Source organism: Levilactobacillus spicheri DSM 15429, assembly GCF_001435095.1.
GTDB classification, from domain to species: Bacteria; Bacillota; Bacilli; order Lactobacillales; family Lactobacillaceae; genus Levilactobacillus; species Levilactobacillus spicheri.
Genome location: NZ_AZFC01000035.1, coordinates 373,006 through 488,348 on the forward strand (window position 1 = coordinate 373,006; position 115,343 = coordinate 488,348).

At 58.4% G+C, this 115,343-nt stretch carries 108 protein-coding genes and 1 tRNA gene (1 of these 109 running past the window's edge); 43 read left to right on the forward strand and 66 right to left on the reverse strand.

Annotated features, from left to right (window positions below; all coding sequences use genetic code 11):
- Positions 1–51 precede the first annotated feature (51 nt).
- Together FD37_RS10550 and FD37_RS10555 are read right to left on the reverse strand one after the other, a co-directional pair.
- The gene (locus FD37_RS10550) at positions 52–762 is read right to left on the reverse strand and encodes a VIT1/CCC1 transporter family protein (RefSeq protein WP_045806098.1); all 711 of its coding nucleotides are present in this window, start codon (positions 760–762) and stop codon (positions 52–54) included.
- 17 nt (positions 763–779) lie between these two features.
- Positions 780–1,466: a VIT1/CCC1 transporter family protein gene (locus FD37_RS10555; protein ID WP_045806099.1), complete on the reverse strand. Its 687-nt coding sequence runs from the start codon at positions 1,464–1,466 to the stop codon at positions 780–782.
- A gap of 279 nt (positions 1,467–1,745) precedes the next feature.
- Between FD37_RS10555 and FD37_RS10560 the strand changes: the two genes are divergently transcribed.
- Together FD37_RS10560 and FD37_RS10565 are read left to right on the forward strand one after the other, a co-directional pair.
- Positions 1,746–2,246, forward strand: coding sequence for a Fur family transcriptional regulator (locus tag FD37_RS10560; protein ID WP_045806100.1), 501 nt, complete (start codon positions 1,746–1,748; stop codon positions 2,244–2,246).
- Positions 2,247–2,498: 252 nt separating this feature from the next.
- A complete protein-coding gene (locus FD37_RS10565; RefSeq protein ID WP_045806199.1) occupies positions 2,499–3,581 on the forward strand; it encodes a peptidoglycan recognition protein family protein in 1,083 nt (360 codons plus the stop codon).
- Between the two features lie 206 nt (positions 3,582–3,787).
- Here the strand turns inward: FD37_RS10565 and FD37_RS10570 are convergent, their stop codons facing one another.
- The 4 genes from FD37_RS10570 to FD37_RS10585 form a co-directional block, all read right to left on the reverse strand.
- On the reverse strand, positions 3,788–4,237 hold the full coding sequence (locus tag FD37_RS10570; RefSeq protein WP_056965210.1) for a hypothetical protein: 450 nt from the start codon (positions 4,235–4,237) through the stop codon (positions 3,788–3,790).
- 306 nt (positions 4,238–4,543) lie between these two features.
- Positions 4,544–5,323: a YibE/F family protein gene (locus tag FD37_RS10575; RefSeq protein ID WP_056965212.1), complete on the reverse strand. Its 780-nt coding sequence runs from the start codon at positions 5,321–5,323 to the stop codon at positions 4,544–4,546.
- Entirely contained in the window at positions 5,320–6,456 is a 1,137-nt protein-coding gene (locus FD37_RS10580; protein ID WP_056965214.1) for a YibE/F family protein, read from the reverse strand. The genes FD37_RS10575 and FD37_RS10580 overlap by 4 nt, the downstream gene beginning before the upstream one ends.
- A gap of 510 nt (positions 6,457–6,966) precedes the next feature.
- Complete coding sequence (locus tag FD37_RS10585) at positions 6,967–7,392, reverse strand: universal stress protein (RefSeq protein ID WP_045806104.1); 426 nt, start codon at positions 7,390–7,392, stop codon at positions 6,967–6,969.
- Positions 7,393–7,612: 220 nt separating this feature from the next.
- Between FD37_RS10585 and FD37_RS10590 the strand changes: the two genes are divergently transcribed.
- From FD37_RS10590 to FD37_RS10600, 3 genes are all read left to right on the forward strand, one after another.
- Positions 7,613–8,494: a hypothetical protein gene (locus tag FD37_RS10590; protein ID WP_056965216.1), complete on the forward strand. Its 882-nt coding sequence runs from the start codon at positions 7,613–7,615 to the stop codon at positions 8,492–8,494.
- A gap of 390 nt (positions 8,495–8,884) precedes the next feature.
- On the forward strand, positions 8,885–9,286 hold the full coding sequence (locus FD37_RS10595; protein WP_225351181.1) for a MarR family transcriptional regulator: 402 nt from the start codon (positions 8,885–8,887) through the stop codon (positions 9,284–9,286).
- Positions 9,287–10,036: 750 nt separating this feature from the next.
- Positions 10,037–11,989: a M13 family metallopeptidase gene (locus tag FD37_RS10600; protein WP_056965218.1), complete on the forward strand. Its 1,953-nt coding sequence runs from the start codon at positions 10,037–10,039 to the stop codon at positions 11,987–11,989.
- A gap of 288 nt (positions 11,990–12,277) precedes the next feature.
- Here FD37_RS10600 and FD37_RS10605 read toward each other — a convergent pair whose 3' ends face one another.
- From FD37_RS10605 to FD37_RS10650, 10 genes are all read right to left on the reverse strand, one after another.
- Positions 12,278–12,490: a hypothetical protein gene (locus tag FD37_RS10605; protein ID WP_056965219.1), complete on the reverse strand. Its 213-nt coding sequence runs from the start codon at positions 12,488–12,490 to the stop codon at positions 12,278–12,280.
- Positions 12,491–12,499: 9 nt separating this feature from the next.
- Complete coding sequence (locus tag FD37_RS10610) at positions 12,500–12,724, reverse strand: hypothetical protein (RefSeq protein ID WP_056965220.1); 225 nt, start codon at positions 12,722–12,724, stop codon at positions 12,500–12,502.
- Positions 12,725–13,084: 360 nt separating this feature from the next.
- Positions 13,085–14,101, reverse strand: coding sequence for a LacI family DNA-binding transcriptional regulator (locus FD37_RS10615; protein ID WP_056965221.1), 1,017 nt, complete (start codon positions 14,099–14,101; stop codon positions 13,085–13,087).
- A gap of 27 nt (positions 14,102–14,128) precedes the next feature.
- Positions 14,129–15,595, reverse strand: a complete 1,467-nt coding sequence (locus FD37_RS10620; protein ID WP_056965222.1) for a UDP-glucose--hexose-1-phosphate uridylyltransferase — start codon at positions 15,593–15,595, stop codon at positions 14,129–14,131.
- Positions 15,595–16,602 carry a UDP-glucose 4-epimerase GalE gene (galE, locus tag FD37_RS10625; protein ID WP_045806113.1) on the reverse strand — a complete coding sequence of 336 codons (1,008 nt, stop codon included), beginning with the start codon at positions 16,600–16,602 and terminating at the stop codon, positions 15,595–15,597. Before galE ends, FD37_RS10620 begins: the two co-directional genes overlap by 1 nt.
- 33 nt (positions 16,603–16,635) lie before the next feature.
- On the reverse strand, positions 16,636–17,805 hold the full coding sequence (locus FD37_RS10630; protein ID WP_045806114.1) for a galactokinase: 1,170 nt from the start codon (positions 17,803–17,805) through the stop codon (positions 16,636–16,638).
- Between the two features lie 649 nt (positions 17,806–18,454).
- Entirely contained in the window at positions 18,455–19,894 is a 1,440-nt protein-coding gene (locus FD37_RS10635) for a glycoside-pentoside-hexuronide (GPH):cation symporter (RefSeq protein WP_056965223.1), read from the reverse strand.
- Between the two features lie 46 nt (positions 19,895–19,940).
- Complete coding sequence (locus FD37_RS10640) at positions 19,941–20,180, reverse strand: hypothetical protein (RefSeq protein WP_045806116.1); 240 nt, start codon at positions 20,178–20,180, stop codon at positions 19,941–19,943.
- Positions 20,181–20,475: 295 nt separating this feature from the next.
- Positions 20,476–22,209: a phospho-sugar mutase gene (locus FD37_RS10645; protein WP_056965224.1), complete on the reverse strand. Its 1,734-nt coding sequence runs from the start codon at positions 22,207–22,209 to the stop codon at positions 20,476–20,478.
- A gap of 27 nt (positions 22,210–22,236) precedes the next feature.
- Positions 22,237–23,259 carry an aldose epimerase family protein gene (locus FD37_RS10650; protein WP_056965225.1) on the reverse strand — a complete coding sequence of 341 codons (1,023 nt, stop codon included), beginning with the start codon at positions 23,257–23,259 and terminating at the stop codon, positions 22,237–22,239.
- Between the two features lie 871 nt (positions 23,260–24,130).
- Between FD37_RS10650 and FD37_RS10655 the strand changes: the two genes are divergently transcribed.
- The 3 genes from FD37_RS10655 to FD37_RS10665 are packed head-to-tail and all read left to right on the forward strand — an operon-like array spanning position 24,131 to position 27,036.
- Positions 24,131–25,252: an acyl-CoA dehydrogenase family protein gene (locus FD37_RS10655; protein WP_056965226.1), complete on the forward strand. Its 1,122-nt coding sequence runs from the start codon at positions 24,131–24,133 to the stop codon at positions 25,250–25,252.
- Positions 25,253–25,263: 11 nt separating this feature from the next.
- A complete protein-coding gene (locus tag FD37_RS10660) occupies positions 25,264–26,052 on the forward strand; it encodes an electron transfer flavoprotein subunit beta/FixA family protein (protein WP_056965227.1) in 789 nt (262 codons plus the stop codon).
- A gap of 15 nt (positions 26,053–26,067) precedes the next feature.
- Positions 26,068–27,036, forward strand: coding sequence for an electron transfer flavoprotein subunit alpha/FixB family protein (locus tag FD37_RS10665; protein WP_056965228.1), 969 nt, complete (start codon positions 26,068–26,070; stop codon positions 27,034–27,036).
- 666 nt (positions 27,037–27,702) lie between these two features.
- Here FD37_RS10665 and FD37_RS10675 read toward each other — a convergent pair.
- The 3 genes from FD37_RS10675 to FD37_RS10685 form a co-directional block, all read right to left on the reverse strand.
- Complete coding sequence (locus FD37_RS10675; RefSeq protein ID WP_056965230.1) at positions 27,703–27,930, reverse strand: hypothetical protein; 228 nt, start codon at positions 27,928–27,930, stop codon at positions 27,703–27,705.
- Between the two features lie 19 nt (positions 27,931–27,949).
- A complete protein-coding gene (locus FD37_RS10680) occupies positions 27,950–29,674 on the reverse strand; it encodes a phosphoenolpyruvate carboxykinase (ATP) (RefSeq protein WP_056965231.1) in 1,725 nt (574 codons plus the stop codon).
- Positions 29,675–29,745: 71 nt separating this feature from the next.
- Positions 29,746–30,630, reverse strand: coding sequence for a LysR family transcriptional regulator (locus FD37_RS10685; RefSeq protein WP_056965232.1), 885 nt, complete (start codon positions 30,628–30,630; stop codon positions 29,746–29,748).
- Positions 30,631–30,794: 164 nt separating this feature from the next.
- Here FD37_RS10685 and FD37_RS10690 point away from each other — a divergent pair, with 164 nt between their 5' ends.
- The 4 genes from FD37_RS10690 to FD37_RS10705 all read left to right on the forward strand — a co-directional run bounded on the left by FD37_RS10690 (position 30,795) and on the right by FD37_RS10705 (position 34,319).
- Positions 30,795–32,024, forward strand: coding sequence for an MFS transporter (locus tag FD37_RS10690; RefSeq protein ID WP_056965233.1), 1,230 nt, complete (start codon positions 30,795–30,797; stop codon positions 32,022–32,024).
- A gap of 2 nt (positions 32,025–32,026) precedes the next feature.
- The gene (locus FD37_RS10695) at positions 32,027–32,875 is read left to right on the forward strand and encodes a shikimate dehydrogenase (RefSeq protein ID WP_056965234.1); all 849 of its coding nucleotides are present in this window, start codon (positions 32,027–32,029) and stop codon (positions 32,873–32,875) included.
- A 22-nt stretch (positions 32,876–32,897) separates the two neighbouring features.
- Positions 32,898–33,719 (forward strand): SDR family NAD(P)-dependent oxidoreductase, encoded by an 822-nt coding sequence (locus FD37_RS10700; RefSeq protein WP_045806124.1) that lies wholly within the window; start codon positions 32,898–32,900, stop codon positions 33,717–33,719.
- A gap of 147 nt (positions 33,720–33,866) precedes the next feature.
- Entirely contained in the window at positions 33,867–34,319 is a 453-nt protein-coding gene (locus tag FD37_RS10705; RefSeq protein ID WP_056965235.1) for an ASCH domain-containing protein, read from the forward strand.
- 467 nt (positions 34,320–34,786) lie between these two features.
- Here the strand turns inward: FD37_RS10705 and FD37_RS10715 are convergent, their stop codons facing one another.
- Positions 34,787–36,220, reverse strand: a complete 1,434-nt coding sequence (locus tag FD37_RS10715) for an MFS transporter (protein WP_045806126.1) — start codon at positions 36,218–36,220, stop codon at positions 34,787–34,789.
- A gap of 200 nt (positions 36,221–36,420) precedes the next feature.
- Here FD37_RS10715 and FD37_RS13010 point away from each other — a divergent pair, with 200 nt between their 5' ends.
- The 3 genes from FD37_RS13010 to FD37_RS10725 all read left to right on the forward strand — a co-directional run bounded on the left by FD37_RS13010 (position 36,421) and on the right by FD37_RS10725 (position 38,258).
- Positions 36,421–36,594 (forward strand): hypothetical protein, encoded by a 174-nt coding sequence (locus FD37_RS13010; RefSeq protein WP_170206975.1) that lies wholly within the window; start codon positions 36,421–36,423, stop codon positions 36,592–36,594.
- A 138-nt stretch (positions 36,595–36,732) separates the two neighbouring features.
- Positions 36,733–37,533 carry a type I methionyl aminopeptidase gene (map, locus tag FD37_RS10720; RefSeq protein WP_045806127.1) on the forward strand — a complete coding sequence of 267 codons (801 nt, stop codon included), beginning with the start codon at positions 36,733–36,735 and terminating at the stop codon, positions 37,531–37,533.
- An 11-nt stretch (positions 37,534–37,544) separates the two neighbouring features.
- Complete coding sequence (locus tag FD37_RS10725; RefSeq protein WP_056965237.1) at positions 37,545–38,258, forward strand: demethylmenaquinone methyltransferase; 714 nt, start codon at positions 37,545–37,547, stop codon at positions 38,256–38,258.
- Between the two features lie 778 nt (positions 38,259–39,036).
- Here FD37_RS10725 and FD37_RS10730 read toward each other — a convergent pair.
- Both FD37_RS10730 and FD37_RS10735 read right to left on the reverse strand, forming a co-directional pair.
- Positions 39,037–39,906 (reverse strand): helix-turn-helix domain-containing protein, encoded by an 870-nt coding sequence (locus tag FD37_RS10730; RefSeq protein WP_056965238.1) that lies wholly within the window; start codon positions 39,904–39,906, stop codon positions 39,037–39,039.
- A gap of 16 nt (positions 39,907–39,922) precedes the next feature.
- Entirely contained in the window at positions 39,923–40,567 is a 645-nt protein-coding gene (locus tag FD37_RS10735; protein ID WP_056965240.1) for a DNA-3-methyladenine glycosylase, read from the reverse strand.
- A 71-nt stretch (positions 40,568–40,638) separates the two neighbouring features.
- Between FD37_RS10735 and FD37_RS10740 the strand changes: the two genes are divergently transcribed.
- Positions 40,639–41,040, forward strand: a complete 402-nt coding sequence (locus FD37_RS10740; RefSeq protein WP_056965242.1) for a DUF488 domain-containing protein — start codon at positions 40,639–40,641, stop codon at positions 41,038–41,040.
- Here the strand turns inward: FD37_RS10740 and FD37_RS10745 are convergent.
- From FD37_RS10745 to FD37_RS10770, 6 genes are all read right to left on the reverse strand, one after another.
- Positions 40,970–41,662 carry an HAD family hydrolase gene (locus FD37_RS10745; protein WP_045806132.1) on the reverse strand — a complete coding sequence of 231 codons (693 nt, stop codon included), beginning with the start codon at positions 41,660–41,662 and terminating at the stop codon, positions 40,970–40,972. The two genes, FD37_RS10740 and FD37_RS10745, sit on opposite strands and share 71 nt — an antisense overlap.
- Positions 41,663–41,866: 204 nt before the next feature.
- Complete coding sequence (locus FD37_RS10750; protein WP_056965244.1) at positions 41,867–42,328, reverse strand: universal stress protein; 462 nt, start codon at positions 42,326–42,328, stop codon at positions 41,867–41,869.
- Between the two features lie 274 nt (positions 42,329–42,602).
- On the reverse strand, positions 42,603–44,183 hold the full coding sequence (locus tag FD37_RS10755; protein WP_045806134.1) for a BCCT family transporter: 1,581 nt from the start codon (positions 44,181–44,183) through the stop codon (positions 42,603–42,605).
- A 335-nt stretch (positions 44,184–44,518) separates the two neighbouring features.
- Entirely contained in the window at positions 44,519–45,127 is a 609-nt protein-coding gene (locus FD37_RS10760; RefSeq protein WP_045806135.1) for a sugar O-acetyltransferase, read from the reverse strand.
- Positions 45,128–45,372: 245 nt separating this feature from the next.
- Positions 45,373–45,834 (reverse strand): VOC family protein, encoded by a 462-nt coding sequence (locus FD37_RS10765; RefSeq protein ID WP_056965246.1) that lies wholly within the window; start codon positions 45,832–45,834, stop codon positions 45,373–45,375.
- Positions 45,835–45,855: 21 nt separating this feature from the next.
- Positions 45,856–46,743, reverse strand: a complete 888-nt coding sequence (locus FD37_RS10770; protein WP_056965248.1) for a ribonuclease H family protein — start codon at positions 46,741–46,743, stop codon at positions 45,856–45,858.
- 280 nt (positions 46,744–47,023) lie between these two features.
- Here FD37_RS10770 and FD37_RS10775 point away from each other — a divergent pair, with 280 nt between their 5' ends.
- Entirely contained in the window at positions 47,024–47,497 is a 474-nt protein-coding gene (locus FD37_RS10775) for a hypothetical protein (RefSeq protein WP_056965250.1), read from the forward strand.
- Between the two features lie 555 nt (positions 47,498–48,052).
- On the forward strand, positions 48,053–48,691 hold the full coding sequence (locus FD37_RS10780; protein ID WP_147007695.1) for a LysM peptidoglycan-binding domain-containing protein: 639 nt from the start codon (positions 48,053–48,055) through the stop codon (positions 48,689–48,691).
- A 167-nt stretch (positions 48,692–48,858) separates the two neighbouring features.
- On the opposite strand, the gene codA is transcribed toward FD37_RS10780, so the two are convergent.
- Both codA and FD37_RS10790 read right to left on the reverse strand, forming a co-directional pair.
- Positions 48,859–50,097 (reverse strand): cytosine deaminase, encoded by a 1,239-nt coding sequence (gene codA / locus FD37_RS10785; RefSeq protein WP_045806139.1) that lies wholly within the window; start codon positions 50,095–50,097, stop codon positions 48,859–48,861.
- A 41-nt stretch (positions 50,098–50,138) separates the two neighbouring features.
- The gene (locus tag FD37_RS10790) at positions 50,139–50,435 is read right to left on the reverse strand and encodes a hypothetical protein (RefSeq protein ID WP_056965252.1); all 297 of its coding nucleotides are present in this window, start codon (positions 50,433–50,435) and stop codon (positions 50,139–50,141) included.
- A 109-nt stretch (positions 50,436–50,544) separates the two neighbouring features.
- Between FD37_RS10790 and thiD the strand changes: the two genes are divergently transcribed.
- Entirely contained in the window at positions 50,545–51,372 is an 828-nt protein-coding gene (gene thiD, locus FD37_RS10795; protein ID WP_056965254.1) for a bifunctional hydroxymethylpyrimidine kinase/phosphomethylpyrimidine kinase, read from the forward strand.
- Positions 51,373–51,486: 114 nt separating this feature from the next.
- On the opposite strand, the gene FD37_RS13015 is transcribed toward thiD, so the two are convergent.
- The 4 genes from FD37_RS13015 to FD37_RS10805 form a co-directional block, all read right to left on the reverse strand.
- Positions 51,487–51,663 (reverse strand): hypothetical protein, encoded by a 177-nt coding sequence (locus FD37_RS13015; RefSeq protein WP_170206976.1) that lies wholly within the window; start codon positions 51,661–51,663, stop codon positions 51,487–51,489.
- Positions 51,656–52,348, reverse strand: a complete 693-nt coding sequence (locus tag FD37_RS10800) for an NAD(P)H-dependent oxidoreductase (protein WP_045806142.1) — start codon at positions 52,346–52,348, stop codon at positions 51,656–51,658. Before FD37_RS10800 ends, FD37_RS13015 begins: the two co-directional genes overlap by 8 nt.
- 90 nt (positions 52,349–52,438) lie before the next feature.
- Positions 52,439–52,588 (reverse strand): hypothetical protein, encoded by a 150-nt coding sequence (locus tag FD37_RS13020; RefSeq protein WP_170206977.1) that lies wholly within the window; start codon positions 52,586–52,588, stop codon positions 52,439–52,441.
- Between the two features lie 191 nt (positions 52,589–52,779).
- Positions 52,780–53,091 (reverse strand): hypothetical protein, encoded by a 312-nt coding sequence (locus FD37_RS10805; RefSeq protein ID WP_056965257.1) that lies wholly within the window; start codon positions 53,089–53,091, stop codon positions 52,780–52,782.
- Positions 53,092–53,223: 132 nt separating this feature from the next.
- Between FD37_RS10805 and FD37_RS10810 the strand changes: the two genes are divergently transcribed.
- A tRNA-Arg gene (locus FD37_RS10810) sits at positions 53,224–53,297 on the forward strand.
- Between the two features lie 57 nt (positions 53,298–53,354).
- Here FD37_RS10810 and FD37_RS10815 read toward each other — a convergent pair.
- The gene (locus tag FD37_RS10815; protein ID WP_045806201.1) at positions 53,355–53,948 is read right to left on the reverse strand and encodes a TetR/AcrR family transcriptional regulator; all 594 of its coding nucleotides are present in this window, start codon (positions 53,946–53,948) and stop codon (positions 53,355–53,357) included.
- Between the two features lie 155 nt (positions 53,949–54,103).
- On the opposite strand from FD37_RS10815, the gene FD37_RS10820 reads away from it, so the two are divergent.
- Entirely contained in the window at positions 54,104–55,894 is a 1,791-nt protein-coding gene (locus FD37_RS10820) for a heavy metal translocating P-type ATPase (protein WP_056965259.1), read from the forward strand.
- 380 nt (positions 55,895–56,274) lie between these two features.
- Here the strand turns inward: FD37_RS10820 and FD37_RS10825 are convergent, their stop codons facing one another.
- The 5 genes from FD37_RS10825 to mutY all read right to left on the reverse strand — a co-directional run bounded on the left by FD37_RS10825 (position 56,275) and on the right by mutY (position 60,263).
- On the reverse strand, positions 56,275–57,612 hold the full coding sequence (locus FD37_RS10825) for an MATE family efflux transporter (RefSeq protein ID WP_056965261.1): 1,338 nt from the start codon (positions 57,610–57,612) through the stop codon (positions 56,275–56,277).
- A 173-nt stretch (positions 57,613–57,785) separates the two neighbouring features.
- Positions 57,786–57,989 (reverse strand): cold-shock protein, encoded by a 204-nt coding sequence (locus FD37_RS10830; RefSeq protein ID WP_024746588.1) that lies wholly within the window; start codon positions 57,987–57,989, stop codon positions 57,786–57,788.
- Between the two features lie 190 nt (positions 57,990–58,179).
- Complete coding sequence (locus FD37_RS10835; RefSeq protein ID WP_056965263.1) at positions 58,180–58,785, reverse strand: alpha/beta hydrolase; 606 nt, start codon at positions 58,783–58,785, stop codon at positions 58,180–58,182.
- Positions 58,786–58,798: 13 nt separating this feature from the next.
- Positions 58,799–59,119: a hypothetical protein gene (locus FD37_RS10840; protein ID WP_045806147.1), complete on the reverse strand. Its 321-nt coding sequence runs from the start codon at positions 59,117–59,119 to the stop codon at positions 58,799–58,801.
- Positions 59,120–59,132: 13 nt separating this feature from the next.
- Positions 59,133–60,263: an A/G-specific adenine glycosylase gene (gene mutY / locus FD37_RS10845; protein WP_056965265.1), complete on the reverse strand. Its 1,131-nt coding sequence runs from the start codon at positions 60,261–60,263 to the stop codon at positions 59,133–59,135.
- Between the two features lie 195 nt (positions 60,264–60,458).
- Here mutY and FD37_RS10850 point away from each other — a divergent pair, with 195 nt between their 5' ends.
- Positions 60,459–62,108, forward strand: coding sequence for a peptide ABC transporter substrate-binding protein (locus tag FD37_RS10850; protein WP_225436306.1), 1,650 nt, complete (start codon positions 60,459–60,461; stop codon positions 62,106–62,108).
- A 114-nt stretch (positions 62,109–62,222) separates the two neighbouring features.
- Here FD37_RS10850 and FD37_RS10855 read toward each other — a convergent pair whose 3' ends face one another.
- Together FD37_RS10855 and FD37_RS10860 are read right to left on the reverse strand one after the other, a co-directional pair.
- A complete protein-coding gene (locus FD37_RS10855; protein ID WP_056965267.1) occupies positions 62,223–62,540 on the reverse strand; it encodes a DUF7671 family protein in 318 nt (105 codons plus the stop codon).
- On the reverse strand, positions 62,530–63,576 hold the full coding sequence (locus FD37_RS10860) for a lipoate--protein ligase (protein ID WP_056965269.1): 1,047 nt from the start codon (positions 63,574–63,576) through the stop codon (positions 62,530–62,532). The genes FD37_RS10855 and FD37_RS10860 overlap by 11 nt, the downstream gene beginning before the upstream one ends.
- Before the next feature lie 222 nt (positions 63,577–63,798).
- Between FD37_RS10860 and FD37_RS10865 the strand changes: the two genes are divergently transcribed.
- Together FD37_RS10865 and FD37_RS10870 are read left to right on the forward strand one after the other, a co-directional pair.
- A complete protein-coding gene (locus tag FD37_RS10865) occupies positions 63,799–64,179 on the forward strand; it encodes a glycine cleavage system H family protein (RefSeq protein WP_045806150.1) in 381 nt (126 codons plus the stop codon).
- A 138-nt stretch (positions 64,180–64,317) separates the two neighbouring features.
- Entirely contained in the window at positions 64,318–64,533 is a 216-nt protein-coding gene (locus FD37_RS10870; RefSeq protein WP_045806151.1) for a P8 family protein, read from the forward strand.
- 367 nt (positions 64,534–64,900) lie between these two features.
- Here FD37_RS10870 and FD37_RS10875 read toward each other — a convergent pair whose 3' ends face one another.
- From FD37_RS10875 to FD37_RS10920, 10 genes are all read right to left on the reverse strand, one after another.
- Positions 64,901–66,289: a sensor histidine kinase gene (locus FD37_RS10875; protein ID WP_056965271.1), complete on the reverse strand. Its 1,389-nt coding sequence runs from the start codon at positions 66,287–66,289 to the stop codon at positions 64,901–64,903.
- Positions 66,290–66,302: 13 nt separating this feature from the next.
- Positions 66,303–66,995 carry a response regulator transcription factor gene (locus FD37_RS10880; RefSeq protein WP_056965273.1) on the reverse strand — a complete coding sequence of 231 codons (693 nt, stop codon included), beginning with the start codon at positions 66,993–66,995 and terminating at the stop codon, positions 66,303–66,305.
- 175 nt (positions 66,996–67,170) lie between these two features.
- Positions 67,171–67,785, reverse strand: coding sequence for a histidine phosphatase family protein (locus tag FD37_RS10885; RefSeq protein WP_056965275.1), 615 nt, complete (start codon positions 67,783–67,785; stop codon positions 67,171–67,173).
- A gap of 13 nt (positions 67,786–67,798) precedes the next feature.
- Entirely contained in the window at positions 67,799–68,731 is a 933-nt protein-coding gene (locus FD37_RS10890; protein WP_045806203.1) for a DMT family transporter, read from the reverse strand.
- Positions 68,732–69,071: 340 nt separating this feature from the next.
- A complete protein-coding gene (locus FD37_RS10895) occupies positions 69,072–69,755 on the reverse strand; it encodes a methionine ABC transporter permease (protein ID WP_045806155.1) in 684 nt (227 codons plus the stop codon).
- Positions 69,756–70,799, reverse strand: coding sequence for a methionine ABC transporter ATP-binding protein (locus FD37_RS10900; protein ID WP_056965384.1), 1,044 nt, complete (start codon positions 70,797–70,799; stop codon positions 69,756–69,758).
- Positions 70,800–70,855: 56 nt separating this feature from the next.
- Positions 70,856–71,680: a MetQ/NlpA family ABC transporter substrate-binding protein gene (locus FD37_RS10905; RefSeq protein ID WP_045806156.1), complete on the reverse strand. Its 825-nt coding sequence runs from the start codon at positions 71,678–71,680 to the stop codon at positions 70,856–70,858.
- A gap of 36 nt (positions 71,681–71,716) precedes the next feature.
- Positions 71,717–72,535 carry a MetQ/NlpA family ABC transporter substrate-binding protein gene (locus FD37_RS10910; protein WP_056965277.1) on the reverse strand — a complete coding sequence of 273 codons (819 nt, stop codon included), beginning with the start codon at positions 72,533–72,535 and terminating at the stop codon, positions 71,717–71,719.
- Between the two features lie 508 nt (positions 72,536–73,043).
- Positions 73,044–73,592, reverse strand: a complete 549-nt coding sequence (locus FD37_RS10915; protein ID WP_056965279.1) for a DNA-3-methyladenine glycosylase I — start codon at positions 73,590–73,592, stop codon at positions 73,044–73,046.
- A gap of 617 nt (positions 73,593–74,209) precedes the next feature.
- The gene (locus FD37_RS10920; RefSeq protein ID WP_056965281.1) at positions 74,210–75,850 is read right to left on the reverse strand and encodes a peptide ABC transporter substrate-binding protein; all 1,641 of its coding nucleotides are present in this window, start codon (positions 75,848–75,850) and stop codon (positions 74,210–74,212) included.
- A gap of 546 nt (positions 75,851–76,396) precedes the next feature.
- On the opposite strand from FD37_RS10920, the gene FD37_RS10925 reads away from it, so the two are divergent.
- On the forward strand, positions 76,397–78,658 hold the full coding sequence (locus tag FD37_RS10925; protein WP_056965283.1) for a glycoside hydrolase family 3 C-terminal domain-containing protein: 2,262 nt from the start codon (positions 76,397–76,399) through the stop codon (positions 78,656–78,658).
- Positions 78,659–78,730: 72 nt separating this feature from the next.
- On the opposite strand, the gene FD37_RS10930 is transcribed toward FD37_RS10925, so the two are convergent.
- The 5 genes from FD37_RS10930 to FD37_RS10950 all read right to left on the reverse strand — a co-directional run bounded on the left by FD37_RS10930 (position 78,731) and on the right by FD37_RS10950 (position 85,958).
- Positions 78,731–79,738 (reverse strand): choloylglycine hydrolase family protein, encoded by a 1,008-nt coding sequence (locus tag FD37_RS10930; protein ID WP_056965285.1) that lies wholly within the window; start codon positions 79,736–79,738, stop codon positions 78,731–78,733.
- A 213-nt stretch (positions 79,739–79,951) separates the two neighbouring features.
- The gene (locus FD37_RS10935; protein WP_045806163.1) at positions 79,952–80,935 is read right to left on the reverse strand and encodes a choloylglycine hydrolase family protein; all 984 of its coding nucleotides are present in this window, start codon (positions 80,933–80,935) and stop codon (positions 79,952–79,954) included.
- Positions 80,936–81,093: 158 nt separating this feature from the next.
- Positions 81,094–84,252: an AAA family ATPase gene (locus FD37_RS10940; protein ID WP_056965287.1), complete on the reverse strand. Its 3,159-nt coding sequence runs from the start codon at positions 84,250–84,252 to the stop codon at positions 81,094–81,096.
- Entirely contained in the window at positions 84,249–85,382 is a 1,134-nt protein-coding gene (locus FD37_RS10945) for an exonuclease SbcCD subunit D (RefSeq protein ID WP_056965288.1), read from the reverse strand. Before FD37_RS10945 ends, FD37_RS10940 begins: the two co-directional genes overlap by 4 nt.
- Positions 85,383–85,385: 3 nt before the next feature.
- The gene (locus FD37_RS10950; protein WP_082605182.1) at positions 85,386–85,958 is read right to left on the reverse strand and encodes a DNA-3-methyladenine glycosylase I; all 573 of its coding nucleotides are present in this window, start codon (positions 85,956–85,958) and stop codon (positions 85,386–85,388) included.
- A 219-nt stretch (positions 85,959–86,177) separates the two neighbouring features.
- Here FD37_RS10950 and FD37_RS10955 point away from each other — a divergent pair, with 219 nt between their 5' ends.
- A complete protein-coding gene (locus tag FD37_RS10955; RefSeq protein ID WP_056965290.1) occupies positions 86,178–87,113 on the forward strand; it encodes a matrixin family metalloprotease in 936 nt (311 codons plus the stop codon).
- Positions 87,114–87,253: 140 nt separating this feature from the next.
- Positions 87,254–88,198 (forward strand): GH25 family lysozyme, encoded by a 945-nt coding sequence (locus FD37_RS10960; RefSeq protein WP_052957110.1) that lies wholly within the window; start codon positions 87,254–87,256, stop codon positions 88,196–88,198.
- A gap of 108 nt (positions 88,199–88,306) precedes the next feature.
- On the opposite strand, the gene FD37_RS10965 is transcribed toward FD37_RS10960, so the two are convergent.
- Together FD37_RS10965 and FD37_RS10970 are read right to left on the reverse strand one after the other, a co-directional pair.
- On the reverse strand, positions 88,307–89,431 hold the full coding sequence (locus tag FD37_RS10965) for a family 8 glycosyl hydrolase (RefSeq protein WP_056965291.1): 1,125 nt from the start codon (positions 89,429–89,431) through the stop codon (positions 88,307–88,309).
- A 76-nt stretch (positions 89,432–89,507) separates the two neighbouring features.
- A complete protein-coding gene (locus FD37_RS10970) occupies positions 89,508–90,167 on the reverse strand; it encodes a hypothetical protein (protein WP_056965292.1) in 660 nt (219 codons plus the stop codon).
- A gap of 267 nt (positions 90,168–90,434) precedes the next feature.
- Here FD37_RS10970 and FD37_RS10975 point away from each other — a divergent pair, with 267 nt between their 5' ends.
- The 6 genes from FD37_RS10975 to FD37_RS11000 are packed head-to-tail and all read left to right on the forward strand — an operon-like array spanning position 90,435 to position 95,911.
- Complete coding sequence (locus FD37_RS10975; RefSeq protein ID WP_056965293.1) at positions 90,435–91,514, forward strand: ABC transporter substrate-binding protein; 1,080 nt, start codon at positions 90,435–90,437, stop codon at positions 91,512–91,514.
- Complete coding sequence (locus FD37_RS10980) at positions 91,514–92,335, forward strand: ABC transporter permease (protein ID WP_056965294.1); 822 nt, start codon at positions 91,514–91,516, stop codon at positions 92,333–92,335. Before FD37_RS10975 ends, FD37_RS10980 begins: the two co-directional genes overlap by 1 nt.
- Complete coding sequence (locus tag FD37_RS10985) at positions 92,335–93,144, forward strand: ABC transporter permease (protein WP_056965295.1); 810 nt, start codon at positions 92,335–92,337, stop codon at positions 93,142–93,144. Before FD37_RS10980 ends, FD37_RS10985 begins: the two co-directional genes overlap by 1 nt.
- Positions 93,141–94,184 (forward strand): ABC transporter ATP-binding protein, encoded by a 1,044-nt coding sequence (locus tag FD37_RS10990; RefSeq protein ID WP_056965296.1) that lies wholly within the window; start codon positions 93,141–93,143, stop codon positions 94,182–94,184. Before FD37_RS10985 ends, FD37_RS10990 begins: the two co-directional genes overlap by 4 nt.
- A complete protein-coding gene (gene hisJ, locus FD37_RS10995; RefSeq protein ID WP_056965297.1) occupies positions 94,177–95,049 on the forward strand; it encodes a histidinol-phosphatase HisJ in 873 nt (290 codons plus the stop codon). Before FD37_RS10990 ends, hisJ begins: the two co-directional genes overlap by 8 nt.
- Positions 95,050–95,059: 10 nt before the next feature.
- Entirely contained in the window at positions 95,060–95,911 is an 852-nt protein-coding gene (locus FD37_RS11000) for a metallophosphoesterase family protein (RefSeq protein ID WP_056965298.1), read from the forward strand.
- 57 nt (positions 95,912–95,968) lie between these two features.
- Here FD37_RS11000 and add read toward each other — a convergent pair whose 3' ends face one another.
- Positions 95,969–96,985 (reverse strand): adenosine deaminase, encoded by a 1,017-nt coding sequence (gene add / locus FD37_RS11005; RefSeq protein ID WP_045806176.1) that lies wholly within the window; start codon positions 96,983–96,985, stop codon positions 95,969–95,971.
- A gap of 167 nt (positions 96,986–97,152) precedes the next feature.
- Here add and FD37_RS11010 point away from each other — a divergent pair, with 167 nt between their 5' ends.
- The 3 genes from FD37_RS11010 (at position 97,153) to FD37_RS11020 (ending at position 101,038) form a co-directional block, all read left to right on the forward strand.
- Positions 97,153–98,502 (forward strand): NCS2 family permease, encoded by a 1,350-nt coding sequence (locus FD37_RS11010; RefSeq protein WP_045806177.1) that lies wholly within the window; start codon positions 97,153–97,155, stop codon positions 98,500–98,502.
- Between the two features lie 12 nt (positions 98,503–98,514).
- Positions 98,515–100,284, forward strand: a complete 1,770-nt coding sequence (locus FD37_RS11015; protein WP_056965299.1) for an adenine deaminase C-terminal domain-containing protein — start codon at positions 98,515–98,517, stop codon at positions 100,282–100,284.
- A 112-nt stretch (positions 100,285–100,396) separates the two neighbouring features.
- Positions 100,397–101,038 (forward strand): DNA-3-methyladenine glycosylase family protein, encoded by a 642-nt coding sequence (locus FD37_RS11020; protein ID WP_056965300.1) that lies wholly within the window; start codon positions 100,397–100,399, stop codon positions 101,036–101,038.
- A 78-nt stretch (positions 101,039–101,116) separates the two neighbouring features.
- On the opposite strand, the gene FD37_RS11025 is transcribed toward FD37_RS11020, so the two are convergent.
- The gene (locus tag FD37_RS11025) at positions 101,117–104,128 is read right to left on the reverse strand and encodes a YhgE/Pip domain-containing protein (protein WP_225436307.1); all 3,012 of its coding nucleotides are present in this window, start codon (positions 104,126–104,128) and stop codon (positions 101,117–101,119) included.
- 184 nt (positions 104,129–104,312) lie between these two features.
- On the opposite strand from FD37_RS11025, the gene FD37_RS11030 reads away from it, so the two are divergent.
- Positions 104,313–104,882, forward strand: a complete 570-nt coding sequence (locus tag FD37_RS11030; RefSeq protein WP_056965301.1) for a TetR/AcrR family transcriptional regulator — start codon at positions 104,313–104,315, stop codon at positions 104,880–104,882.
- Positions 104,883–104,945: 63 nt separating this feature from the next.
- Here the strand turns inward: FD37_RS11030 and FD37_RS11035 are convergent, their stop codons facing one another.
- Entirely contained in the window at positions 104,946–106,694 is a 1,749-nt protein-coding gene (locus FD37_RS11035) for a DUF262 domain-containing protein (RefSeq protein WP_056965302.1), read from the reverse strand.
- Between the two features lie 233 nt (positions 106,695–106,927).
- Here FD37_RS11035 and FD37_RS11040 point away from each other — a divergent pair, with 233 nt between their 5' ends.
- From FD37_RS11040 to FD37_RS11050, 3 genes are all read left to right on the forward strand, one after another.
- On the forward strand, positions 106,928–107,497 hold the full coding sequence (locus tag FD37_RS11040) for a TetR/AcrR family transcriptional regulator (RefSeq protein WP_056965303.1): 570 nt from the start codon (positions 106,928–106,930) through the stop codon (positions 107,495–107,497).
- A gap of 17 nt (positions 107,498–107,514) precedes the next feature.
- On the forward strand, positions 107,515–109,395 hold the full coding sequence (gene asnB, locus FD37_RS11045; protein ID WP_056965304.1) for an asparagine synthase (glutamine-hydrolyzing): 1,881 nt from the start codon (positions 107,515–107,517) through the stop codon (positions 109,393–109,395).
- A 142-nt stretch (positions 109,396–109,537) separates the two neighbouring features.
- Positions 109,538–110,035, forward strand: coding sequence for a DUF4811 domain-containing protein (locus FD37_RS11050; protein WP_056965305.1), 498 nt, complete (start codon positions 109,538–109,540; stop codon positions 110,033–110,035).
- A gap of 58 nt (positions 110,036–110,093) precedes the next feature.
- Here the strand turns inward: FD37_RS11050 and FD37_RS11055 are convergent, their stop codons facing one another.
- Positions 110,094–111,443 (reverse strand): APC family permease, encoded by a 1,350-nt coding sequence (locus tag FD37_RS11055; protein WP_056965306.1) that lies wholly within the window; start codon positions 111,441–111,443, stop codon positions 110,094–110,096.
- A 239-nt stretch (positions 111,444–111,682) separates the two neighbouring features.
- Here FD37_RS11055 and FD37_RS11060 point away from each other — a divergent pair, with 239 nt between their 5' ends.
- The 3 genes from FD37_RS11060 to FD37_RS11070 all read left to right on the forward strand — a co-directional run bounded on the left by FD37_RS11060 (position 111,683) and on the right by FD37_RS11070 (position 114,067).
- Positions 111,683–113,053, forward strand: coding sequence for a DHA2 family efflux MFS transporter permease subunit (locus FD37_RS11060; protein WP_045806184.1), 1,371 nt, complete (start codon positions 111,683–111,685; stop codon positions 113,051–113,053).
- 232 nt (positions 113,054–113,285) lie between these two features.
- Positions 113,286–113,480, forward strand: coding sequence for a hypothetical protein (locus tag FD37_RS11065; RefSeq protein WP_056965307.1), 195 nt, complete (start codon positions 113,286–113,288; stop codon positions 113,478–113,480).
- Entirely contained in the window at positions 113,477–114,067 is a 591-nt protein-coding gene (locus tag FD37_RS11070) for an ATPase (protein WP_056965308.1), read from the forward strand. Before FD37_RS11065 ends, FD37_RS11070 begins: the two co-directional genes overlap by 4 nt.
- A gap of 114 nt (positions 114,068–114,181) precedes the next feature.
- Here the strand turns inward: FD37_RS11070 and FD37_RS11075 are convergent, their stop codons facing one another.
- The 3 genes from FD37_RS11075 to FD37_RS11085 all read right to left on the reverse strand — a co-directional run.
- Positions 114,182–114,640, reverse strand: coding sequence for a GNAT family N-acetyltransferase (locus FD37_RS11075; protein WP_056965309.1), 459 nt, complete (start codon positions 114,638–114,640; stop codon positions 114,182–114,184).
- Between the two features lie 120 nt (positions 114,641–114,760).
- Entirely contained in the window at positions 114,761–115,036 is a 276-nt protein-coding gene (locus FD37_RS11080; protein ID WP_056965310.1) for a hypothetical protein, read from the reverse strand.
- A 54-nt stretch (positions 115,037–115,090) separates the two neighbouring features.
- On the reverse strand, positions 115,091–115,343 hold the final stretch of the coding sequence (locus FD37_RS11085; protein ID WP_056965311.1) for a DJ-1/PfpI family protein. The gene runs 350 nt beyond the window's last position; 253 of the gene's 603 nt are visible here — the last part of the coding sequence; the start codon falls outside the window, past its right edge — the gene reads right to left on this strand; its stop codon occupies positions 115,091–115,093.

Here is a 115,343-nt window from a genome sequence, read left to right on the forward strand (position 1 = left end):
AAACGGCGCGCCAGCTACCACCACATGACCAGCCCAATATCGCTTGTAGCCTTAGAACAACTGCCCCACGTAATAGTGGATGAACATGGTGATGATCCCCACGATGACGTTCCGGATGATGGCCGTCTTGACCAGGCCGTGGCCCAGCTTGGCGCTCAGGAATCCGGTCAACGTCACGGATAACAGGACCGCGATGATGGTCCCCGGCCACTGCCAAGCCACCGGCAGAAAGGTCATCGCGACCAGTGGGAAGACGCCCCCGGCCGACGCGGAGAACAGCGATGAAAACGCCGCGTTCCAGGGATTCATGTAGTGGCCCAGCTGGATGTCGTACTTCACGGCGACCACCGTGGCCAGTGCGTCCTTCCCCAGGAGGTCCTTGGCGATGGCCAACGACGTCTCGGCGGACACGCCCCGTTGTTCATAAAATTCTTGGACCGCCTTGAGCTCCCCGGCAAAATCGGTCTTCAAGAGGCCGACTTCCTTGGCGACCACGGACTTTTCGGTATCCTTTTGCGTGCTGACGGAAGCGTATTCCCCCGAGGCCATCGAGAAGGCACACGCCAATAAATCTGACAGACCCGCGATAAAAATGGTAAACTGGTTGGTCGTAGCGGCCGCGACACTGAACAGGACCCCGACGACCGTCAGGATACCGTCGTTGGACCCCAGGACCCCTGCCCGCAACGTGTTCAGTTTCTCGTCCATGGTCTGATGTTGCTTCTTGTGCTTCTTTAACGTCAATTCTTCATTCTCAACCATGATTCATGGCTCCCCTCTTATGCAAATAACCGACCGATGAAGTAGGTCACCAGTAACGTCAAGATCCCGGCCACCACGTTTCGGATGGTCCCGTTCTTCCGGTTAGCGTTCCCTAACATGGCCGCCACGTATCCGGTGATCGACAAGGCGATGATCACCGCGACGAACGTGCCCGCGATGCGGATGTTCTTCGGCAACAAGGTAATGGATAATAAGGGTAAAATCGACCCAGTTGGGAAAGAAATCATCGAGGCAATCGCCGCCGAGAACGGATTGGTATACTCACCGACGTTGAAGCCGAACCGCTCGCGCACGGAGGTCTTCAGCGGGTCCTGCTTCATCATTTCACGGGTCGCTTGATCGGCCAACTCCGGCTTGATGCCGGTCTTGATGTACTTGTCCTTCACGAAGTCGTACTCGCCGTCGTAGTCGTTATCCAACGCCACGGTCTGGGTCTCGATGGCCTTGCGCTGGGCGTCCTTCTGCGTGTTCACCGACACGTACTCCCCCATCGCCATGGACACCGTCCCGGCGATCATGCCGGCAATTCCGGAAATGAAGATGGCAAAACTACTGGTCGCCGCGCCGGCCACCCCGACGACGATCCCGGCGACGGATAAGATACCATCGTTAGCGCCCATCACGCTGGCCCGTAAAACGTTGATGCGTTGGGCCAACGTTGCTGGCTTTTTCTTTGCTGCCATGTTAAACAACCCCCTACATTTTTTAAACCACAATCGTATCTATCGTAACACGAACCTTAGATAAAAAGTTTGGTATCACGAAAATATTTTTATAATTTAGAATCGTTCTTATCTACGAACGACTCTATTCTACCATCAAAACCGGAAAAGTAAATACTTCAGACTGCAGAATCTGTCTCAATTGGGAATTATTCTAATTTCAAGCAGATTGCTGGAACTCTCATCAAAATGTGGTTTAATAGAGACAAACTAGAGTCATTCCAAAAAGGAGGGATTACCATGGCTCAATCCAATCAATTACTCGCCCATGCCTTGGCGACGCTCAAGGAACACCATATTCGGGTAACGCCCCAACGCCAGATCATCCTGACCTACCTCGTGACTCACCATAATCACCCGTCCGTTGAGACGCTCTACACCGCGTTGTCCGCTGAATTTCCCAACCTCAGCATGGCCACCATCTACAATACGTTGAACCTGCTGGTCGACCTGGGCATCGTCATCGAACTGCCGAACGACAACGGGGGGCTGCGCTACGACTTCTACGGCAAGCCCCACTACCACGTCATCTGTGAAAACTGTGGAAAGATCACCGACGTCTTCGCCCCCGACTTCGGGGCCATCGAGGACACGCTCAACCGCGAGGCCCACGACCAGACCGGCTACCTGATCACCAGTAACCACGTTGAAGTGTACGGGCTGTGCCCCGAGTGTCAGCAAAAGCTGCACATCGACCCGGCCCGCAAACAGTGGTCCCAGACCACCGCGGACCCGAAATAAACCGGATACCCTGAATTATTACAACCAGGTTACACGTGTCGTGAAGTTTTAATCTGTTTGCAAACACCCGAAGCAAAGCCCGCATTTGTCGTTATTAGCCGCGTAATATTACGGTGAAACGGCGGCACGGCGCTTGTCTTCGGGTGTTTTTGTCGATATAGTAAGAACGTAGGATTTTATCGAATATGTAATGACCACAATCATTACGCAGATTATTAAATTATGAAAGTTATGAGGGATGTTTCGTTGAAAATGCATAAAGTAATGTTAACGGCCCTGGCGACGCTTGGAATCGCCGGGTTCGTTGGCCTGTCCAATCCGGCAACGGCCAACGCCAGTTCCAAGGTCAATGACTATATCGCCAGCAAGAATTACAAGCCAGTCAAGGTCACCAAGTCCATCTGGAGTGGCTTCCCCAAGTACAAGTACCGTCACGGGAAGGGCAAGCCGGAAGGGGTCGTGGTCCACGAAACGGCCAACCCATCGTCGACCATCTATAACGAAATTGCCTACATGAAGCGGAATTACAACAACGCCTTCGTGCACAGCTTCGTCGATGCCTCGAACATCATCAACATCGCCAACACCGACTACCTCTCTTGGGGGGTCGGTTACCCGGGGAACGCCCGGTTCATTCAGTTTGAACAAATCGAAGTTCACAGCAAGTCGGCCTTCGCTCACGAAATCGCCAACGCGGCCTGGTACACGGCCTACCTGTTAAAGGAATATAACCTGAAACCCAACGACGCCGCTTACGATGGTAAGGGAACGGTCTGGTCTCACGGATCCGTCGCCTCCCACCTGGGTGGCTCGACCCATACCGACCCAGTGGGCTACTACGCCAGCGCCGGTAAGAAGTACTTCGGTCAGAAGTACACCATGGCCGCCTTCTACCAGATGGTCAAGAAGTACTACAACGCCATGGGCTCGACTAACCACACCAAGCTGACGGCCGCGACCTACACCTCGGTCAACCAACAAGCTAAGTTGAGCAGCAAGTACACCAAGTACTACCTGTACAACCACGTCAAGGGGTCGAACAAGAACGCCAAGAAGCAGAGCTGGTCCAAGATCAGTCCTAAGGTGGGGAAGACCTACTACATCGACATGACGGCCAAGAAGAGCACCGGGTCCATGTGGTACCGGATCAAGCCATCGAAGAACAGCAGCAAGCGTTACTGGGTCTGGTCAGGTAACTTAACCAGTATCCAAGACGTGACGACGACGGCCACGGCCACCAGCGCTTCGACCAGTAGCGCCAGTGACAGCAGTGACGCCACCAGCAGTTCCAGTGTCAGCGCCACGGACACGTCTTCATCGAGTGCCAGCAACTAATCTTTAATAATGACGCATCCCGGCGGCGGGACCTTCTCAGGTGAGGGTCCCGCCGCTTTTTGGTCGTTTTGTGCCCTGCCCGCTCCCAGCGAAAGGCGCTGGGACAAAGGGGCGCTTGGGGCTCTCCGCATGTCTGGTGTCAAAACGGGGGACAAAAAAAGACGCCGACTCATCATCGACGTCCGATAACCAACTTCAGTTACCCGTTAGTTGTTGCAGTTCGAGCTAGAAGAAGAGGCACTCGTGTCTTTCTTCGTGGTCTTCTTGACCGTGGTCTTGCCGTAAACCTTTGCGGAGCACGTGTACGTCTTAGCGCCCTTCTTGGCGACAGAGTACTTGAACGTTGCGCATTCACTCAACGTCTTGGCTTGCTTCTTGGTCAACTTGACCGTGAAGGTGCCATTCTTCTTGAGCGTGGTCTTCTTGACGCATTGTTGCTTCCCGTTCAGTAACGTGACCGTGGACCCTTTCCGTCCGTTCTTAAACGTCAGATCCCGGGCGTTCTTCTTGTAGTTGGTACACAAGGTGATCCGGGCGGCAGCCGTCGTCGACTTCGTGGTCTTCCGACTATTCGCACTGGTCATTGACGTCGCGGCAAACACAATCACGGCAATCGCAACAATCGCACCTGCAACATAACCAAAAATCTTTTTCATGAGATAACGCTCCCCCTAGAAATAGATCGGTAGTCTTCCTTTGGCTATCTGCGACCCATTCTAGGCAGGCCGGGCGGCGGCGTCAACTTATCTGCCGGTCACCACCATTGAGCCGTTAATCGGTCGTTTCGCGACACGGCTAGCCCCTTGTCAGAGTAGCGTTTACGGCCGCTAAAAGGCGTGAGTCGCCTAATAAGGCGAGTTACCCATACTCACCGTTCGATCCGGTGGGCCGCCAAAAAGGCACCCGTGATGGTGGTCACGGGTGCCTTGAAGTAATTCCTATTATTCTAAAATATCTCACGCTTATTTAGTCGCTTCGTGGGCCCCGCGCTTGCGTTTCCCCGCGACCGCCCGGGTCATGACCCAGGTCGTCACCGGCACCGTCAGCAGCACACTCAACATGGAAAAGAGGATCATCAGGATCTCCGCTACGAAAATTTTGTCGTTCAGGATCTCCCCGAACGAATAGTGCACGCCGGTGAACCAGATGAACAACGCCAGGAAACCGCCAAAAAAGCCGAAGAACAGCGTGTTAAAGGTGGTCCCGATGATTTGCTTACCCACGGCGATGCCGTCGCCATACAGGGCTTTTAGGGCCACCTGCGGGTGCTGCTCGAGGATCTCGCTCAAACCGGCCGCAATCGCCATCGCGGCTTCGGCAATCGCCCCCAGCGTACTCAGGATGGCGGTCGCAATCGTGACCTGCACGAAGTTGATGCCGACCAGGACCGACAGTCCCTCGAGGTCCTCACTGTCTTCCGGCCCGAACCCCTGGACCATTGCCCAGTGTTCGACCGGCACGATCAGGAGCACCAGCAGGACCAGGACCATCGCCGAGGCGATAAAGGCCACGGTGCTCGAGAGGTCATCCCCACTACTCATGAAAATGGTCAGGGCCAACACCATGACCCCCACGACCAGGGTAACGATCAGGGGCGAGAAGTGGAAGGCCACCAACACGATGGCCAAAAACAGGAGGCCAAAGTTGAGGATCAGGGCCAGAAACGACTGGGCCCCCGCCTTGCCCCCGACCAGGACCATCAGGACCAGGAGGATCAGGCCCAACAGCGTAATCGTACTCATGCGCGCACCTCCTTAGGCAACCAACGACTGGCCAGGTAGCTCGCCAGCGGCACGGCCAGGACGATGCCAATCCCACTGATCAGACTTTGGACGACCCCCATCGACATGTTCATCGAGAAGGTGTAGCCCCAGCTGTTGCCGTTTTTCAAGTACAGCAGCGCCATCGGGAAGGTATCGGCCACGAAGATGAAGAACAGCACGTTGATCAGCGGCCCCATAATGGTGCTGCCGATCTGCCGCCCCGACTTAAAGATCTGCCGCGGAGTCAGCTCCGGCCGCTCGCGTTTTAGCGCGTACAACGACGAGATAATGTCGGTCGACTCATCCATCACGGCCCCTAACGAGCCTAACAGGGTCTCGGCCAAAAACAGCGGGCGCGGCAGCTGGGTCACGTACTGCATCGATTCGTAGAACATCCCGCGCTCGTGGGTCAGGTGAAAGACCGTCAACGCCACCACGATGGACAGCAGCGTGCCCCCCAGCGTGGTCGCCAGCGTGATCAGCATCTGCCGGGTGCGGCCCAGCACCAGCCACAGGGTCAGGGCCGCGAAGCCGATCGACAGGCTACCGAAGATCCACAGGACCTGGGCGCCCTGGGTCGCGCCGTTCAGCAGGATGGCCAGGAAGAACAGCACCCCGTTGGCCGCCACGCTCAAAAAGGCCATCAGCCCGCTGAACCGCAGAATCAGGAGCAGCAGTCCGACCACCAGCCAAATCATGAAGACCAACGGCGTGTCGCGTTTGCGGTCCTTGACCGTCGCGCTGAACTTGCCGTGGTGCTGATGGGCCACCACGAAGAGTTGACTGCCCACCCGGTAACGCTGGTCCATGGCGCCCGACGCGGAGTACGTGTTGCTGACCGTCAGCCGGTTGCCGCGGTAGCGCCCGTTCAGGATGACCCCGTGCAGGGTCTGTCCGGTCTGGTAGTCCACGTTTTGAAAGTCGTCGGTCTCCTTGGTGGCCTTCTGTTGCGTCACGGCCGTGACCCGCATGATCGGGTCGCGGTACAGGGCCGCGTCGTAGTGGGTCCCGACCACCACGACGGCCCCCACCAGCAGGACCAGTAGCCAGGCCCACCAGCGATGTGTTTGTTGAATTCCGAATTTTTGCACGATAATCGCCCTTTCCCCCATCTTGAATTCAATATACCACTTTTCAAAAATCGCATAAAAAGTCCCGGGGAAAACTTAACAAAATCGCAGAGACCACCGAACTAACCCCCTTTAATCGACCATAAATCCCGGCAAATTGGCTGGAAACCTTGCATTTTGGACCAAACCTTAGTAGAATGGAACTCGATTGTTATTTTAATTAAGCGAGGGTTTTTACAATGAGAAAAGCACATCCAAATGGCGTACAAGGCCGTCGGAAGGTTAACCGTAAAAAGGACCGGAAGCGGCGCGATGAGATTTCTAACCTGCAACGTTGGTTGAAGGGTGAAATCAAGACGAAGTAATCGCCTATACCAGAAGGGCACTGACCAATCGGCCGGTGTCTTTTTTTGCGCAAATTTAGTGAAGCCACGCCGCCTGCTTGTTGAAATCAGTGGCAGCTGGGCCGTGACGACCGTGGGCCCGACTTCAATTCATCGCACAAAAAAATGGCACTAGCCGCACGCTAGTACCACCACACTGAATTTTGACTTAATCCACGACCAAGACGCTGACGTCGGAGTTTTGGACCACGTAGTTCGTGGTCGAGCCCATGATGGCCTTTCCCAAGCCGTGAACCCCGGAACGCCCGATCACCGTTAACGTGGTCTTCAGTTCCTGTGGCAAGGTCTTGGCAATCGTCGGCTTGGGCAGGCCGACCCGGAACGTGGTCTCCACGGGAACGTTGGCCCGCTTGACCTCTTCCACCGCGCTCTCTAGGAATTCCGAAGCGGACTCCTTGAAGTGCGTCATGATCTCGCTGCCGAATTCCGCTCCGTAGTGGGCGTATGTCTGATCACTGGCGACGGAAACAATGAACAACTTGGAACCGAGTTTTTGGGCTAACTTAATGGCCTCCACCAACGCTGCGTGGGCGTTCTTGCTCCCATCCATCGGTACTAAAATCCGTTCATACATACTATCCCGTCCTTTCATATGTAAACTGTAATGGTGGTATCGCTTTCACCAACTTCATGATACCAATTTCAGCCCCGTCAGAACAGCCCTACGCGCTCTTTTTCATGAAATTATTAGGGTACGTCAGATTTCATCAGTAGATTCTCATTCTCCGGTTACGGGGACTTTGTGGTAAGATGTACCAAGTACTTTACTCACGAAAAGGATGGCGCCGATAACCATGAAAAAACTCTTACTGGGTGCCCTGGGGCTCTTAACCGTGACCCTGGCTGGCTGCTCAAACGCATTAACCACGAACAAGTCCACCTACCACCCCACCGCGCTCACCGCCGTGGTCAAGGGGGACGCTAAAACCAAGCACGTGACCTACCAGGTCAACGACCAGGCCAAACACCAGGTCAAGGTTGCGGCGGGCACCTACTTCTTCCAGGTCCCGGCCGCCCCACAAGATCAGACGGTCAAGATCACGGCCGGCAGTGCGCACAAGACGGTCACCGTCAAGGCCACGACCAAACTCGCTACCTACCAGACGTTTGCCAAGCAGTATAACCAACTGGTCACGGCCAGCTACCTGCCGACCAAGGTCCAAAAGCAGCTGCAAACCGCTCAAAAGACCCAGGCGCAGACCAAAAAGAAGCTGGCGGCCCTCGCCAAGACCGACCCCGCAGCCGCGGCAACGGCGGCCAAACAACAGCAGGCCGCGGCCCAAAAGCTGCAGGCCCAGCTCGCGACCGCTAAGCAAAAGGCTCACGACCAGCTATTGCCCACCCGTGCCAGTGACGGCGTCCAAAACCTGGTCACCACCAAGGATGCGACCGTGCGGGCCAACGTCCAGGACGGCCAGCTGATGGGCCTCGCCCTCATCGTGCCGACCAAGCAGATGAAGACCAAGAACGGTCAGAAGCAGTTCGGGACGACCTTTGCCCTGTTGGGGACCACGCTCAAGGCCAACCCCAAGACCGTCATCAAGAAGTTCGAGAAGGTCTTGAAGGATGCCAAGTCGAACAGCAGCTCGACCAACACCAAGACCATCCACTCCAACGGGATTCGGTTCAATACCGGTTTCTCGACGGATCACCTCTACATTTATATGACCAAGTAACCAACTGGTTTGCCCAGTTAGGTGGCTTATGGGGCCCCGGCTCATCCGTTCAAGGGTGGTCGGCGGCCCCTTTTTTCGGTCGTTGGGCTTAATCAACCGGCCGACCTAATCGTTGGTGGCCGGTGGGGATTCTTAAGCTGAACTATCCTAACCCGCCCCGCTAAAGTGTAATCATTTTCATCCCCATCGATAGTGCCGCATAATAACGGTATGCTGTGATAGTGAAAGTTATCCAGCTTTGGAATCATTCACTAGAACCAATAGAATTCGTTTCAAGGGGGAGTTTTTATGCAAAGTGAGGAGAGAGTATTCGAGACGTTTTTACGTCAGTATCGGGAAATATTCTGCGTTTTAACCAACGCTGCTGAACAAATTACGGGGCAATACTCATTGAGTTTTGAACAATATCTATTGTTGAAACAGATTCATGAGCAACGCAACATCACGCTCAGCGAATTAGCCGACGATACGCGGACCACCCGTTCCGCAGCGGCCCGGAAGTTGCGGGCCCTGTTGCTCGACGGCTACGTGGAACAGGAAGCGAAGATGGATGATCGGCGGGTCAAGTACCTGCGTTTGACGCCTAAGGGGGAAAACGTCGAAAACGATATCCACCAAGTCTTCCTGCAAAGCGCTAAGACCTGGAATCAAATTCCGAGTGATCTGTCCGACGACGAGATCAACGACTTTTTGACGCGCTATCAAGACAACCTAGCCATTTGGGACCGCAACCGTCCCAAGTTTCACCGCCCGGTCGTCCGCGCCCGTCATCAGGCCACGTCCGAAGATTAGCGTCACCCATTAAGACTTACCACGAGGCTGGAGCATACGTTCCAACCTCGTTTTTTGTACTTTGCCTCGACTAATCTAGTTTGCCAGGCGTTGGCAGGCGCTCCACGCCGGCGAGCAAGATGGTCGTAGTGGGCACGACTCTGAAGCCCTGCGAAGTTCACGCAGGTCTCCAGAGCTCGGCCTTGATGTAACCTGGCAAAAAACACCAGGTAACATCAATTTCACTACGACCATCAAGTCGCCTCTGTTCCGCTCACATTGATGAGAACCGCTACAAACCGGCAGCATTGATTTCTCATCGCTGAATGAAATCCGCACACAGCTGTAAAGGAGCACCTTCGCTATCAGCGGCATGCGTCACCTGCCATGCATTGGTGGCGGGCGATTGGTCGCAAGGACAGTTCCATAGGTGCTAGTTTGCATAACATGAGCCGGGAGGGAGGTCAGAAGTGGGCTCAGTAGCTTCGTTTCTGTTGTCCGGGTGGTTTCCCCGGGCTACAGAAAGGCCGAGCTTTGAGATCATCGCGGTTTTTGCGAGGAGCTCAAAGTCGTGCCGGCTACGTTCCAGCCCAATTCTGGCCGACCGGGAGGCGCTGACAGTCACCAGCTTGCTCGCCGGCGTGGAGCGCTGCCCCCCCTACTTTACCTCAATCGCACATTTTATTAGAATTTGATGATAAAAAAATTCCCTTTTGGCCGAAAATGGGTTAACCTTTGACTAATGTATGATTTTAAAGGAGGAGTTTTCGTATGCGTAATCAACAGTTCGCGGCCACCCCAACCGGCGGTCAAGCTGCCTTCCCCGTGGATGACAGCCTCTTAACTCAAGACCTCTACCAAGCCGTCAACGGCCAGTGGGAGGCCCAGGCCACCATTCCCGGTGACCACTCATCGACCGGTGGCTTCATGGACCTGGTCGACAACATCGAAAAGACGTTGATGCACGACTTCGACGCCTTACTCGCCGGCGACCTAGCACCCGCCAACGCCGAAATGGGCGAGTTCAAGAAGTTCTACGCCCTGGCCCGCGACTTTAAGCAACGGGACGCCAACGGGGCCGCACCATTAAAGCCCCTGTTAGCCAAGATTGAACAGCTGACGAGCTTCGCCGACCTCAATGCTCACCTGGCCGACTTCTACCGGGCCGGCCTGCCCGTGCCCATCGAGGTCGGGGTGGACCCCGACATGAAGGATACCAGTCACTACGCCCTGTACGTCGACGCCCCCAGCCTCCTGTTGCCAGACAAGACCTACTACGAAAAGGACAACCCGGCGGCCAAGCAACTGCTCCCCATCTACACCCAGATGGCGACCAAGTTACTGACCATGGTGGGCTACAGCGACACCGACGCGGCCAAGTTGGTCGATCAGACCAAGCAATTTGACGCGCTGATTGCCCCCCACGTCAAGTCCTCAGAAGAATCCGCGGACTACGTCAAGATGTACAACCCGCGGCCATTAAAGGACGTCGACGCTCAGACCGACAAGCTCGACTTAGCCGCCGCTTTACAAGACCTGATCCACGACCAACCGGAAACGGTCATCCTGCCACAACCGACCTACTTCGACGCAATCGGCGACCTGCTGAGCGACGCCAACTTCCCGTTGGTCAAGAGCTGGATGCTGGTCCGGACCGTAACGGCCGCCAGTGGCGTTTTATCCGAAGAATTCCGGCAAGTCGGCGGGACGTACGGTCGGGCACTGTCCGGCCAAAAGGAAGCCCGGTCGCAGACCAAGTCGGCGTACCGGTTAGCCACCAACTACTTCGACCAAGTCGTGGGTGACTACTACGGCCGCAAGTACTTCGGGGAAACGGCCAAGGCCGACGTGCGCCAGATGGTCCTGAAGATGACCGGCGTTTACCAAAACCGGCTCAAGAACAACACCTGGTTGAGTGCCGACACCCGTAAAAAGGCCATCGTGAAGCTCCAGAAGCTGACCATCAAGGTCGGGTACCCCGACCAGATTGACCCCCTGTACGCCAAATTCACGGTCGATGAGCACGCCTCGCTGTTCGCCAACACGCAACGGTTCGACGAGCTGGTCAACGCCGACCAATTCGGCCACTGGGGCCAACCGGTCGACCGGAAGCGCTGGGACATGAGCGCCAACACGGTCAACGCCTACTACTCCCCATCAAACAACGAAATCGTCTTCCCGGCAGCCATCCTGCAAGCACCGTTCTACAGCCTGAAGCAGTCGAGCAGCACCAACTACGGGGGCATCGGGGCCGTCATGGCACACGAAATCTCCCACGCCTTCGATAACAACGGGGCCCAATTCGATGAGTTCGGGAACCTGCACAACTGGTGGACCGAAGCCGATTTGGCCCACTTCAAGGACCTGTCCAAGGCTATGATCACCGAATTCGACGGCATTCCTTTCGCCGGCCAGAAGGTCAACGGCAAGCTGACCGTTTCGGAAAACATCGCCGATGCCGGGGGCTTGAGCTGTGCGTTGGAAGCGGCCAAGGCCGATCCCGACGTTGACCTGCGGGCCTTCTTCATCAACTGGGCCAACGTTTGGCGCATGAAGGCCACCACGGAATACATGCAACTGCTGTTGTCGATCGACGTCCACGCCCCGGCCAAGCTGCGGGCCGACGTCCAGGTCAAGAACCTCGACGACTTCTACACGACCTTTAACGTTCAACCGGGCGACGGGATGTACCTCGCTCCCGAAAAACGGGTGAAGATCTGGTAATCCCACGGACACCCATCATGGCGCTCCACGACGACCATCCAGTCGCCTCTGTTCCGCTGATACAGCATGGTGTCCGTCACTAACGGGACAAACTGGCAAATAAAGTTTGTCCTGCCATCCTCGGAAAACGGTTCTCTAAAGCAACCATTTGTGCATCGTAAATTAATTGGCGACTCTTCCAATTTCGAAGAGTCGTCAATTTTTCTTTTTCAAAGAGTCGCCTTAGCGACTATCAGTCGGTCCCACTGAATCGCTAACGAAAAAGTGGTTCTGGTTACTCATCACCCGTTAAGCCTTGGGCGCTGGATGGTGCCAGTGAAGCCAGCCCGACCAGAGCGCACAGATCAGACTCACCCCTAAGAAGAACGCCGCCACGGAACCCGAGAGTTGCTGCCTCTGCGCGGTCATCACCACCCGAAAGAACGGTTGATTGCTAGATTGCCACAGAACCAACGCGTCCAACAACCAAATAACCGCTAACCAATGAAGTGCTTGTCGCATGATGTCCCCCTACTCCTTCGTTCTTCGCTTCAACCGGCGGCGCAAATACACCGAGTACCCCAATGCTCCAACGCCCAGGACCAAGCAAATCGTCGCCGTCGACCCGTCGATAAAGACACCCCGCGGTCCCACGGAAAACGTCACGAACGCCGGTTTGACCAACACGCCTAAGATACCGGATGCCAATAACAACAGACCACCTAACCACTGCCAAATCATCACCATCTGTGTCATACCATTTCCTCCCACAACTTTTTCTTCAGGATAACATGTCGGGCCGCTTTACCGTGCAATTGTGAGACTAAGTGATTCTTCGGTTCAACTGACCAGCCCTTAAGACACTGAACAACGACTGTCATCAAAAGCGGTTAGCGGGCGAGCATCCACGCCCGCTCGTCAGCCGGAATCAGCTGTTCAAAAACCAAAAACGAGCCTGAGACTTCTGTCCCAGACTCGTTTCCTACGTTTAGTTTTAGAGGCATCGTCCTTGATGAGCGAACGGTGCTCGGATTCTGGTGTCTTCCCGTCACGCCCCAACTGGGCGGAGGGAATCGACCGTCCCCATTCATCTCAGCTTGCAGAGTCCGCCGCCAATTAAGCCTTTTTCAGCGACCGGGTGCTCTCGCGCAACACCAGTTCGGTGCCCACGGTCACCCGTTGGGGCGTGCTGCGGCCGGTCTGCAGGCGATTCTCGATCAAATCGACCGCCGTCGAACCCAGGAGTTCCGTGTTCACGTGCACGGTACTCAACTCCGGAAAGACGTACTTGGCGATCGTGGTGTCGTTGAAGCCAATCAGGCTGACCCGGTCTGGGACCGCCAAATCGGCCTCACGGAGCGCCTTTAAGGCCCCCGCCGCCATCGGGTCGTTGGTCACGAAGAAGGCGTCCGGCAACCGGTCCCCCAGCTGCGTAATGGCACGCTTCATCTGCTCATACCCCGATTGATTGGTGTAATCCCCGGCAAAGACCAGGTCGGGATCGTAGGCGTTCCGCGCGGTCATGGTCCGGCGAAAGGCCTTGAGCCGCGGGTCGCTGACTTCCAACTCCTTGTCGGTCGTCCACTCGGCCCCGTGCAGCAGGCCAATGCGGTGCTGCCCGTGGGCCCAGAACGCGTCGACCACCTGATCGACGGCGAACTGGAAGTCGGTGACCACGCTATCGTAGCCGTGGCAGAGCTGATCCTGGTCCACGAAGACCAGGTTCGGGGTCAGCCGCGCGAGCGCCGCGACCTGCTGATTGCTGAACTTGCCAATCGCGATGATGGCGTCGACGTCGGGGTCGATCGCATTCAGGTCGTTCTGGAAGGTCCGCATGGTCAGGAAGTGGCGCTGCTCACTGCGCTTTTCCAGCCCCAGCCGAATCGACATGTAGTACAGGTCATCCAGTTCCTTGGTCTCCGAGTACCACTGAACGACGGCAATCTTCAACTGTTTATCGGGCATTGCGGGGCGCCGCTTGAGCTTGGTGTAGTTCAGGTTCTCGGCGACCTCAAAAATTTGTTTCCGGGTGTGCTCGCTGACCGACAAGGTGCGGTCATAGTTCAGCACCCGCGAAACGGTGGCCAGGGAGACCCCCACGCTTTGGGCAATGTCTTTTAAAGTTGCGGCCATCGTTCTCATCTCCTCATATGCTGATTCTTAGATTAAGTCACGCAAGAACCGGTCGAGCGCCGCCTGACCGGTCTGGTCGCGCTTGAAGACCCCGGCATCGGCCAGGACCCGGGCGAAGACGTCCCCCATCGCCTGGTGGACGATGCCGGTGACGTTTTCCGCCGTGATCTGGTGCGCTTGCTTCAGCTGGTCGGCCCACGCCCGGTGCATCTCCGCCATCTGGTTCGGCTGGTCGAGCAGGTACTTGGTGACCTCGGCCATCTCGCTCTTCAGCCGGGCCGGTAAAATGGCCCGTCCCATGACCTCAATCAAGCCAATGTTTTCCTTCTTAATGTGTTGCACGTCCTGGTGCGGATGGAAGATGCCATCCGGATACTGGGCGGACGTCTGGTTGTCGCGCAGGACCAGGTCCAAGACAAAGTCCTGACCGTCCCGGTAGGCAATCGGCGTGATCGTGTGGTGCCGCGTGCCGTCCGTGTAGGCGCGCACGTCCACGCTGTCGTCGGAGTAGTCGACCCAGTGGTCCATGATCTTGACCGCGGCGTTGACCAGGTCCTCGGGGTGCTGGCCCCGGAGCCGCAGGTCGGTCATCGGCCACTGGACGACGCCGGCCGTCACGCCCGGCACATCCACGTCAAATTCGCGGTCGAGCGGCGCCTTCATCATCGGGAAGGTGTGCTTGCCCCCCTGGTAGTGGTCGTGGCTCAGCATCGAGCCGCCGACGATGGGCAGGTCGGCGTTGCTGCCGACGAAGTAGGTCGGGAACTGCCGCACGATTTCCAATAGGTTGGTAAACGCGTGCTGGTCGACCTTCATCGGCCGGTGTTCCTGGGATAAGAAGATGGCGTGCTCCGTAAAGTAGGCGTACGGCGAGTACTGGAAGCCCCAGGTCTCGCCACCCAGCATCACCCGCACGATGCGGTGATTGCTGCGCGCCGGGTAGCCCAGGCGGCCCAGGTAACCCTCGTTGGTCATGCAGAGCTGGTCTAACGGGTAGCCCGTCTTGGGCTGGTTCCGGGCCGCAGCAATGGCCTTCGGGTCCTTTTCCGGCTTCGACAGGTTGATCGTAATCTCCAGCTGGCCGGCCGCCGTATCGGCGTCGAAGACCACGTTGCGGGCGATGTTACGCGTTTTAATGTAGTTATTGGCCCGACTCAGCTGGTAGAACCAGTCGGTCGCGGTGCTGGGACTGATCTGATACCGGTCCCAGAAGCCGCGGTTCAACGCGGACGGTAGCGGCGTCATCAGGTCCATCAGCTGTGCGTCCAAGATTTCACGCTCACTAGGCGTGTCGTCAATCTTGCCGTGCGCGATGGCCGTGGCGACCAGGGCCGCCACCAAGTCGATGGGGTCCGAACTGGTCGCGTCCTGCGGCGTGCCGTCGCCGACCAAGGCGTAGATCCGGTTCGCCACGTACTGCCGGTCCAGCGCCGTGTACGGGGACGGCGAGGCCACGATGGCGTCTAAAAAGGTGTTCAACGTGTCCTGTGCCATTACTTGGTCGCCCCGTTCCGGTCGTCATACCCTGCTGGGTGCTTTTCCTTCCAGTTCCAGGCGGTGGCGATGATGTCTTCCACGTTGTCGAATTGCGGTTGCCAGTTCAAAACCTTCCGGGCTTTGTCGCTGGCGGCAATCAGCGTGCTGGGATCGCCGGCCCGCCGGGGTGCCATCTTGGCTGGAATCGGCTTGCCGGTGACCTTCCGGGCGGCTTCCAGCATTTCCTTGTTGGAGAAGCCGGTCGAGGACCCCAGGTTGAAGGCGTCGCTGTCGTGTCCGGCCTTCAGGTATTCCAAGGCCAAAATGTGGGCGTCGGCCAGGTCGACCACGTGGACGTAATCCCGGACGTTGGTCCCGTCCTTAGTCGGATAGTCGTCCCCAAAGATTGATAATTCATCGCGTTCGCCGGCGGCTACTTGCAAGATGATTGGGACCAAGTGGGTTTCTGGATGGTGGTCTTCACCGATGCTACCGTCCGGCTTGGCACCGGCCACGTTGAAGTACCGTAAGGCCACGAACTTGATGCCGTACGCTTGGTCGGCCCAGTGCATGATCTTTTCCATCATTAACTTGCTTTCCCCGTATGGGTTCGTTGGCACTTGCGGGTCGGTTTCCTTGATCGGAATCTGCTTCGGTTCGCCGTAAGTCGCGGCCGTGGAGGAGAAGACGATCTTCTTCACGTCGTGTTGGTTCATGACCTCCAGCAAGGAGACCATGCCGGCCGTGTTGTTGTCGAAGTACTTCAACGGCTTCTTCATGGATTCGGGCACGATGGAAAACGCGGCGAAATGGATGACCCCGTCAACGTCTTCCTTATCGAAAACGTCGTTCAAGAAGTCCTGGTCGCGCACGTCACCTTCGTAGAACCGGGCTTGCGGGTTCACGGCGGCCCGGTGACCCGTGACCAGGTTGTCGACAACGGCAACGTCGTAACCCTTTGCAATCAACCGGTCAACGGCATGGGACCCGATGTAACCGGCACCACCTAAAACTAAAACTGACATAATCCAATTCCTCCTCTAACTTATGTGGCTGCTTTACTTCGTTAATTCCCGGGGACCATCGTCTAAGTGCGCGATGTAGAATTCGGCGGGATGACCAATCTTTTCTTCGTAAACCTGGCCCACGGCCCGTTCGAAGGCGTCGACGTTGGTTTCCTTCACGATGGCGATGCCACACCCACCGAAGCCGGCCCCGGTCATCCGGGCACCCAGCACACCGGGTTGCGCCCACGCCGTTTCAGCCAGCGTATCCAGTTCCTTCCCCGTGACGGCAAAGTCGTAGTGCAGGGAAACGTGGGAGGCGTTGATCAACTTCCCGAAGGTTTCCAGGTCGTTGGCTTGTAAGGCATCGAAGGCCTTCAACGTCCGTTGGTTCTCGAGAACCGCGTGCCGGGCCCGCTTGATCAGCACGTCATCGTTGATCAGGTAGCTGTTCTGGTCGAACTGGTCGCCATCGAGGTCGCCCAAGGTGTGAATGTCCAACTTGGTCTGTAACCGCCGCAGGGCCTCTTCACACTGGGACCGCCGCTCGTTGTACTTAGAGTCGGTGAGTTCCCGGCGCTTCTTGGTGTTCATGATGACCACCACGTAGCCGTCCATCTTGACCGGCGCGTACTGGTACTTCAGGGTGTTGGTGTCGAGCAGGATGGCTTGATCCTTCTTGCCCATGCCAATCGCGAATTGGTCCATAATCCCGGTGTTTAAGCCAAAGTAGTCGTTTTCGACCTGTTGGCCCACCTTCACGAGTTCCACGCGGGAAATGTCCATTTGATAGGCGTCCAGCAGGATCTCCCCCATCAGCATCTCAACCGATGCGGAGGACGATAAACCGGAGCCGTCTGGTAAGTTACCGTGAACGAAAAGGTCAAAGCCCTGGTCAATGCCCTTGCCCTGCTTGGCCAATTCGTACAACATACCCTTAAAGTAGTTGGTCCAGCCGGCGGCCTTGTCGAACTTGAGGTCGTCCAGCGTGAAGGTAATGACGCCCGCCTCTGGTAGGTTAGCAGAATACATCCGCACCGTCCGGTCAGACCGCTTGGTAAAGGCACCAAACGTTCCTAAGCTGATTGCCGCTGGGAACACGTGGCCACCGTTGAAATCGGTGTACTCCCCGATGAGGTTGATTCGACCCGGGGAAAAGAAGACCCGTTGGGGGGCAGCATCAAAAGTTTTTTGGTATTCAGTAGCAAGGCTCGCAAAGTCCATGACGATTAACTCCTTCTCGTTTTTTAGTAAACTTTTACTGTGATTTTAGTATAGGCCCGTTTGGAAGCCCTGTCAATCAAAATATAAAGCGTTTTCAATTTGGTGTCGTTCAACATTGGTCGTTGCTGGGCGCTTCACGCCGGCGAGCAAGATGACCGTGGTGGGCACGACTCCGAAGCCCTGTGAAACCCACACAGGTCTCCGGAGCTCGGCCTTGATGTAAGCCGGCAAAGAACGCCAGCTAACATCAATTTCACCACGGTCATCAAGTCGCCTCTGTTCCGCTCACATAGCGTTAAATTTCCCTAACCACAACATGAAATACTCATAGACTGGGCGGCTAAAATCCGTCTAAGCGCTCCACTGTCGAAAGTATCATCGAACATGGTACTTCTTCACGTGGCCCGCTAGTTCGTTGGCTACAATAGTGATTAAAACTAACTGACCGAACTCTCCGCCACCGTTACGACTGCTGGCGCTCAAATAGAAATCGTGGTTGGTCAGTATTTCTCAGCTGGTTGACCACAAGGCCGTCCTTCTGCTCGAAGTCGTGCCCACGTTCGTCACGGCCCAGCTGCGGCAGCGACCCCTCATTCGACTAAAAGGGCCCCGGACGACGTGTCGTCCGGAACCCTCTTAAGCAAACCGCTTAGTCCTCGTCACCGATGGACTGACCGGCGGCCTTTTCGGCCCGTAATTTCTTTTCTAGGTCGTTGACGATCTCGGCGTGACGCTTCTCGGAAAGGGAAATCTTCTTGAAGTAGACGAACGCGGAAATGATCAACAGGATAATTGGAATGTAGAACATAAACATCTTGAATTGTAATAACCCACTCGTGGAAATGTCGCTAGGCTTGGCGTTCCCGGTCATCCCGGATTGTAACGCAGCCACCATGACGACCCCGTTGGCGAAGGCGCCGGCCAGCTTATCGATCAGCGGCCGAACCGACAACGTCACGGATTCGTTCCGGGTGCCGTTCTTCCATTGCCCGTATTCCACGCTGTCCGTGATGGTCATTAGGGCCGCCAGGAAAATCATCGGGTACGGGAAGAAGTAGATGGCCACGGCCACTAAGACCAGCGGAACGTTGGTGCCGGCAAACAGGAACAACACGTACCCGACCAGCATCATGACGATGCCGCCGATGTACACGCCCCGCCGTTTGATCACTTGCACGATGAACGGGAACAGGATCACGGAGACGATGCCCAGTAACGTGGTGATGATCCCCACACCGGAGTACGCGGAGGCTTTCCCGACCACGTAACGGAAGTAGTAGATCAACAGGGAGTTGGTGACCACGTAGCCAAAGGCGAACAGGAAGTAGGACAACGCCAACCACATCAGCTGGTCGTTTTCCCCGATGGCCTTGAAGACGTCGCGTAAGCGGGTCTTTTCGGTGTTTTCCCGAATCAGGTTCTTCTGCTCGCGCGTCCCAAAGGCCGCCGTGCAGGCTCCCAGGAAGGAAATCAGCCCGATGACCACGGCGAACCCTAGCCAGCCGGCCCGGGTCTGCGCGCCCCCGGTCGCTCCGGAGAACTTAGCGGAGAAGAAGACGACCAGTGGCATGACCACGATGGCCGTTCCTTGCGCCCCAATCGTGGATCCGAACCGGGCAATCGTCCCGAACTTGGTCCGCGTGTTCGAATCCACGCTCAACGCGGGCAACATGGACCACAGCGCGATGTCCTTGAAGGAATAGAAAATATCCAGAATCACGAAGACGATCACGAAGGCGATGATGTAGCCCATGTCACTGTGGTCGGCCAGGCCACCCAGCGGCGTGAAGATCGTGATCAGCGCCAAAGCACTGATCAGCCCGCCACCCAGTAACCAGGGCTTGAACTTGCCCCAGCGGGTCCGGGTGTTGTCCACGACCCCACCGATCATGGGGTCAAAGGCGATTTCAATCAGCCGGATGATGACCAGCACGGCACTGACGACCCCAATCATTTGCTTGGAGTTGGCGCCGGACGTAAACAGCACACTGGTCACAAAGATGGGAAAGTACGTGTTCAACGTGGCGTAGAAGGCATCGTGCCCGAACGCCCCAAAAGCATAGGAAAGATACTGTTTCACTTGATTCATAATTGCTTGACACACCTTTCTGGTTCAGCGGAACGGACAACCACCGTTAGTGGTACCGGTGCTCGATGATCTTCGACAGCACCTCGTTGCGTTTCTGGGTCTTGGCCATGTCGAAACGGCTCTCTTCCAGGTTGTTGAAATCCTGAGCCAACAGCGTGGCTTCCAGGTACAACGTTAATTGCCGCTTGATGTACAACTTGTTTTCCTCGTCGGGACGTTGTGCGTTGCCCCCCAAGACCGCCGCGGCAAAGGCTGCCGGATCCAACGTGATCTTATCGTTATTCATTTCCAAAAACCCTCTTCCAAGTCGTTTCAACCGACCTAAGTAAATTCTGTACTAAAACATTAAGTAAATGTAAGCGCTTCACAATGGATATTCTAAGGTGTTTTCCGGGCGGTTGCAACCCTTTTCATTGTGCAGTAAAATACATAAAATTTGATGAATGCGCCACATGCCGGAATTGCAACCGGTTGTATTTTATGAGTAAAAAGTTTAGTAAAGACTAAACGCGGCGCAAAAAAAATCCGTTTCACGGGTCAAATTGACCCCTGAAACGGATTTATCGGTAGATTACAAAGTTTTAGTTCACCGAAGCCACGTAGTCCTTCAGCGCTTGTTCGTAAGTGCTCAGGCGCTGCTTTGCGGCCGCTGCCGTGTGGTCGCTGGTCCCAATGTAGAACTTGACCTTGGGCTCGGTCCCGGATGGCCGGATGCAGATCCAGGTGCCGTCCTGCAGCCAGTACTTCAGCACGTTGGACTGGGGCAGGTCAATGGCACTGGTCGTCCCATCGGCCGCCGTCTTGGTGCTGGTCGAGAAGTCCTCGACCGCGTCAATCGTCGTCCCGGCGAAGTCCTGCGGCGCGTTCTCCCGGAACTCGCTCATCAGGTGGGCCATCTGTTGGGCCCCGTCGACGCCATCGAACTGCTCGAAGGTCGTCTTTTCGGCGTAGTAGCCGTAGGTCGCGTAGAGCTCCTCGATGCCGTCGTACAGGGTCATCCCCCGTTGCTTGTAGTCGGCCGCGACTTCGGCCAGGAGGACCGTCGACTGAATGGCGTCCTTGTCCCGGACGAACGGCTTGATCAGGTAGCCGTAGCTTTCTTCAAACCCAAACAAGAAGGTGTGGTCGTGCGTCGTTTCGTACTGGTGAATCTGTTCGGCGATAAACTTGAAGCCGGTCAAGACGTTCTTCATCTCGACCCCGTAAGCCGCCGCAATCTTGGTGGCCAACTCGGTCGACACGATGGACTTGACCACCCGGCCGTTGGCGGGCAATTGTCCTGCCTGCTTGCGGGCCTTCAGGATGTAGGCCAGTAGAATCGAGGCGATCTGGTTCCCGGTCAGCAGCTGGTACTCGCCGTCGGGTTGCCGCACAGCGGCCCCTAAGCGGTCGGCGTCGGGGTCGGTCGCAACCAAGAGATCGGCGCCCTCCTGCTTCCCCAGGGCGATGGCCATGTCAAAGGCCTCCGGAAATTCGGGGTTCGGGAAGTCGACCGTCGGAAATTCGGGGTCGGCGATGGCTTGTTCCGGCACCATGGTAAAGTTCTCGAAGCCGGCCTTGCGCAGGGCCCGTTCACCGATGACCTTCCCCGTCCCGTGCAGCGGCGTGTAGATCAACTTCATGGTCTTGCCGACCTGGTTGATCAGGTCGTGGTTGATGGTCACGCTGACCACGTTTTGCAGGTAGGCCTGGTCGACGTTCTCACCGATGATGTGCATCACCTTGGCCGCCCGGAGCGCCTGCTCGTCGGCGACCTGAATGGCGAAGACGTCCTTGGCGGAACGGACGAACTCGGTGATCTTGTCGGAGGCCTTCGGTGGCATCTGACCGCCATCGGGACCGTAGATCTTATACCCGTTGTACTGCTTCGGGTTGTGGCTGGCCGTGATCATGATCCCCATGGCCGTGTGCAGGTGCCGCACGGCAAAGGACAGCTCCGGCGTCGGCCGCAAGTCGTCAAAGACGAAGCTGGGGATGTGGTGCGCGCCCAAGACCCGGGCCGCCTCGTGGGCGAACTCGGTGGAGTGGTACCGCGAGTCAAAGCTGATGGCGACCCCGCGTTGCTTGGTGGCGTCGTCCAACGTGTCCAGGTACCGGGCGACCCCTTCCGTGGCTTGGCGCACCGTGTAGACGTTCATTTGACCGATCCCGGGGCCCATAACGCCCCGCATGCCGGCCGTCCCAAAGCTCATCGGCCCGCTAAAGGCCGCTTCCAGGGCGTCGTCGTTGCCGGCCATGGCGTCGAGTTCGTGCCGAACATCGGGCAGCATGGTGGCTTGATTCTTCCAGACAGCATAGTTTTCTTGCCAACTCATGAGATAATCTCTCCCTTATTTTTTCAGTTATTTACGAACGTATTGGTACCGAATCGTGTGGGTCACGGCTTGATTGGCGGGCAACACCACGTCGCCAAAGTCCGCGTGGTGAATCGCGTCCGGCAAGGTCTGAGCCTCGAGGGCTAAGGCGTTGTAGTCGCGAACATCGGCCCGCTTGGCGTCGGTCGGGTTCGCCGTGAAGGCCACCACGGCGTTGCGGTCGGAGTAGACCCGCACTTCGCGGTGCCCCGCCGTGTCGCCGACCGTGGCGACCGGCACCGTCTCGCTGGGAACGACTTCGAAGGCATCATCGTATTCGACGACCCCATCCTGCGCCAGCTTAGCCAGGCCATCCGTGATGGTCTGGGGCGTGCGGAAGTCGTAGCCGGTTCCGGCCACGGCCACCTTTTCGCCGGTCGGAATCTTGGCCTGATCCAGGACCAGGCGCTTTTGGCCGTTCAGCTTCAACCACTGCGTTTGCAGGTCGTGCTGGTCGTCGGTGACGTTAAAGTAGGTGTGCACCGTCGGGTTGAACAGCGTGTCGGCATCGCTCCTGGCGGTGAACGTGATGGTCACCTGATCGTCGTTGTCCAGGGCGTAGGTGATCGTCGTGGCCATGGTGCCCGGGTACTGGTCGGTCGCTTCGTCGGTCGTGTGGGTCAAGGCCACGCTGACCGTGTCGGCCGTCTGGTGCGTCGTGGCTTCCCAGTTCACGAAGTTGAAACCGTGCGGGCCCCCGTGAATCGCGTTCGGCGCGTCGTTGGGGTCCAGCTGAACCGTCCGGCCGTCCAGGTCGAATTGGGCGCCCGCAATCCGACCGGCGACCCGGCCCACCGCTTGGCAGAGACAGTAGGGACTCGGCGTGTAGTCCGCCAGCGTGTCCTGGTGCACGATCAGCTGTTGCCGCTGACCGTCCTCCACCGCGCTAAATTCCTGGAACGTCGCGCCCCAGGTCAGGACCGCCGCGTGCGTCCCGTGGTCGTTGATCAAGACGTACTTGGTCACGGATTGACCCTGCTCTTCGCCGATAACCTCTTGTGTAATTTGCATAAAAATGGCACCTCCAAATTAAGAATCCGGTTACATTGTATAATAATCGGGCGCCGAGTACCATTCTTTCCGTAAATTAACTAAAAATTTTACTAAGTCGTGACCATTCGCTCCACGACCGGCAAGTCGCCTCTGTTGCGCTAACTTTGATGAACCCGTCATAAACGGGATATGCTGGCAGCCATCATCATGGCCAACTGCTCAATGCTACACACAACCGCCAAAGCAGGAAGTAACCGTCAACCAACCCAGTACCAGTCGCACTGGTCTCAATGGCTGTCGGCACTCGATGGTGTGACATCCAATTTTCACAACGTCAGCCGGGAGGGCGGTCAGAATTGGGCTCAGTGGCCTCGTTTCTGTTGGCCGGGTGGTTTCCCCGGGCTACAGAAAGGCCGAGCTTTGAGATCGTCGCGCTTTTTGCGAGGAGCTCAAAGTCGTGCCGGCCACGTTCCAGCCCGATTCTGGCCGACCGGGAGGCACTGATAATCGCCGGCGTGGAGCGGATGATACCCCCATCGACCGTATCCACGACTCATTTTTAATTTAGCACACTTATCCGTTGATGCCTCGGACCATCCTAAAAACCGCGGCAGTAGCGTTACCCGACCAACAAACTCACGGCCCGTTCCCGACGATTGATCTGTCAGTAGACCACTCTTTCGAATAAAATAATTCTAACTTGATTTGAATCAAGGATTCGGTGATTCCCCTTTGGTACCCTTTAGATGAATTAATCGCGCCCAGTATCACAAACTTACAAAAAGTTACCACTTTTTTCTGGACTTATCGCGCGATTATCCGCTATACTGTGCCTCAGTCAAAAGTTCAGTTTTACACAATCAAAGATCACCCGATAAGGAGAATGCTTATGTCTACTCGAAACGCAGCCGCCGAAAAGTTGCTTCTACAAATGGTCGACGACTATACCACCCGTGAAGTGGCCCCGCTCGATATGGCCATCGATCACGCCCAGGACTTCCCAGAGGGCTACCTGCAACAACTGACGCAAACCGGCTTCTTAGGCCTGATGTTGCCGCAAGAGTTCGGTGGTGCCGGGTTTGGCCCCGAGGTGACCGCCACGGTGCTCAACCACCTCGCCCGGGGCAACGCCAGCACGGCGGTCACCCTGGAAGGTCACTATAAGACCCTCGACCAGATTCTGAAGTTCGGGACCCCCGCCCTGCAGCAACAGCTGTTGCCGTCCGCCACGCAGCGGATCTTCGCCTTCTCCATGACCGAGGCCAGCGGCGGGTCGAACCCCATGGGCATCAGCTCCACGGCGACGCGCGAGGGTGATCATTGGGTCATCAACGGCGACAAGATCATGATCACCAACGGGGGCCTGGCCCAGGTCTACTGTGTCCTGGTCAAGACCGCCCCGACCGAACTATCCGTCTTCGTGGTCGACCAAGACATGCCCGGCTTCTCCTTTGGTAAACGCGAGGACTTCATCGGCCTGCGCGGCACGCCCGTGGGTGAGATCGTCATGGACCACATCATTGTGGACGACGACCACCTGCTGGGCAAGGTCGGTGACGGCGGGCTCATCGGTGACTCCGCTCACGACGACGCCCGCATCTTGATGGGCGCGGTCTTGACCGGCATCATGGAGCACGAGCTCAAAATCGCCACGGACTACGCCAAGGAACGGAAGGCTGGCCAGACCCCACTGACCGAACTCCAGGTCACCCACCGCAAGGTCGCCGATATCGCCATGCGCAAGGAGACCACCAAGTTGCTCTACGAACGGGCCGCCCAGCTCAAGGCCGCCGGACAGCCTTACAGCGAGGAAGCCGCCATGGCCAAGGCCCACGGCTCCCGGGCCGCGGTCGCTGCCGGCGACGACGCGCTTCAGATTTTGGCCGGTTACGGCTACAGTCGTGAATACCCGGTCGAACACCTGATCCGCGACGCCCGGGCGATGGAGATCGCCGAAGGGACCGTCGAAAAGATGCGTTCCGCCATCGCCACCGCTGAATTTCACAAATAGGAGGCTCCCTGATGAAAATTGTTGTCTGCATCAAACAAGTACCCGAAACCAACGACGTCACGATCGACCCGCACACCCATAACCTCGACCGCCGGGGCCTGGCCGGCGTCATGAACCCCTTTGACAAGAACGCCGTCGAACAAGCGCTCCAGCTCAAGGCCGCAACCGACGCCGAGGTCGTGCTCCTGACCATGGGACCCGACGACTACGCCCAATCCCTGCGTGAGGGGATGGCCATGGGCGCCGATAGCGGGGTCCTCTTATCCGACCGCGCCTTTGCCGGGGCCGACACCCTGGCGACCGGCTACGTGTTAGCCCAGGCCATCGCGAAAATCGGTGACGTGGACCTGATCATCTTTGGCCGACAAGCCGTCGACGCCGATACCGGTCAGGTCGGTCCCATCGTGGCCGAATTCCTCCACCAACCCCAGATCACCTACGCCGCGACGTTACGGCTCAGCGGCCCCAACGAGGTCACCGCCGAACGGCTGCTGGAGGACACCAAGCAAACGCTGGTCGCCCAACTGCCCGCCGTGGTCAGCGTCCGCAGCGAGCTCAACACGCCGCGCTACCCGACGCCGCGGAACATCCAGCTGAGTTTCACCAAGCCACTGACGACCTGGCACCACGACGACTTAGACCTGGACGATACACGCTTGGGTCAGGCCGGCTCCCCGACCATCGTGACCAAGGTCTACGCCCCGACGCCCGTGAAACGCGCGCTCACGCCGCTGACCGGGACGCCGCAGGAAGCCGCCAGTCAACTCATCAAGGCACTCAAAGACCGTCAATTACTTTAAGGAGGACTCGTAACGATGTCGAAACCAGAACTCTGGGTCGTGGCCGAACGGCGTTTAGACCACATCGAACCCACCACCCAACAACTCATCACCAAAGCTACCCGCCTGGCCGGCGACCACTTCCACGTGGTGACCGTCCTGCTGGAAGCCACGACCGACCACCTCGAGGACGAGCTCCAGCCTTACGGACCGGACGAGATCCGCATCGTCCGCGATGACCGGTTCCCCACGGCCACGGACGCGGAATTGGCCGACGCGCTCAAACAACTGATCGACGCGGCCCACCCCAACACGGTGCTCTTCGGCGCCACCATCACCGGGCGCTCCATCGCCCCGCGGCTCCAGGCCAAGCTCCAAACGGGCCTGACCGCCGACTGCCTGGACCTGCGCTTCGACGACGAGACCCTGGTCGCCACGAAACCGTCGTACGGGGACAACATCATGTGTGAGATCATCTGTCCCGACCGGCGGCCCCAAATGGCGACGGTACGGCCTAACACCTTCGTGGCCCAGCCGCAAGCGGACGCCACTCCCGCCATCACCACGGCCCACATCACGTTCCATCCCGTGGCCCGGCTTCACGTGACGGCGGCCACACCGGTGGTGAACACCGCCACCACGGTCGGCGACGCCAGCCGCGTGGTCGCCCTAGGCCGGGGCGCCGCGAACGAGGACACGATTGCCAGCGCCACCCAACTCGCTGAAAAGCTGGGCGGCCGCATCGGGGTCTCCCGCCCGCTGACCGACCAGGACCGCTTCACGCACGACGACCAGATCGGCCAAAGCGGCAACACGATCCATCCCGACCTGATCCTGAACTTCGGGATCAGCGGTGCCGTCCAGTACCTGGTCGGCATGCAGGATTCGCAGACCATTGTCTCGGTCAACAGCGACCCGAACGCGCCCATCTTTGCGGCGTCCGACTACGGTTACGTCGGCGATGCCCAGGCATTCATGACGGCCCTGCTGGCACAGTTCGCTTAGTCTTCAAATTCAAGCTATTAAAAACTCGCGTCCCCCTTTTACTGGGAGACGCGAGTTCTTTGTGTTTAATTAATTAAAATGGTTTGGGTCAGCGCTTCACGCCGGCGAGCAAGATGGTGACTGCCAGCGCCTCCCGGTCGGCCAGAATCGGGCTGGAACGTAGCCGGCACGACTTTGAGCTCCTCGCAAAAATCGCGACGATCTCAAAGCTCGGCCTTTCTGTAGCCCGGGAAAACCACCCGGCCAACAGAAACGAGGCTACTGAGCCCAATTCTGACCTCCCTCCCGGCTGACGTTGTGAAAATCGGCGGCAGTGTGGATACAATCTTCAACCGTGAATCGACTACAGCCGCTGGGGCAAGGCTACTGGTTTGAGTGGTAACGATTTCCTGTTTTCACAGTTATGTGGGCGGTAGCAAGCAGTTACTCATGATGATGGTCGCCAGCATATTTCGTTTGTGTCGGTCCTCGTCAATGTGAGCGGAACAGAGGCGACTTGATGGTCGTGGTGAAATTGATGTTACCGGGTGTTCTTTACCCGGTTACATCAAGGCCGAGCTCTGGAGACCTGCGTGAACTTCGCAGGGCTTCAGAGTCGTGCCCACCTCGACCATCTTGCTCGCCGGCGTGGAGCGGATGACATCGACAATCACAATCGGAATACCGTCAAAACTGCTTCAGTTGTCCCCGCACGTAGCGCCAGGTTTCTGGGTCGGCCAGATCGATGGTCGACGGGAAGAAGTGTTGCAGGTCCTGGCGGATGAAGGCCTCGTTGATGGTGAACCACTCGTCCTCCGCCGCCGCGTCCTGGAACGTGTTCAGGTAATACGGGTCATCGATCTGCAACAGCACGTGCAGGATCAGGTCCTGGTCCTTCGGGGATAGGCTCGCCATCGCGGCCCCCTCCTTTCGGCTACTTGGTCATCAGCTCGGTCAACAGTTCCTTGGCAGATTCATTCAATTTTGCTTGTGACTTGTCGTTGCCTAAATGGGTGTAGATCTCCCCCACGTAAACGTGGTCCTTGAAGAGTTGGTCGAAGACCGCGTCGATGATGGGCCGCGTCGCCGCCTCTTCTTGAACCGGGCCAAACGGGTTGGCGAAGAAGGTCGTACTCATCCCCACTTCGTCGGTGGTCCCCAACGCCTTGCGTTTGCCGGCGATGAAGGTCGCCTTAGCCGCCTCCTGGTCGGTGAACTGGTGAATGCCGACCGCGTCGTCGTAGTTGTTGGCGTAGACCCACATGTCGATCTCGTGGTGGGCGACCACCCGTGGCCAGGTGTTGGCCGGGATGATGACCCGCGCGTTCTTCTGTTCGGGGTTCATGTAGATCCCCCGGTCCATGTTGTTGAAGGCGACCTCACTGCTCAGGTCATCCAACCGCACGAAGGCCCCGGTTTCGGTCCCCTGAGCGTAGATGCCCTGACCGCCCGGCTGCAGGGTGAAGCTGCCCATGTCGTCAAAAATCGTTTCGATGCTGGCAATCTTTTCGTCGGCCACCGTCTGGAGGGCCTCGATGGACTCGGACTTACCGGCCCCGGAGTCCCCGAAGAAGACCACCGTCTTTTTCACGCCGTTGGCAAAGGTAATCTTGACCATCGACCCGTGGATCGGCAACTTGCCCTGGTCGATCATGTGCAGGTTGTGCAGCGTCAGGCAGATCTTCTTCATGTAGCCAAAGTACGTGGTCTGGTCGTTGTAGGGAACCTGACCCACGTAAAGTTGGTTGGCCGCATCGTAGTAGTAGTGGCCGTTTTCGGGATCAGTATCGCCCTGGGCACTCGGGGAGCCAAACAGCAGGATCAGGTCCGGCTTGTGGCCCTCGATCTCTTGCCGGTCGGCTAGCTGGAACAGGTTGGCTAAGGCCAAGCCGGACGCCAGGTAGTCGCGGTCGAAGTAGAGGTAGGCCAGGCTTTCCCCGATCATGGCCGGGTAGCAGTACCAGTCCTTGTCGGTCCCCGTGAAGTTGGTCAACGGGTTGACCTTGCTGGCGGTAAAGCGGCCCTTGCGCTTGTTGCTCTTGGTGTGCAGCATCATCGGCGGCCGCAACATCAAGCGCGTCAGGAAGCGGATATTGCCCAGGCTTTCGTACCCCTGGGGCATCGGCCACGCGATCTTTTGCAACAAGACGCAGGCGCTCGACGCCGCACTGGTCTGCCGGTACACGTGGTTGGCGTGCCCCTGCAGTTTTTCTTCGATGGTCCGGTACAACCGGATGACCAGCTCGTTAAAGTGTTGGTCGATGGTCATGAACTCGGCCGAGACCACGTCGTTATGCTGCGTGGACATCGTGGCGACCCGCAGATAGGACCGGTAGTACGAGTAGAGGTCTTCAATGCTGGCCAGGATCTCAGCGGCAGGGTATTGATCGAACGCGTCCGGTTGATTGGTCAGAATGGCCTTCAAAGTGGCCACGTAGGTCGGCGCGTCAACCCGGTTAAAGGTCGTGGCCGGATCGGCGTCGTCGGGAACGTACGCCCGTTGTTCTGCCAAGAAAAGGTTAATAAATGCGGCTAACTCATCACTGTTCACCAGGTCAAAGATACTGGTGATAAATCGTGCGTTATAGTTCAGCACGGCAACGTTTCGGTCTGGGTTGGCATAAAACGCCGGTAAATCAATTGCTGCTGGTTCTGTCATAAAAAAGCCCCTCTCTCATAATTTCCTAATGGCAATTTTAGCGTACTTTCACCCCAGATGAAAGCGACTTCTCACGAACTTTGGGTGGTAATTAAGTCGAACAGCGCTTGCAGGTCGGCGTGGTGGGGATTATCCGCGCGGTAGATGGCCGAAACGACCCGCAGATCCGCCGGGACCGCCACCCGAAGTTTCCGGACGTTAAAGGCCGCCAGGTACAGGGTGTCGGCCACCAGCCCCACCGCCTGGGAGGACTGGACCATGCCGGCGATCGAAATCTCGTCCGGATAGGCCGCCTTCAGCTGCAAGGCGTCGGCTACCCCGGCGTGGGCCAGGATGCGCTGGACCTTTTGGCCGATCAATAACTGCGGGTCATAGGTCAACACGGGATAGTCGACCAGGTCATTGAGCGTCAGCTGCCGCCGGTGGGCCAACGGGTGGTCGGGCGCGACGATGACGATGAAGGCCTGCTTGAGGAGCGCTTGGTACTGGTACCCCGGCCACCGGTCATCCACCGCGGCGATGCCCAGGTCGAAGGTCCCCGCCTTGAGCCCACGCTGAACGGCCTCGCTGGGCACGCTGTGGAGCTCGAACTGCACGCGGCCGGTCCGCTGTTGCTCGAACTGGTGGAGCACCTTCGGCAGGTAGGTCCCAATCACGGTCGGGATGCAGCCCACCCGGACGGTCACCGGTTGGTGTGCCTGGGCGGCCTGCAACTCGGCGATACCGGTATCTAAGCCCTGCAGACTGGTGGTCACGACCTTGAGCAGTTGCCGACCTGTGTCCGTCAGCACAATGTGGCGGCCCTGCTTATGAAAAAGCGTGAGGTGCAGCTCCTCTTCAAGGTGGTGCATCGCCTTGCTCAGGCTCGGCTGACTCACGTGAAGTTCTTGGGCCGCCTGGGTGTAGTTCTCCAGACGACCGATGCAGGCGAAGTAACGCAGCTGACTCAGATTCATGACGGTCCCTCCTGTTCTCTTATTCACAATCTATGCCCTGAGGTTATCAATCCCGCCGCAATCGGTATTGGTTTTTTGCTTACCTCTACCCTACCATAGAACGTGTAGAGAGCGCTTTCTCAATTGACAAAACTTTGACGATTACATAATAGGTGGTGCTTTTCATGGAAACAACGCATGTTTCGACGCACGTCTCAGGCCAACGGCGGTTCATCTTCACCGCCGCCTTCATCATCATCTTCTGTTGCTCGGCATCGGCGGCCTTCTCCGTTTTCGCCGACACGCTGGTCCAAGCGACCGGGGCCACGGCCTCGCAGGTCGCTTTGACCCTGACCATTTACCAATTCTTCATGGCCGCGTTCGGCATCCTCTCCGGCCGGATCATCGACCACTCCTCGCCCAAGAAACTGATGTACGTGGGCGGCGCCATTTTCGGGCTGGGCTGGTTCCTGGGGGCCTTCGCCCACAACCTCTGGTTCCTCTACCTCTCGATTGGGGTCCTGGCCGGGACCGGGAACGGCCTGCTCTATAACCCCGCGCTGTTGACCACGCTGAAGTGGTTCCCCGAAAAGCGGGGCACGATTTCCGGCTTGCTGCTGGGGGCCGCCTCCCTCGGCCCGCTGGTGTTGGCTAAGGCCGGGGCCTGGCTGTGTGCCACCATGGGCGCCGCCGGCCTGATGCCCATCGGGGCGACCTACCTAATCTTAGTCTGGCTGGTCGGCTGGTTGATGGCCTCCCCCGAGACGCCCGCTGCGGCGACCCAGACACCGGCCACGACCGGAATGGCTCCCAAGGAAATGTTGACGTCTCTGACCTTCTGGCTGCTGTTGTCCCTCTTCGCCATCGCCTGCACGGCCGGCATCATGCTGATTGGCTCCCTGTCGACAATTGCCCAGATGCAATTGGAACTGACGCCGTTAGTCGCCGCAAACTTCGTGGTGGTCAACACGTTGGCCAACTTCTTCGGCCGGATGATCACCGGTCGGGCCGTGGACCGTTTGGGCGAAACGAAGACCCTGCTCTTCATCCTGTGCCTCACGATCATCGGGTTAGCCGGCCTGCGGTTCGCCGAGAACATCGCCATCTTCACCATCTTCCTGATCATCCTGGGTGCATCGTTCGGGGGCGTGCTGGTGGTTTTCCCGACCCTGACCGGCAAGACCTTTGGCGCCAAGTTCTCCGGCACCAACTACGGCATCATGTTCTTCGGCTACGCGATTGGGGCGCTGATTGGCCCGCAGATTGCCACGTTGACCATGCACGCCAACCAGGGGACCCACGCCTACTACGGCTCCTACCTGGTCGCCATCGGCGTCGCGGTCGTCGGCATTTTGATTGACCTGTACCTGATGCACCAAGGCATCGGCCAGCACACTGAAAATGGAGGCAATTAATCATGGAAATTGATGGACATACAAAATTAGTAGGGCTGATCGCCCACCCGGCCGGCCACTCCAAGTCACCGGCCATGCACAACGCCGCGTTCGCCGCGGCCGACCTGAACGCCCGCTTCTTGGCCTTCGACGTCGAACCGGACCAACTCCCGGCCGCCGTCAACGCCTTACGCGCCTTTAAAATGCTGGGGGCCAGCGTCTCCATGCCCTTTAAGCAGGCCGTGATCCCCCTGCTGGACCACCTGGACCAGACCGCCCAACTGGTGGGCGCCGTCAACACCATCGTCAACCACGACGGGGAACTGACCGGCTACACCACCGACGGCATCGGCTTCGTCGAGGCCCTCAAGGACGACGGCGTTTCCCTGCAGGGGCAGACCATGGTCCTTGCCGGGGTGGGCGGGGCCGGCACCCCCATCGCCATTCAGGCCGCCCTCTCCGGCCTGAAGACGCTCAACGTCTTCAACATCAACGACCCGTCGGTGGCCAACGCTCAGCACATCGTCAGCGTCATCAATGACCAGACCGACTGTCACGCGACCTTCACCCCGTTGGAGGACCAGGACCGCTTCCGCCAGGCCATCGCCGAGGCCGACGTTTACGCCGACGCGACCGGCCTGGGCATGGGAAAACTGGTCGACCGGACCCTGGTCGCGGATCCCGCGTGGTTCCACCCCGAGATGACCGTCTTCGACACGGTCTACGCCCCGGCGACCACCAAACTGATGACCGTCGCCCAACAGGCCCACGTGGCTCACGTGATCAACGGCCAGGGCATGCTGCTGAACCAGGGGGCCGCGGCCTTCAAGCTGTGGACCGGCGTTCCGATGCCGACCACCCAACGCGTTTAACCGAGAAAGGAAGTTCATGACGATGACAGAAGATTGGTTAGGTTTACAGGATAAAGTGTGCGTCGTGACCGGCGCCATCGGGGGCATGGGCACCGAGATCTGCCGGGCACTGGCCGGGCAGCACGCCACCGTGGTCGCCCTCGACCAGGACCCCGACAAGGTCGCTCAGCTGGTCACCCAGTTGATCAACGACGACCACATCGCCGGGCTGGCGATCAGCTGCGACGTCACCAAGGAAAGTAGCGTCCAGCAAGCGGTGCAACAGGTGCGCGACACCTTCGGCCACGTCGACGTGGTCATCAACACCGCCGGCATCCTCAAGTTCGATCCGCTGGAAGACCTGGATTACGCGACCTGGAAGCAGGTCCTCGACGTCAACCTGAACGGCTACTACCTGGTCACCCACGAATTCGGCAAATTGATGATCCAACAGCATCACGGGACCTTCGTCCACATCTCCACCGTGGCCAGCGACATTCCCGAGACTTACAGCGGCGCCTACAGCACCAGTAAGGCGGCCGTGAACATGCTGTCCAAGCAAGTCGCGGCCGAATGGGGCATGTTCGGTATCCGTAGTAACGTGCTGGAGCCCTGCCTGGTCAAGACCCCGATGTCGGCGGCCTTCTACGCCGACCCGGCCGTGGAAAACGGGCGCAAGGCCCTGACCGCCAGCAAGCGTATCGGGACGACCACCGATATCGCCAACGCCATCCTATTCTTGGCGAGCGACCGTTCCGACTACATCAACGCGACCGGCCTGGCCATCGACGGCGGCTTTAGCGTCATGATGCAGAACCAGATTCCCAAGCCCGGCGGCCGGCGGAAGTTCGCCGAGACGCACTAGGCTGCGTAAATATTTATGAATCCTCTCAAAAATCCGCGTCACTCGCCAAAGGGCCCCTGACACGGATTTTTAAGTTGCAGAACTGGACAAGACACACTGGTCAATCGCCCTTCCCCGCGGTAAACTACGACTCAAGGAGGGATTTCCATGACAATTGACTCGTTTTGGCACCAGTTTCGCATCCACCATCCGGCCATCACGACCGACACGTACGACGCCTACATGCTCGGCGCTGAGGGCGACGTGGCCACGGCCGACCACCTGGCCGCCCTCATCAAAGCCGGCACGAAGACCGCAACCACCTCGGCCTACGACCTGTATGGCCCGGACGAGCCCCTGCCCCGGGTCGGTGAGTACAGCATCGTCCTCGATGGGCACCACCAACCGGTCTGCGTGACCCAGACCGTGGTCGTGGAGACTGTTCCCTTTCTCCAGGTATCGGCCGAACACGCCTACCACGAGGGGGAGGGCACCCGGGGCCTCAAGGAATGGCGCCAGGTCCACCGGGAGTTCTTCAGGCAAGAATACGCGGCCAGTCACCGCCCCTTCGATGAGCACCACCTGCCCTGCGTCTGCGAGGTCTTCCGGGTGTTGGACTAAAGTGGTAGTTGCCGATTGCCTCCGCTCAGCTGGGCCGTGACGACCGTGGGCACGACTTGAAGCCCCGCAGATCACGTAGGTCTACAAGGGCGGCCTTGTGGTAAGTCAGCTGGGAAATGCTGACCAACCACCCTAGTCGTACAGCAGCTATGTTTTTTCTACATCTCTCACGGAAAAGATGTCAGTCAACAGAACAATCCATCAAAACTCGCCATCAAAAAGGCTCCGAAAGATCAACGTCTTTTCGGAGCCTTTTAGTTATTCTAAATTACCAACCCTGGCTAGATTGCCAAAGTAGCTGAAGCTGGAGGGCCGACCAAAATGGGCTCAGGGGTGATATTTTCCTTAGCCGGCGTTTTTCGCCGACTTAGGAAAAGGCCGAACTGGAAGACCTGGGTTTCGGGCTTCCAGTCGTGCCCACCCCGTTCCAGCCCATTTTGGTTGGCCCGGAAGCTATTTTTCACTCTCTATGCCTTCTGTTGCCGGCCGTCCCGTAACATGGCGGCGAAGATGAAGCCGACGACGGAGACCAGCAGGAAGGTGATGAAGACCGCCCGGTAACCCGCCAGGTTCGCCTGGGCACTGCCCAAGCTGAGGTGACTCTTGGTGACCATCGCCAAGATCAGCGTGGCCACGGCGACCCCGGTCGAGCCCAGGATTTGCCGCACCGTGGTGATGACGGCCGTCCCGTGGGCAATCAGCTGGTCGGGTAATGAGTTGGCCCCCAGCGTGACCGCAGGCATCATGACGAAGGCGTTGCCCCCTTCAATCAGGGCCGCAATCAGGATCATCACGACCAGCGGCTGCTTGCCACTGATCAAGACCAGCAGCGCCCAACCGATCACGATCATGCCCATCCCGGTCAGCATGGTCGACTTGAACCCAATTTTGTCGGCCAACCGCCCGGTCAGAGGATTCAGGACACTCAGTAAGATGGCCCCGGGAACCAGCGACATCCCCGACGCGAACGGCGATAAGCCCAGCACCGTTTGGTAGTAGAGCGGAAAGATAATCGTGACCACGATCAGCGCGATGTAGGACGTCCCGGTCAACAGCACGGCCAGGTCGAAGTTAAACGTCTTGAGCACCCGCAGTTCCAGCAACGGCGTCTCGACGTGGAATTGCCGCCAAACGAAGTAGCCGACCAACAGGATACTGATGACCAATAAGGCGGTCATCGTCCCCCAGTTGACCCCGGCCTTGCCGATCTGGTTGACCACGTAAAGAATCCCGATGAACCCCAGGCTGCCGACGACGGACAGGTAATCCAGCCGCGACGTCTTCTGCGGCATCACGTTCTTGATGGTCTTGAGGGCCACCAGGAAGACCACCGTGATGATCAGCATGAAGACCACGAACAGCCCCTGCCACGAGGTGTAGCGCAGCACGATCCCGGAGATGATGGGACCCACGGCCAGCGCCGACCCCATGACCAGACCGGCGAAGCCCATGACCCCGCCCCGTTTATCCTCCGGTGTGATCCGCAGCATGACGGACTGGTACGACGGGAACATGACCCCGACGGCCATGGCCTCCATCACCCGTCCGACCATCATCATCGGAAAGCTGCTGGCCAGGTAGATGATAAAGGTCCCCACGTCGAAGAGCGCTAACATACTGATAAAGAGGACCGGAAATCGTAAATTATTCAATAACCACGGACTGACCGGCATCATCACCACCATCACCAGCATAAAGCCGGTGGTCAGCCACTGAATCGTCGAGGCTGGCACCCCGAAGTACCGCATCAACGTCGGATAGGCCGTCGACAACGACGACTGACTGATCGACATGGTGAAGGTCCCCGCCAACAACGTCCAAATAAACGCCATGCGATGGTACGGCCGCCCCTGTAAGTCGACCGATTGACCCTGTGCATCCACAGCTTGCTTGTCTTGCATGTAACCCACTCCCTCATGTTCTAATGCCTAGTTTAGAAAAGTTCTTAACTGATTCCATGCTACGCTTTTTCCGAGAACGTGTAAACCGATACGGCCCCCGGGCAATCAAGTTACTTATCACGCAATCTCTGTTACAATAAACGTAACGCCGGGACCCGCGCCAGTGGTCCCCATCATTTTAAAAGAAGTGAGGGTACAACATGGACTTAGTGGCATACTTGAAAGACGAGATTAACTTTCTAACTGAACAGATGAAGCAGGCCGAGACCGACAACAACAGCTCCATGCGTTTTCTTTGCGATTCTCGCATCGAAGAAGCCAAGCACATCTTAAAGCAGATCGACAACGGCACGATCACCAGCCTCAAGGCTTAACCCAACGACTGACCATCCAGTGGATGATTGGTCGTTTAGTCGTTACGCCACTGTTGCCCCTTAATCACGGGTCGGATTCGCCGAATATCTCAATAAGGTGTAGATTAGAGAGGTAAGCATTTTGAAGGAGGAACTAGTTTGATTACCATTAAATCACCACGTGAAATTGAAAAGATGCAAGAGTCCGGGGCCGTCTTGGCCGGGGTCCACTTGGGCCTGCGCAAGATCATCAAGCCCGGCATCTCAAGTTGGGAAATCGAAGAGTTTGCCAACAAGTACATCGAAGAACACGGCGCCCGGCCGTCCGAAAAGGGCTTCGAAGGCTACAAGTACGCCACCTGTGTCAGCGTCAACGACGAAGTAGCCCACGCCATTCCCCGCAAGAACCTGATCTTAAAGAACGGCGACATCGTCAAGGTCGACATGACGGTCAACCTCGACGGCTTCGAAAGCGACTCCTGCTGGGCTTACGCCGTCGGCAACATCAGTCCGGAGGCCCAACACCTGATGGACGTGACCCACAAGGCGCTCTACTTAGGCATCGACCAGGCCGTCGTGGGCAACCGGATTGGGGACATCGGCCACGCCATCCAGGACTACGTGGAGACGCAGAACCACATGGGCGACGTGCGGGAACTGATCGGTCACGGCATCGGCCCGACCATGCACGAACAACCCAACGTTCCCCACTACGGTGAAGCCGGCCACGGCCTGCGGTTACGGGAAGGCATGACCATCACCATCGAACCGATGGTCAACCTGGGAACCTGGGAGATCAAGTCCAAGCCAACCGCCGACAAGTCGTGGGAGTACTACGTTTCCGCCGATGGTTCCCTGTCCTGCCAGTACGAGCACACTCTGGTCATCACCAAGGACGGGCCCAAGATTCTGACCTCTCAGGATCCCGAATTCGACGCGAAGTATCTGCTGAAGTTCTAGGAGGTCATCAGATGACACTGACCAACCGGACCCCGGAACACACGGTGGCCCAACTCTTTGACCACATCGCGCCCCAGTACGACCGCATGAACAGCGTCATCAGCCTGGGGACCCACCGGCTGTGGCGCCGCCAGGTCATGGACCAGATGACGGTCCGGCCCGGCGACTTCGCGCTAGACCTGTGCTGTGGCACGGGGGACTGGACGCTGGCGTTGGCCCAAGCGGTCGGCCCCGCGGGAGAGGTCGTGGGCCTCGACCTGAGCCACGAGATGTTGGCGGTCGCCCAGCAAAAAGTTCGCGCCGCGCACCTGCAGAGTCAGATCACCCTGAAACAGGGGGACGCGATGCACCTGCCCTACCCGGACAACACGTTCAACGTGGTCACGATTGGCTTCGGCCTGCGTAACGTTCCGGACGCCCAACAGGTCCTGTCCGAGATGACCCGGGTGGTCAAGCCCGGCGGCCAGGTCGTCTGCCTCGAGACCTCGCAGCCCACCAACCCGGTGGTCCATGCGGGCTGGCAACTGTACTTCGGCCACGTGGTCCCGTTGATGGGCCGCGTCGTCGCCCACCATTACCGGGCGTACGACTACCTGCAACGGACGACCCACCAATTCGTGTCGGCCGAACAGCTGGCGGTGATGTTCACCGCCGCGGGCCTACACCACGTCCACTACCGGCGCTTCAATCTCGGCGCCGCCGCGGTGCATTTCGGCACCAAATAACGCACTGACTACATGCAAAGGGCCTCGCCACAATCGTTGAATTGATTGTGACGAGGCCCTTTTATCTTATTGTGGGTTGAGTTCAGCGCTCCCGGGCAAGCCAAAATGGGCTGGAACGGGGTGGACACCGATTTGAGCCCTAAAAGCAGGTCTCAAATACGGGTCTTTGCCTAAGCCGGCCCAGAACGCCGACTAAGGCAAATTTCACCCCTGAGCCATTTTGACTTGCCCTCCCGCTTAACTGTGATGGCTTTGTCTAAATTAGCGATTCCCCGTTCGTAGACGCAATTGTCCTTAAAAGTCTATGAATAGCGTCTCCTTTGCCAAGGCTTTCGGGAACGTCCCCTGGTCTCCTCGATTACATGGATAACCAGACAACCGAGAACGTATCCTGCTAATTAATCAAGAACCGATGGCGGGCGTTGATTTGTCGTACTGTCGGCTTATGTTTTCCGTGATAGGTACGGGAAACATACCGCCACCGTCAAGATTGCTGGAGCTCAGCTGGGCCAAGACCGTGAAATTGTGGTTGGCCAGCGTTTTTTGCTGGCTTACCACAAGGCCGAGCTTGTAGACCCGTGATTTTCGGGGCTTCAAGTCGTGCCAACGGTCGTCACGGCCCAGCTGAGCGGAAGCAATCGACAGCTACCACTGATTTCGATGAACACTATGTATAACTGATAGCTGCCTTGGCGAAGCTTCAGAATCGTGCCCACCACGGTCGGCTTGCTCGCCGGCGTGGAGCGCCTGCTTCGTCAGTCCGCCAGGCCCTACCGACCTAGTCCGTCGGGTAGCGGTCCAAGCCCGCTAGTTCATCCGCAATCAGCAACTGGACCCGGTGGTTGCCGTTCAACCGGGCAAAGGCCGCGGCGTCCCGGAACTCGGCGCGGATCTCATCCAGGTCGCCGCGCTGGGCCAACAGGTTCAGCGCGTGGCGGTAAGTGATCCGCGCCAGGTAATAGGTCACGTGATACCGCGCACAGATCTGAAAGCCGTAGCTGAGCAGGTCGTCGCTGACCGTGAACTCCTGGCGCCGACTGTAGTACTCGGCCGTGTAATAGACCACGTTCAGGGCCCGCCAGATCACGTAGCGGTTGCGAAAGGTCAGCTGGCGAATCGCGCCGGCCACCTGGTTGAAGTAGGCCTCGGCCCGGTCGGCCTCCCCCGCCTGATCGTAGGCGATCCCAGTGCCCGCGTAGGCCAGTACCGAAAACATGGTGTGGTGGCCCGCATCCAAGCGCTCTAAGATTTGCGCGAAATCGGCCAACGCCCGAGTCAGGTCGCCGCCGCCCAGGGCCGTGGCGTACCCCCGGAGAAAGTAGTAACGCATCTGAAACCGGGCGGTGTCCGTCGGGGACTCACCCAGTTCGGCCAACTCCCGCAGCATCTCGGGATACCGTTCCTGCAACAGGTGGTTTTCGACCGAGTCCAGTACCGCCTGCCGATCGGAGTTTCCCTGGTCGACGGGGAACAACTCGTTGAGCGTCAAGCCCAGCCGGTCACACAGCTTGAGGAGAATGCGAAAAGACGGGACCTTGCCGTTCCGTTCGAACTTGCTCAGCGTGGCCTGGGTGCAGATGCCCTGGGCCAGCTCCGCTTGTGAGAAGTGCATGCGTTTGCGTTTTTCAATAAAGACTTCAATATTCACGTGATGTCGTCATCCTTTAATCTATTTTTGCCGGCGCGACCCAGCCATGATTGACCCGGTCCCAGTCGCGCTTGCGGCTCGCGGACACGTACGGGTTCCCGGCGACCACGTACCGAAGGGGCCGGTCGTGCCAGCTGCCATCGCTGACCCCGACCCGGGCCGTCGCCACGACCTGCCGCGGCTGGCGGGTCGCGGTCGGCGTGATGGTCAGGTTCTGCGCCCCCAGCATCGTCCGGTTCAGCGCCTTGGACTGGAGCCCCAGCGCGGCGGTCAGCTTGCCGGGGCCGTTGGTGATCTCCGGCACGGCCTTATCGCGGTGCTGGCGCATCAGGTCCAGGCCTTGATGGGGTTCGATGCCCCGAATCAGGATTCCTTGCGGCGTCCCGGCGGCCTGGGTCGCCACGTCGAGCATGTAGTAGCCCCGCAGGACGTAGATGTAAATGGTCCCGGGCGCGTCGTACAGGGCTGCGTTCGCCGCCGTGTGTCGCCCGTTGAACGCGTGCGCCGCGGTATCCTGCTCCCCCAGGTAGGCCTCGGCCTCGACGATCCAGCCGCTCATGGTGCCGGCGGGCGTGGTGTAGATCAGCTCGTGCCCCAGCAGGTCGCGGGTAATTTCTTCGGTGGGACGTCCGGTATAGAACGCCCCGAGTGTGGTGGTCATGATTCTTTTCCTCGCTTTCATTTCCCTGACGAAAAACTCCTGCTAGAATGGGGGCAGGAGATGATTTTCTAATGGCATTAAAACTTGAACGTATCTATACCAAGCCCGCCGACCTCAGCGGTTACCGCGTCTTGGTCGACCGCCTCTGGCCCCGCGGGATCTCGAAGGTCAACGCCCACCTCGACACCTGGGAAAAGGCCATGGGGCCCACAACCGACCTGCGCAAGTGGTTCAACCACGAACCCGCTAAGTACCCCGAATTTAAGACCCGGTACCTGGCCGAGATCAAGGCCAATCCGGCCCTGCCCGACTTTCTTGCCCTGCTGACGGCGCAGCTCCCGACCCAGGACGTCATTTTACTGTTCGGCGCCAAGGACGAGACCCATAATCAGGCCGTGGTGCTCAAAGACTTTCTGTTGACGGCGCTGGCAGACCGAGTACCTGCCGCACGGTTGCAAGACTCAGCTGAGTAGTACTGCCCAGCTGGGCCGCCACGCCGGGCAACGGTTGGCGACTGATGCCGATGGTCACACACCCGGCCGCCGTCGCCGCCTGCACGCCGGTCACCGTGTCCTCGAAGGCCACGCAGTCCGTTGGCGCCTGACCAATCAGCTTAGCCGCCGCCAGGTACACGTCAGGGGCCGGTTTACTGGCCGCTAAGCTGTCCGCCGGCACGATGTGGGTAAAGTACTGGGTCAGCTCTAAATGCGCGATCTCGGCCGCGGCGTTGGTCGAGGCGGAGGCCAGGGCCAGCGGGTAGCCGGCCTGCGTGAGCTCCGCGAGAAATTCGGTAATGCCCGGCAAGCGGTTGGCGGGCGTCATGGCCGCCACGTACTGGCGATACAGCGCGTTCTCGTGGTCGGTCAGCGCCCGAAACTCGGGCCCCGTCAACCGGCCCTGTTGGTGAGCCGACGCCAGGATGGTCTGTAGCGACGCCTGGCGACTCATTCCCGGCAGCGTTTTGGCCAGGTGGTCGGTCCAGGGAATGGCCAGCTCGGTCGCGACCGTCCGCCACGAGGCCAGGTGATACTGCCACGAGTCGGCCACCACCCCGTGCAGGTCGAACAAGAATCCTTTGATGGTTTTTGTGGTCATCGTGAGCCCCCCTTAAATGGTTCATCATGCACTCATTATACCACCGTCCCCACCCCGCGGGGGACAAAAGGCGGCCGTTGCGGGGGGGACTGGCGGGTCAACGAATCATCACACAACCAAACAGGCAGGCCGTTCTCAATTTCTGAGAATGACCTGCCTGTTTTTGCGCGGATCATGAACCGATCCCCTAACTAGTCGCGTGACTTACCGAATCACGATGACCGACACGTCGGACTTGCGGGCCAACCGCAACCCGATAGCGCCGGGGTGCCCGTGACTCGCGAATTCCACGTCGGCCCCACACACAATCAGGTCGGGCTCGAAGTCCGGAACAATCTGTTGCAGGACCACGTCGTCGACGTCCCCGCCCTCACTCACGATGGGCCGCACGTCCTGCACGCCGAATTCCTTGGCTTTCGCCGCGTATTCCTTGACGATGCTGTGCAGGTGCGCGCGCTTCTCGTTGAGCTTCGCGGGCATCAGTGATTCGTAGATGCTAATATCGTTGTTTTCCAAAACGGAGGCGATGCCCAATTCGGCACCGTAATCACGAGCCATCGTTAGCGCGAACCGAAAGGCCCGAGCGGTCGATGGCCGGTCGTCCTCATCAATCGTGATCAATATCCGGTAGAAAAACAGTGGCCGGTAACTACTTTCGTCTGCCATATCATAAACCCCTCCTGGAGTTAAAATCATTGCACTTCATTATAACAAGTTCGCCAATCGACGCAACCTTCTCCCGCCAAATGGGTCCCCGTCTCATGCGTTGTGGGGCGACATCATGACCCCCTCATGTGGCCTGGTCACCCCTCCACTGCGCAACATAGCACCCGCTCGACGAAACCGCAACTAATTGCCTTATGGGCGGCGCGGGCGTGGGCGGCGGCCAGGGACTAAAAAACGTCCCACCGCGCGGCAGGACGTTTTCTCATTTTCAAACTTAACGGGCGTGGTCCGGTGACAGAATCATCGGTCCGCGCACGGCCCGGGGCAGCTCAACCGTAATCCGCCGCATCACGACGGGCTTGGGAACCACCACGGGGGCCACGGCGCGCTCCTTGGCCGTCAACATGTGCCAGATGGAGTGCAACAGTAGCAGGCAGACCAGCATCAGCGGGAAGCCGGCAATCGTCGAGACCGTCTGAACCGTCTGGAAGCCGCCGACCATCACAATCCCGAAGGAGAAGAGAATGAAGACGACCACCCAGATCATCCGGTTCCAGCGGCTCGGTTGCTCGCCGTCGTCCAGGTGCAGGCTGGTAAAGGATGACACGATAAACGCCGAAGACGAAATCGTGGTTGCCAGGAAGATGAAGCACGAGATACAGTACAAGGCTAAGACAATCATCTTAAACGGCAAGGTCCCGATGACCGTGGCGACCACGGCCGCTTGCCCCTGCGTGTTCAGGATGTGGACCAGGTTAACGGCCCCGGTCCGTTGGAGCCACAGGGAGTACCCGCCGAAGATGGCGTAGAAACTCATGCAGCCCAAGGCCCCGTACGTCAGCATCCCGACCAAGACCTGCTTGATGGTCCGGCCCTTCGATATCCGGGCGATAAACAGCCCCATGACGGGCATGTAGGACAACCACCAGCCCCAGTAGAAGATGGTCTCCTGCTGAGCGGTCGACGCCCCACCGTTCGGCAAGGTGTTGGTCGACATGGAAATAAACTTCTGAGCCATTAAGCCCAGGCTGTTGGTCTCCGAATTCAAGATGTAGACCGTGGGCCCGATCACCAGGATCAGTGCCAACAGGCCTAACGCCGTCCAGATGTGGGCGGCACTCAACCGGTCGATCCCCCCGTTTAACCCGTGGAAGACCGTGACGGCAAAGATGATAAATAAAATAATGAACAGTTCGATTTTCAAGGCTAAGTTATCTTGGACCCCCGTCAAGCTGCTCAGGACCTTCGAGATAATGGGAATTTCCATCCCCACGGACGACCCGATGCCGCCCATGATCCCGAAGACGACCAAGAAGTCGATGACGCGTCGGGCAATCTGCTTGCCCCGGCTGTCACCCTGCAGACTGGTGATGGCGGCGCTGACCCGTTGGACCTTGCCGTGCTTCACGTACAGGACGTACGCAATCGCGATCGTCGCGGGCGCGAACATCATCCAGGCCATGGGACCCCAGTTGAACTGCCCGTACATGTGCGCCGCACTGTAGGCCGCGGTCGAAAAGGGCTTGAGGCCAAAGGCAGGGTGCTGCAGGTAGCGCAACGGGTCAACGATGGACAGCATTAAGATACTGGCATCGATCGCCGTGGCAAAGACCATGCTCCCCCACTGAAAGCTGCTGTAGTGGGGTTTGTCGTTGGGACCGCCCAACTTCACTTTACCAAACTTACCAAAAGCGAGATACATAAAGAACAGAAAGTTGATAACGTAGACCAACAGGTAAGCCCATGACATCTGGGTATCAATCCAGTTGAGAATGGTGCTTAACAGGCTCTGGAGCTGGTCGCCACCCACGATAAACACGATGGATGCGATCAGGAACAGCACGAAAGTTGGCACGAAGACTAACTTATCAATATTTTTACGCGCTAAAATAGAAAATCCTCCTCATTTGATTCCTGAAAAATGGTTCTTCAGCGGACGTCACGCCCCAAGATACACAAAAAGCGCCGAACACGGGTTGTCCCACGAAGTCCAGCGCTAACCGGTTAACAGCCAACAATGGCTGCGTTCCTGCGAAGCAATATCCACGTTTAATTATACGCGGCTTGGTTAATTAGTAAAATCTTGCGGATAAATAAGAAATTTCTTTTTGAAAATAAACCGTTTTCATAGCCCATCATGATAGGAATCTAAGAATTAGATGAGAATTTCGATTGGCCACAATCGACCCCCTATTTCTGGGGAATCTGGGGCCATTGTTGGCGGGCCTGGGCATCCCCGTCCGGACCGTTATCGATGGTCTTGATCACCCGGGCCGGGTTGCCGGCGATCACGACGTTGTCGCCGAAGGACTTGGTCACCACGGACCCGGCGCCGACGACCACGTTATTGCCCAGCGTGACGCCGGGCAGAATCGTGACCCGGCCACCCAGCCAGGCGTTATCGCCGATGGTGATGGGCGCGCCCATTTCCACGTCGGCCACCCGGGCCAGCGCATTCAACGGGTGCACCGGCGTGTACAGGCCGATGTTCGGGCCGAAGTAGCAGTGGGCCCCGATCGTGATGGGACACGTGTCCAGGAAGGTCATATCGTAGTTGCCGTAAAAGTGGTCGCCGATGTGGATGTTCCACCCGTAGTCGAACTTGAAGCCGGCCTCGACGAAGAAGTCGTCCCCGGTATCTGTGATCAGTTCCCGGTAGCCGCCGTTGCGCTGCGCGTTATCGTCCAGCTGGTTCACGGCCCGTAACTGCTTGCGGACCGCCACGCGTCGGTCGATCAGCGCCTTGTCAAATTGATCGTAGGGCTGACCCGCCGACATCTTTTCCCGTTCTGTTGCCATATCAATTATCACTCCTCTGCTCCCCATGATACCACTTTCCCGTCCGGACCTCTGGCGCTAAGAGTGGGACAAAAGGCGGTTAGCTGGCGAGCATTAACGTCGTAAGCCGGACAATCCTGAACTTGGATTGTTTGGCTTACGGGGTTAAGCGGAACCAGCTGCCTTTTGGTGCACGTTTCGCCACCAACTATTCGGAGAAAATAAAAAGCCCGAGACTTTTGTCCCAGGCTCGTTGCGTATTGCTTTTAAGAATTGTTCACCGAGAGGTCCGTTTCCGGTGCTTCCCGCAGGATCCAGGTAATGCCGTACGCATCCACGATTTGGCCCATCTTGCCCCCCTGGCTGAGGCTGTTGAAGGGACTGATCACCTTGACGTCAGACTTGACCAGCCGCTGGTACAGCGCGGTCAGCGCCTTGACGTCTTCCGAATTGTCTTCGTCGACCACGATCATTAAGGAGATCAGGGTCGAAGACGTGGGTTGGCCCATCAGCGCGTCGGCACACTGAATGTCCAAGCCTAACACCTGGAAGCCGCCCCGCATGGTCAACTGGTCCAGGTCGACCGTGGGCTCTAAGCCGTACTGCTCCGCTTCATCAGCCGTCGGACTGACCCGATAAACGTTGGTCGCCCCAAAAACGCCCTGATAATAGGCCAAGGCTTCCTTGGCGTTTTCAAATTCCAAATAGGGAATCAATTTTGCTTGCATCGTTGCTACCTCACTGCTTCGTTAGTCTTTGGATTGCGGCGCGTCGTCCGGCAGGCCCGCATCGTGCAGAATCTGTCGAATCGCCGCGACCGAGCGGTCCACCGTTTCCCGGCTCGCCGGTTGGTCGGCCCGCGCCGGCTTGGGGTGCGCCGCCGGTTGCGACTTGGTCGCCGGCGTGGCCCGGGGCGCCTGGGCAGTTGGCGCGGGGTGTCCCGCGACCATGGCATCCATGGTCTGGTTAAGTAAATGGTCCACGAACACGTTTCCTTGGTTGGTCGCGTGACCCTTGGTCCAATTAAAGCTGAGGTGGGGAAAGGCGCCTAATAACCGGTCCACGTCCGCCCAAAGTTCGGCGTTGGCCAGTGGCCCGGCGCTGCGCTTCCAGCCGCGGCGTTTCCAACCGGCCAACCAGCCCTGGGTGATGGCGTTCAACACGTACCGGGAATCCAACACGAATTGAATCGACTGGTCGTTCACGCCCCGCCGTTGCAAGGCCTGCAGGGCCCGCAAAAACGCCATGATCTCCATGCGGTTATTGCTGGCCCCCCATTCGCCGGCCGAGTCGGTCATGACCTGGTCAGCCGGCAATTCGATGCGGTACGCCCACGCCGCCTTGTCACCGGCCCGGACGTGCCCCCCCGCCACGTTACCCGTGTTGCGGGAGCCCCCGTCCGTATAGACGGTGATGGTCGCCGGGGTCGTTGGCTGGGCCGGGGCGGACGACCGGACTGGCCGCCGGCCGGTCGTCGGCGTGCTTTTGCCCTGCATGAAGGCCTTGGCCGCCGCCTCGGTCGGGAAGCTCTTGTATTGCGCTCCGGTAAACCCATTGACTTGCTGTTGCGTTTCCGGCCACGTCCGGTAAATTCCGGGACGCCGACCGCGACGGACTGCATAGAATTTTTGTGCCACTAAAATCCCCACTTTCAACTAATCTTTGCTAGTTTACCATACTTTACCCGCACATCGACGAAATTGGATATTACCAAATTCGTGAAGCCGTTACCATTAGCCAGTTACTAAGTTCAGTGTCCCGCAAATTTTCTCGGGGGCCAGAACCTTAAAAAAGCCTAATTTACGGGCTGAAATCATTTTCATAATATACGGATTATGCTAATCTAGAGGGTAGGGAAAACAATCTGTCCGTGAGTGACTTATCTGTTACCATGTTTATTTTTAAGGGGGGCCTTTTATGCAGAATCCGATTCGTGCAACTCTCATTACCGTTGAACAAGCTCGCGCCATGCTGCAAGATCAGCGTGACCAGCGGAGTGAACCATTTCCCACGCTCGCACTCTCTGGACAGTACATCTTACCCGATTACCGGTTGACGCGAAAACGGGAAGCCTTCAAGATTCGGCGTCACACCTTTCTGAAAAAGCATTTCCGTTCCTACGTCGCGTTTGATTCCGATAACGGCCAGACCTTGTGGATCCATAATTTTCCTAGTCTGTCCGAGGCCTGTTTCTGGCTCAACACCGGGGTAAAACCGAACGACACCGATTCGACGAGTTCCTACCAAGAATGGAAGGTCAAGCACGTCGACGAGATCGAGGTCTTGAAGGAACAACTCCGAACACAGCATCACGAAAAGAAAAAGGCCGTCGTCCCCGAGAAGAAACCGACCGTGGCGACCGTCAAAAAAGTGAAGCATCCGAAAAAGTAAGCGCTCCGGCCCATCGCCGCAGCGCTTTTCGTTTGCCCACCATTCGCCCGCAACCGCCAGGAACCGCCCCACATCGCCGTTCATCGTCCGTCCGCCACGGACAAAATTGCGCGTTTCTTCTATATATGAACGTCTCTCGTGTTGCTTTTTCCTGGACTCCTTTCAGCCCCACCACCGAAAAAGAGGCCGTGATTCGCGCAAATCCGTGAATCTCCTCCCCATTTTTCCTAAAAAAGTCGGTTAATTGACCGACTTTTTTGATTGGGCAGATTGCAGCGACGATTAATTCGGTAATAAACTTAATCTCGTGAACCAGTCAATTCATGGACGTTCTCACTACGGCCACCTAGGTCGGAACCCCTTTCATAAAACGACAGTCAGATGACAAATATTACAAGAATGTGTCGAACCGCAACATTTTGCATTCTGTTCTTAAAGTTCATGATATTGGATAGTAACACTCATTCGCTAAACTCTGTCGTGTTGATAAGGGAAATCAACCATACGATAAAGTTTCCGGACCCCATAGATTTTAATTTTATAGGAGTGTATATTTTGAAAAAATTTGTTACGACGATTCTTGCAACTTCTGCAGCAGCTTTAGGTTTGTTCGTTGCCGGCACGGTCAGCGCCGACGCATCCACGACTTACACGGTTAAGTCTGGCGATTCTGTTTGGGCAATCTCCCAAAAGTTTGACTCCACGATCAACGCGATCGAAAATGCCAACAACATCCAAGGCCACTTGATCTTACCTGGTCAAAACCTGACGATTCCTGATGGCACGTCAACTTCGACGCAAACGGCCGCAACCACGAACACGCAGGCCAACACGCAAGCCGCTGCAACCACGAACACGCAACAGGCAGCAACGACTAGCCAAGCAACGACGAACACTAACACGAACACCAACTCGCAAGCTTCCACGACTTCTTCATCCAGCTCCAGCTACACTGGTAGCAACATGAAGGAATACGTTCTGAGCCAAATGAGTTCCCGGACCGGTGTATCGGCTTCCACTTGGAACGCCATCATCCAACGTGAATCCAACTGGCAAGCTAACGTGGTGAACTCCACGAGTGGTGCTTACGGTCTGTTCCAAAACATGCACATCTCCAGCGGTTCCGTTGAAGACCAAGTGAACGCAGCCGTAAGTCTGTACAACCAACAAGGGATGGCTGCCTGGGCTCTGTAATCCCACCCCAGCACCCATTATCAATCAGTCATTAAAAAAGCGTCTCACCGGTTTTTACCGATGAGGCGCTTTTTCGTGTTTGTCTAACATTTTGAAAACAAGGCTTAAACGTTCATGCCCGCCGCTTCACGAGCAAGCCGGCGTGAAGCGCGGTGACCACCAATCCCTTAATCCAAATTCAGGTGAACCTGCTTGGGGTCGGTCCGTTCGATGATCTTACCGTGGTGGATCGAGTAGAGGAACTCGGAACGTTCGTTTAAGGCGTTGTAGAAGTTATCGTTGTTCATGATGACCAGGTTAGCTGGCTTGCCTTCCGCGATGCCGTAGTGGTCGGTCACGTGCATGGCCTTGGCGCCGTGGGTCGTGACGAACTGGTACGAGTTCAAGATGTCGTCATAGCCCATCATCTGAGTCACGTGAATCCCCATGTGCAGGGCGTCCAGCATGTTGCCGTCCCCCATCGGGTACCACGGGTCCTTGATGTCGTCTTCCCCGAAGGCCACGTTGACGCCGGCCTCGTTCAGTTCCTTGACCCGCGTCAAGCCGCGCCGCTTCGGGTAGGTGTCGAACCGGCCGCCCAAGTGGGTGTTGATCAGTGGGTTCGAGATCATGTTGATGTGCGACAACTTCAGCAAGCGCATCAGCTTGTAGGCGTACGCGTTGTTGTACGAGCCCATCGCCGTGGTGTGGCTGGCCGTGACCTTGTCGCCCAGGCCGGTCTCGTAGGCCAACGTGGCCAGCGTTTCCAGTCCCCGTGAAGCCGGGTCGTCGATCTCGTCACAGTGCGCATCGACGAGCTTGCCGTACTTCTGGGCCAGGTCGACCGCGAAATGCAGCGATTCCACGCTGTACTCCCGGGTGAACTCAAAGTGCGGGATGGCCCCGATGACGTCGACGCCCATCTTCGCGGCCTCTTCCATCAATTCCTTACCGTGGGGGAACGACAGGATGCCGTCTTGTGGGAAGGCGACCAATTGGAGTTCCACGTAGTCCTTGACCTCGTCACGCACCTCCAGTAACGCCTTTAAGGCCGTTAAATTCGGGTCGGTGACGTCGACGTGGGACCGCACGAACTGAATCCCGTGGCTGGCCTGAATCTTCAGGGCCTTGAGTGCCCGTTCCTTCACGTCGTCGTGACTCAGGGTCTTCTTGCGTTCTCCCCAGATGCGAATCCCGTCGAACAGGGTCCCGGACTGGTTCCATTCGGGGTCGCCCGCCGTCATGGTGCTGTCCAGGTGCACGTGCGGGTCAACGAACGGTGGCAAGATCAGCTTGCCGGTCGCGTCGATGACCTCTTCGTGATCCTTGGGGGTCAGATGGTCGGCAATCGCCGTAAACTTGCCATCCTCGATCCGAATATCCTGCGGTTGTGTTGCGTTTTCGATGAATCCTTGTTGAATTAACATGCGCCAATGATACCTCCCGTAATAATCTTAATTCGCGCTCGCTAGTAAAAACCGGTCACCGTCTGGCCAAACCACAACAACAGCCCGTCGACCACCCCGCCGATCAGCACCAGCCAAAAGACCAGCACCAATCCGACGAAGAGCCCCCGCGACTGCCGCGGAAATGACCAGACGATTCCAATTAAGCTTATCACACATCCTAAGACTCCGAGCGATAAAATAACCGGTTCGGACGGAAAATAGCGGTAAACACCGTTAAAGACGCCCCAGAGCGCATATCCGCCGGCGAACAACCCAATGACCAGCCAGAAAACGCCCCATTTTGCTCGTTGTTTCATCCCCATACCCTCTTTATCGTTAAACTAACCACGGACTGTCTAGTCGTATTTTACCGCTAACCATGCTATTCTAGGGAATAACGATTCAAAAACATCGGAGGTAGGTACCATGACCAATACATTTCCACAAGCCCTCACCATTGCCGGGTCAGATAGCGATGGCAGCGCCGGCATGCAGGCCGACTTACACACGTTCTTCGCCCGCGGCGTCTACGGCGCATCCGTCATCACCGCCTGCGTGGCCGGCAACTCCTACGGCATCCACGCCAGCGTGCCGATGCCGACCGACTTTATCGACCAGGAATTCGCCGACCTCGCCGCCGACTATCACATTCGGGCCGCCAAGACCGGGATGCTGGCCGATTCGGAGCTGATCAACGACGTGGTCAAGAACTACCAGCAGGCCGACTTCGGCCCCCTGGTCGTCGATCCCGTCATCATGACCAAGCACGGCAACCAGTTGCTCGAAGAGAGTGCCTTTCAGACCCTGCGGACCCAACTGCTGCCGCTGGCAACCGTTCTGACGCCAAACTTCTTCGAGGTTGAAAAGATCGCCGAAACGACGATCAAGTCCGACGACGACATGGTCGCCGCCGCCCACCGAATGCAGCAGATGGGCGCGAAGAACATCATCGCCAAGGGCAGTCACGCCCTCCCCGACCAGACCATGGTCCGGGACTTTGTCCTGCTGGAGAACGGGGATTCCTTCTGGCTGAGCCAACCGTACCACGCGACCGACCGGGTCAACGGGACGGGCGATTCCCTGTCGGCCTGCATCACCGCCGAACTCGCCAAGGGCACGCCGATGCGCCAGGCCATTACGCTGGCCAAGGCCTTCGTCAACACCGCCATTGGCCAGCCCATCGAGGTCGGTCACAAGTTTGGCCCCATCAACCACTGGGCCGCTCAGAACCGCGACTACGACGATATCCGGTAGGTCATCTTCCTAAGCAATCATTCAAATGACCCAAAAATCCCGCGGCGGCCGTGCCGGAATCCATCGATTCCTCGCACGCCCCCGCGGGATTTTAGTGATTTATTTTATCAGCGACTACCACCGATCCGGACGCCAGGTCCGGCCGTCGATCTCGCCTTGGAGCTGTTCACGGCGCTGGTCCTGCTCGGCGACCAGCCGGTCAAGGGCCAGCCAGAACGCCCGGTCCGTGAACTTCGGCTGAAGCCGCGCCAGGTGCTGGAGCTGGTCGTGTAACCATTGATCATCAGTCATCTTCGGTCTCCTTTATCATCGCCAAGGTATCCGTCAATTCGTCCAGGCTCGACCGGTGATCGTCAAAGGTGGTGGCGATCAGTTCGCCGGTCGCCCGCTGCTCGGGCGTCAACCCCTGGACCATGCTGGCCAGCCGGTCGGCAAACCACGCCTGGCGGTTGGCCAACGTATCCGGTTGGGGCTGGGTCAGGTAACGCTGGTAATCCACGACCAGGGCCAACTTCTGGGCCTCGGTCAGGTAGCCGAACTGGTGGACCGCCAGCGTGGGCAGCCAAGTCATCCGCGCCCGGTGCGCCACCGCGGCCAACGGTGCGAGCAAGGCATCCAGGGTCTGGCCCTCGACACCCCCGCGCTGGAAGGCCTTGGCCGGCATCCCCGTGGTGACGACGATGCCCAGTTCCTTACCGGCCAACGGGTAACGGTGATCACCATAGACGAAGGTCCGGGTCAACACCGTGTCCTCCCAGGCCTTCAGGCTCGCCGGTGCCGCGTACCAGTACAGCGGGAACTGGAAAATGATTCGGTCGGCCTGCCGGAGCTGGTCCTGCTCGGCTGCGATGTCGAACGCCGGCTGCGCATCAAGGTGCTCCCAGGTGACACCCGTGGCGGGGAGGCTCGCCTTAAAAAATTGTTGACTGGTGGAATCCGCCAGATGCGGATGGGCCACCAAGACTAACGTGGTCATCTTACGCCACTCCCTTCTCACTAAACTACCCTCACTTTAGCACATTCTCGACAAAAAAAGCCCGTTGACCATTTCTCAACGAGCTGCCGGTTAAATGAACCGTTGGTTGGAATCTTTCGTGAACCGATTGTGGGTCGCAAGGTGTTTACTCTTCTTGCGGAAATCCGCCAGATTGTTCAGATAAAATTGCCCCGCAGCGGCAATCACAATAATTAAAATAATCGCAACTAATGCAGTCATCAGAAATCCCCCCGAGCTCATATGATTACATTTATATTATCTTAATGTTACAGGAAGATTGCAAGCAAAACATCATAAATTTTATAATTTTTAAGGCTTGGGCCTCTGACCTCCCTAACCAGCGACGGGCGGTCCCACCCGTGAAGGCGGCGATGCAGGCTTCCCACTGGCCCATCGCAGCCGTCGTGCGCCTACTTCTGGCTTGACTGACTGGATTGCTTGGCGGATTGTTCCGAAGCCTTCTTCGCGGAGTCCTTCTTCTCCTGGCGCTTCTTCTGCGTCTTTTTGACCTGGTTAGAGATCTGCGTGGTGGGACTGACGTTCTTCTTCCCCGAGAGGTTCGAGACCGGGTAGGCGATAAATAGCACCACCGCCGAAATGATCAGGTATTTAATATTCTGTTTGCGGACACCCAGGGCCTGGGTAATTTGAAAGAAATAGTAGATAAGACAGATGGCGGCAAAAAAGACCACGATTTCCGCCCCAATATGTAAAATCGTCACGGGACACCCTCCTTTAATTCTGGTTGTCCCTACTTTACCCAATGACCGGGACTCCTGTCAACTCGCCGGGCAACCCGCGATTGACACGGCGCAGGCGCTTCTCTATAATGAAGAAGTTGTTGTTTAACTTCTGTCGCAATAGCTCAGCTGGATAGAGCAACGGTCTTCTAAACCGTAGGTCGAGGGTTCGAACCTCTCTTGCGACATCTTAAACCATCAAAACGCCAAGGACATCTCGTCCTTGACGTTTTTTTCGTTGTCATTTAGGCTTCGGGTTCGCGCAAGTGCCGGGCGAAGGTCCAGACGTTTTCCCGCACGAACCGCTCGGTCGGCACCCCCATGTCCTCGTGGGGGTAAATCGCGTTGAAGACCACGTTGCCGTAGTTGATCAGGATAAAGTTGCTGACCTCCCGCGGCACGTTAACCTGCGGGGAGATTTCCCCGGCGGCCACCATCTCATCGAAGAAGCGCGTCAGGAGCTCCCGGAGCCGCATCGGCAGCTGCTTGACCGCCTGACTGATCTCCGGAAAGTGGTAAGCATCCCGCAGGCCTAACAGGAAGACGGCTTGATGATTTTTCACAAAATCGGCGTATAATTCGGCGATGCGCCGCAGATCGACCTCGATTTTACCGACACTGGTAAAGGATGCGTTGATCTGCTCAATATCGTGCAGGTAGGTCGTCACCAGTTCTTGTAACAGGCTGTGCTTATCCCGAAAGTGTCGAAAGACCGTACTCTCGTTGATTCCCGCCGTTGCCGCGATTTTCCGCGTCGTGGCGCCCTGATAGCCGTACTTTAAGACCAACGTCGAAAATGCCGCCAGAATCCGCTCATCCGTCGTTTGCTTAGTCGCCATCGTCATCCCGCCATCCTTTCGTTGGGTTTTACTGCCTGAATTGTACCATAGGATGGCCCCCGCACCGTCAAAAACGCTTTTTCCAATGCATTGCCTGTTGGTTTTACAGCCACTTTGTTATACTTTATACAAGAAAACCTAAGGAGGCGGTGGCAATGAAACTCACCAACTATAAACGGTTATGGGGTGTTTTGGGCGTCGGTCTGATCGCCCTCGTTTGCCAATTTGGCCTACACCAGACGCGCTGGGCAGCCTGGCTGGTCACGATTATCGGGGCGTTGATCGCCCTGCTGATGTTTGTCGACATGATCAAGACCCTGCGTTCCGGGAAGTTTGGCGTTGACCTGCTCGCGATCACCGCGGTCATCGCGACGCTGGCCGTGGGCGAGTACTGGGCGGCCCTGATCGTCCTGCTGATGCTGACCGGGGGCGACGCGCTGGAAGACTTCGCGGCCAGTCGGGCCAACTCCGAGCTCCAGAGTCTGCTGGAGAATTCGCCGCAGGAGGCCCATCTGATCACCGCCGACACGGTCACCGCCATTTCCATCGATCAGGTCCAGGTCGGGCAACACCTGCTGGTCAAGCCCGGGGAAGCTATCCCCGTCGACGGGACCGTCCTCACGGGCACCACGACCGTCGACGAATCCTCGCTGACCGGTGAATCCCGTCCGGTCGACAAGCAGCCCGCCGATCCGGTCATGTCCGGGGCCGTCAACGGCAGCACCGCCATCCAAATCGTGGCGACGCAAACGGCGGCGAACAGTCAGTACCAAAACATCGTTCGCCTGGTCAAGCAGGCCGAGAACCAACCGGCCCACTTCGTGCGGATGGCCGACCGTTACGCCGTGCCGTTCACCCTGGGGGCCTACGTCATCGCCGGGCTGGCCTGGTGGCTCTCCGGTGATCCCGTCCGGGTCGCCGAAGTGCTGGTCGTGGCCTCCCCGTGTCCTTTGATCCTGGCCGCCCCCATCGCACTGGTCTCCGGCATGAGCCGCTCCAGTCGAAACGGCATCATCGTCAAGACCGGGACGACCCTCGAAAAGCTGGCCCAGGTCCGCAGCTTCGCCTTTGACAAGACCGGGACCATCACCCAGGGCCAACTGGTGGTCGACCAAGTTTTGCCCCAGCCGGGCACCACGGCCGAACACCTGCTTCAGCTGGCCGCTAGTGCCGAACAACAGTCCAACCACGTGTTGGCCCGCTCGCTGCTCGCCGCGAACACCACGACCGTTTTGACGGCCAGTGACGTGGCCGAGACCACGGCGGCCGGGGTCCAGGCCACCATCGACGGGCAGACCGTCCGGGCCGGCAAAGCCAGCTTCGTCACGGCTGAGTCCATCGACAAGGTCGCCCAGACCGCCGTTTACGTGTCCGCTGCGGGCACCTACCTGGGCTGCGTCACCTTCACTGACCGGGTCCGGCCGGAAGCCGCACAGACCATGCAGGACCTCCACGGGTTGGGTATCGACCACCTGCTGATGATTTCGGGGGACCAACCGGCGATTGCCCAACAGATCGCCCAAGAGGTCGGCATCGACCGCGTGCACGCCGATTGCTTGCCGGCCGACAAGATTGCCATCCTGAAGCAACTGCCCGCTGACCAGCGGCCGGTCGCCATGGTGGGTGACGGGGTCAACGACGCCCCGTCGCTGGTCACCGCGGACGTGGGAATTGCCATGGGCGCCCACGGGGCCACGGCCGCCAGCGAATCCGCCGACGCCGTGGTCTTGAAGGATGACTTGACCCGAGTCAGCACCGCTGTGCGAATCTCGCGTGACACCATGCGCATCGCCCGGCAAGCGGTCCTGATCGGGATCGCCATCTGTACCGGGCTGATGCTCATCGCCAGCTTCGGCATCATCCCCGCCATCATCGGGGCCCTGTTCCAGGAAGCCGTCGACACCATCACGATCCTCTATGCCTTGCGGGCCCGGACGGACCGGTGAAAAAACCATCATTCAGAGATACGCGTCCTGCGAGTTAAATTCAATTAGCGATAACTGCCGATTGCTTCCGCTCAGCTGGGCCGTGACGCTGGTGGGGATTCCATTATTTAGTCTTAACCCCACCGTAGCGGAGTAACCCCTATACTTTTCCGTTGTGTCGTCCTCATTAACCAGTGTTTTGGACTAGTTCCGAAGGGGCACGCTTTCGTAAATAGCCATTACGGAAGCCTGTAAGCTAATAGAGTGGCAATATGATAACTGGCACGATGCATTTCAGGAATACAAAAAACAACTAGACAAAAGCAGGCAGGCAATCCTCGATTTGAGAATTGCCTGCCCGCTTTTTTAATCCGAGTCAAACTCACGTTATTTTGCCCGCGTTATTCCGCCACGTCTACCGCTGCTTGCCGGACCTGGTGCCGGTACAGCAACCAGCCCAGTAGCGCGGTCAGCACGTCGGCCACGGCCTGTGACCAGATGATCCCGGTGTACCCGAACAGGAGGCTGCCCACCACGATGGCGATCGTGAAGATGACCCCTTGCCGCGAAACCGACATCAGTAAGGCGTTCAGCGCCTTGGCCGTCGACTGGAACACCGTCGTGTAGACCAGGATGGCCCCGGCGAACGGCGTCGTCAACAGCAGGATCCGGAGAATCTGGGAGCCGTAGTGGATGACCGCCGGGTTCTTGAGGAACAGCGCGACGATCCACGGCGACACGATGATCATCAGCGTCGCCATGACCAGTGACCAGACCACCTCGACCAGCAGGTCAAACCGGATGATCTGCCGTAACCGGTCTTGGTGGTTGGCCCCGTAGTTGTACCCGATCAACGGCTGAGCACCGAAGGCAAACCCGACCATGATGGCGTTGACCACCTGGGAGACCTTGGTGGCGATTCCCAGTGCGGCGACCCGGTCGGCCCCATATCGGGCTAAGTAGTTATTAAACAGCGCCGTTTGGTAGCTGATCATCAGGTTGGTGATGGAGGCCGGAATCCCGATGACCAGTACCTGCCAGATGTCGGTCTTCTTGAGCGCGACCTCGTGCCAGTTCACGTTGATGACCTTACAACGTCGCCGCACGTACTGGACCAGGATGATGTCGGTCAACGTGTATCCGATCAGGTTGGCCAACGCCGCCCCGGCCGCCCCCATGTGGAGCACCAGGATGAAGATGGGGTCGCAGATAATATTGACGATGATCCCGCCAACGGTCCCAATCATGTTTTCCTTGGCCCGGCCCTCTGTCCGCATCAGGTTCCCGGGCACGATCGAAATCGTCACCAGGGCCGCCCCGATGTTAAAGATCCGGTAAAACTGGGCCGCGTACGCGTAGGTCGCCGGGGTGGCCCCTAGCGCCGTCAAGATGGGCCGCTCGAAGACCAACATCAAGACGGCTAGCGCGATACTGCTAAAGATGCCCCCGTAGAAGCACCAACTGCTGACGTGGCGCGCCAGCTGATGCTGTTGCTGTCCCAGTAGCCGGGAGACGTAAGCGCTCCCCCCGAGCCCGAAAACGTCCCCTAGGGCGATCATCAGGTTAAATAGGGGCGTGCACAGGGAGACCCCCGCGACCAACGCCGTGTTCTGCGTCATGGAGACGAAGAACGTGTCCGCTAAGTTATAGACCATACTGGCCAGCATACTGAGCACGACCGGCATGGCTAACTTAAAGTAGGCCTGACGAATCGGTGCCCGTTCAAACAACTCTTCCAAAATCTGATCCCTCGATATGATGACATGATAAGAATTAGTATACACTTCTTCACTAACTGATTGTAAGGGCTTTTGACATTAGTTGGGGCGAACAACTATCAGCAACCGGCACTGAGCGCACAAAAAAGCCACCATCCGCAGATGGTGGCTTTCAGGCTATAGGCTAAAGTAAATTAGTCAACAACCGTAACGTTAGCAGCTTGTGGGCCACGATCGCCTTGTTCTACGTCAAGGGATACATGTTGGCCTTCTTCAAGCGTCTTGAAACCTTCGCTGTTGATAGCGGAGAAGTGAACGAATACGTCACTGCCGTTTTCAAGAGTAATGAAGCCGTAACCTTTATCAGCGTTGAACCATTTAACAGTACCTTGTTCCATAAGAATGAAACCTCCGTGTGCGCATAGCGCAATATAATATTTGCATTTGAAAGCTGGGGTAAAAAGGAGCCATTCTTAGAGAACGTCGAGCCTTTAAAACTTCCGAACCATAAATACATTATCAATAGAATAACAGGTATTCCCGAGAATAGCAAATCAGAAGTCTCATTTTTTCGGTGAAAATCGCGGGTCAAACCGCGTGTATCCCAAGCCACTCGCGGGCTGCCAAAACTTCTCCCGGCGTTAAATTATGTGTCCCGGCCGTCACCTTTATCGTCGTCTTGGCGCCTAATTGGGCACAGGCATCCGCGACCCGCTGGACCGTCGCCGGCGTCACCAGGGGATCGCGTTCCCCCGCCGAAAACCAGAGGTCGCGGCCGGTTAAAGCGTGCGGGTGGGCCACCGGGACCCACAGGGGGTGCAGGAAGACGCCGACTCCGGGGAGCAGGCCACTCTGGACCGCGTAGGCGGCCATGGCGGCCCCGTTCGAGTACCCGACCGTCACCAGGCGCTCCCAGTCCCAGCGGTGCTGCGCACACACGCTTCGGGCCTGCTGGGCCACCCAGGTCGCCTCCGTGAGGATCTGTTGCGGGTCCGCCGGGGAGCTGGCCGTTTGCCGAAAATACTGGCGTTGGGCCCCGACGCCCTGCCGACCCGCAATCGTGATCAGCGGGCTTTGGGGCAGCAGGCGCCGACCAAAGTTAAGCATTTCCAGGTTCGTGCCCCCCGTCCCCTGCAGCAGCAAGACGGGCGGGGCCGTGTTGGCGCCCGGCATGGTTTCAACGAGTGCATCCATCATGGTCATCCCCTTAGCGGTGCACAATAATTTCGATTTGATCCTTTTGCGGGGCAAAATTCAGGCCGTAACAGGCCTCATCCAAAATCTTGCCGTACTCGTCCAGCACATCGTCGGGCAACGGCGTGTGCTGGTGCAACCGCTCGATGAGCTGCTCGGCGGAGTCCATCTCCGCCAGGTTCACGAATAAAAGCGCATCGTTGATCAGGTCGTGCACCAGGTCCGTCAGCAGGCCGTTGGGTTTCCCCGCGGCGTTCGTCACCACGATTTCCGGACCGGCGACGGGCTGGTGATTGACCGAAACATTTTTTAATACGGTAAAAATGGTGAACATAACGTGATTCCCCCTATTGTTTGGCTGCCGCCTGCCGTTGGGCCCAGCGGGTCATCATCTTCTCTTGAACCTTGGGCAGGGGCAGCGCGGCAATCTCTGCCGCGGGGACCCACTTGCCCGGGTAAAACGTCAACGGCGGCGTTTTGGTCAACGTCGCGACCAGCAGCTTGACCTGCCAGCGCTGATGGGTGTACGTGTGGCTGACTGGCGCCCCGCCCAGCGGCGCAAAGGTCGCCGGAATCTGATAGTCCGCGGCCCAGCGCTGGTGCAACGTGGCCAGGTCCGCGGTCAGCGTCGCCGGTGCGGTCGCCTCAGGGTCTTGCAGCTCAGCCTGGGGGACCAACGGATAGCTCCAATAGCCCGCCAGCATCTGCTGACGCGTCCGTTGCACCAATAAATAGCCGGCCGGCGCGTGAATAATCAACCCATAATACGGAACTAACTTAGGACGCGGCTTTTTAGTCTTGACCGGATACTGGTCAACGGTCCCGGTCCGCCACGAGGCGTCGAAGGCCCGGACCGGCGAATGGGCGGGGTCCGACTTCTGGGCCGTCATGTAGCTGGACCCCAGATCCATGATGGCCTGGTTAAAGTCCCCGGGCCGCTGCGGATCCACGATGGGCTGAATGATCTCGGTAAAGAGCTGGCGCGTCTTGGGCTGCGCGATGTCCGCGTCAATTTTCAATAACCGGGCGAAGACCCGAAAGGCGTTCCCGTCGACGGCCGGAACGACCTGCCCAAAGGCGATACTGGCGATGGCGCTGGCCGTATAGGGGCCGATGCCGCTCAGGTCCTGCAGGGACGCCGCGGTCCGCGGCCACTCCTCGTGATAGTCGTCCACGATTTGACGGGCCGCCCGTTGCAGGTTCCGTGCACGGGAGTAATAGCCGAGCCCCTGCCAGGCCTTCAAGAGGTCGGGTTCGCTCGCGCGGGCCAGTGCGGTGACCGTGGGAAAGGCGGCCATGAACCGCTGATAGTAGGGAATCACTGTGTTGACCTGCGTTTGCTGCAACATGATTTCGCTGACCCAGACGTGGTACGGGTCGTGGTCGTGCCGCCAGGGCAGGTCCCGGCCTTCCTGGTCATACCAGGTTAACAGGGCGTGCCGAAACGCCTGAATCGTTGCCGTTGACCATGTTTCCATCCTGACGCCCCCTTCTTTTTCGCCGTCTTAGCGGGTGGTCAACCGGGGCAGCTTGTCCCCGGTCCAGCGCTAAAATTTAGAGATATTTTCTCAATTCTAGCGAATTCCGCCCCGAACCTCAAGTGACAGACTTGACGTGGTTCGCCCGCTCCCCTATCATCAACAAGGATGAAGATTGATATCGGAGGGGTCAACGTGAAACGGTGGATTGTTTTATTAATTATTTTATGTGGGGGCTTAGCGGGGTGTCAGGCCACCACGGCCAATCCCGCGACCAGTGACAGCCGCGGGGTCATGACCAAGCACCAGGTGCTGAACCTGGCGACGGTCCGCCCCCTGACCACCCTGGACGCCGACAAGATGACCACCTTTGGGCGCCTCAATAACACGATTGAGGGGTTGTACCAGACCAACCGGGACGGTCAGGCCGCGTTGGCCCTGGCCAAGAGCGTCAAGGTCAACGCGGCCAAGACCACCTACACGTTTACCCTCTGGAAAGATTCGTACTGGAGCAACGGGGACCTCATCACGGCCCACGACTTCGTCTACTCGTGGCGGCGAGCCCTCGATCCCCGGACCAAGGCGCCCCAGAGCGACCTCTTTCGGGGCATCCAAAACGCCCGCCAGATTATCACGGGCCGCTTGCCCGCCCAACGCCTGGGGGTCCAGGCCGTTGGCAACTTCAAGCTGGTGGTGCGCCTCGACCATCCCATGGCCGAACTGCCCCAGAAGCTCGCCTACCCGCTCTTCGGGCCGCAAAACGAAGCGGTGGCGAAAAAGTACGGCAAGAAATACGCCACGAAGCCGGAATATCAGGTCTACGCGGGGCCGTTCATGGTCAGCCGCCACGGTAACACCCGCAACTGCTGGCACATGGTCCCCAATCCCCACTACTGGGACCGCAAGCACGTTTACCTCCAGCGCATCAACGTGAAGGTCTACCATAACCAACGGAAGGCCTGGGCCGACTACCTCGCGGGTAAGCTCGACGAGGTCCGCCTCCTCACCAAGACCAACGTCCAACACTACGAACACAAAGACGATTACACGGCCCGGCCGTATTCCCGCATGGTCACCATCAGCTACCAGCAGTACGGGCCCAGCGCGACCATCAACCGGCTCCTGCAGCAACGCGGCGCCCGGTTGGCCATCTCCCACGCCATCGACCGGAAGGCCTTCGCGCGGGAGACTTACGGCAGCACCTCCATTCCCGCCCAGGGCATCGTCCCGGCCGGCCTGAGCCGGGGAATGCGCGGCACGGCGGACTTCGCCAACGCCCAGCCGGAACAGCAGACGCTGAAGTACCAACCGCAAACGGCGAAAAAGGAGTGGCTGGCCGCGTTGAAGACGATTCACCAAAAGCGCGTCACGTTGACCCTCAGCTATCAGGACGATGCCAACGGCCATCTGATGGCCACCCAACTGCGGCGCCAACTGACCCAGCAGCTGCCGGGATTGACGATTCATCTCCGGCGGCTGCCCTGGGTGGTCAACACCCGCGCCCAGCCGCTCAACGGCGACCTGAACCTGAGCACGCTGCGGGCCCAGTACGCCGACCCGTTAGCGGTGCTGTCCCGCTTCACCAGTAACAGCACCGCCAACACCAGCTACTGGTCCAACGCCGACTACGACCGGCTGATCGAACAAGCCAGCACCGCGCCCACGTTCAACGCCCAGCGCTGGCGCACCATGTTGCGGGCGACCGGCATCTTGATGGCCGAGCAGGGCGTGACCCCCCTGATTCAGCCCGCCAGCACCTACCTGGTCAACCCCCACCTCAACGGGGTCCAGTTCAACACGGTCGGGACCCAGTCGAACTTCAAAGGGGCCTACTTCGTGAAATAAAAGGCGTTCGGATAACCCGGACGCCCGCCAAAAACAGGCAGCCCCTTCTCGACAATTGAGCGAGAAATGGCTGCCTGTTTTACCTTATTTGACGAAAACGAAACGCCTTACGCTTTACGATTGTGGCAACCGCTGCTGGGCCGTGGCCACGACCTGGTCGTCCACGAACTCGCTGGTCAGCCGCTGCATCGGGGTGAAGTCGTGCCGGTCCTTATAGTTCACGGGATAGGCCGCGACCACCGCCACCTTCAGGTTGTTTTCGGTCAGGAAGATCTGGCCGACGCCCTGGTACTTGCCCTTGCTGTGCCGGCCGGTGCGCCAGGAATGGAGCTTAAAGTCGCCGTCCGGTTCGCGTTTGATCTCATAACGCCCCGAGGCATTCGCCGCCACCGGGACACCAATGTACTGATTCACCTCATACTTAGCCTTCACGGTGCGCCTCCGTGGTCAGGGCCGTCACGATGGGGGTCACCGCGCCGTTACCCAGCACCGCCAAGACGGCCGGGTCACTCAGGACCGCGGTCAGCGCCGCGGTCTCCAGGGACACGCCCACCAAACGGTCGGCCACGGCGTTCAGTTGGTCGGCCGTGGCGACCGTCCCGAACAGGGCCACGTTGCGCAGGGCGCCCTGGTGCACCGTAAAGTTGAGGTGCAGCTGCCCCGTCGGCAAGAGCACGGCCCGGTACTCGCGGAAGCCCGGGTTGGCGCCGAAGTTCCAGGCGTCGGTCCGGTACTTGTCCGCCAGGCGCTCGTCGATGATGTCCCAGTCGCGGTCGTTTAGGTGGTAGGTCTCGATCTGGTCCAACCGCTCTACCTGGAAGATGTGGCACAGCAACGCCTCCTTGAAGGCCTGAATGTCCAGGTTCCGGTATTCGGGTGCCAGGTACTGCCGCAGGTTGGTGATGGGCACCCGGTTAGAGGCGACCCCGCGGTGTTGCCGCTGACTGCTGGGCAGCAAGGCCTGGTGCGCCGCATCGACGTTCAGGTCGTACATGATGGTGCCCCCGGCCGCGTAACCGTCGCCGTTCTTGAACATGGTCATCCCCGAGAACTTCTTCCCGTCCACGACCAGGTTGCTCTTGCCGCTGATTTCCGGGTGAGCCACCCCCATTTCGGCTAAGGCGCGCAGAATCGGTTGGGCAAACACGCTGTAGTCGCCGAATTTCGATCCGTCTTGCGGGTCCCCGTTGACGATGTGCTCAAAGATCAGGTTGCGCTCGTCGTGGTAGACGGCGCCCCCACCGGACGTGCGCCGGACCAATTGGACGCCGTTGGCCGCGAGGTAATGAAAGTCGACCTCGGCCATCACACTTTGGTTGATGCCCACGATCACCGCGGGCTGGTTCACGTACATCATCAGGCCGTGCCCCGGTAACTTCAGGTCATTGACCAGGTAGTTGTCGATCGATTGGTTGACGATGGCGTCGGTGACGACCTTTCCCTGGCGATTCGTATCAATTAAGAACATAAAGTGGTATTCTCCCTTCGTCCCCGACGGATTTTGGCACCCGTCAAATTGTTTTCAGTGTAGCATAAGCCATCCGGGGTCTCAACCATGCGTGAAAAGCCACAAGCAATTGATTGTCAGCGTTTCCATGAAAAGGGTATACTGAAGGGTAAACAAGACGTTTCCAACTGCTGCAGGGCCAACAGGCGCCTGCGCAGGACGGAACACCCGGGAGGAATTAACATGACAGAACATCGCTCATTTTGGCAACGCTTGGTGGCTTGGTGGCAGAAGCGCCACGCCCCCGCAGCCCCCGCACTCACCATCCAGGACGGCGTCTGGCTCGAACAGCGCGACCAGGGGCACTACCGCCTCGGCCTGTCCAGTGACGCTTTGGAACAGATCGGCGACATCAGTTTCGCCGACCTGCCCATCATGACCGACGACCAGTTGGCGGCCGGTGACGACATCCTCGAAGTGGAAAGCGACAAGGCCGTGGAAAACTTCAAGACCCCCTACGCGGGCACCGTCACCAAGGTCAATCAGGACCTGGTCGCCGATCCCGCAACCATCAACCACAATCAGCAAGCCGCCAATTGGATCCTCGAACTACAGGTTGCGTAGTTGACCTGATTGACTCCAAAAGCTTAGATAAAATAGTTTCCATTTTTGACAAGATGAACTACCATAGAAGATGAAGCCGGTGGTACCCATGCCAACAACACGATACACTGACCCAATTTTCTTTTGGAGGTAATGGTTATGGCTGTTGTATTTAAGACTGCATTATTAGATGAAAAGATGGATGAAGCTTTTGATTGGTCAAAGGACTCCATCCCTGTACGTGACGCCCTTTGGGATCACTTCATGGAATCTAATGGTCACAACACCGATGAAACCGAAGCTTCTATGCAAAAGATGGACGCTAAGTCCGACGACGAAGTTCGCGCTTACGTCGAAGAAAATCTTAAGAAGTAGAAGCGGCCGGCTCAACTAAAAATAACGTCCACCTGTTGGTAGACGTTATTTTTTTGCCCTTTTTTGCGGGCATTTTTTTGTTTCCTGTCGTTCAATGACTCCCCTACTCCGTTGACCATCCATCGTCTCGTTGAAAACGGGTGCCCCAATGTGGCCCCGTCCGACCGTTCCCCAACGGTCAGGCGGGCCTGGCGGCGACGTTCCCCAACGCCGGATGATCCCACGACCCAGCTGAGGATGCTCTGCACCCCGCACCCGCCTGGTTGCAAGCCATCCCTTGGCTCACCCGCATTTTCTGACGCATCCGCAACGCAACATCCTTAGGATACCAAGGAAACGGGGCCGGCACTACCTAGGTTAAAAGAGATTAGTCTGAGAGATTCTCAGATTGGGGTCGCTGAAAATCGAGGACGAAGCGGCTGCCCGCGGGCTGGTTGTCGTGGACCGCGATGGTCACGTGATTCAAGTGCGCGAGTTGGGCCACGATGGCCAGCCCTAAGCCGGTCCCCGTGACCTGCCGGTTCTGCGCATCGCTGACCCGGTAGAACCGTTCAAAGATGTGGGTCTTGTCCGCATCGGCAATCCCCCGTCCCAGGTCGGCCACCGTCAGCCGGCCCCCTTGAGCGGTCGCTGCCAGGGTCACCGTGATGGGCTGGTCCGCCGGTGAGTATTTTCCGGCGTTGTCCAACAGGGCGCTCAGCATCTGTTGCACACTGGCCGGGTGTCCCCAGACTTGAACGGTCGCGGGCCCCTGGTAAACCAGCGGCTGGGCCAAGGTCACCCGTTTTTCCTCGAGGGTCTCCTGGATGATGGCCCCTAAGTCGACGGTCGTCAGCTTCAGCATCCCCCGGTCGGCCCGCGATAACATCAGCAGGCTGTTGACCAGGTCCTGCATCTTTGCCGACTCCTGGTCGATGAAGCCCAGTGAGCGCGGGACAATCTCCGGATGAGCCGCGCCCCGCCGTTTGACCAGCTGGACGTGTCCCCGGATGGCCGCAATCGGGGTCCGGAGCTCGTGAGCGGCGTTGGCGGTGAACTCGCGCTCCTGCTGGGCGTGCTGGTTAAGCGCCGCTAACAGGTCGTTGAAGCTCCGGGCCAACTGGTGCGCCTCCAGCGGACGCGCGGGGACCGGAAGCGCAACCTTGGTGCGGTTGGCCTGAGCCTGGCGCCGGGCGGCCGAGCTCAGGCTGACCAACGGCCGGGTCAGCTGATCCGCCGTCAAGCGGACGTAGACCCACCCCAGCATCAAGATCACCAGGGCCACCAGCACAACTACCCCCAGGACCGACCACAGCAGGTCCGTGATGGGTTTTAACCGCAGCCAGGTCTCGAAGACCACGTGGGACCGCGACCCCGATCGGTAAAAGGTCAGGCCGTATCCCGGCGTGTAGTCGAGGCCCTCGAAGAACGGGACGCCGTAGTGTTTGGCCCGCAAAAAGGCCTTGGTATTGGGTGAATAGTAGCGGTGCTGGTGCTGGCCGCCCCGACTGGCCATGACGAAGGTCTGCCGGGTATCAATGGAGCTGTTGCGCCGCCAGAGGTGCCACTCCCAGGCCTGCCAGTCGGGCTCCTTATCGACCATCGAGCGTTTGAGGCTGGCGATGACGTGGGTCGACGCGGCCTCCTGCTGCTTGACCAGCCGGTAGCCCACGGTGCCCACCACCCCCAGGCCCATCAGCAGGGTCATGCCAATCAAGATGCGTAAAAACCGTCCTTGAATCTCCTGGGCGGTCGTCCGTGGTGTTCGTGACTTCATGCCTGACCACCCCCTAACGCACATCCGCCGACAGGACGTACCCAACGCCCCGCACGGTGTGAATCAGCTGTGGCGCGGTCTGGTCGACCTTGTGACGCAGGTACCGAATGTACACGTCGACGATGTTGGGCTGCCCCTCGAAGTCAACGCCCCAGACGGCGTCCAACAACGCGTCGCGGGTCATGGTCTGCCCGGCGTTTTGCATCAGGCAGAGCAGCAGCTCGTACTCGCGCTGGGTCAGCTGCACCAGCTGGTTGTGCCGGAGGACCTGGCGCGCCGTGGTGTCCAGCGACAGGTCGGCCACTTGGAGGTGGTCCAGCGGGCGCGGCCCCCGCTGATCACGGTGCCGGAGGATGACCCGGATGCGGGCCAGGAGTTCTTCGATGTCAAAGGGCTTGGTGATGTAGTCGTCGGCCCCGGTGTCTAAACCCGCGACCTTATCGCCCACGTAATCGCGCGCGGTCATCATGATCACGGGCAGATCGTCGTGACGCCGAATCCGCCGCAGGACCTCGAGGCCGTCGAGCTCCGGCAGCATCCAATCCAGGAGGATCAGGTCCAACTGGCCCCGGTGACTTTCGTAGGTGGCCAGTGCCGCCTGCCCGTCCGTGGCGTTCAGGACGGTGTACCCCTCAAACTGCAACTCACTGGTCAGGTAGGTGCTGACGGCCTCTTCATCTTCCACGACTAAAATTGTATTTGCCATTCATGATTTCCCCATTTCGTTTCAGTACCTTCACTATAGCACGGGGAACCGTTGCCCACGGATGGCGGCCGGTATCTTAACCTTAACTTGAGCAACGGGTGACGACCGGTCCGCCGTCAAAAAAAGAGGCCCATGACTTTCGTCTAGGGTCTCTGTCAGTTCTCTTCAATTGGCATCAAACGGGCGCGCCGTAGCACTGCAGGTACCGGTGCCCGGTCGCCGGATCGATCAGCGTTCGGGTCAGGCTGAGATTGGTGGGCTCGGGTAACGCCAGGGTCGCCGGGGCCGCCAGCATCAGCAAAGCGGCGTTTTTGATGGTCAGGCCGTGACTGATCAGCAAGACGTGGTCCGTCGGGTGATCGACCACCAATTCGGCCAGCAGTTGGCCCAGCCGGCGCTGCACCGCCAAGTAGCTTTCGCCCCCGATGCGGGGCAGCCAAGCCGGTTGGACCTCCCGGGTCACGGGGTCAAAGGCCGCGGGGTACCGGGCCAGCAGGTCGGCCGTCTTTTCCCCCGTCCACTGCCCGTAGGCGGCCTCCATCAACCGCTCGTCGGTGGTCACGGCTCCCGCGTACCCGGCGGTCAGGATCGCCGCCGTTTGCCGCGTGCGGCGTAACGGACTGACGATGACCCGGTCATAGGCCGTCAGGTCCAGGTGCTGGTAGCGTTGCTGGGCCTGCTGTTGCCCCGTCGCCGTGAGGGTCGCCACGTCCGTATCCAGTTGTCCCTGGATGACGCCCGCCACGTTGGCGTGCGTTTGCCCGTGCCGAATCCAATCAATGGTGGTCATGACCACCGCCTCCTTAGTGCTTGATCAGACTATGCTCCTGTTCGAACGGCGACGTCACGATGACCTTCTGCCGGCCCCGTTGCAACAGGTAAATCGCCACGATCACCAGGATCGACCCGATGACCTCGGCCAACGTGATCTTCAGGCTCAAAAACAGGATCGAGAGGATGAAGGTCACCACCGGTTGGGTCGCGTCCACGATACTGATCACGTCGGATGGCGCGAAGTGGCTGCTGTACAGCAACAAGGCGAAGGGCAGGATTGTCCCGATCAAAATCACCGTGCTCATCGAGGCCACTAACGTCCCGGTGATCGGCGGCGTGTTGACCCAGACCGGGTGGACCAGGTTAAAGCCGATGCCGGCCAGGAAAGTCCCCCAGCCCAACACCGTGATCGGCGCGTGGTCGTAGTCGCGGACCAGGCTGCGGGGCAATACCACGTAGCAGGCCGCCGTGATGCCGGAGCCGATGCCCCAGAGCAGGGAGTTCAGCGGAATCGCCAGCTGGGAGATGTTCCCCCGGGTGATGGCCAGAAAGACCCCGACCAGGGCCACCACGAAGGCGATCATGTCGCTGCGTAACGGGCGCTGGTGCTTGAACACCAGGCTCCCCAGCACGATAAACAGCGGGCTCAGATATTGCAGGATCGTGGCCGCCGCCGCATTCCCCGTTTGCACGGCGATGTAGAAGGTCAGCAGGTTGGCCCCCAAGCCGATGAAGGCGTAGGCCACTAGCCAGGCAATTTCGACCCAACTTTTAAAGACGCTAAACGTTTTCTTACCATATAAGATAAGACTAATTACCAGCAGGACGACCCCCGCCCCCATGGTCCGTGCGGACAGGAACCAACTCGTCGGAATGGCTTGCCCCTGTGAGATAAACTGTAACACCGTTCCTGAAATCCCGAACATCGCCGAGGCCACCGTGGCCCAGAAGATCCCCTTCATGACGTTTTCGGTGGTATGACCTGAAGTATTCAACGCTCAAACTCCTCACTTTCAACCGATTCTCTCGTTAATTTTTCAATTTTAGCGGACTATCATTAAAATTTGGCGGCAATTTCTGCATTTTTAGACAATTTTCAAAAATCGTCGGCCCCCTCAACCACCGGCACTGTGAATCAGCTGGTTGAAGGCGCGTTTATGGCCGGCGTTAAGCGGGTTCCCCCATCCTCCAATCCTTTAAGCCGCTTTACCACTGACCCCAAACAAAAACGTTATCCCGGCAGTGACGCACCACAGGATAACGTTTTGAATGATTTCACTTAATGGGACGCGCCGTTTCAGGTTAGGCCGAATGGTCGACCTTGCGCGCCAAGAGGTCCCCACAGAGTTGAATGGCGAAGACCAAGACCAGGATGATCAACATGGCTAAGAAGGTCACGTCGCTTTCGAAGCGACTGTACCCCACGTTGATGGCCAGGTTCCCCAGGCCCCCACCACCGATGGCGCCGGCCATGGCGGTCAGGTCGATCAGACTGATCAGCGTGAGGACGGACGACCGGATGATGTCGGCCAGGCCTTCCCGCAGGTAGACCCGGAAGATAATGGCGATGGGACCGGAACCCACGGCCTCGGCCGCTTCGATGACCCCGTGGTCCACTTCCGCCAGGGCGTTTTGAATCTGCCGCGCGTAGAACGGGGCGGACCCGATCACCAACGGCACGATGGCCGCGGTGGTCCCGATGGCCGTGCCGACGATGATCCGCGTCACGGGCGCGATCACGGCCAGCAAGATTACGAACGGAATCGACCGGAACAGGTTCACGATCTTATCCAGAATGTTATAAACGACTTTGTTCTCCAAAATGCCGCCCGGTTGGGTGACAATCAGGCCAATCCCGATGGCCATCCCGATGATGCCGGCCACCACAGCCGTAATCAGCGTCATATAGATGGTTTCCCAGGTCGCCTGCAGAAAGTCACTCTTCATCGTGACCGCGTTTGGAAAGTACTTTGCAAATAAACTCAACTAGGCCACCTCCGGATCTTTGGGCGTCAAGAACGTGATTTCAATGCCGGCATCCCGGCAGTATTGCCAGGCCTGCTCGAGCTGGTCGGGTTCCCCGGCCATTACGACCACCAGGTTGCCCAGTGGCGTGTCTTGGAGGATCTCGACGTTCCCGTAGAGGATGTTCGAGACCACCTGATACCGTTTGAACAGCTCGGTGATCAGGGGCGCATCGGTGCTGGCCCCCACGTACTTGAGTTGCACCAACCGGTGATGGTCGTCCAAGCCCAGCTTTTGCTTGTAAATCTTGTCGAGGGCCTGGTCGATCTGGGTGGCGGTGTTGATAAAGTCCCGGGTCAGCGGCTGCTTGGGCTCGCTGAAAATGGTGACCAGGTCGCCCCGTTCGATGATCTCGCCGTTCTCCATCACGGCGACCTTGTTACAGATCTCCTTGACGGCTTCCATTTCGTGGGTGATCAGGACCACGGTCAGGCCCAGTTCCCGGTTGAGCCGCTTCAGCAGCTCCAGAATCTGGGTCGTGGTCTTGGGGTCCAACGCACTGGTGGCTTCGTCACTGATCAGGATCTCCGGATCGTTGGCCAGCGCCCGCGCAATGGCGACCCGCTGCTTTTGCCCCCCGGACAGTTGCGCCGGGTAGTCCTTGGCCTTTTCACTCAGTCCGACCAGGTCCAGCAGCTTGGCGACCTTTTCGCGCCGCTCCTGCCGGGAAAGGCCGGCCCCCTTCAAGGGGTAGTCCACGTTATCGGCAATCGTGCGGGCGTTCATCAGGTTAAAGTGTTGGAAGATCATGCCGATCTTCTTCCGCGCTGCCCGCAGCTCTCCCGACCGCAAGGCGAGGATGTCTTGTCCGTTGACCGTAACCGTCCCAGCGGTAGGCCGCTGTAGGCGATTGATGACCCGGACCAGGGTACTCTTCCCGGCTCCGGAATAACCAACGACCCCATAAATGTCGCCGCGGTCGACCGTCAAGGACACGTCCTTCACGGCTGGCACCGTTTGGCCCTTGTTATGGAAGGTCACGTCGATATTCTTTAATTCAATAATAGGTTCTTTCGTCACAGTCTTCGTTCTCCTTACTCCCCGCTGCCGTGCACGAGGGCTTACTTCAATTTCAGATTCCAAGCCGGGATGGACAGGCCATCGTAGGCTTTTTCAATGTTCTTCTTCGTGGCTTCGGTCTGGTAGGCCTTGATGATCTTCTTAAACGTGGCACTGTTCTTGTCCGACTTGTTGGCCGCGATGATGTTGATGTACGGCTTCGACGCCTTGTTGACCTTTTCTTGGAACAGGGCCTTCTTGGCGTTCAGCTTAGCACTGGCCGCAAATTCGTTGTTCACAACGGCCGCCGTGGCATCGGATAAGGACCGGGGCGTCTGGGCGGCGTCCATTGGAGTGATCTTCAGGTTCAACTTGTTTTGCGTGATGTTCTTCGGCGTTGGCAAAGCCACCTTGTCGTTGACCTTGATCAGTCCAGCGGATTCGAGCAGGTGCAGCGCCCGCCCTTCGTTGGTCGCGTCGTTTGGAATGGTGATCTGGTCACCCTTTTTGATCTGGGACACCTTGGTGATCTTCTTGGAGTACAGGCGTAACGGGGCTAAGTAGGTGTTGGCGATGGCCACGATGTGGGTCTTGTGGGCCTTGTTCCAAGTGTTCATGAAGTAGGTGTGCTGGAACGAGTTCAGGTCAACTTCGTGGTTCGTCAGTGCCGCGTTGGGCTGGTTGTAGTCCGTGAAGGTCACCAGCTTGATGTTGATGCCCTGCTTGGCCAACTTGGTCTTGATGGGTTTCCAGATTTTTTCATCGGTCCCCATGATGCCGACCTTGACCGTCTTGGTGCTGCTAGCCGACTTGCCACAACCGGCCACGATCAGCAATGGAATCAACAGTAAAAATAACCAGGCAAATTTCTTAAATGAATACTTCATTATAAAGTCCCCTTTTCATGTGTCAATCTAATCCGTTTATTTTAGGTTCAGGTTCCAGGCCGGAATCGACAGGCCATCGTAAACCTTGGCGATGTTCTTCTTGTTGGCTGCGGTCTGGTAAGCCTTAGCGATCTTCTTGAAGGTCGCGTTGTTCTTGTCCGCCTTGTTGGTGGCCAGGATGTTGATGTACGGCCGCGAGTCCTGATTAACGGCTTCCTTGAAGAGCGCCTTCTTGGCGTCCAACTTGGCACTGGCCGCAAATTCGTTGTTCACCACGGCCGCCGTGGCGTCGGACAGTGACCGCGGCGTCTGGGCCGCGTCGACCGGCGTGATCTTCAGCTGCAGCTTGTTGGCCGTGATGTCCTTAGGCGTCGGCAAGCCGACCTTCGAATCGACCTTGATCAGTCCCGCCGAAGCCAGCAGGTGTAAAGCCCGTCCTTCGTTGGTGGCGTCATTAGGAATCGTGATCTGGTCGCCGCGCTTGATCTGGGACAACTTGGTGACCTTCTTGGAGTACAGCCGTAAGGGCGCCAGGTAGGTATCGGCAAAGGCCACGATGTGCGTCTTGTGGGCCTTGTTCCAGGTGTTCATGAAGTAGCGGTTCTGGAAGGAATTCAGGTCGATCTCGTGACTGGTCAACGCCGCGTTGGGTTGATTGTAATCCGTGAAGCTGACCAGCTTGATTTTGACGCCTTCCTTGGCCAACTTGGCCTTGATGGGCGTCCAAATCTTCTCATCACTACCCATGATGCCGACCTTGATGGTCTTTTGACTCGACTTCCCACAACCTGAGACGATTAATAATGGAATTAATAGCAGCACCAGCCACGCAAACCGTTTAAACGATGTTTTCATACACGAAACTCCCCTCAGCCATCCAGTATTGATGTTCTAATCTTCACGACGGAAACCGGACCAAAAGAAAAAGTCCGCTCCTAACTTAATAGAAACGAACTTAGTCGTGGTACCATTCTAATTCAAATCGGCGCAAACCGACCCCTCATTAACACTCTTGGCCGTAGCCGCAAGTGCGTGCACGATAATGAGTGCCAGTCATCGTTGTCTAAGCCGCAGCCTCGACAGCGCCAATTCATCTCAGGCCATCTTCACCCCGGTGGTCGCTATCCGCTTGCAGCAAACTGCGGACTCTCTAGAAGCTTTACCAAGGGTTACTCTCCTGATCACATTGTTTCCGATCGCTTAATTTACAAATTAGTCTAATGCAACTTTAATTCGGTGTCAAGCACAAGTCATTATAAAATATTTTATAGCAACCGGCGCGACCCGGATTGACGTTGTCCCTTCACCGTTATGGTTGACCAAGCCGGGGCCATTTCCCGGCCATTCTCATAGTATTCTCATTTTACTGGTCGAGGATCTCGTCCCGCAAGATCCCGGCGGCCTTGAGAAACATATGGGTCACGACCGGGCCCACAAATTTACAGCCCCGGCGTTTCAGGTCCCGCGCGACGGCTGAGCCCATCGTCGACTGGTTCACGATCTCATCGCGACTGACCACGGGTAATAGCAGCGGCGTGCCGTGAACGAACTGCCAGAGATAGGCGGCAAAACTGCCAAACTCAGCTTGAATCTGCAAGATGGCCCGCGCATTTTGAATCGTGGCGCGAATCTTGCGCACGTTGCGAATCATCGCGGGGTCCCGCGCGATTCGTTCAACGTCGGCTTCGAGGTCGAGCTGCGCCACGCGGCGGATAGCCATCTCGGCAAACACCCGGCGAAACACGGGGAGCTTGCTGGCGGCCGCTTGCCAACTCAGACCGACCTGGAACACCCCCACGGTCATCAGTTCAAACAGGATATGGTCGTCGTGCGTGGGCGTGCCGAAGTAGGTGTCGTACTCCTGCACCCCATCGGTCTGCCACTGCCGGCCATCGTCTACCGCAATCGTCATCTGCTCACGTCCCCTTCCGTCCTCTCAGTGTAGCACGCGTAGGGGGCGGGCGGTAGCCTTGGCCGCAATTGACTAGAACCGCCGCTTCACGCCGGCGAGCAAGATGACCGTGGTGGGCACGCCTGCGAAGCCCTGCACAAATCGCAGATCTCCGCAGCGCGGCCTTGATGTAAGCCGGCCCAAAACGCCGACTAACATCAATTTCACCACGGTCATCAAGTCGCCTCTGTTCCGCTCACACAGTGGTAATCCGTAAAACTGGTGGCAGACGTCGATTGCTTCCGCTCAGCCGGGCCGGACCGACCGACAGAGCAACCCACCACCGCCATCACCGTTTTTTTCATCAACTAGGGGCGGTCATAAAACACAATCACCCATTGAAATGCTCATCCATTAAGAAGAATCCGGTTTAGTTGCTATGATCACTCATATCAGCTGGCGGGCCAGTCAGAAATGGGCTCAGGAGTGAAATTTGTGTTGGCCAGTGTTCTTTACCGGCCTAGACAAAGGTCGGTCTTCAAGACCTGGGCTTGGGCTTGAAGCCGTGCCCACCCCGTTCCAGCCCATTTCTGACTGGCCCAGAAGCGCTGAATCCTCTAAGTGCGTCTTTTACAGCCCTACTTAATATAAGCGTACTTGTAGCTCCATTGCGTGCCGGCGGTGTTGTGGATGATGCCCTTGACGTTGGTCCGTTGCAGGTACGCGTAGTCGGCCTGGTACAGCGGCGTGAAGCTCTGCGTCTTGTTGATCAGCTTGGCCGCCTGCACCATGTCCTCCCAGCGCCGCTCAGGGTTCGCGGCGTCCTGGTTCTGGGCCCGTTGAATCAGGTTATCGTAGGTCTTGTTCGACCACTTCCCGTAGTTCAGCGAGTTCGAGCTGACCGGAATCTGCATAAACGAGATCGGGTCGTTGAAGTCCGCGCCCCAGTGTGACAGGTAGATGTCAAAGTCGCCGTTTTGCGACCGTTGTTGGGCCACCTGGGCGGGCACGTTTTGAATGTTCAGCTTGAAGCCCGGCAGCGTCTTCTCCAGTTGCCCCTTGAGGTACTGGGTCACGGTGCTGGCCATCGGGTCGTCGTTACCGGCCAAGATGCTCAGCGTGACGGTCTTGGTGCCCAGTTGTTTCTGTGCGGCCGCCCACTTCTGCTTTGCCAGCTGCGGGTTGTAGGTCGTGGTGTTCTTGACCGCCTGCTCCGTCGCGAAGTCCTTGCCCGTCTTGGGGTTCTTGGCCAAACCGCTGGTCACGAAGCCGGTCGGCGTCACGGACCCATCCCCCAAGACCTTCTTGGTCAGCTCGGCGCGGTTCAGGGACAGCGCAATCGCCTGGCGCAGGTTCTGGTTGCTGAGCTGCTTGCGCTTGGTGGCGTCCGTATCCTTAAAGTTGTACTTCAGGTGAATCATGATGGAGTACGGGTACTCCTTGAAGGCGGCGTTGTTCTTGTAGTTCTTGACTTGCTCGTTCGACAACTGGGCGAAGTCGAGTTTCTTATTCTGGTAAAGTCCCAAGCCGGTCTGCGGGTTCGCCACGACCTGGTAGTTGATCTTCTGCAGCTTCACGACCTTGTGATCCCAGTACTGGTTGTTCTTGACGAAGGACCAGGTGTTGCCCGTCCCCTTCCAGCCCTGGATCTTAAACGGTCCACTGTAGACCATGTACTGTGACTTGGTCGCGTACTTCTTACCGTACTTGTCCACGACCTTTTGGTTCTGCGGCGCAAACAGCGGGTAGGCCATCAGGATCTTAAAGTAGGCCATCGGCTTATCCAGCTGGATCACGACCGTCCGCCGGTTCTTCGCGTGGATGCCGATGGTGTCCGGGTCGGCCTTGCCGGCGATGATCTTGTCGGCGCCCTTGATGCCCGAGAAGAGGTAGGTGTACGTCGACTTGGTGGCCGGCGTCAACGTCCGCCGCCAGGAATACACGAAGTCCTGCGCGGTGATGGAATCCCCGTTGCTCCACTTGGCGTTGTCCCGAATGTGGAACGTCCAGGTCTTTTGGTCCGCAGAGACCTTCGCCGAATCGGCCAAACCAGGCGCGACTTTCCCGTCTTTGCCCAGACGGTAGAAACTTTCAAAGACGTTCCCCGTTTGCCCGTAGCCGGTGGCTTTGGCTAAATCAATCGTGTCAAGAGCGGCCGTCGCCGGCAGGTTTAAGTCCTGCTTGGGCTTTGCCGTCGTCTTCGATTGGCCACAAGCAGCCAGGCCCAGGCCCAACACAACCACTGCTGTCACTAATCCAATACCGGTCCATTTTCTCATCATTGATTTCTCCTCTGTTTATTCCTCAAATTAGGTGTCTCCAGCCAGTCCCGGCCGGCAATGTCAGGCCCCACCCGCGTGGACAAATCGCCAGTGGTGCCAGCCCCTGCCGTGCCCCGTTGGTGTCCAAGCCAACGGGGGACGGCAGGGCCATTTCCGGTCTCCGAAACCGCACAATCAACGCATTTAACGACAAAAAACGGGTATTCCCCACGCTCACACGTGAGAAATACCCGCCGTTATTGACTCGTCAACTATGTAGGTGCTACGAGTTCGGCTGGGAAATCACGGATGAACGCAACGCAAAAAGGCACACGTTACATTCGCAACATGCGGCAGCCGTAGCTTGAACTTGACGGTTAGCACTGATCATCGTGATTTCCTCCCTTACTGTTTTTTCGTTAATTGCTGGATAGCACTTTCTTAAAGTAACCCACTTCGTTTTGTTTGTCAAAACATTTGTCCGCGTTCCGGAAAAAAGTGTCATCTCCGGAATGAAAACGGTATACTGGTATTAAGTTGACTTAGTAGAAAGGATTTGAACGTATGGACATCGAAAAGACATTGGCGGACCTCACCCTTGAGGAAAAGGCCGCTTTAGTTTCGGGTAAACATAATTGGTACACGGCCACCATTGACCGGTTAGATCTTCCCACCTTGATGATGACGGACGGTCCCTCCGGCCTGCGCAAGCAGGATCCGGACGCCGGCGCGAACGACCTGAACAACTCCGTTCAGGCTATCACCTACCCCGCCGCCGCGCTCAGTGCCAGCACGTGGAACCAACCGTTAATGCACCAGTTGGGTGAACATTTAGGTGCCGAAGCCCGGGCCGAACAGGTCAGCCTGTTGCTGGGCCCCGGGGTCAACCTCAAGCGGTCCCCACTGGGCGGTCGAAACTTTGAATATCTTTCCGAAGATCCCCTGGTCGCCGGCAAGCTCGGCAGCGCCTACGTTCAAGGGGTCCAGTCCCAACACGTGGGGGTCTCCGTCAAGCACTTCGCCGCGAACAACCGGGAAAATCAACGGTTCACGGCCTCCAGTGACATGTCGCAACGGACCTTGCGGGAACTCTACCTGCGGACCTTCGAAACCATCGTCAAGACGGCCCACCCCGCGACGCTGATGACCTCGTACAACAAGATCAACGGCACGCTGAACTCCCAAAACAAGCGTCTGCTCCGCGAAATTCTCCGCGATGAATGGGGCTTCCACGGCGCCGTCATGTCCGATTGGGGCGCCGTGGCCGATCACGCCGCCGCGTTACGGGCCGGTTTGGACCTCGAGATGCCCGGCAAGGGTCAGGCCTCGATCGACGAAATCATTCGCGCGGTCGAGACCGGTGAACTGGACGAAGGGACCCTCGACAAGGCCGTGCGGCACATGCTCCACCTGCTCCGCGACTGGGAGGCCGCACCGCAGGCTGGTCGCTACGACCACCACGCCCACCACGAATTTGCCCGGAAGATGGCCGACGACGGGATTGTCCTGCTCAAGAACGACGACCAGGAGCTGCCCCTCAAGCCAGCCGCCGCTGGCAAGGTCGTCATCATCGGCGAACTGGCCGACAAGCCCCGGTACCAAGGGGCCGGCAGTTCCCACGTCAACCCGAGTGAGCTGACCACGCCGCTGGCCGCGCTGAAGGATAGCGGGTTGAACGCCGACTACTATCCGGGTTACCACCTGAACGAGGACGAGACCAACGACGACCTGGCCGACCAAGCGTTAGCCGCCGCCCAGGACGCCGATCACGTCATCGTCTTCGCCGGCTACCCGGCCAGCGCCGAATCCGAAGGGTTTGACAAGAACTCCCTGATGCTGCCCGAAAATCAGACGGACCTCATCGGGAGCCTGGCCAAGGTCAACGCCCACACCACGGTCGTCCTGCAAAACGGCTCGGCTGTTGAAATGCCGTGGATCAACACCGTGGCCGCCGTGGTCGAAACCTACCTGGCCGGTGAAGCCGTGGGTGAAGCCACCTGGGACATCATCACCGGTAAGGTCAACCCATCCGGGCACCTGGCCGAGACCTTCCCATTACGGCTCACCGACACGCCGATGGCCCCGACCTTTGGCCAAGACCCGCATCACGAATACTACTCCGAAGGCATCTTCATGGGCTACCGCTACTACGACACCCACGAGATGCACGTACTCTTCCCGTTTGGTCACGGCCTGAGCTACACCACCTTCGAGTACACCGATCTGCACGTCGACGGCAACGCCCGCGGCGCGACCATCAGCTTCAACGTCACCAATACCGGTGACGTGGCGGGGCAAGCCGTGCCACAACTCTACGTGGCGAACCACGCGTCCCACGCGCCGATGCCGACCAAGGAACTGCGCGCCTTCACCAAGATCGCCGTGGCCCCCGGCGAGACCAAGCCGGTCACCCTGCACCTCAGTCGGCGGGACTTCAGCTGGTGGTGCGAACGCAACCACCGTTGGCAAGCCGACACGGGCGACTACGAGATCATGGTCGGGGCCTCATCCCGTGACATGCGGTTGCAGACCAAGCTCAGCATGGACTTCGAGAACTCCCCGGCACCCGTGACCAGCGAGACCTACCTGACGACCATCGTGCAGGACCCCGAACTGCTGGCCATCTTCAAGCAAACGGTTATCCAACCGCTCGCCAACGAAGGCGACGGTAGCGGGAATCCGTTCGTGGCGACCGATGAGAACGGGGAAGCCGTGGCCCTCAAGGACCGGATGTTCCTCAACATGCCGTTACGGGCGGTCGTTGCCCTGGGGACCTCCCGGCAATTGATCCACCACTTTATCCACGAAGCCAATCAAAATCGCTAACAAGCGCTTCACCAAAACGGACGTCCGGCCAAGTTGCCGAGCGTCCGTTTTTAGGTGTCTATTCTGCGCAGGTTACTCTTCGGTTGAGACTTGGTCGGCGGTCAGATCACGCACGTAGACCTGCCGGGACATCGGGTACTCAACGGGTTCCTCCAGGTGGTCTAACAAGTCATCGGTCAGCGCCACCTTCTGCAAAATCTGATTTTCGTACAGGTCCATGTAGTAGGTGTGCGCCGTCAGGTTCATGTACCCCCGATACTGGGTGTAGTCACTCTGCCCGTCCTCCTGGATCTTGACGCCCTTGGGAATCGTGACCCCGTTTAAGATGTCCTGCAAAAGATTCAGCGTCCCGGGCACGTCCGTGGCGGGCGTCGCGTACTCCTTGGTGAACACGGTCTTGACGAACCGCGACATCGACGTATAATCCCCCGGCAGGCCCACGGCGCCGGTCCCGGGTCCCTGGGTCGTGGGCGTGTAATCCATCAACGCGTGGGTCGGCCGCTCCTGATTGGTCAACGTGCTGTAGGTGCTCAGGTGTTGCAGGTGCCAACTCAGGTTCGGCGAATTGGTCATGACGCCGACCGGGTCGTCGATCAGGTGCAGTTCGCCACCCTCGGGTTCCAAAACGGCGGTCGTGCCGGTCGCGTCACTGATGATGAAGTGCAGTGGTGGCACCACGTTGATCAGGGCGGCCGGAACGTTGATCAGTTGAATCTGGCCCACCTTTTTTCGTAAATCGGCCACGCTGGTGATGTTCCCGAGAACCCAGGCCACGAAGTCTTGCGGAGCCAGTCCCAGCATGTCGGCCGGCGTGTCCTCCAGGTAACTGGCGTGACCCGGAAAATACAGGGCCCCGATCCCGACACCGCACTCGTTCACCCCGTCGGTAAACATCTCGTGGTCCAGCTTACGGCCGGCCCCCACGAACCCGTACTGGGTGGTAAAGGTCCCCGCGTCCCCCTGAACGGTTCGGTTCCGCGGCATCACCATGATGCGGGCTTGAAAGTCCGTCCCGAAGTCCATGGTGCGGGCCAAGAAATGGTCCCCCTGTTGATTTGCTAACGTTAAACTCGTACACATCGTCCTCATCCCCTCTTCTTTCCTAATTACCGTCCAGTATAAAAGGTGTGGGGCCAAAAGGCCGGCCAAAGCACGTGGCTAGTTAAGCCATTAAGATAACTCGAGGCCGCCTCTTTTGGAGGCTTTCGGCACCAGCCCCCTGTTCAAAAAAACAGGAAGAAGGTTCGCGAAAAATCGCAAACTTCCTTCCTGTCTTCGTCTATCTAACCCGCGCTAATTGAGTTCCTTGATGTGGGGCTGGTGGGCCAAGGCGTAGTTGATGGGCTCGTGGCAGTTGGCCAACATGTCGTCGGTCAGGACCACCCGCTGCAACTCCGCGTTGTCGTAAGGTTCCATGTAGTAGGCCCGCTCCTCTAAGCTCATGTAGCCCCGGTACTGGGTGTAGTCGCTTTCCCCGTCGGCCTTGAGCTTCACGCCCTTGGGAATCGTCACGCCGTCCAGCAGGTGTTGCAAGAGGTTCAACGTGCTGGGAATATCTGGCGTCGGTTGACTAAAGTGCTTGGCGAACACCGTCCGGATGAACCGCGATGGCGACGTATAGTCGCCGGGCAAGCCGAACGCGCCGGTCCCGGGACCCTGGGTCTTCAACTGGTACCCCTGGTAATCGTGCAGGGGCCGTTCCTCGGCCGTGAGCGTCCCGTACGTGCTCAGGTTCTGCAGGTGCCACCCGAGGTCTGGCGAATTCGTCATGACGCCGACCGGATCATCCAGCAGCTGTAAGTCCTTGTTCGTGGCTTCCAGTACGGCCGTGTCCCCGGTAGGGTCGCTGACGATAAAGTGTAACGGCGTCGTAATCTTCAACAACGCCACCGGGACGTCGACCAGTTGGATCTCCTGGACCAGCTGCCGCAGGTCCTCCACGCTGGCCGCGTTGCCCAATGCCCAGGCCGTGAAGTCGTGGGGCGCGATGCCCTGCTTATCGGCATCGGCGTGTTGGACGTAGTGCGCGTTGGCTGGGAAGTACAGTGCCGCCACCCCTAAGCCGTGTTCGTTCACGCCATCGACAAACATTTCGTGACCAATCTTCCGGCCGGCCCCAATGAAGCCATACTGGGTCGTAAATTCACCGGCATCTCCCTGGACGGTGAAGTTCCGGGGCATAAACATGGGCTGTCCGTTCAACTCGAAGGCGAAGTCCATGGTCCGGGCCAGGAAATGGTCCCCCCGACTATTTTGATAAGTTAGGCTGGTGCACATTCAATACCATCTCATTTCGTTATGATAGCTTCTATCATAAGCCATTTCAACACGAAATGCACTAGAAATCGTTGAATATATAACCGTTTTATTGTAAAACTTATCAAGCGTTGCAACCGGCCTTGAACCGTTCAGGGGCGTGGCTTTTGCCCATCGGCCTACAGGTCCGCAATGGTTTGGTAGTGGACGTGACTCTCCCCGTTACCGTCCCCGATGACCTGTAATTGATTCGGGACCTGCGTTCGTAATTCGCTGACGTGACTGATGATGCCGATCATTCGGTGCTGCCCTTCGACGGCCTCCAGGGAATCCAGCGCCGTCATTAAGGCGTCCTCGTCTAGCGAGCCAAAGCCCTCATCGATAAAGAGCGCGTCCACGTCCACACTCCCGGTCGTCCGCTGAATGACCTCGCCCAGCGCCAAGGCAAGGGCCAACGCCGCGATGAAGCTTTCCCCACCGGAAAGGGTGTGCACGCTGCGTTGTTCGCCCACGTGGTCGTCGTAAACGTCGATTTCCAGTCCGGAACGTTTCTTAGAGGCCGCGGGGGTCTCGTCGATGACGAACTGGTAGCGGCCGTTGGTCAGTTGCTGGAGTCGGTGATTCCCCACGGTCAGGATCTGCCGCAGGTAAGTCTGGAGCACGTAGCGTTCCAGGCCCACCTTGCTGTTGGGTCCATCCCCGTTCAGCACGCCGGCCAGCTCGGCCAATTCCTGCGTCCGCTGGGCGGCCGTCTGCCGGTCGGCCAATTGCTGGGTCAGCTCGGCCAACCGGTCTTGGTTCTGCTGCCACTGGTTCTGGTAGGCGTAGCGCTGATCCTGTAGCTGGGCCACGGTCTGGCGCTCGGCCGCTAACGCCGCTTGGGTCCGCTCGCGGTCGGGCGCCGGTTGCTCCCCAATGCGCTTGGTCACCTCGCCCAGCGTTGCCGCGGTCCGTTCCTGCTGGGTCTGAAAGGCCTGCAGCGTTTGGCGCTTGGCCGGTAGCGTGGACAACGCCGCGAACCAGTCGGTCAGTTGGGCCTGGTCATCGGTGACCGTCAACTGGCGATCGGCCAACGCGGCTTCCAGGGCCGTCCGGGCTTCCTGGACCGCCCGTTGGCTGGCGACCCGTTCCGCCTGAGCGTTCTTCACGTCCGTTTGGGCCACCGCGGCGGCTTGCTGGGTCTGCGTGACCCGCTGGTCCAACGCGGTCAGTTGGGCCTGATTCCGTTGGAGTTCCGCCGTCAGCTGCCGTTCTTGGGCGCTAAACGCCGCAAAGGTCGGGGCGTCGGGGTCCAGTTGGGCCCGTTGGGTCGCGAGTTGGGCCGTCAGCCGGGCGAGCGTGGTCTGGGCCGCCGCTTGGGCCTGCGTGACGGCCGTCTGCTGGTCAGTCGCCGCCGCGACCAACGTGGCTAAGCGCTGTTGCGCCGTGGCGACCGCCGTTAGTTGCTGTTGGTTGGCGCGCAATGCCTGCGTCGTTTGGGCCTGTTCGCGTGCCACGATGGTCAGGAGGTCCGTGACCGTTGCTTCGGCCGTGACGCCCGCGAGGTCCGTCAGGGTGGTCCGCAACGCCCCCAAGGCCTGGTCATTTTGTCGCGTCTGCTCCGCAACGGTGGTCCGCAACTGGATCAATTCCGCTTCCAAGCGATTGACCACCTGCTGTTTCTGGGTGGCGGTCGCTTGGGCCGCCCGCACCGCGGCGGCCGTCACCGTCACGGTCGCCGTCCCGGGGGTGGCTGGTTGCGGATGGGTGGTCGAGCCACAGACTGGACACGGGCTGCCCGGCGTCAACTGCGCACTCAATTCGGCGATCTGGCCCCGCAACCGGGCCTGGTACTGGTCATCGGCCGTCTGTTGGGCGGTCTGAGCCGCCGCCTGGGCCTGCGTCACCTGTGCGGCGAGTTGCGTCACCCGGGCCTGCTGGTCAGCCGCGGCTCGTTGGGCTTGCTGAAGGGTCTGGCCCTGCTTTTGCCACTCGGCCAGGTGCTGTGCGGTCTGGGTCAACCGTTGATTGGTCGCATACAGTGTTGCCTGCTGGTCAATGATGGCCTGCTGAGCCGCTTGGTCGCGCGCGTTTTGTTGCAGCGCCGTTTGCGCGGCGGTCACCGCCGCGGCCGCCTGTGCTTGCTGTTGCTGGGCTTGGCGCTGCGCGGTCTGGGCCTGGTCGATCTGCTCATAGATCGGCCGGATGCGGGCATTTTGGGCCTGCCGGTTCTGCTGCTGCGTGATGCGCGCCGGGAGGTCGTCCGCCGCGGTGCGGGCGTCCTGCGCCGCCTGGTACGCCGCCTGGGCCTGGGTCAGTTGGTCGGTCGCATGCTGACTAGCCGCTTCCCGGCGCTGCTGCGTCTGTTGGGCCTGCTGCCACGCCGTCCACTTGGGGTGCACGTGCTGAGCCCATTCGAGGTCGGCGATGGTCGTCGCCAAGGTCTGCATGGCCGGCTGCTGGGCCGCCAATTCCCGTTGCGTCGTCTGCAACGTCGCCAGTTGGTGACGATCCGCCACCAACTGTTCTTCCTTCGTGTCCTGCCGCGTCAGGGCCTGAACCCGATTTTGGGCCGCTTGATAGGCGGTCGTGGCCTGTTCTTCAGCCGCCTTGGTCGCCGCCTGCTGTTCCGTCATCAGCGCCGTCAACTCGGTCGTCTTGCCGGCGGTCAACAGGTCGGCGGCCGTGGCTTGATTATCGGGGTCCCAGACCAGCGACTGCTGGACCCGGGTCAGTTCCGCCAACGCCGCCTGATTCGCTTGCCGGTCACGCCGCAATTGGTCGTTGAGCCGTTCCGCCCACCGCGCAAAGATCTTGGTGTGAAAGAGTTGTTCGAGGACCGCCGCCTTATCGTCACTCGACGCAATCAGGAAACGGCGAAACTCCCCCTGCGGCAACAGCACGATTTGGGCAAACTGCTGGCCGTCCATCTGCAGGAGATTCTCCAGGTAATCGTGCACCTTTCCTGCCTTGGTCAACTGGTCGATTTCGGTCTCCCCGTCCCAAACGGTCAGCGTCACACTGGCCGCCACGTCCGTGACCCCGGTCCCCCGCTTCTTGTTCAACGTTTGCGCGGGTTCCCGCACAATTTCATACCGGCGGTCCCGGTGGGTGAAGGTAAAGGTCACCCGAGTCGGATCGGCGAAGGTCGCGAAGTCGGAGCGCATGGCCTGCGGCTTGCGGTCGTTCCCCGACGTTTGGTCGAACAGCGCGTAGCACATGCCGTCAAAGATCGTGGTCTTCCCGGTCCCCGTCTTACCACTGATCAAGAACAGCGGCGTGCTGGTGAACTTGGTGAAGTCAATGGTCGTATCCCGGTACGGCCCAAAGTATTCAAGGTGTAGCGTTTGTGGCGTCATTGCGCGTCCTCCTTCATCGCTTGCTGCAACGCCTGTTGGGCCCAGCGAGTCTGCTGGTCGTTTAAGGCGTGCTTGGTCGTTTGGCTAAAAAAGTCCGTCATTAAGGCAAACGGATCGGCCTGCAGGCGTTCGGGCGGCAGGTCCGGCAGCGCCACTTCCAGCGGGTTGACCCGGTGCAACTCGATAATCTTCGGGAAGCGTTCCTTGAGGCGCTGCATCACGTTGGGAATCGGCGCGGTATCCGTTAAATTGATGGCGATAAAGTCATCGGCGGTCACCGGAAAATCGTGCTCCCGGTCCAGTAAGGTGGCGAAACTGTCCTCCAGCACCACCAGGTCGTGGAGGGGCGTCAGCGGCTTGAAGGTCACCGTGACCGGCGTGGTGTCCGTGTCCACGATCCACACGCCTTTGGTGTCCTCGGCTTCGCTGGTCGAAAATTTCAGCGGCGACCCACTGTACTTAATGGTGGGTTCGTGCTGGAGCGCCTCTTTGCGGTGCAGGTGTCCCAGCGCCACGTAGTCAAAGTCGCGCAACAGGTCCACGGGGACCGCGTTCAGCCCCCCGACCTGGACCTGCGTCTCCGAATCGCTATGGTGACTGCCGGCCGCGAAGAAGTGGGCGACCAAGACGTGCTTCTTATCCGGGTCAAACTTCTCCTTCATCGCCGCCACCAGGCGTTCCATGGCCTGGGCCTCGGTCCGGATCGACTCGTCATCGAACAGCTGTCGGACCGCGAACGGCTCAAAGTAAGGGAGCAAAAAGAACTGGGTGTCCCCCATGACCACCGGTTGCAGGCCCTCCGCCACCGTCGTTTTCAGGTAGAAGGCGGTGCTGGCAAACCACTGCCGACCGTACCCTAACCGCACGCCGGAGTCGTGGTTCCCGCTGATCGCCAAGATTGGCAACTGCTGCCGGCGGTTCAGGTCGACCAACATGTCGTCCAATGCCGTCACGGCGGCCTCACTCGGCAGGGCCCGGTCATACAGGTCCCCCGCGATCACCACGGCGTCGACCCGCTCCTGCAGAGCGATGGCCTTGATCTGCCGGTACGCGTCGCGCTGTTCCGTCAGCAGATCATACCCGTGCAACTTTTTGCCAATGTGCCAATCGGCCGTATGTAAAAAACGCATCTGTTACCCTTCCTTTCCTTGCCGTTCCGGTGCCCAATCGCAGTTCAAGAGGTGGTCATTGATCAACCCGGCCGCCTGCATCCACGAATACACCGTGGTGGGACCGACGAACTTAAAGCCCCGCTTCTTCAGCTCGCGGGACACGTGCTGCGCCAGATCCGTGGTCGGCGGTACCTGGTCACTGGTCGTGAAGTGGTGCCGAATGGGCTGGCCGCCCACGAAGTCCCAGAGCCACGCACTAAAAGTGCCTGGCCCGGACCAGTCCCGGATCACCCGGGCGTTGTTGACCGTGGCGTTCAACTTGAGGCGGTTGCGAATAATGGCCGGGTCGTGCAGGCAGCGGTCGAGGTCGGTCGCCGTCATCGCCGCGACCCGTGCCACGTCAAAATCATAGAAGTCTTGCCGAAAAGCGGCCCGTTTATTGAGCACCGTTTGCCAACTTAATCCCGCCTGATAGGTCTCCAGGCATAATAATTCAAATAACGACTGCTCGTCATGCTGCGGCCGGCCCCATTCCTGGTCGTGATAGGCCTGCATGCTGGCGGAACTATTCGCCCACGGACACCGAGTGACCATTGTCATCATCCTCTCTTAAATCGTTTAGTCTTACTATACCAGATTTAACCACCGAGGCGAACAGATATTCCCCTCCTCTTTTCGTGAAACCGTCATCATCACTGATAAGTGGGCAATCTATTGGATAGACTTTCTGATTGTTTTGCTTGACCGGCTTTTTAGAAAAGCATATGCTGTTGTAAACTAGAGATTGTTTTGGGGATTGAAGGAGGTTCTATCATGAACGCACATCACATGAAACGCCGGGTTCAACTAACCGCGATTGCGGCCACGTTGTTAGTTGCCCCCATCGTGTCGACCAGTACGGTGACCGCGCAGGCGGCCAGCGTGAAGCCCTCCAGCAGTGTTTTAAAAAAGAGCAATAGCTATTATCGGAAACACGCGAAACAACTGGGGAAGAAGTATAAACTCGCCTACAACGCACAAACGGGGCTGAAGAAGAACGGGAAGGCCGTAGTGTATGTCAACACCAAGGATCCTAACCTGAAGAAGAGCGTCAAGCTGGCCATGGACTACTGGAACCACAAGCTGGGCAAGAAGACCTTCACGCAGGGAACCAAGAAGTCGCACACGCTGACCTTCTCCGTTTCCAATGCCAAACCTTCTAAAAATGATAACAGCGACGCCTGGTGGACGCCCTCGACCAAGCAGGTTCAGGTGCGTAAGTACTATTACGACGCCGCCAAGCAGGATATCGGTGTGGCCATGACCAACGGCTTAAACGACTCGTTCTACCACCAATTTGCCGGGACGATCGAAGCCCAAGCCAAGGCCGAGTTAGCCGCCAAGGGCATCACGTCGAGCGATAAGAACTACTCGGCTCAGTTCAACGAGACCGCCCAAAAGATCGAGGAATCACTGCCCGAATACGCGACGTTGAAGAGTCGGGTCGCGGCCGTGGAAAAGAGCGTCGCGGCCCAGGGTCGGATGTACGAATACGCCGGCACCATCGCCCACGAATTCGGCCACGTGATGGGCCTGAACCACTCCCCGAACAAGAGCGACCTGATGTACTTCGAGAGTGGCACCAACAAGGTCAACAGCTACTCACAGGTCACCTCATCCAAGGGACTCAAGGTCTACAATCCGGTCACCAGCACGGACAAGGCCCGGGCCCAATTGGCTTTGAAGATTTACATTGCGCAACATAAATAGGCTCCGACAAACCGTCCGTTAATTTTTGACCGGACGGTTTTTTGCTGCAATCGAAATGTAATTAATTGTAAATTTGTGGTAACCTCGAGGCGATGTCCCCCGTGTATAATCGGGGGCAAAGACTGAGGAGGGTATTTTTTATGCATAAATTGTTACAACGCTTCGGGATCGGTTTGGCTGCCATGGCCGCTGTCGTTGCCGTGGGTGTCGGGTTAAACACCACCACGGCCAACGCCGCCGGCAAAAAAGTCGCCGACATCTCGCAGTACCAAGGCAATATCAACTGGTCCAAGGCGTCCAAGGACTTAAAGTACGCCATTATTCGGGTCCAACATGGTAGCAAGGGTGACAAGGGTTACATGGTTGACAGTGCCCGCAACACCAACGCGAACGGTGCCTACAAGTACGGCGTTCCGTTTGGCCAATACATGTTCGCCCAATTCACCAGCGTCAAGGATGCGCAACAGGAAGCCAAGGACTTCTACAAGCGCAGCAACGCCCACACGAAGTTCTTCGTTCTGGACGAAGAACAACGGATGAGCTCCGCAACCAAGTCCGAACAAACCTACGTCAACGCGTGGTTGAAGACGATGCGGAAGCTGACCAACAAGCCGCTGATCCTGTACTCCGGTGAATACTACGCCACGGCCCACAAGTTGGACTTCTCCAAGTTCGACGGTGCCTGGATCGCCAAGTACAGCTCCGTGAAGCCAAGTGTTCCGGGTGTTTCGGCCGACCTGTGGCAATACACCAGCAAGGGCCGGGTCTCCGGTATCAGCGGGAACGTCGACTTGAACAAGGTCTTAGACAGTTCCACCGTGAACAGCTGGTTCAAGAGCGCCGCTGCCCACGCCACGACGAGCTACTACCAAACGATCAGTGGCGTGACCGGTATCAAGACCACGAAGCCAGTCTACGAATACTCATCCATCAACTTCACCAAGAGTGCTCGCGGGACCAAGGTCAAGGCGGGTACCAAGTTAGCCGTTAAGGCCATCACCAAGAACAGCAAGGGCGCCTACCGGTTCCAGTTGACCAACGGCAAGTACGTCACGGCCAACCAATCCTACGTCGCTACTTACTAAACTTATCGTTCCACGAAAAAGGCATCCCTCAGCGGAATGCCTTTTTTTCGTGCAATCTAGGGGGACCGGACACCCATTCCGATCCTCTTTTTGTATGTTTTAAACTATCTACGACAAGGCCGTCACGACTTGCAGCGTTGCCGAATAGTAGGTGTGCTTGGTGATTTTCGCCGGCAGCTGCCGGGCGGTCTTCCGGCGCAGCCCACTCATTTTCAACGTACGGGCGGCCGCGTTGATGGGGGCGTTAAAGGCCGGATTGGTGTAATTGTTCACGGCGTGGCCGCCTAACGTGTACCCGGACGTGATGCGCGCGCGGTGCTTGAAAAAGGTCAGCTGCTTGGTCAGCGCCCGTTTGGTCGTCGCATCGTGGGTCATGCGGTAGGTCTGGGCGAGGCGCCACGGGACCCGACACGCGTTATACCCCACCTGATTATCGGTGGCCGATTCAATCTCCCCGGGATGCACGTTGGTCAGCGCCAACTGGGTGCCGCTGACGCGAATGAAGTCCGGAAAAAGCCCCGTTTGATGCCGCGCGCTCAGCCGGCTGACGAGGCGCTGACTGCGTTGCGCGGCCTGGGTCCAGACGTGCTGATGGGTGAACTTGGCGAACGTCTTAAAGTACCCGGTCATCAGGTCCGACGTGCGCAGCTTGCTGCGGTCATAAGCAGTCGTCGCCCAATTACCCATGAGCGGCAGCTTGGTCGTGGGATTGAGCTCGTGGCGTGCGATTGCCGTTAGTAAACGCTGCGCCGCTTGCCGGTAATTCACCCGGCGACTGCCCCACTGCCGATCCGCTAAAATCAGCGCGTAGGCGATGTCGAGGTCGCCGTCGGTCGCACTGTTGCGCTCCGAGCCCACGCTGGTCAGCTGACCGCCGCGGCGCGTCTGGCGCCAACTCATCAGCGGATTGTCGGCCGCGATCCGGTGCGCGCGGTAGTACCGGTACAGTTGGTTAAACGTGGTCTGGCTCTTCACGCCCCGTTTGGCCGCCAAGACAGTCGCCAGCATGCCGTACCCCTGGCCTTCGGAAAGAACCTGGGTGGCCCCTTGACCGTCATTGGTCTTCACATATTTCTGGGTCTTCCCGCCCAGGTACGCCCGGCGCCACTGCTGATACCAGGTCACCGCTTGGGTCGTCTGGGCCTGCGCCGTGATGGGCCGGTCGAGCCCCCACAACAGGCCGCCGAACGTGAGCAGGCCCACTAGGCCGACCATGATTTTTCGTCCTCGCATGAGTACCACTTCCCTTTCCTTCCAGTATGCGCCCGCTGACCAGTCTCGAGGCCCGTCAACTGACGCCACTTGTCCCCTAGCTCAACCAGGAGTCCAACTCGAACTTGCGCATCGTGATGCGGTGTTGCGCCAGGGTGGTCAGCCCGTGCAGTTCCGCATACCCGGGCTGCGTCGGCAACAACTGCTGGATCTGATCCGCCACGGGCGCCGGAAACAGCCATTTCAGGGCGTTGAGTTGTTCAAAGATCGTGAGAACCGCCAGACTGGTCGCCGGCAGGTCCCGGTCGGTGATCTGCTGGGTCAACCGCGTGAGGACCGCCTGCTTGGCCGCCGGCGTGGGCTCATAAATGGTGTGCGGCAACAGGTTGTTCTGAAAGATCACGGTCTCCACCTGATACCGCTGCGCCAGCTCCGGTCCCACCGTGTCGTAAATGGCGTTCGCCAGGTCCCAGCTGACCAGCAGTTTAAACCCGGCTTCCGTGCTGTCACCGGTTTTAAGCTGGTCCTGCAACCGCGTCGCCAGCAACTGCAGCTTGGCCGGCAACGCGGCCTGTAGCCGGTCGCTGTTCGGAACCGCCAGGCGTTGCTCGGTCACCGTCAACAGATGCTGGGCCCGCAGATCCAAAAAGGTGGCCAGGACCAGGTAGGCCTGCGTGGTGAACCGGGTTCGGAGCATGGGCCGCGTCGTAATCTTTTCGGTCAGCAGTAAATAGTCCTGTGCGATTGGTAAATCCATGGTAAAACTCCCCCTTACTTTAATAACCGTTCATGCTTGATACCTTAAGCCTACCACGCGTTTTAATAAATTTGGTAATATCCGCTTACCCCCAAAATGGGGTCAAATGATGGTGATGACCCATCAATTTAGCATGAGAACATGTCTCCTCATAAATGTTGTTATATCAACCTTTACACGAATTGTATCAATCTGTTGCGAAATTTTTACATGCCTCCGCTATCGTAAAGGACGTATGACAGGGCCTAAATTTTGAGGAGTGATTTGATGAATTATCGTTTATTGGCTGCTGCGGCAACCACCGTTGCCTTAGCCGCAACGTTAAGCGGATGTGCTAGCAGCACCACGAGTGCCTCGTCCGACAATTGGAAGACCATCACGGAACAGGCAAAGAAGGAGGGGCAAATTGCCTCGGTCGGGATGCCCGACACCTGGGCCAACTGGATTGGCACTTGGAACGATATCAAGTCAACGTATAGCTTGAAGCACAAGGATACCGACATGCCCAGCGCCCAGGAACTCCAGAAGTTCAAGACCGTTCAGGGCAAGAACGCGCCGGATATTGGGGACGTGGGCCTGAACGTCGCGCCGACCGCCATGCAGCAAAAGCTCCTGATGAAGTACAAGACCAAGTACTGGAACGACATCCCCAGCTGGGCCAAGGACAAGGATGGGTACTACTCCGCCGGCTACCAAGGCTCCATCGTCTTCATCACCGACACCAAGAACGTCAAGGCCGCTGATGCGCCCAAGTCCTGGGCCGACCTCGCTAAGGGCCAGTACAAGGTCGCACTCGGTGACGTCTCCACGGCCGCGCAAGCCCAATACTCTGTGCTGGCCGCCGCTTACGCACACGGTGGCAACGAAGGCAACCTGAAGCCGGGGCTGGACTACTTCGCCAAGTTACAGAAGGCCAAGCGCCTCTCAACGGTCGACACCACGATTCAAAACCTCCAAAAGGGGGAACTGCAAGTCGCCGTCATGTGGGACTTTAACGCCCTAAACTACGCTCACCAGATCAATTCCAAGCGCTACAAGATCACGGTGCCAACCGACGGCACGGTCACGAGCGGGTACGCTGAGATCATCAACAAAAAGGCCGCTCACCCGTACGCCGCCAAGCTGGCCCGCGACTTTATCCTGTCCGATAAGGGCCAGATCAACCTGGCCAAAGGGTACGCGCGGCCCATCCGAAGCAACGTCAAGCTCCCGGCCGACGTCAAGAGCAAGCTGCTGCCCGCCAGCGCCTATGAAAAGGTCTTCCACGTCAAGGATAACGACACCTGGAACAAGGCCACGGTCAAGCTCGGCCAGGAATGGAAGGCTGACGTCTTAGGAGCTAACTAATGGCGAATCGTCTAAAGATCTTTCTGCCCTTCGGTATCTTGGTCGTGCTGATCCTGATTATTCCGGTGCTGGTGATGCTCATCGCTAGTTTCCAGACCCTGGATGGCGGCTTGACCCTGGATAACTACCACCAGGTCATCACGAACCGTTACTACCATCTGGCCATCCTGAACAGCCTGAAGATTTCCGGCATCACGGCGGGCGTCTCCATCGTGATCGCCATCGTGGGGGCCCACGCCCTGACCAAGCTGCAGACCAGTACCAAGCAGGCGCTCATCACCCTGTTCAACATGTCGGCGAGCTTTGCCGGCGTGCCCCTGGCCTTCTCGTTGATCATCCTGTTCGGAAACGCCGGGGTGTGGCGCGCCATCACGACGGCGCTGGGCTGGCCCAACGGCCTGAACCTGTACTCCCTGACGGGGGCCACGTTCGCCTACACCTTCTTCGAGATTCCACTGGGCATCATGTTCCTGTTTCCGGTCTTCGAAGAGCTCAATCCACAATGGCGCGAGGCCTCGGCCGTGCTCGGCGCCTCGCGGGGCTTCTTCCTGCGCCAGGTCATCTTACCGGTGATCCTGCCCAACCTGGTCGAGGTCTTCATCCTGCTCTTCGCCAACGCGATGGGCACCTACGAAACGGCCTTTGCCTTGACGGGGAACAACATCGTCACCATCCCCACCCTGATTGGCGCCCTGATCAACGGGGAGTTGACCGCCAACGTGCCCCTCGCCTGTACCTTTGCCACGATTTTTGCCGGGTTGATGACCCTCATCGTCTGGGTCGGCAACCGCGTCACGCGTTCTAAGTGGGAGGTGGCCTAATGCTCTCTTCCACCGAACGATTTTACGCCCGTTTCGTGACCTTACTGATTTTTATCTACCTGGTCATGCCGATTTTGGCCACCATCGTCTATTCGTTCGCGACCTCGTGGGTCAAGACCATCCTGCCGGAAGGCCTCACGCTGAAATGGTACCAGCAACTGGTGACCAATCCCGACTTTAGTGCGGCCTTAGTCCGTTCACTGGGGCTCAGTCTCGGCACCACCCTCATCGCCATGGCGTGTTTCTTGCCGGTGGTCTTCTACGTCAACGTGTACGCACCCAGCCTGAAAGCCAAGCTGCACTTCATCACGATCCTGCCGTTCACGATTCCCGGCATCATCCTGGTCACCGGCCTGATTCAGGTCTACGCGAACCTGCCGATCCCGAAATCGTTGATTCTGGTCCTGGCCATCGCCCTGCTGAGTCTTCCGTTGACCTACCAGGTCCTGAACAACGCCTTCATCGCTCACGACTTTCGGGCCATGTTCGAACAGGCCCTGGTTCTGGGGGAACGCCCCATCCCGGCCTTTCTGAAGGTGATTCTCCCGAACATCAAGTCGGGTATCTTCGTGGCCATGCTGCTGACGTTCACCAGTGCCTTCGGGGAATACGTGCTGACCAACCTGTTGCTGGGGGGCAACTTCGAGACCCTCAAGATCTACATGTACCGGTTGATGCAGAGCAACGGCCAGGCCAGCAGCGTTCTGACCACCATCTACTTTCTATTTCTCGCGTTTATTTCCCTGATTTTAATTCTCATCATGCGGCACGCCAACACGCCGTCAAAGGAGCGGTCCAAGCACTCATGAGTTCAGCCTTTTTAGCCCTTAAAGATTTAAGTATCACCCTTTCCGGGGCAACCATCATTCAGCATATGTCGTTTAGCGTCCGGGCCAATACCCTGACCACGTTACTCGGTCCTAGTGGGAGTGGGAAGACCACCGTGCTCCGGGCCATCGCCGGGCTCAATACCCGTGTGGACGGTGAGATTCTGCTGGACGGCCAGGCGATTCAACAATTACCCGCCAATCAGCGTCAGCTGGGCATGATCTTTCAGTCCTACGCCCTCTTCCCCAACCTCTCCGTGTTCGACAACGTGGCCTACGGGTTGCGGGTCCAGCACCAGTCGGCGGAGGCCATTGAGCAAGCCGTGACCGGTATGTTAGCCACGGTCAACCTAAGTGACAAACGCGACGCCTATCCGCACAACCTCTCCGGGGGACAACAACAGCGGGTCGCCATTGCCCGCTCCCTGGTGCTCAAGCCCAAGTTGCTTTTGTTAGATGAACCCCTGAGCGCCTTAGACGCCCAAACCCGGGTCGACTTGCGCGATCAGATTCGCGACTATCAGCAGAAGCTGGGGATCACCATGCTGTTCGTGACCCATGACCAGGCCGAAGCCATGGCCATCTCCGACGACATCATCGTCATGAACGCCGGCCACGTCCAACAGCAAGGCGCCCCCATGGCCATTTACACCCAGCCCGCCAACGTCTTCATGGCTCAGTTCATCGGGCACCACAATCTCTTGACCGGCGACCAACTGCTGGCGCTGGGCTGTCACCACACCCGCACCCAGGCCGTCCGGGCGGCGCACCACTACATTGTGCGGCCGGAGCTGTTCTTCCGCGAAGAACCCCAGAATGCCGGGCCGGTCGTGGCCATTGCGGGGCACCTGATCAGCGCCACCATGCTGGGTGACCGCATTCGCTACCGGTTTGCGACGGCCGTGGATCAGCTGACGTTGACCGTTGAACGGTTGAATCACACCACGCCCCTCGCGCTCAACCAGCCCCTGACCCTGTACCTGCGGGAACACGACGTTCAGGAGGTGGGCCCCCATGCTTAGTCTAACGGCTCTCCATCACCTGGACCGGCGCACCTGGAGCGGTCACAACCACACCGAATTTTGTCCGCACGGCTCCGGCGAAGACGTGGAAGCCTACCTGGAACGCGCCATCGCGGCGGGTTTCAAGACCTATTCCATCACCGAGCACTTCCCCCTGCCGCCCGCCTTTTACCGACCCACGCAAGGGTCCCGGCACGCCATTGCGACCGCGGCAATGGCCTACGACGAGCTGCCACAATACTTCGCCAAGATGAACTACCTCAAGGCCAAGTACCGCGACCGGCTCCAAATTTTGGTCGGATTTGAGGTCGACTACCTGCCAGAGTTCCGCGATTGGACCGCCGAACAGCTGCATCAATACCACTCACAGATTGACGACGCCATCCTGTCGGTGCACTTTTTGCCAACCGCAACGGGGCTGCGGGCCCTCGACGACACGGCGGCCGACTTTCGTCAGGGCGTCCTGCAGGAATATGGGTCACCCGTTGCCGTCGCCCACGCCTACCTGCGCACCATGCAGCAGGCCGTCGACTGGGACGTGGCGGACAAGCCCCACCGGTACGGGCACCTGATGCTCTACCGAAAGTGGCGCAACACCTTCCCCAGCCAGACGCTCTGGCAGGACGCCCAGACCAACCGCCAGCTGGGAGACCTCCTGACCACGGTGCAACAACACGAGGAGTTCCTCGACTGCAACATGGCCGGGCTATTTCGCCCCACCGAAACGGAGTCGTCCCCGTCGGCCAACTGGTTACGCGCCGCCCAGGAACGGCAGATCCCGTTGGTTTTTGGCGCCGACGCCCACCGCGTGAGCGCCGTGGACGAAGGCTACAACACGTATCTGGAAGATCAGGACTACCACTAGGAGGTCACCCATGCAATTAACGATTGCCACCGATCAGCCCTTCCGCATTTGTCAATTGACCGACCTGCATTTAGGGGACTTCCCCCTCAACGAGGCCAGTCAAAAAACGTTGGCCGCCATCGACCGCCTGTTAACTGAAAACACCTTTGATCTCATCATGGTGACCGGCGACCTCATCTGGGGCAAACTGGTCAGTCACCCCGACCAGGTCCTCGGCGCCCTGTACGACGTCTTCAACCGCCACACCGTGCCGGTCGCCATCACCTACGGCAACCACGACACGGAAGGGACCTTTACCCGTAACGACCTGCGCACCCTGGAACGGCGGTTGACCCACCCCGCCGACAAACACTTTTCCCTGATTGTCGCCGACCGGGAAAGCTACACCCTAGAGGTCTACCGCGACCAGCGCCTGGCCCACGTCCTCTACGTTTGGGACAGCGGCGCCTACGGTCACTGGCCCGATGACGACCAATACGCCGCCGTTGAACCCGAACAAATCGCCTGGTTCTGCTTATTACCGTACGCTCGGAACCACGAGCACCACGACCTGGGGTTCCTGCACATTCCGCTCCCGGAATATCACGCGGCGTCCCACCACCTGTTGTCCGGCAGTAAGAACGAGCCCATCTGCTCGCCCGTGACCAATTCGGGTCTGTTTTACACCCTGCTCCGCAGCCAAAACGTTCAAGGCCTCTTTGCCGGTCACGACCACGACAATAATTTCGTGGCGCGCTACCGCGGCCTGATCCTGGGTTACGGCAACGTCAGCGGCTACAACACTTACGGCGACTTGCCCCGCGGAGCGCGCGTCATCGAACTCGACGGCGACCAGCTGACCACGTCCATCTTGCTGTATTAACCAACGTAAAAATCCCCGGTTCGCCATCGCGAGCCGGGGATTTTTGAATGCTATCAGTTAGTGAGCTGCCACGTAAGCGTCGAGTTCAGCCAGGTATAAGCGTTTCTGGTCCTCACTGATCCAGGACGTTTCGAACGAGTTCCGGGCTAGTTGCACGACCTGCGCCTTGGTCAACGCAAATTGGTCCGCCAACGCGTAGTAGTTGTCGCCAATGTAACCGCCGAAGTAGGCCGGGTCGTCCGAATTAATGGAGACCTTTACGCCCTTCTCCAGGAGCGCCAACACCTCTTGGCCCTTCATTTCCGGTGACACGAAGCTGTTGGACAGCGGGCAGGACGTCAGCCCAATCTGATGCCGAACCGCAAAATCGACCAGGTCCGGGTCCTCCACGATGTTGGTCCCGTGGTCCAAGCGTTCCACGTCCATCATTTCCAGCGCTTGGCGAATGTGCTCGATGGAATCCTTCTGGTCAATGTCACAGTGAGCCGTCAGGTGCAACCCCGCGGCAGCGGCATCCTCGTACTGCCGGGCGAACTTCAACGGCGGATTGTTGTGCTCATCCGAGTCCAGGCCGATGCCGATGAATTTCTCCTTGTACGGCAGCGCCTCCGCCAACGTCTGCCGGGCCGACTCCTTGGAGAAGTCCCGCAGGAAACACATGATCAAGCGTGCGTCGATGTTCAACGCCCGGGCGTCCACCGTGGCGCGATACAACCCGTTGATGACGGTCGCAAAGGCGATGCCCCGGCTGGTGTGCGCCTGCGGGTCAAAGAAGATCTCCACGTGGCGCACGTGGTTGGCCGCCGCCCGTTGGAGGTAGGCGAAAGCCAAGTCATAGAAGTCTTGTTCGGTCTGCAGCACGTTCATCGCCGGGTAGTAGACCGCGAGGAAGGAGGCCAAGTCATCGTACTGGTAAGTCTTTTGGACATCTTCGATCGTGGTCTGGCCAATATCGACGTGGTTGCGCTGCGCGAGCTTCAGCTTCAGGTCCGGTTCCAGCGTCCCTTCGATGTGCACGTGTAATTCTGCCTTGGGGAGCCCTTGCGTAAATGTCGAAGTTACTTCTGTACTCATATGTTTAGTCCTCCAATAAATATAATTATACGGGTTTGCTGACGTTTTCTAAACTATACCAGATATTTTCGATTCGTCAATCGGTAAATCACGAATAAAGGTATTGATTAAAATCCAAACATATGGCACAATGTGAACTACATTGAGAAAGAGAAAGGAGTTTCACCTTGTTAAAATCATCTGATTCCACCGCATCGACGAGCTTTCTGGAACGCACCTTCCACCTTTCGGAACAACAAACGACCGTCCGCCAAGAACTGTTGGCCGGACTGACGACGTTCGTTTCGATGGCGTACATTCTCTTCGTGAACCCCAGTATCCTGGGCGCCGCCGGCATGGACAAGGGGGCCGTCTTCACGGTCACCGCGATTTCCGCCATTATTGGGTGTCTGTTAATGGCCTTTCTGGCCAACTACCCCATTGCTATCGCGCCTGGCCTGGGCGACAACGCCTTCTTTACATACTCGGTCGTCCTCGGCATGGGGATCCCGTGGGAAAAGGCCATGGCCGGCGTGTTCGTGGCCGCCATCCTCTTCACGATTCTCTCCTTCCTGAAGGTCCGCGAGGTCGTCATCGACGCCATCCCGAGTGATTTAAAACTCGCCATGGCCGCCGGGATTGGGATCTTCATCGCCTTCGTGGGGCTGCAGGGTGGGGGCTTGATTGTCGCCAGCAAGGCATCCCTGGTTGAAATTGGATCCTTCACGGTGCCGACGACCTGGTTAACCATCTTCGGCATCTTCGTGATTGCCATTCTGATGGCGATGCGGGTTCCCGGTTCCATCTTCATCGGGTTGGTCGCTTCCACCGCGTTGGGGCTGATCACCGGTTTGATCAAGATGCCCGACAGTCTGATCTCCCTGGCTCCCAGCATGGCCCCCACCATGGGTGTGGCCGTGAAGAACCTGCCAACGGTCGTTGACCCGCAGATGTGGGCCGTGGTCCTGATCTTCCTGTTAGTCGCCTTCTTCGACACCGCCGGGACCCTGATTGGGTTAGCCCAACAGGCCGGCATCATGAAGAACAACAAGATGCCCCGTATCGGGCGGGCGTTGATGTCCGACTCCCTGTCGATGCTGGCCGGGTCGGTCATGGGGACCACGCCCACCGCCGCGTATGTTGAATCCTCCGCCGGCATCGCCGTGGGGGGCCGGACGGGACTGACCGCCCTGACCACCGGGGTGCTCTTCATGTTCAGCCTGCTCTTCTCGCCGCTGCTCACGGTGGTGACGTCCCAAGTGACCGCTCCCGCCCTGATCATCGTCGGGGTTCTGATGGCTTCCGCCTTAAAGGACATCCACTGGGACCAGTTTGAAATTGCCGTTCCCGCCTTCCTGACCATCGTCGGCATGCCGCTGACCTACAACATCTCTTACGGAATCGCCTTCGGTTTTCTGACCTACCCGATTCTGATGACCGCCGCTGGCCGCCGCAAGGAAGTCAACGCCGTGATGTGGAGCCTGCTCATCGTCTTCGTGGTACTGCTCTACATTCTGAACATTTTACCCAAATCCTAATAGGAGGTTCTCATGACCACACTTAGCCACTACCTCGACGCCGGCGCCGCCAAGTTGCCCGCCGACCTCGTCATTGAAAACGGCACCCTGGCCAACGTTGACACCGGCGAATTTTACCCGGCCAACGTCGCCATCTACCGCCAAAAAATCGTTGCCGTGGACACAGACGTCTCCGCCTACGTCGGCCCCGCGACCCGCCACATCGACGCGACCGGCCAATACCTGGTTCCAGGACTGATCGACGGCCACATCCACGTGGAATGCAGCAAGTTAAGCATGACCCGTTTCGCCGAACTGGTCCTGCCCCACGGCACCACCAGCATCGTTTCCGGCCTGGACGAGTACATCTCGGTCGTCGGTGTGGCCGGCTTACCTGAGATCTTCGACGAGATCGATGCCCTCCCGTTCAAGGTCTTCTGGGGCCTGCCTTACAAGACCCCGTACACGATTCCCCAATCGACCATCGCCTATAACGTCACCGCCGCCGACCACGCCGAGTACCTGCCCCAGGACAACTGCTACGGCGTCTGGGAAACGGTCCGCGAGGCCGTGGGCATGCGCGACCCTGATACGCTGAAAGCCCTCGAGCTGGCGCAACGGTATCACAAGCCCATCTTCGGCTGCTCCCCCATGGCTCGGGGCAAGGCCCTTAACGAATTTTTGATGAGCGGCGTGCACATCGACCACGAAAGTTACAGCCACGAGGAGTTCCTGGAAAAGGCGCGGAAAGGCCTCCGCGTGGTGATCCGTGAGTCCTCCGTGACCAAATTCCTCCAGGAAAACATCCGGGCCATCACCGAAGGCCCCGCTGGCGTGGCGCGCCACACCAGCTTCTGCACCGACGACGTCAACGCCCGTGACGTCTTGGCCCACGGTCACCTAGACCACATGGTGCGCCTGGCCATCCAGGCCGGCGTCGCCCCGATGACCGCCATTCAGATGGCCACCATCAACGGCGCCGAGGCCTACCACGTCGACGACCGGGTCGGTTCCATCGCCCCCGGCAAGGCGGCCGATATCCTGCTGATCGACCAGCCGGGGACCTTTACCGTGAACACCGTCATCAGCCAGGGCCAAGTCGTCAGTCACGACCAACAACCGGCCCTGACCTTCACGCCGCCGCACCGCAGTGCCACCCTTCAGGGGCAACTCAAGCACGCACCCATGACGGCGGACGACTTCCGGTACACCGTTGCCGCCGCGACCGGTACCGCGACCGTCCGGACCATCCACAGCGTGGGGCCGTTCGTGCGGCAAGCCCGCGACCTGGACCTGCCCATTTCCGACCACGTGGTCCTGCCCGACCCGGCCAGCGACGTGGCGGCCGTTTCCGTCATCGAGCGTTACGGCGTCAACCAGAACCACGCCCGCGGCTTCCTGTCCGGCTGGTCGATCAAGCGCGGCGCCATCGCCACGTCGGCCTCGCCCGACGACAACAACCTGGTCGTGGCCGGCGTCGACCCCGCCGACATGGCGCTCGCCGCCAACACCCTGATTGCCCGCGGCGGTGGTCAGGTGGTGGTGGCCGATGGTCAGGTGCTCACCCTGCTGAAACTCCCAATCGCGGGGATCACCACCGACCTGACGCCCACTGACCTGGCCCAAAAGGAACTCGCGCTCAAGCAGGCCGCCGAACAATTGGGGAGCACCCTGCCCGACCCCCTGTTCTACCTGTCCTTTCTCCCCATCACCGCGATCCCGGACCTCGCCATCACCGACGGCGGGAACGTGGATTACACCCAGTTGACCTACTTCGATCCCATCTTAAAGGTCACACACTAACGTCCAACCTCAGCGCTCCGTCACCCCTTCTCCTGGTGACGGGGCGCTTTTTACTTTCCTTCCGCGCCCAACTCGCTATACTAGGGGCAAATGACGTGAGGAGGCGACGCCCATGCAGCGCCTAGATGAACAATCACCCGCGGTCCAGTACCTGCGGGCAAAGGATAAGCACCTGGGGAAGGTCATGACCATGTTGGGTCCCCTTGACTACCAAATCGCCACCAACGGCTACGGTTTCCTGGTCAGCCAGATCATCGGTCAAATGTTGTCTAACAAGGTCGCCGCCGTGCTGACCGACCGCCTGACGGCCCAATGTCCGGACGGCCGCATCACCCCGGCGGCCATCGCGTGCCTGAGCGACGCGACCATCCACGGCATCGGCCTGTCCCGGCCGAAGGTGTCCTACATTCGCCACCTGACCAGCGCGGTCACCACCGGTACCGTCGACTTTGCCCGTTACGCCACCCTCGACGACGCTCAGGTCATCCGGGAGCTGACCCAGATCAAGGGCATCGGCAACTGGTCGGCCAAGATGTACCTGATTTTCTCCCTGGACCGGCCCAACGTGCTGCCCTACGAAGACGTGGCCTTCCTACAGGGCTACGGGTGGGTCTACAAGACCACCGATTACAGCGCCCGCGCCGTGCAGAAGAAGTGTAAGAAGTGGCGCCCCTATTCGTCGGTGGCCGCGCGCTACCTGTACCGCGCCCTCGATGCGGGACTGACCAAGGAACCGTTTCACCTCTTCAAATAGACCAAAAAAGTGTTGCGAGTCGGCTCACCACCGATTCGCAACACTTTTCGTTAACTGACTGAAAATCCCCTAACGCCACTAGTCTTCCTTAGAGGCCGCCATGCGTTTCGCCAACTTGTTCTGCGTGGCCTGAATGGCCCGCGTGTTCCGAAAGTCGATGGCCTTGATCCGCGGGTAACGCCGCATGAAGAACAGGATCGTCAGGCTGGTAAAGAGCAACAGGAACAGCCAGAGTATCCCCAACTGCGGCCACGAGGTGTTGCCGGTCATCATGGTCTGCCGGAGTCCCGACACGCCGTACGACATCGGCAGCCACGGGTGAATGGCCTCGAAGAAGCGGTTGGACAGCTGAATCGGGTAGGTCCCGGCCGAGCCGCCCAACTGCAGGACCAATAGCACCATGCTGAAGAAGGAGCCGGCCTTGCCGAAGACCAGGTTGAGCCAGGCCACCAGCGACATGAAGGTCATCGCCACCGTCAGGATCAGCACCAGCGTGGCCCACGGGTGAATCGGCGACAATCCGTCAATCAGCATCAACAGGCTGAACATGATCAGCGACTCCATCAAAACGAAGACCAACTTCACGCTGGCCTTGCTGCTCCACCAGCTCATGGCCGACTTCGGGAACCGGTGCGGCGTGTACATGTCAAACATCATGTTCAACGCCAAAGCCCCCACGAACAGGGAAACGCACATCATGTAGGGCGCCATCCCCGTCCCGTTGTTCGGCACGTCGTCCTTATCGGTATGCGACGTGGTGACCGGCTTAGCGACCTGGGCATAGGTCAGCTTCGACGGGTTGATTTGCCCCTTTTGCCCCGCCTGGCCGAGCCGCCGAGCCAGTTGCTGGTTACCGGCCTGAACTTTGCCGGTGGCCTGGGCGGCCTGATCAGCCCCCGTGGCCAGTTGTTGGGCCCCATTAGCGAGCTGGCCCGTGCCGCTGGCTAATTGCGTGGCGCCACTGGTCAGGGCGGGGCCGTTCGCCGCCAGTCGTGCCAGGCCGTTGGTGACCTGTTGGCTCCCCGTCGCCAGTTGACCCACGCCACTGGTCAGAGCCGGCAGCTTGTCCTGCAGTTGGGCCAGACCGCTAGCGACCTGTTGGGCCCCACTGGACAGTTGACCGCCCTTTTGGCTCAGTTGACTGGCCCCCGCCGCTAATTGGGCGGTCGCGTTGGCTAGTTGACCGGCGCCCCCATCGAGCTGTTGGGTCTTCTGCGCCAAGGTCGTGGCGCCACTCGACACGGTCTGCGCGCCAGTGGTCAGCGTGGCCCCGTTGCTTGCGAGTTGTGCGGTGCCGGTGGCCAGGGACGCCGACCCGTCGGCCAGTTGCGCGATGCCCCCGGTCAGAGTCGGCACCTGCCCACTCAGTCGGCTGGTGCCGCTGGCCAAGTTGCCGGCGCCCTCAGCGGCCGCCGTCAGCCCATTCGTGACCGTGGCGGAGCTCGCCGCCAGCTGACCAACGGCCGCCTGCAGGGTCGCTTGTTGCCGGTCCATGGCCGCCAACGCGCTGGTCAGCCCATCCACGTTCGACGTACTGGTGGGCGTGCTCAGCTTGGCCACTGCCGCGCTGAGCTCACTGGTCGCGGCCTTGACCGCCGCACTCGGCCCAGTGGTCTGCTTCGTCTGGGAAGACGCATCCCCGACGGCCGCCAGGATCGCGGCCTTCTGGGTGCTGGTCAGTTTCTGCGCGTCGGCCACGCCGGCCACCCGTTGTTTCAGGCTGGCCGCGGTGGTCGTCCCCGTAGTTGTGCTGGTCGTTGTCTGCTCGGCGCTCTCCAGCTTGCTCAGGGCGGTCTTAACGTCGCTCACGGCCGTGCTTGACGTGTCCATCCCCGCTAGCTGATGCTTCAAGGCCGCCAGCTGTTGACTGACCGCGGCAGATTCTCCCGTCTGCGACCCCAGCTGTTGCTGGAGGGCCGTCAGATGCGTGGTCAGCCCGGCGCTGCCACTGCGTAACGTTTGCAAACTCTGGTTCAACGTTGCGGCGCCATTTTCCAGGCTGGCACTGCCCTGCGACAGCTGGCCGGTCCGCTGCTGTAAGCTCTGTAAGCCCTGATTCAGCTTCGTCGCGCCGCCATTCACGGTCCCCACCGCACCCACGTAGGTAGTAAGTCCCTGATTCAACTTCGTGGCACCCGTGGCGAGCTGCGTGGCGCCCTGACCCAGCGCCCGGATGCCGGTCGCCAGGCGTTGCGCGCCCTGACTGGCCTGGCCACTGCCTTGGCTCAGTTGGTCGGTCCCCGCCACGTAACGGGTGACGCCCCCGTTCAGGGTCTGCGCCCCCGTGCTCAGTCGTTCGACCCCGGCCGCCAGCTGGTTGCTTTGCGCCAGTAACTGGTCCAGGCCGGTCGTGACCCGCTGATTACCGGTCTGCAGCTCCCGCACGCCGGCGATGTAGGTGGTGAGCCCGGTTGCCAGGGTGTGACTGCCCTGCTGGAGTTTCAGCGTGCTGCCCGCCAGGGTGTCCAGGTTCGTGGCGATCTTTTGGTTGGCCGCTTGCAGTTGGCGGCTCCCGGTCGCGAGCTTTTGGTTCCCCTTGGCCGCGGTCTGGATTCCGCCATCGAGCTGTTTGATGGCGTTAAACATGGTCCGCGCATAGCTGCGCGTGATCTGGTCGGCCACGCTGGTACGGATCGTGCCCACGGCCGACTCGGCCATCTTACCGGCGATGAAACTCTGGCCGGCGCTGGTGTCGTAGTGCAGCTTCATCGCCTGCGGCTTCTGGTCCAGCAGCGTCGTGGCGTGGTGCGAGAAGTTCTTCGGAATCGTCAGCACCATGTAGTACTGGCCGTTCTTTAACCCCCGTTGTGCCTGACTGGCCGACAGTTCCCGAAACTTGAGCGACCGCGACTGCTTGAGCGTGGTTGTGAGGTTGTTGCCGACCGCGAGCCGTTTCCCCTGGTAGGTCACGGGTTGGTCGTGGTTGACCACCGCCACGGGCAGGTCGCCCGTTTTGCCGTACGGGTCCCACATCGACTTCAGGAACGTGACCGCATAGATCGACGGGATAAACATGATGACGCATAAAACGATCAAGATGAATTTGTGTTGTTTTAAATAGTGCCATTCGGCCTGAATTGCTTTAATCACTTCAATTACCTCTCCTATCCCCCGGTTGAGAAACTGTGCTATAGTGGGTCACAGATAAAACCCAGGTGTGTATTAAGACTATACTGACTTATCTGCCCACTGACCACACCAAACCATTCGGACTTGGGGCATAAGCCACAATACCATAGCATTTGGGGTTTAACGGTTAAAGGAGTGATGTAAGATGACCTCAACTGACAAACGCGTGATTCGGACCCGCGAGGCGCTGGGCCGAGCTTTCGAGGAGCTGGCCCTGGACCACGACTACCGCGATATTACCATTACTAAACTTACCAAGGCCGCCGGCATCAACCGCAAGACCTTTTACCTGCACTATAACTCGATCGATGACCTGGTCGACACCTTCGCCGACGTGGTGACCGACCAGCTCACCACGATCATTCACCACCACGCGATTCGCGACGTCCTGGCGCATCCGGGGAGCCTGCTCGACGAGTTCATCGTCTTCTCGACCAAGCACTCGGCCATCTTCAACAAGGTCCTGTTCGCCGACGACTACAGCGCCTTCGCCCGGCGCATCGAGCGCTCCCTGACCACCGTTTTGGCCCAGGCAATTCAGGCGTCGTACACGGTCAAACGTCCCGACGCGTTCATCGTCGCGCGCTTCATGATCCATAACGCCCTGTCGCTGTACGGCTACTTCGCCGAACAGCCCGGCCCGTTCGACCGCGACGCCTATAAGAGTTACGTGTCGCGGTTGAATCTGTCGGGAATTCGGTCGTTTTTGACGTAATCTTCCACGATAACCTAAAAGCAGCGTTGCCCCCGTTCGCGAGAGCAACGCTGCTTTTTGTCATTACCAGATCAGGGTAACGTTCTGTGAAAATTCGTGTTGGCGGGTATCCACGTTTTGGGCGTGCCACCCGCTGATCTGAATGCGGTCGGCCAACTGCTGGTTTCCTCGAAGCGCGGACTTCTTCAGGTACGGCGCCCACGAACGGGCATCCTGAATCCCGTCCTGGACCCACTTCTTTTCCAGCAACGCCCAGTTTCCCACGTAGTTCACTCGGTCCCCGACTTCCGCTTCGTTTCCGATCTGGACCAACTGGTAACCGTCGTTCTTAAATACGTCGTGATACAGCTGATCCCCCAGGTCCTCATAAGCCGCGCGGTATAGTTCCGCCAGGAGATAAACCAGGGTCCAGCGCTTAGCGCCCCGCTGGCCGCCGGCTTTTTCCAAAACGCTAAAGCTGGCTTCCGTTGCGGGATCACTGGGCAACAAGCGGTCGTTCAGTTCCGCGATGATGTCGTCGACCGACGTCAGTTCCAGGTCCCAGATCTTATGCGCGATGTCCGAAAAAACGGTTTCCAGTTTATTCGTCCCGTCGTTGATGATGGTCCGGTGCCGCACAAAAATCGCGAGCAGCTTATTGGCCACCTGCAAGATGCCCCGCTCCGAATACTTCTTATAGACCATGGACAGCAGGACGGGATAGTAGAGTTTCACCCGCAAGCGACTCAGAACGTCCAGTGTTTCACCGATCTGCTTGTTGTCGAAGAAGTCGTAGTGACTCTTGGGCGTCATCGGTGACTCGAGCACGGTGTAGAGCGGGACCAGCTTCTCCAAGTCGCCCAAGAACGCCTGGGCGCTGTTCACGTCATTGATCTCCGTGCTGATCTCCCGGTACAACTTAGGTTCCGGCACGATGCGCTTCTTGGCCGCCCAGTAGGTCCGGATGAACCGGGTGATCTTATCGCTGTTGTCGTCCAGCGGCTTGGTCAGGCGGTTCCACTGGTCGTTGCCCGCCTTGATGTTGGCATTATCCCCCATCAACGACATCAAGTGGTTCTTGATGATGTCGGAGGCCCGCAAATCCTTGCCCCGGCTGTTCAGCGTCTCGAAGATGGTGAAGGCGTCCAGCTGGCTGGGAGCCGAGATCATCACGATGTAGAACTTGTTCATAAACGCGTCAAAGGTCCGCTGTAGCCGTTCGATCCGCGCGTCCACCGTCTTCTCCGCCTTATAGGAGGCCTTGATCCACTGGACCATCTCCTTGTACGCCCGTTGCATGTTTTCCTTGGGCTCTGACGTCAGCTTTTCGGTGACGACCTTGTGGACCCCGTTCGTCAGGTCATGGAAGTAGTTCTGCAGATCCTGATCCTGGTTGGCCGAGGCCTGCTGCACGATGAGTGACGGGTGTTCCTTGCCCCGCACGGCCTTTTCGACCTGCTGGCGAATGTCACGCAATTGGTCGCCCATTTCTAAAAGAGCTTCGTCTTGGCTGCCCCGCACCTTGTCGTGGTAGATCTGATTGGCCACGTCCCGAATCGCGGCCATAAAGATTGTGCTGGTCGTCAACCGTTGCTGGCCATCGATGATTTCCTGGTCCCCGTGCGCGTTCTTATACGTCACAATCTGACCGAAGAAGTGGCTGTTGTGCCGCCCCTCGACCAGGTCCTGGAGGTCACCCCAGAAATCCTCGACCTCGTGGGCCCCCCACGCGTAGTTTCGCTGATACAACGGCACCACGAAATTATTGTCGTTAAATAAGTTTGCCAGTCGAAAAACTGACGGCTGTGGAATCTCTACAAATTCTGTTGGCATCCTGTTCTCTGACCTTCCCCGTTAGGCTATGACGCGCTGAGTCATGACCACAGCCACATCACGCGATACTTTCTTTGTTAATAGTACCAACCCGCTCTTACCAGATCAATCGTTATCCCAACGCATCGTCAAAAAATAGCAAGTTATTTGCCTCTTCCGATTGACACCCGGCTGGCAATTTTTTATACTTTCATAGTTGAACCATCGTTCAAAAATAAAAAAGGAGACTTTCCATGCCACGTAGACGCAGCTTTGACCCCGCCGTTGTTTTAGACCAAATCATGATTTCGTTCTGGGAAAACGGCTTTCAAGAAACCGGCTTTCGGGAATTGACCGCCCTGACTGGTGTCAAATCCCAAAGTCTGGTGAACGCCTTCGGTAGCAAGCAGCAGCTCTATATTCAAGCGATGGAACACTACGTCGCCGTGGCCAGTGATCTGGCCGATAAAATCGTCGCCAATGACCAACCTGGCGACCAGCAGCTGGCCGCCCTGTTAGTCCTCGACTGGGGTAAGCTCCCCTACCCGTCCGGTTGTATGGTCATCAGCTCCCTGGGCGAGGCCGACCAGCTGTCCAGCCAATTAGACGCTGTCGCTAACCGCCTGTACCGGCACCTCGAGCACTGCTTCTATCGGGTTCTCACCCGCATGACCGACCAGCTCCGTCCCGGTTTGTCCCTCGACGGGCTCGCCGCACAGCTTTTAACGATTCATAACGGCATTCAAGTTGCTGTCCAAGACAATCACTACCCCGCTAACGTGGACCAGATTATCGCCACGACCCTGCAAACTTTAAAGAACTAAAAGGAGACGTTTTCGCTATGTGTGGATTTGTTGGTTACATCAATCAAAAGGACGTCCCGACCACGACGGTCAACGCCATGGCGGACCGCATCAAACACCGTGGGCCCGACGACGAGGCCTACTTTCAGGACGATTACGCGTCCATCGGTTTTCGGCGACTGTCGATCATCGACCTCGCCCACGGTAAGCAGCCCATGTACAACCAGGATCATACCAAGGTCTTGACGTTTAATGGGGAGATCTATAACTACCAAGAGATTCGCACCGAACTCGAGAACCTGGGTTACGCCTTTCAGACCGACGTCGATTCCGAGGCCTTGATTCACGGCTACGATGCCTGGGGGCCGCAGCTGCTGGACCGACTCCGCGGCATGTACGCCTTCACCATCTATGACCAAGTGACCCAGGAGGTCTTCGGTGCCCGGGACCACTTCGGCATCAAGCCCCTCTACTATTACGACGACGGGGACACCTTTCTCTGGGCATCCGAGATCAAGGCCTTCCTGGATCACCCCAACTTTCACAAGGTCTTCAACGAGGCCCTGCTGCCCATTCATCTGAGCTTCGAATTCATCCCCTCACGGGACACTCTGTTCAAGCACGTCTACAAGCTCTTACCCGGCCAGTACTTCATCCACCGGGCGGGGCACACGACGACCCACCGGTACTTCCAGTACACTTACGACCACATCGACGACCACCAAACGGTCGCCGCCGACGCACAAAAGATTCGCCAACTCGTGGCTGAATCCGTTCAAACGCACATGATTGCCGACGTCGAGGTCGGCAGCTTCCTGTCCAGCGGGATCGACTCGTCTTACGTCCTCAATGAGGCAGCCAAGTTGAAGCCCATCCAGTCGTTCTCACTAGGTTTCCACCACTCCAAGTACAGTGAGCTCAGCTGGTCAACAGCCTTTGCCCAGCGGATTCACCAGCAGAACACGCCTATCACCATGACGGGGGACGATTACTTCGATATTCTCCCCACCATCATGTACTACATGGACGAGCCGCTCTCCAATCCATCGGCCATGCAGCTCTACTACCTCGCCAAGGGAACCCGTGAACACGTCAAGGTGGCCTTGTCTGGGGAGGGCGCTGACGAGTTCTTCGGTGGTTATAACACGTACTTAGAGGCCCGCCCCTTTGAACGTTACCAAAAATGGGTTCCCCGGTTGCTTCGGCGGGGGCTGGGGGCGTTAGCCGAACGGCTGCCCCGCTTCCACGGCCGGCGGTTCCTGATACGGGGCGCCCAACCACTTAGTGAGCGCTATTACCGGGTCAACTACGTCTTCGATTATCACGACCGTGATCAGATCCTGAAGCACCCCGAGCTGAACCAGGACGCGGGCGCCTACACCCAGCACCTGTTTGATGACGTGCGGGGCTTGGACGAAATGACCCAGATGCAGTACTTCGATATCAACACCTGGCTGCCCTACGATATCCTGCATAAAGCCGACCGCATGAGCATGTGTAACGCCTTAGAGCTTCGAACCCCGTTAGTCGACAAGCAAGTGGCCCAGTTTGCGGCAACCATGCCGATTCAAACGCGGATTCAGGGGAGCGTCACCAAGGTCGCGCTCCGCACCGCCGCCGAGGCCGAGCTTCCCGAACGCGTCGCACAAAAGGAGAAGATGGGCTTCCCCTCGCCCATCGCCAGTTGGATCAAGCAGGAGCCTTACAAATCACGCATCATCGCGGCCTTCAATTCCGATGTGGCGCAGAAGTTCTTCCAGCCCGCCGCGCTTATGACCATCCTGGAGGCCCACCTGAACGGTCACTCGAGTATGCAAAAGATCTTCACGTTGTACACCTTTATTCTGTGGTACCAGGTCTACTTCCCCGAAGACACCACGGCCCACACCAGCGACCTCGTGCACCGGACGGTGGTTTAGGTTGCCGACTTAACACGCTCACCGTCCTAAACCAGCGGCCCCAGTGGCGACCCCACGCCCTGACCGGTATACTTGATTTATCAGCTAAATCAATCGGTCGCAGCATGGTTTGTGGTCACACCACTTGGGGAGGTGTCGGACGATGATTCTCATTCTGATCTTTGGGGGGCTCCTGCTCCTGACCACCGGGGCCATCATCCCCGGTGAACTCTGGCAGCTCAGTCTCAGCACGGTCGGCTGTGGCCTGTTTCTCGGGTCAGTCCTGTTACTCATCGGCCACGACCGGTGGCACTGGGGCCTGTATCGCACCACTGTTCGCCGGCAAACGCCGCTGGTCCCACTGACGGCATCGCAGGGACGGCTTCACCGGCCCACGACGCCCCGGTTCGTTCACGAGCTAAACGTGTACCAACTGGCGGCCGCGGCCACTACCGGCCCGACGACCACCGTGGTCAACCTGGTGCGGCCACTGACGACCGGCACGCCTCAGGTCGTGACGACCACCACCGTTTGGCGCTGCAAGCCTGGCGTCTGGCACTGGTTGTTCGGGGCGCTCGATGAAGCCGACCGGCCCATCCAGCAGGAACGGACCTTCACGCTGCCGCTGGGCTGGCGGCCACCCGACCTTCAACGCGGTTAACCAGTAGAATAGCCTAAAAAAGGCGACCCCCGCGGGCCGCCTTTTTAGGCTAATTGGTTTATAAAACGTCTTGATCCTGTTCGTGCCGGTAGTACCGCTTCAAGTAGGCGTACAGCGGCACCCCCAGCGCGATCACGCCCATCGAGACCAGCGCGCCCGTGAAATCGGAGAAGAGCTCACTGACCACCACGAAGCCGGTCCCCAGGATCGCGAAGATCGGCACGAACGGATACCCCGGCGTCCGGAACAGCTGGGAGCCCCCCGGATTGCGCCGGCGCAGAATGAAGACGCCCACGAACGCCGCGATGTAAAAGCTGTACATCACAAAAATGCAGAGCTTGGACAGCCGGTCGGTATCCACCGTAAAGATCATGATGGTCGTCAGGACTAGCAGCGTCAGCGTCGCCACCACCGGCGTTTGGGTGGTCCGGTTCAACCGGCCCAACTGGTGGGAGAATGGCAACTGGTGCTCGTGCGCCATCGCGTAATAGATCCGCGGGAAGCTCATGATTTTCCCGTTCAGCGCGCCAATAATCGAGATCATGATGCCGATGTTGACCAGCCGGCCGCCCCATTTACCGAAGGCGTTGGTGGCGAAGTACGCCGTCGCATTTTCACCCAACTGGTCGATACGCCCCACTCCCATAGACCGGAAGATGCCGTAGGTCACCCCGAGGTACAGCACGATGATGATCGAGATGCCCAGGATGATGGCAATCGGCAGGAGCCGTTCGGGCTGCTTGATCTCGCCGCCCAGGTTGGTGATCAGGATCCAGCCGTCATAGGCGAAGATGGTGGCTAGGACGGCCACCCCGAAGTTGCCCATGCTCTGGTGCACCCCAGCCAGGGTCTCGCCCACCCCGCTTTCGTGCCCGAAGAACAGGCCGAAGATCACGATGGCCAGGATCGGCAGGAGTTTACAGATGGTGGTCACGATGGCAAACGTGGCCCCGTAGCGGTTCTGGAGCATATTGAGCGTGGCGATCAGCACGATGGCCAGCAGCGCAATCGGCCCCTTCCAGACGGCACCGATGCCAAAAAAGTTCACCATTAAGAGGCCCAGGTAGCCCGCGATCGAGCCCACGATGGCCGGGGCGTAAACGATGACCTGCATCCAGCCGGACATGAACCCCCAAAACTTCCCATAAATGTGATTCATGTACTGGTACAGCCCGCCCGTGTGCGGGATCTGCGCCCCAATCTCGGACAGGGTCAGCCCGTCCGCCAGGGTGATCAGGCCCCCCAATAGCCAGGCCAACAGGGCCAGGTTCGTCGAGCCCGTCAATTGCAGAACGGAGGCCTGCTTAAAGAAGATGCCGGAACCAATCACGGTCCCAATCACCAGGGCCAGCGCCGACCAAAGGCCCAGCGACCGGCTCAACCCCACCGTTGCTTCAGTCTGTTTCAATACTCCCCATCTCTCTCTTACTCGATTTGCGAAAAAAGCTTTAGCTCAAAGTATACTGAACTCCCCTGACCGTTGCAAACCCGGCTCCTCTCCCCGCGCAAAAGTCGCAAGTTCCCTTTAGCATTCTTGATTCCCGCGTCCGGGCACCTGCCGGCGTTCGGTTGACAAACCGGCCTGGTCTGCTAACCTAAAGAAGTTGCGCTATTTTACCATTCTTTGAAAGGATTCGATTACATAATATGACGAATAAACGGATTTCTCGGTCATTAATTGTCATGGTGTTTGGGACCTTCTTCGGAATCCTCTGTTCGACACTCATGAATACCGGGCTGCCGCAACTGATGACGGCCTTTCACGTTAGCGAGGCCCAGGTTCAATGGGTCACTAACGGCTATATGCTGGTCAACGCGCTGATGATTCCCGTCAGTGCCTACCTGATCAAGCGGTTCCTGTTCCGCAACCTCTACATCTGGGCTACGGTCATCTTCCTGCTGGGGACCTTGCTGGGGGCGTTCTGCCACCAATTTCTGCTGGTCATCGTCGCCCGCATGATCCAAGCCATCGGGGCCGGGATGATGATGCCCCTGGTCAACGTGCTCGCGATTCGCTACGCGCGGCCCGAGAAAAAGGGCGCCATCATGGGCATCATCGGCCTGGCGTTCAACTTCTCGCCGATCATCGGTCCGACCGTGTCCGGAATCATCCTGGACTACCTCTCCTGGCGCTACCTGTTCATCGTGATTCTGCCGTTTATCCTGGTCACCCTGGTCGCGTCCCTCGTGGTCCTGCCGAAGATTCCGCACAACGAGTCGCCGCGCTTCGACACCCGCGGCCTGCTGCTGATCAGCGTGGGGCTCTGGTCGATCCTGATGGGCCTCTCCAACATCTCGACGGCGGCCTTTCTGAGCTGGCGGGTCGGTGGCCTCCTCCTCATCGGGGTGCTGGTCACCGCCGTCTTCATCCGGTACCAATTGATCCATCCGGAACCGCTGATCAACCTGCACGTCTTTAACCACCGCCAGTTCGTGGTGGCGACGGCCGTCAACATGCTGATTGTGGCCACGATGTACGGGAACACGATCCTGCTGCCCCTCTTGATCCAAACGCTCCAGCACCGCAGCGCCCTGGTCTCCGGCCTGGTCATCCTGCCCGGCGCCCTCCTGACCGGGACCCTTTCGCGGCTGAGCGGCCGGCTGTACGATAAAATCTCCGTCAAACGCCTGGTCTTCCTGGGCCTGGCCATCGACTGTACCGGGACCCTCTTGCAGGCGTTTATCGGGACCAGCAGCTCCCCGGTCGTCTTGGCGCTGTTCCAAGCGGTCCGTCAGTTGGGACTGGTCACCATGCTGATCCCGCTTCAGACGCACGCGCTGGGACTGCTGCCCTACGACATGGTGCCCGACGGCGTGGCGACCTTCAACACGATTCGTCAGGTGGCGGCTTCCTTCGGGACGGCCATCATCATCGCCGTGGTCGCGTTGGTCAACGCCCACGTTGCCGGCGACGGCCACTTAGGTATCGAGGCCGGGTTCCTGGTCTGCCTGTCCCTGTTACTGGCCGCCGTACTGGTTGCGCGGCGCTTGCAATCTCAATTCAAAACGACCCACTAGCGGTCCCCCGCGTAAGAACCAGTCATCCGGCTGGTTCTTTTTAGTTTGGCTAATCACTCCGCTTATTTCAGACACCTTGGCAAAAACGTTACGCCTCGTTCCTCCTAATTGAAGTTGCTTGATAAAGTGACATTGCAAGTGTCTGCTTGCATAGAGAATCAGTTTGATATTTTATGCTATAAATGTTTGCAACACTATTTTAATACAGTATAATAATAGTGAAAGTGAGATGATGACTTTGACGCAACAGGAGTTTACCCACCAGCTGCTGAAACTGACGCAATCGTTAGACATCAACCTCTTAATGAACGCCGCGTCCTACGAGTCCGATGCCAGTCAGAAGGCCGTTTTCGAAGCCCTCTACGACTACGTCTTGGACACCCGCCAGCGCGCGCTCATCGCACGAAAGGACCGGACAGCGCCATGACCCAACCTACATACTTAATTCTCGCGGGCACCAGCGGCGCGGGCAAATCGACCTTCACCGCCACCCAGCCAGAGCTTTTTACCGCCCACCGACGCATCGACGCCAACGACCTTCTGCAAGCCGACCACGGCAACTGGCAGTCGGCCCGGGATCACCGCGCGGCCATCCGCCAAGCCATTCACCAGGTCAAGGACGCCCTGGCTAAACGGGAAACCTTCTACGTTGAGACCGTGCTGGCCAACGACGATCATACCCAACTCGCCCTCATCGAGGACGCCCGGCGCCTGGGCTACCGCGTGGAACTGATCTACATCAGCATTCAGAGTCCGGAGCTGGCGACCCAGCGCATCGCCGCGCGTCAAGCCCAGGGCGGTCCCGGCCAACCACCGGACGTCACCGCCGACCGGTACGGGCAGTCCAGCGCCTACTTCGCGAAGGTCGCGGCCCTGTGTGACGACCTGACCATCTACGACAACACCACCGAGTTTCGCCGGGTCTACCGTGCCGTGGCCGGTCAGGTCGTTAATAACCGGCTGGCCGAGTTTCCCTGGCTGTGGAGCCTCATCGGCGTGGCCCCGTTGAGTTAAGCGCCTTGGCCTCCGCGACAACACCCATGAAACGAGACAAAAACAGGAAGAAAATTCTCGAATGAAGAATTTTCTTCCTGTTTTATTTAAAATTCACGTGATGTCCCCATCAATTTAATTATCTTTGTGCATGGCAAAGTTGGTCAACGCGACCCCCGCCCGGGTCACCTGGTTCTTCCGGACGACCCGATAGCCCTGGTGCTCAAAGAACGGACGGGCCGTGATCGATGCCAGCGTGGTATAGGACGCTGCAGGGGTCATCTGTTCCAGCGTCAGTACCAGCGCGCGGGCGATGCCCTGGCGCTGATGGGTGGCGGCCACGTACAAGCGGTCCAGGTAACCGGCCTCGCTCATATCCGCAAAGCCGACCACCCGTTCAGCGTCCAGGGCCACCAGGGTCCGGTGCCGACACAGGGTGGCCTGCCACGTTGCGCGGGTCGTTACGTCGTCCGGTCCAATCCAGGCTTGGAGCTGTTCCGGCGAGTAGTCCCGCCAATTCACCCGTTCGACCGTGTCTTGAAACAGGGTTCGGACCGCCGTCAAATCGGTCGGTTGATACGCCCTCAAATGCATCGTCGTTCACTCCTTCTCATGACCCTAAAAAGCCGATCCGGAGGGTGTCCGCATCGGCTTAGCCGTCAAAAATTCCAGATAAACAATGTACCACGTTTGGGCCTAAAAACCAAGGGCCGATTACCCGTGGTGGCGCACACCCCGAGCACCCGGCGCATAACGGCGGGGCTGGCCGGCTTGAAGTTGTAACTGCTGCGTTTTCTCGCGTTCGATGCGCAATTGCTGCTTCAAGCGTTGGGTTTGCCAGAAGCCGTGGGCGGCGATGGCCGCCGGAAACGCGCCCGCCGCTACCGTGACCGGTAACAACCAGGGGTGCGCGCGGAACACGTCCCGCATCACGGCTTGATTGGCAGCACGGTCGGCCGCCGTTGGGAATCCGAACTTCAGATGTCGCATGTGATCACCCTCCTTGCCAGCAAGCATACCGCAAAAAGAACATCGTAACCACCATTAATCCTCTGAATAATGATAGGTCAACTCATCAGCAGTATAGGATCGATCCGTGCGCGCTGGCGCAAAGGCCGTCTCTCCAATTTTTAGGCCACAAGTGCGGAGGGTCGCGATGGCAAACTCTCGAAAAAACTGGAAGCTCGAAGTCACAATACCATTGTCGATGACTACCGGCTGTCGTTGAAGATTTTGTTTGGGAATGAAAGGATTCTTAGCATAGGTTTCCTCAAAAATACCACCTGTAAAGTGTGTC

Bases quoted from the DNA above. Each gene is read 5' to 3' on its own strand.
- FD37_RS10550 (WP_045806098.1), bottom strand. From the start codon at position 762: ATGGTTGAGAATGAAGAATTGACGTTAAAGAAGCACAAGAAGCAACAT.
- FD37_RS10555 (WP_045806099.1), bottom strand. From the start codon at position 1,466: ATGGCAGCAAAGAAAAAGCCAGCAACGTTGGCCCAACGCATCAACGTT.
- FD37_RS10560 (WP_045806100.1), top strand. From the start codon at position 1,746: ATGGCTCAATCCAATCAATTACTCGCCCATGCCTTGGCGACGCTCAAG.
- FD37_RS10565 (WP_045806199.1), top strand. From the start codon at position 2,499: ATGCATAAAGTAATGTTAACGGCCCTGGCGACGCTTGGAATCGCCGGG.
- FD37_RS10570 (WP_056965210.1), bottom strand. From the start codon at position 4,237: ATGAAAAAGATTTTTGGTTATGTTGCAGGTGCGATTGTTGCGATTGCC.
- FD37_RS10575 (WP_056965212.1), bottom strand. From the start codon at position 5,323: ATGAGTACGATTACGCTGTTGGGCCTGATCCTCCTGGTCCTGATGGTC.
- FD37_RS10580 (WP_056965214.1), bottom strand. From the start codon at position 6,456: ATGGGGGAAAGGGCGATTATCGTGCAAAAATTCGGAATTCAACAAACA.
- FD37_RS10585 (WP_045806104.1), bottom strand. From the start codon at position 7,392: ATGTATGAACGGATTTTAGTACCGATGGATGGGAGCAAGAACGCCCAC.
- FD37_RS10590 (WP_056965216.1), top strand. From the start codon at position 7,613: ATGAAAAAACTCTTACTGGGTGCCCTGGGGCTCTTAACCGTGACCCTG.
- FD37_RS10600 (WP_056965218.1), top strand. From the start codon at position 10,037: ATGCGTAATCAACAGTTCGCGGCCACCCCAACCGGCGGTCAAGCTGCC.
- FD37_RS10605 (WP_056965219.1), bottom strand. From the start codon at position 12,490: ATGCGACAAGCACTTCATTGGTTAGCGGTTATTTGGTTGTTGGACGCG.
- FD37_RS10610 (WP_056965220.1), bottom strand. From the start codon at position 12,724: ATGACACAGATGGTGATGATTTGGCAGTGGTTAGGTGGTCTGTTGTTA.
- FD37_RS10615 (WP_056965221.1), bottom strand. From the start codon at position 14,101: ATGGCCGCAACTTTAAAAGACATTGCCCAAAGCGTGGGGGTCTCCCTG.
- FD37_RS10620 (WP_056965222.1), bottom strand. From the start codon at position 15,595: ATGGCACAGGACACGTTGAACACCTTTTTAGACGCCATCGTGGCCTCG.
- galE (WP_045806113.1), bottom strand. From the start codon at position 16,602: ATGTCAGTTTTAGTTTTAGGTGGTGCCGGTTACATCGGGTCCCATGCC.
- FD37_RS10630 (WP_045806114.1), bottom strand. From the start codon at position 17,805: ATGGACTTTGCGAGCCTTGCTACTGAATACCAAAAAACTTTTGATGCT.
- FD37_RS10635 (WP_056965223.1), bottom strand. From the start codon at position 19,894: ATGAATCAAGTGAAACAGTATCTTTCCTATGCTTTTGGGGCGTTCGGG.
- FD37_RS10640 (WP_045806116.1), bottom strand. From the start codon at position 20,180: ATGAATAACGATAAGATCACGTTGGATCCGGCAGCCTTTGCCGCGGCG.
- FD37_RS10645 (WP_056965224.1), bottom strand. From the start codon at position 22,209: ATGAGTTGGCAAGAAAACTATGCTGTCTGGAAGAATCAAGCCACCATG.
- FD37_RS10650 (WP_056965225.1), bottom strand. From the start codon at position 23,259: ATGCAAATTACACAAGAGGTTATCGGCGAAGAGCAGGGTCAATCCGTG.
- FD37_RS10655 (WP_056965226.1), top strand. From the start codon at position 24,131: ATGTCTACTCGAAACGCAGCCGCCGAAAAGTTGCTTCTACAAATGGTC.
- FD37_RS10660 (WP_056965227.1), top strand. From the start codon at position 25,264: ATGAAAATTGTTGTCTGCATCAAACAAGTACCCGAAACCAACGACGTC.
- FD37_RS10665 (WP_056965228.1), top strand. From the start codon at position 26,068: ATGTCGAAACCAGAACTCTGGGTCGTGGCCGAACGGCGTTTAGACCAC.
- FD37_RS10675 (WP_056965230.1), bottom strand. From the start codon at position 27,930: ATGGCGAGCCTATCCCCGAAGGACCAGGACCTGATCCTGCACGTGCTG.
- FD37_RS10680 (WP_056965231.1), bottom strand. From the start codon at position 29,674: ATGACAGAACCAGCAGCAATTGATTTACCGGCGTTTTATGCCAACCCA.
- FD37_RS10685 (WP_056965232.1), bottom strand. From the start codon at position 30,630: ATGAATCTGAGTCAGCTGCGTTACTTCGCCTGCATCGGTCGTCTGGAG.
- FD37_RS10690 (WP_056965233.1), top strand. From the start codon at position 30,795: ATGGAAACAACGCATGTTTCGACGCACGTCTCAGGCCAACGGCGGTTC.
- FD37_RS10695 (WP_056965234.1), top strand. From the start codon at position 32,027: ATGGAAATTGATGGACATACAAAATTAGTAGGGCTGATCGCCCACCCG.
- FD37_RS10700 (WP_045806124.1), top strand. From the start codon at position 32,898: ATGACAGAAGATTGGTTAGGTTTACAGGATAAAGTGTGCGTCGTGACC.
- FD37_RS10705 (WP_056965235.1), top strand. From the start codon at position 33,867: ATGACAATTGACTCGTTTTGGCACCAGTTTCGCATCCACCATCCGGCC.
- FD37_RS10715 (WP_045806126.1), bottom strand. From the start codon at position 36,220: ATGCAAGACAAGCAAGCTGTGGATGCACAGGGTCAATCGGTCGACTTA.
- FD37_RS13010 (WP_170206975.1), top strand. From the start codon at position 36,421: ATGGACTTAGTGGCATACTTGAAAGACGAGATTAACTTTCTAACTGAA.
- FD37_RS10725 (WP_056965237.1), top strand. From the start codon at position 37,545: ATGACACTGACCAACCGGACCCCGGAACACACGGTGGCCCAACTCTTT.
- FD37_RS10735 (WP_056965240.1), bottom strand. From the start codon at position 40,567: ATGACCACCACACTCGGGGCGTTCTATACCGGACGTCCCACCGAAGAA.
- FD37_RS10740 (WP_056965242.1), top strand. From the start codon at position 40,639: ATGGCATTAAAACTTGAACGTATCTATACCAAGCCCGCCGACCTCAGC.
- FD37_RS10745 (WP_045806132.1), bottom strand. From the start codon at position 41,662: ATGACCACAAAAACCATCAAAGGATTCTTGTTCGACCTGCACGGGGTG.
- FD37_RS10750 (WP_056965244.1), bottom strand. From the start codon at position 42,328: ATGGCAGACGAAAGTAGTTACCGGCCACTGTTTTTCTACCGGATATTG.
- FD37_RS10760 (WP_045806135.1), bottom strand. From the start codon at position 45,127: ATGGCAACAGAACGGGAAAAGATGTCGGCGGGTCAGCCCTACGATCAA.
- FD37_RS10765 (WP_056965246.1), bottom strand. From the start codon at position 45,834: ATGCAAGCAAAATTGATTCCCTATTTGGAATTTGAAAACGCCAAGGAA.
- FD37_RS10775 (WP_056965250.1), top strand. From the start codon at position 47,024: ATGCAGAATCCGATTCGTGCAACTCTCATTACCGTTGAACAAGCTCGC.
- codA (WP_045806139.1), bottom strand. From the start codon at position 50,097: ATGTTAATTCAACAAGGATTCATCGAAAACGCAACACAACCGCAGGAT.
- FD37_RS10790 (WP_056965252.1), bottom strand. From the start codon at position 50,435: ATGAAACAACGAGCAAAATGGGGCGTTTTCTGGCTGGTCATTGGGTTG.
- thiD (WP_056965254.1), top strand. From the start codon at position 50,545: ATGACCAATACATTTCCACAAGCCCTCACCATTGCCGGGTCAGATAGC.
- FD37_RS13015 (WP_170206976.1), bottom strand. From the start codon at position 51,663: ATGACTGATGATCAATGGTTACACGACCAGCTCCAGCACCTGGCGCGG.
- FD37_RS10800 (WP_045806142.1), bottom strand. From the start codon at position 52,348: ATGACCACGTTAGTCTTGGTGGCCCATCCGCATCTGGCGGATTCCACC.
- FD37_RS13020 (WP_170206977.1), bottom strand. From the start codon at position 52,588: ATGACTGCATTAGTTGCGATTATTTTAATTATTGTGATTGCCGCTGCG.
- FD37_RS10815 (WP_045806201.1), bottom strand. From the start codon at position 53,948: ATGGCGACTAAGCAAACGACGGATGAGCGGATTCTGGCGGCATTTTCG.
- FD37_RS10820 (WP_056965259.1), top strand. From the start codon at position 54,104: ATGAAACTCACCAACTATAAACGGTTATGGGGTGTTTTGGGCGTCGGT.
- FD37_RS10830 (WP_024746588.1), bottom strand. From the start codon at position 57,989: ATGGAACAAGGTACTGTTAAATGGTTCAACGCTGATAAAGGTTACGGC.
- FD37_RS10835 (WP_056965263.1), bottom strand. From the start codon at position 58,785: ATGGATGCACTCGTTGAAACCATGCCGGGCGCCAACACGGCCCCGCCC.
- FD37_RS10840 (WP_045806147.1), bottom strand. From the start codon at position 59,119: ATGTTCACCATTTTTACCGTATTAAAAAATGTTTCGGTCAATCACCAG.
- mutY (WP_056965265.1), bottom strand. From the start codon at position 60,263: ATGGAAACATGGTCAACGGCAACGATTCAGGCGTTTCGGCACGCCCTG.
- FD37_RS10860 (WP_056965269.1), bottom strand. From the start codon at position 63,576: ATGTTCTTAATTGATACGAATCGCCAGGGAAAGGTCGTCACCGACGCC.
- FD37_RS10865 (WP_045806150.1), top strand. From the start codon at position 63,799: ATGACAGAACATCGCTCATTTTGGCAACGCTTGGTGGCTTGGTGGCAG.
- FD37_RS10870 (WP_045806151.1), top strand. From the start codon at position 64,318: ATGGCTGTTGTATTTAAGACTGCATTATTAGATGAAAAGATGGATGAA.
- FD37_RS10875 (WP_056965271.1), bottom strand. From the start codon at position 66,289: ATGAAGTCACGAACACCACGGACGACCGCCCAGGAGATTCAAGGACGG.
- FD37_RS10880 (WP_056965273.1), bottom strand. From the start codon at position 66,995: ATGGCAAATACAATTTTAGTCGTGGAAGATGAAGAGGCCGTCAGCACC.
- FD37_RS10885 (WP_056965275.1), bottom strand. From the start codon at position 67,785: ATGACCACCATTGATTGGATTCGGCACGGGCAAACGCACGCCAACGTG.
- FD37_RS10890 (WP_045806203.1), bottom strand. From the start codon at position 68,731: ATGAAGGGGATCTTCTGGGCCACGGTGGCCTCGGCGATGTTCGGGATT.
- FD37_RS10905 (WP_045806156.1), bottom strand. From the start codon at position 71,680: ATGAAGTATTCATTTAAGAAATTTGCCTGGTTATTTTTACTGTTGATT.
- FD37_RS10910 (WP_056965277.1), bottom strand. From the start codon at position 72,535: ATGAAAACATCGTTTAAACGGTTTGCGTGGCTGGTGCTGCTATTAATT.
- FD37_RS10915 (WP_056965279.1), bottom strand. From the start codon at position 73,592: ATGACGATTGCGGTAGACGATGGCCGGCAGTGGCAGACCGATGGGGTG.
- FD37_RS10920 (WP_056965281.1), bottom strand. From the start codon at position 75,850: ATGAGAAAATGGACCGGTATTGGATTAGTGACAGCAGTGGTTGTGTTG.
- FD37_RS10925 (WP_056965283.1), top strand. From the start codon at position 76,397: ATGGACATCGAAAAGACATTGGCGGACCTCACCCTTGAGGAAAAGGCC.
- FD37_RS10930 (WP_056965285.1), bottom strand. From the start codon at position 79,738: ATGTGTACGAGTTTAACGTTAGCAAATCAACAGGGGGACCATTTCTTG.
- FD37_RS10935 (WP_045806163.1), bottom strand. From the start codon at position 80,935: ATGTGCACCAGCCTAACTTATCAAAATAGTCGGGGGGACCATTTCCTG.
- FD37_RS10940 (WP_056965287.1), bottom strand. From the start codon at position 84,252: ATGACGCCACAAACGCTACACCTTGAATACTTTGGGCCGTACCGGGAT.
- FD37_RS10945 (WP_056965288.1), bottom strand. From the start codon at position 85,382: ATGCGTTTTTTACATACGGCCGATTGGCACATTGGCAAAAAGTTGCAC.
- FD37_RS10950 (WP_082605182.1), bottom strand. From the start codon at position 85,958: ATGGTCACTCGGTGTCCGTGGGCGAATAGTTCCGCCAGCATGCAGGCC.
- FD37_RS10955 (WP_056965290.1), top strand. From the start codon at position 86,178: ATGAACGCACATCACATGAAACGCCGGGTTCAACTAACCGCGATTGCG.
- FD37_RS10960 (WP_052957110.1), top strand. From the start codon at position 87,254: ATGCATAAATTGTTACAACGCTTCGGGATCGGTTTGGCTGCCATGGCC.
- FD37_RS10965 (WP_056965291.1), bottom strand. From the start codon at position 89,431: ATGCGAGGACGAAAAATCATGGTCGGCCTAGTGGGCCTGCTCACGTTC.
- FD37_RS10970 (WP_056965292.1), bottom strand. From the start codon at position 90,167: ATGGATTTACCAATCGCACAGGACTATTTACTGCTGACCGAAAAGATT.
- FD37_RS10975 (WP_056965293.1), top strand. From the start codon at position 90,435: ATGAATTATCGTTTATTGGCTGCTGCGGCAACCACCGTTGCCTTAGCC.
- FD37_RS10980 (WP_056965294.1), top strand. From the start codon at position 91,514: ATGGCGAATCGTCTAAAGATCTTTCTGCCCTTCGGTATCTTGGTCGTG.
- FD37_RS10985 (WP_056965295.1), top strand. From the start codon at position 92,335: ATGCTCTCTTCCACCGAACGATTTTACGCCCGTTTCGTGACCTTACTG.
- FD37_RS10990 (WP_056965296.1), top strand. From the start codon at position 93,141: ATGAGTTCAGCCTTTTTAGCCCTTAAAGATTTAAGTATCACCCTTTCC.
- hisJ (WP_056965297.1), top strand. From the start codon at position 94,177: ATGCTTAGTCTAACGGCTCTCCATCACCTGGACCGGCGCACCTGGAGC.
- FD37_RS11000 (WP_056965298.1), top strand. From the start codon at position 95,060: ATGCAATTAACGATTGCCACCGATCAGCCCTTCCGCATTTGTCAATTG.
- add (WP_045806176.1), bottom strand. From the start codon at position 96,985: ATGAGTACAGAAGTAACTTCGACATTTACGCAAGGGCTCCCCAAGGCA.
- FD37_RS11015 (WP_056965299.1), top strand. From the start codon at position 98,515: ATGACCACACTTAGCCACTACCTCGACGCCGGCGCCGCCAAGTTGCCC.
- FD37_RS11020 (WP_056965300.1), top strand. From the start codon at position 100,397: ATGCAGCGCCTAGATGAACAATCACCCGCGGTCCAGTACCTGCGGGCA.
- FD37_RS11030 (WP_056965301.1), top strand. From the start codon at position 104,313: ATGACCTCAACTGACAAACGCGTGATTCGGACCCGCGAGGCGCTGGGC.
- FD37_RS11035 (WP_056965302.1), bottom strand. From the start codon at position 106,694: ATGCCAACAGAATTTGTAGAGATTCCACAGCCGTCAGTTTTTCGACTG.
- FD37_RS11040 (WP_056965303.1), top strand. From the start codon at position 106,928: ATGCCACGTAGACGCAGCTTTGACCCCGCCGTTGTTTTAGACCAAATC.
- asnB (WP_056965304.1), top strand. From the start codon at position 107,515: ATGTGTGGATTTGTTGGTTACATCAATCAAAAGGACGTCCCGACCACG.
- FD37_RS11050 (WP_056965305.1), top strand. From the start codon at position 109,538: ATGATTCTCATTCTGATCTTTGGGGGGCTCCTGCTCCTGACCACCGGG.
- FD37_RS11060 (WP_045806184.1), top strand. From the start codon at position 111,683: ATGACGAATAAACGGATTTCTCGGTCATTAATTGTCATGGTGTTTGGG.
- FD37_RS11065 (WP_056965307.1), top strand. From the start codon at position 113,286: ATGACTTTGACGCAACAGGAGTTTACCCACCAGCTGCTGAAACTGACG.
- FD37_RS11070 (WP_056965308.1), top strand. From the start codon at position 113,477: ATGACCCAACCTACATACTTAATTCTCGCGGGCACCAGCGGCGCGGGC.
- FD37_RS11075 (WP_056965309.1), bottom strand. From the start codon at position 114,640: ATGCATTTGAGGGCGTATCAACCGACCGATTTGACGGCGGTCCGAACC.
- FD37_RS11080 (WP_056965310.1), bottom strand. From the start codon at position 115,036: ATGCGACATCTGAAGTTCGGATTCCCAACGGCGGCCGACCGTGCTGCC.